Origin of the sequence: Corynebacterium sp. LK14, from assembly GCF_008042215.1 — a bacterium.
GTDB classification, from domain to species: domain Bacteria; phylum Actinomycetota; class Actinomycetes; order Mycobacteriales; family Mycobacteriaceae; genus Corynebacterium; species Corynebacterium striatum.
Map to the genome: position 1 here is coordinate 569,485 of NZ_NOVQ01000009.1, position 98,049 is coordinate 667,533.

Consider the following 98,049-nt stretch of genomic DNA (forward strand, 5'->3'; position numbering starts at 1 on the left):
CAAATCGCCAGAGCGTTGGCGCAAATGAAAGCCTCACGGGTAAGCGAGAAATCGGCCATGCCCAGAGGGGAAAGCAGTAGCGTAGCACCGGGGTTGTACAGGTAGAGCGGGTCAACGTGATTGTATGCCTGGTCGTAGACAGGCTGGCCATCAAGGAAACGCCGGACGGCATTAAACACCGTGGTGAAGTCATCTGTTGGCGTTCCGTTGAGGGCCACGACGAAGACCCGGTGCACTATTAACAGCAGAGCCAGCGGCCACGCGGCGATCGTCAAGATGCGCCCTGAACGCGCGTGGGGCGGCAAAGCGGCGGCGTCGATAGTGGCAGGACTCTGAGAACTCACGTCATGCAGTTTACGGGCAGCCGCGATGGGCATAGCGCAGAAACACCGTGCCGTCCGCGTCCGCCGCGACGTTCTCAAGCTCAAGCGAAAGTGCAGGGGCCTGCGCAGTTTCCTCGTCGTGCGCATAAACCAGAGGCTGCGCTACGGAGGATGTCAGGTGCGGATCTAGTGTGAGATAGAGTTTGTCTACTAATCCTGCGGCAATGAAGGCGGAGTAGACGCCCGGGCCGCCTTCGCAGACAATGCGCGTCCAGCCTTGTGCATGAAGTGCGGCAACCACAGATTGGATTGAGCCATCACCGGTACCAAGAACCGTTGCGCCTGCCGATTCGAGCCTTTGCGCCGCCGCAGTTCCCACCTTCTCATCGGGGGTCAAAATAAGGGGAGGAGTGCCCACCTGGAAAAGCTTCGACTCTACGTTAAGGTCCAGGGAATAGCTCATCACTGCAATGCGCGCCGCGCCGGCCGACGACCCCTCGTAATCCTCGGCCTTGACGGTGCCTGTTCCCACAACAACTACGTCGCCCCATTTGCGCAGCCCTTGGAAGAGTGCGGCGTCGGTGGCGTTTCCCATTGCATCGGAGGTCCCATCAATTGTCGCGGAGCCAGACAGGGTAGATACCTCGATGAGTCGAATGCCTGGGGTATCGGGCCCAAGGAGGGTGGAAAGGTCAATATCGGTGTTCATGGGGTCAGCCTAGCGGAGAAGTGGGCCCCGGTTAAGGGGACCCAAGGTCGGCTTTGGGGGACTGACGCGCAAAAGCCGGCGCCTTTATGCAAGGCGCCGGCCGAGAAATGGTGGTCCTAGCTGGGATTGAACCAGCGACCTTTCCGGTGTGAACGGAACGCTCTCCCACTGAGCTATAGGACCTTGGTGTGAGGATGAATTTACACCTTGTTTGGCCGTAAACCATAATCGCCTGGAGGTAGTGGCTGCCACCTGCAGTTTCAGTCGGGCATCCTCGATAAGCGTCGGGTTGGACAGTGCAGGGGTGAATTACCTTCATGTAATTCGCGGCATCGAAAAGCGGCCTAGAATCTGTGGGAAAATAGGTAATTATCCAGCGGATTTGGAAACTCGCGCGGGGCGCGATAATGTTTCTACTCGCACCACGGCAAACAGTTGTTAAGACGGTTTCCGGAATGCAGTGCGGATGTAGCGCAGTTGGTAGCGCATCACCTTGCCAAGGTGAGGGTCGCGAGTTCGAGTCTCGTCATCCGCTCCAAGACGTTCTTGGCTTAGTTCAAGTAGCGTGTTGATAATGAAATATAAGCGCGATTAGCTCAGCGGGAGAGCGCTTCCCTGACACGGAAGAGGTCACTGGTTCAATCCCAGTATCGCGCACTAGGTGCTTAAAGCACCTAGTGGGGTTCGATGAGAATCCCAAATGCGGATGTAGCGCAGTTGGTAGCGCATCACCTTGCCAAGGTGAGGGTCGCGAGTTCGAGTCTCGTCATCCGCTCCAGCACATTAGTGTGTGAGGCGGTATCGCCACGGTGGAATGGCCGAGTGGTGAGGCAACGGTCTGCAAAACCGTGCACACGGGTTCGATTCCCGTTTCCACCTCAATTTCTTCACGCGTTTATGCGCGTTGAGGGCGATTAGCTCAGCGGGAGAGCGCTTCCCTGACACGGAAGAGGTCACTGGTTCAATCCCAGTATCGCGCACTAGGCCCTGAAACAGGCCTAGGAAATCCGAAAGGGTTTCGAATGCGGATGTAGCGCAGTTGGTAGCGCATCACCTTGCCAAGGTGAGGGTCGCGAGTTCGAGTCTCGTCATCCGCTCCACTGGAAGCCTTCCATGCATTGTGCAGGAAGGCTTCTTTTTGATCCCTAGTGTTTGCTACTTAGCCCTGCTTCTATAAGGGGAATATAGGCTGCGGATCGTGTGACGGGACACATTTTCAATAGTCGGGGGAACTTAACCGAGGAAGCCTGCGACTACTAGGCAGCTGTCGCTAAAGCTGAATAATTTTGCTGCGCGGTTTACTTGGTGAAAAAGCCACGGTCTCCAAAACCGAGGCTTTGCTCTCGCCCATCGACCAAAGCGTGAAATTAACTACTGCGAGTGCGGCGGCTATAGCATGTGATCGATAGTTCGCACCCCGCCTTAAGAGGAGGATTTCATGCATTTTCGCCGTTCAGCCCGTATTTTTGCTGCAAGTGCTGTGGCATCGATGGTGGCTCTGACCGCTCCGAGCGCGCTCGCGCATGACTCGGTCATCGGCGGCAACGTCGTGAGCGATGCTCCTCTTGAGGAGTTTCCACAGGAAATCACTTTGGAATTCTCGGCGGTACCTAAAGAAGGTTTCAATACTTTTGCCGTTACCAACACTGAAACCGGAGCTGTGCTTTTCGACGCCGAGCCGTCCCTCCATGACCGTGAACTCACGGTCGAGGTGCCCCAAGACGTTAACCCAGGACCGGGCGAGTACCAGGTTGGTTTCCAAATCACTTCTTCTGATGGTCACGCTACTCGCGGCTCAGTGCCTTTCACCGTGGCTGGCGAGGCAGGTAGCAACGAGGTAGCTGAATCCTCGGACGCCGCCGATGCAGCTGATGCCGCAGACCCAAGTGGTCTGCCATCCGCTGCGAAGTGGGCTCTCGCCGCAGTAGCCCTCTTTGCCGTGGTAGCGGCCGTCATCATGGCAGGTGCGAAGATGCGCCGTAGCAACGATCTCAACTCCTAGATGTAGAAGGAATTTATTAATGAGGACCCGCAAGCTTGTTTTGTCCGCCGTTGCCGTAAGTGCTTTGGCTTTGGCTGGTTGCTCGAACAGTGAGCAAGATTCCACCGCTTCCTCCTCGCAAGAGTCCTCGGCGGCAACTTCGGCTGCGTCCTCCTCTGCGACTTCTGGTGCTGAATCTAAGCACGCGGAAGCTGGCGACATTCATATCCATGACGGCGTCGTTCGCGCGATGGCTGAGGATGCTGACATGACCGCTATCTTCGGCAGCATCCACAACGGTTCTGATAAGGACATCACCGTAACCGGTTTTACTTCCTCGATTGAGGCTGACATGTACCAGATCCATGAGGTCGTAGATGGCGTCATGCAGGAAAAGAGCGGCGGCCTCAAGATTGCCGCTGGTGAGTCTGCTGAGTTGAAGCCAGGTGGCGAGCACCTGATGCTCATGGGCGTTAAAGAACCAGTCATGGCCGGCGAGAAGGTTGAGGTCACCCTGTTGCTTTCTGACGGCTCCAAGGTTGAGCTAGGGGAGCTGCCGGTTCGAGAAATTGGCGCTGGTGATGAGAACTACGGTGACATGTCCGGTCACGAGCACGGCCATGATCACGGTTCTGGGATGAGTGGTGAGCACATGCACGGCCATCACATGAGCGAGGCGGCTAACACTAGCGAAGCAAAGCACGCTCACTAAGAGCATCGCTAGAAGGTCCACCGTCGAGGCATACCGTTTTAAGAGGAAACATCACGATGTCTACAGAATCTACCCCAATCACCGCATCCTTCACCCCCAGCGAGACGGCAGGCAGCCCAGCCTCCTTGCCACCGCAATCGGGTGATGTGGCGCTTCAGCTCAGTCGCCGCGGACTTCTTGTGGGTGGCGCTGTAGCGGCGAGCGCGCTGGTAGTGGCGGGCTGCGCGGAGGGCAGCGAGTCTGCTGGACAAGACGCCGCGCCCGACGCCGCCCCCATCATGGGCGATGACATCGTGGCCTTCGACGGTGAGCACCAAGCAGGCATTGAGACCCCGCCTCAGGCGCACGTAGCCTTAGTGGGTTTCAACCTCAAAACGAAGACCACCGCACGAGGAGCCAAGGCGCTCATGCGTTTGTGGACTGAGGACGCACGCCGCCTGTGTACGGCTGAAAATCCAGTCGGCAGCCTCGAAACCGAGCTGACCCAGACACCGGCCAGCCTCACCATCACGTGTGGCTGGGGTGAGGGATTCTTCGCCAAGACAGGGGCCGAGAAGCCTGAATGGCTGGGCGATGTTCGCAAATACAGCCGCGACAAGCTCCGTCCGGAGTGGGGCCAAACCGACGTGGTTCTGCAGATTTGCAGTGATGATCCCTTAACCACCGCATTCGTAATGCGGCACATGACTCGAGCTAGCTCGAGCTATGCGGAAACAGCTTGGGTACAGCAGGGCTTTGGCCACGCCAATGGTTCGGCTGCGAAAGGGGAGACTGCCCGCAATCTCTTTGGTCAGAAAGACGGCACGGTGAATCCTCATACGCACGAGGAATTCATGGACCAAGTCTGGATCGACGAAGGTCGTTTCGCCGGCGGAACCGCCATGGTGGTCCGTCGCATTCACATGAACCTTGACACCTGGGAAGAACTCGATCGTGCCGCGCGTGAGACAGCCACTGGTCGCAAGCTCGACACCGGTGCGCCAATGCACGGAACAGATGAATTCGACCCAGTAGACCTTGAAGCCCGCGACTCCTTTGGATTGAAGGCCATCGATCCGTCCTCGCACGTCGCCCGCGCCCATCCGCCAAAAGACCACCCAGAGCAGAAGATTCTGCGCCGACCTTTCAACTTCAACTTGGCGCCATCGCCAGATAACCCGGGCGAGTTAAGCAACGCCGGCCAGATTTTCATCTGCTTCCAGAAGGATCCAACCAAGCAATTCGAGCCCATCCAGGCCCGCCTTGATGAGCAGGATCAACTCAATACATGGATTACACACATCGGCTCCGCCATGTATTACGTACCTGCCGGAACCTCAGGCGGGTCGTACTGGGGCGAATCACTGCTTGAAACCTAGGCAGGGTAGACTTTCACGCTGTAACTCTTGAATTAGCTTTGGTCGGCCAGGTATGTCGATCGAAGCGTGAGCGCATAAGGAGCGCAACTAGTCATGGCGGAAATGATTCCAGCTGTACCAGTGAACTATGAGCCTTTTAAGGTGCCTGCTGGCACTGCAGTAGGCGCAGCGATGCGAGAGCTTGAGCTCCCCAACAAGGGGCCCGAGGCAGTCGTCGTCGTTCGCGGCACCGATGGAGTGCTCTACGACCTTTCGCACACCCCGGCAGTCGACGCAGAGTTCACTCCTGTCGCGGCTAGCGAGGAGGACGGCCGCGCCGTCATCCGCCACTCCACCGCACACGTGATGGCACAGGCTGTGCAGGCCGAGTTCCCTGGCACCAAGTTGGGCATCGGTCCGGCCATCGAAAACGGCTTCTACTTCGACTTCCAAACCGATGAGCCCTTCACCCCTGAAGCGCTGAAGGCCATCGAGAAGCGCATGAAGAAGATCATCAAGACTGGCCAGCGCTTCGAGCGTCGCGTTTACTCTTCCAACGAAGAGGCAGAGGCCGCACTTGCCGACGAGCCCTTCAAGCTCGAACTCATTCAGGACAAGGGCAACGTCGACCCAGATTCTGATGAAGCAGCAGAGGTGGGCGCAGGCGATCTCACGCACTACGACAACATCAACCCGCGTACCGGCGAGGTCGAATGGTTTGACCTGTGCCGTGGCCCGCACCTGCCAACCACCAAGTACATCCCGGCTTTCACTCTGACCCGTTCTTCGGCTGCTTACTGGCGCGGTGACCAGTCAAAGGCTGGCTTGCAGCGCATCTACGGCACGGCTTTCGAGTCCAAGGAGGCCCTCGAGGCCTACCAGCACATGATCGCTGAGGCTGAGAAGCGCGATCACCGCCGTCTGGGCCAGGAGCTTGACCTTTTCTCCTTCCCGGACGAGATTGGCTCCGGCTTCCCGGTCTTCCACCCCAACGGCGCCGTTGTGCGCATGGAGATGGAAGAACACTCCCGTCGTCGCCACATCCAGGACGGCTACTCCTTTGTTTCCACCCCGCACCTGACCAAGGGTGACCTGTTCAAGAAGTCCGGCCACCTGGACTTCTACGCCGACGGTATGTTCCCGCCGATGCAGCTCGATGGTGAGTACGACGAGGACGGCAACTGCACCAAGCAACCGCAGGATTACTACGCGAAGCCGATGAACTGCCCGATGCACAACCTCATCTTCGCATCCCGTGGCCGTTCCTACCGCGAGCTTCCGCTGCGCCTTTTTGAATTCGGTACGGTCTACCGCTACGAGAAGTCCGGCGTTATCCACGGTCTCACGCGTGCGCGCGGCTTTACCCAGGATGACTCCCACATCTACTGCACCCCGGAGCAGCTGGAAGATGAGCTGACCAAGGTCTTGGACTTCATCATTTCCCTGCTCAAGGATTATGGCTTGGATGACTTCTATCTGGAGCTGTCCACTAAGGATCCGAACAAGTACGTGGGCTCCGATGAGATTTGGGAGCGCTCTACTTCCATCCTGCAGTCCGTTGCTGAAAAGTCCGGCCTCGAGCTGGTTCCGGACCCAGCCGGTGCAGCTTTCTACGGCCCGAAGATTTCCGTTCAGGCCCGCGACGCCATTGGTCGTACCTGGCAGATGTCCACGGTTCAGCTGGACTTCAACCTGCCTGAGCGCTTCGAGCTGGAGTACACCGCGTCCGACGGCACCAAGCAGCGTCCGATCATGATTCACCGCGCGCTGTTCGGCTCCATCGAGCGTTTCTTTGGCGTGCTTCTCGAACACTACGCGGGTGCCTTCCCGGCATGGCTGGCCCCACACCAGGTCGTGGGCATTCCGGTCGCTGACGAATTCTCGCCGCACCTCGAGGCCATCGCTGCGAAGCTGCGCAAGCGCGGCATCCGTGCCGATGTGGATACCTCTGACGACCGCATGCAGAAGAAGATCCGCAACCACACCACCGGCAAGGTGCCTTTCATGCTGCTCGCCGGCGAGCGCGACGTCGACGCCAACGCCGTCTCCTTCCGCTTCCTGGACGGTTCGCAGGTCAACGGCGTACCGGTGGATGAGGCTATCGAGCTCATCGCCGCATGGGTTGCTGAGCGCATCAACGAACAGCCGAACGAAGAGTTGATCAGTGCACGACGCTAACGAGCAATACGTCGATTCCGGGGCAGGGGAACCAGACCGCCTTGAGCGGCTGTGGGCTCCCTACCGAATGGCGTATATCTCGAAGCGTTCGAAGGATCCCTTCGTTGAGGCTCCCAAGGGCAGCGATGAGGACGGGCTGATTATTGCCCGCGGCGAGTATGTCTACGCTTTGCTGAACCTTTTTCCCTATAACTCGGGACATTTAATGGTGGTGCCTTATCGCAAGGAATCCCAGCTGGAGAACTTGACTCTAGAGGAATCCCACGAGCTGATGGCCTTCGCCCAAAAGGCGGTACGTGTTTTAAAGCGCGTGTCCAAGCCGGAAGCAATCAACGTGGGCTTCAACCTGGGCAAGGCGTCTGGCGGTTCCGTGGGAGATCACTTACATTTGCATGTGGTTCCCCGGTGGGCCGGTGACAGCAACTTTATGACTGTCTTGGAGGGCACTAAAGTGTTGCCTCAGTTATTACAAGAGACTCGCGCCCTTTTGGCCCAAGGCTGGAGGGAGATCGATGAGGAGGATTCGCATGCTTAGCGTTCACGGGCGAAAGCCAGCGGCAGTCGTCGTGGAACCCGTGGCAAAGCTGTTTCTGAAGATGGGGCTGACCCCCAACATGGTCACCATCGTCGGCACTCTTGTCACCATTGCTATCGCAGTCGTCTGCATTCCTCTGGATCACCTGTTCGCGGCAGCGGTGCTCTCTGGTCTCTTTGCGGCCTTCGACATGCTTGACGGCACGATGGCGCGCATGACCACGGGCGGGTCCAAGTTTGGCGCGACTCTCGACGCCTCCTGTGATCGCATCACCGACGGCGCCCTGTTTGCTGCCATCTTGTACTGGCTGGTCTACGTCGATAACGCTCGCCCCATCCACGTGGTGGCCTGCCTCATCGTGCTGGTTTCTTCGCAGGTCATTTCCTATATCAAGGCCCGCGGCGAGGCTTCTGGCTTCAAGATGGTCGGCGGTCTGATCGAGCGCCCAGAGCGCCTCATCATCGGCCTCGGCGGCATCGGCTTGGAGGGCCTGGGCGTTCCCGGCGCCATCGAGATTGCCCTGTGGATCCTTGTATTCGGTTCCATTTTTACCATCATTCAGCGCATGGTCCAGGCCGCCCGCCAGGACACGAAGGCCCGCTTCACCCCAGATCTTTAAGGATTAACGCCCATGGCCCTTGTTCCTGGACTAAACCGCGAACAACTGGCTGCCGCCGGCTACTTAGCCGGTTGGCGGCTGGTGCGTTTGTTGCCGGAGAAGTGGGCCAAGCGCCTTTTTGACTGGGGTGCAGACCGCGCCAGCGATGATGGCCGAGGCATGGAGCAATTGCGCCAAAACTTAGCGCGAGTGGTGGGCCCAGAAAACGTCACGCGCGAGTTGGTGCGCAATTCTATGCGTTCCTATATGCGCTACTGGCGGGAGGCATTCTGCCTGCCGTCGATCCATCAGGACCCGAATCTGCACGCCAAGCTGCTTTCCGGTTTGCAGGGCTTAGAGAACTTCGACGAGTCCGTGGCCCGCGGCAAAGGCGTCATCCTCGTGCTTCCACACACTGGTAACTGGGACATGGCCGGGGTGTTTCTGGTGGGCCACTATGGCCAATTCACAACGGTTGCAGAAAGGCTCAAGCCGGAGGTGCTTTTCGACGCCTTCGTGGACTTCCGCGAGTCCCTAGGCTTTGAGGTTCTCGCTCTGACAGGAGAGAAGACCTCACCTTTTGGCCGACTCAAGGAAGTCTTGGAAGCAGGTGGTGTGGTCTGCCTGTTGGCCGAGCGCGACCTCACTCGCACTGGCGTCACGGTCGACTTCATGGGCGAGGAAGCCAACATGGCTGCCGGACCGGCCCGCTTGGCCATGGAAACCGGGGCAGCATTGCACGTGGTCCACTCCTGGTTCGAGGATGAAGACTGGGGCCTTTCCGTCAGCCCGCAGGTGGAGGTCACCAATGTGCAGGAGACCACCCAACGCCTGGCCGATGGCTTCGCCGCAAACATCAAGGCCCACCCGGCGGACTGGCATATGCTGCAGCCGCAGTGGAATGTAGACGTTAAACGCCGCGCGGCCGATCGCGCTGCACGCCGCGCAGCCAAGGACAAGCGTACGTCCCAAGAAAAGCTCGAAGATAACGGTAAAAAGTAAGGAAGTAGGTAGTAGTGCGTATCGGAATCGTATGCCCGTATTCCTTTGACGAGCCAGGCGGCGTGCAAGCCCACATCCTGGATTTGGCCACCGTCTTTATCGAGCAAGGCCACCACGTGGAGGTCCTTGGCCCGGCAGCGCCGGAGACACAGCTGCCGAGCTTTGTCATGAAGGGCGGGCGCGCGATTCCGATTACCTACAACGGCTCCGTGGCCCGCTTGTCCGTAGGCCCGCAGGTAAAGCGCAACGTCAAGAAGTTCATTGAACGCGGCAACTTCGACGTGCTGCACATCCACGAGCCGAACTCGCCGAGCTACTCCATGGTGGCGCTGGCACAAGCCAAAGGTCCTATCGTCGCGACCTACCACGCCTCGGCTTCTAGCTCGCTCGTGCTGAAGCTGGCCAAGCCTTTCCTCACGCCAATGCTGGAGAAGGTGCGCGGCGGCATTGCCGTCTCAGAGATGGCCCGCCGCTGGCAGGTAGAACAGCTAGGCGGCGACCCAGTACTTATTCCGAATGGCGTGGATACCTCCGTGTACGCGGCGGCCCGCAAGCGTGTCGCGGCGGATCGTGACCAAGAAGGGCAGCCAGGCCAATCCGGGCAGAAGATGCCCGAGATTGTATTCTTGGGGCGTCTCGACGAGCCACGCAAGGGCCTGGATATCCTGCTGGAAGCCCTCACGATGGTGGAGACGGACGTCAAGGTCACCGTCATGGGCGGCGGCCGCCCGCGAGAGGTCGAGGGCGTGGACTTCGTTGGCCGCGTGAGCGATGTGGAAAAGGCGGAGATCCTCGGTCGAGCCGACATCTACGTCGCTCCTAACACCGGCGGCGAAAGCTTCGGCATCGTCTTGGTAGAGGCCATGGCCGCAGGCTGCGCGGTGGTAGCTTCCGATCTTGAGGCGTTTGCGGCCGTTTGCGACGCAGATTCTGAGACCCCCGCCGGTGCGTTGTTCCGCAACGAGGATGCCCGTGATCTGGCGCGGGTGCTCAACCTTGTGCTGCAGGACGAAGACAAGCGCAATGCTTTAATTGAAGCCGGTACCCAGCGCGCTCGCACCTACGATTGGGACCACGTGGCCGCTGCCGTGATGCAGGTTTATGAGACCGTGCAGGACGGAACTAAGGTCCGCACCAAGTAGCAGCGGGCGTTGCCGCCCTTTATCTACATCGGATTTAAGAGCAGGAAAAGACTATGGCAGTAGAACTGGTTATCGCGATCGTCGCGCTCGTGCTCATCTTGATGTGGGCCTATTTCACCGCGCAGCGGCTGAACTCGCTGCACATCCGCACGGATGCGGCTTTGGTGCAGCTGGAGGCCACCCTTGACCGCCGCGCCGCCGTCGTGGCAGCGCTAGCGCCGGAGCTGGAGGAGGTTGCCTCCCGCGCGGAGTCGAGCGAGCTTGCCCAGGGCCATTTTGAGACGCGTTCGGCCCACGAGCGGGCGCTGTCTATCGCGGTCAACGAGCGCTTTGCTGAGCGTCCCGCATTGCTTGCCGACGCCGAGGGGCGCATCCACCTTGCTCATCGCTTTTACAACGAAGCGGTCAGCGATACCCGCTCGCTACGCCTACGCCCCCTTGTGCGCATCTTCCGCCTGGGAGGTACGGCACCGCTGCCGGAGTTCTTCGAGATCAGCCAGCTACGGATTACTGAGTAGTTCCTGCTACTGAGCTGCTTGCTTGGTAGAGCTAGTATTTTCGCGCTTGAGCTCCAAGCGCAGCCAAGAGAAAGCAAGGCCTGTCATCACGAGGATGAGCACGTTGCGCGCCAGCAACAAGAAGGCAGGGAAGAGGCCGCCGCGGCCCGCGTAGAGCAACGCGTCATAGTTGAACGGGTAGACCAGTGTGCCCAGTGCCGCCGCAGCAAGCGTGCACAGTGCGAGGTTGCGCAGCACTGTGCCTACTTTTTCGTCGATATGTTGATGCGCAACTGATGAGGCATGCGGCCAGGCATCCTTGAGCGCTACCGCCAAGATTGGGCCGAGCCAGGTGATGTACTGGGTGGAAAAGACCTTGTTGCTGATAAATAGCAGGCAGATCATCGTGATGAAAAAGGCCAGCGTGCTGCGTGCACCCCAGTTGCCGTTGCGGAAGCGCATGAGTGCGAAGCCGAGGGCGAAAAACAGCATCGCCAAGGTCAAAACGTTGCTAAGAACTAAGAGTTCGCTAACCCAAGGGCCGGTGATTTCATAACTCTTGGAGGCAGCGTAGCCGATGGACCAAGTGTCCGGGAAAAGATGCGAGGCAAATACTGGAAGCGTTGCAGGGATCGATTCCACCTGCAGTCCGCGCACCTCTTGGTAGCGCAGCGGGGAGATAAGGCGCTCGACGTCATTGAAGGCGATGACGAGCAGACAAATGCCCACGATGGAAGCGACGAACGCGCTAAGGCGCTGCCAAGTCGCACGGGCATTGAAGCGGCCAACCAGGCCTGCGGCGAGCACGCCCGGCCACAGCTTCATTGTGGTGGCAAGGCCAAGCAGCGCCGCCGCAAGCCGCGAGTTGCGGCCAAGAAGCACTCCTGCGGCAGCAACTGCCAGAGCCGGAAAAATATCGAGGCGCCAGACAAAGACCTGACCCACTGCGGTTCCAAAGACAACCCAAAACCATGCGGCGACGAAGGCCTGCGGCTTGCGGCGCCAGCCGTGAAGCAAGACCATGAGGAAAGCGGCGTCGACAAGCAGGCACAGCCCTGTAAAAATAACGGTAAAGCTGGTCTGATTCGGGCCACTCAACCAGCCGACGAGAATCGAAGGCCACGTGCCAGGGTACGGGTACTCGGTCATATCCGAGGAGTTCGCCCCAAAACGCCCGGAGAAGTAATAGGAGATATCTCCTAGCGGGACGTAATTCCATTTCAGTAGTCCGATGAGGATAAGCCGGAAACAAATCCAGCCAGTCCATACTGCTGGAACGGAACAAAAAATTTTCACCTAAGTGATGCTATTAGATGTTCGACTCGATAGTGGATTCGACATCGACGGGTGGCCCGAGCATCAGCAGAACGCCAAAGACCAGCGCAATGATTACGACGAACACGCTCAGAGTGCGCACTGGGAAGCGCACTACCTGGGCCAAAAGTTGCTCGGCAAGACCATGTGGCTGCTCAGAATCGTTAAAGCGCCAATGCGGCAGGAACTTATCGTGCTTGTCCGCCCATAGCGCAAACGGGAGCGCGGCAAAAGGTATGACCGAAACGATTAGCCCCAACATGCCCAGGCCAAAGGACCACTTGTTGTTGATCCACACCATGACGCCCACGACGATGAAGCAGAGGAAACCAAAGCCGTGGATACCGCCCGCGATAGGAGTTAAAGCCTCCGTCACGCCGGAGTACTTCAAAAGCATAGAGAAAATAAGGAATGCCCACGTGAACATCTCTAGGTAGGCAACGACGCAGTGCAGGCGAGCAGGGCGTAGAAAAGTCATGCGGCATATCCTACGTGCTAGCCCGGCGCACAGGTAAAGTTGGCAGGGTTGCATGTGAAGGTTGCATGTGAAGAACGCACGTTAATGTTGCGCGTTGAGCAAAGAGAGGAGTCCCGCGTAGGTAATGGCTAAGGTGTGCGAGGTTATCGATTTAGCGCCGCTGAACGAAAAGGCTCAGGGTGATGTCTTTTCCGTGCCCATGGTTCCGTCCCAGATTGCGCGCACCTTTGGCGGGCAGGTGGTAGCCCAGGCGCTCGCTGCAGCCCAGCACACCGTTGAAGGAAAGCTCGTGCATTCCTTGCATGGCTACTTCGTGGGCCCGGGTGATGCCGCCGCGCCTGCGCGTGCTGAGGTAGAACGCGTGCGGGACGGCCGCTCTTTTGCTACCCGTCAGGTGCGCCTCTTCCAAGACGATCGCCTGATTTTCATGCTCAACGCGGGTTTCCACATCGCCGATGACTTTGGTCCTGAGCACCAGGACGCCATGCCGGAGGTTATGGGCCCGGAGGAGGCTGCAGCCGCCGGCGGTGGTGCTCCTTATTCCACCCGCATCATCCTGCGCGAGTGGGAAGACTGGGATATCCGTTTGGTCCCGCAGGAAAGCCGTGACCCTGAACTTGCAGAAGCCACAGGCGCTGGGTTCCGCTACGTGTGGTTCCGTAACACCGCGCCAGAATTTGCGGCGTCAGAAAGCAGCCAGGATGCCCACCGTGCGGCACTTGCCTATATGTCTGACATGACCTTAATCCGTGCTTCGCTGCTGCCACATCAAGGCGAGCAAGTACAGCTTGCCAGCCTGGATCACTCGATCTGGTTCCTGCGTCCAGTGCGCGTTAATGAGTGGTTGCTGTATGTGCAGGAATCACCATCCGCGCAGAATGCGACCGGTCTGGCCACCGGAAAGATCTTTAACCAGGGCGGGGACTTGGTTGCCGTGGTGGTCCAGGAAGGGCTTACCCGAACCGTGCGCGAGGGCATGCAGATAGGCTCGCACAACGGCAATTGGCAAAACGTCTAGAAAAACACTCACTCAAACGCCGGAAAACGGTGGGGGCTGTTTTTAACTGCTCTACGCCGTCCGTATAATTGCAGGCAGTTTCATAGAGCCACAATGAAAGGGATGAAATGTCCGGACACTCCAAATGGGCTACTACCAAGCACAAGAAGGCTGCTAACGATGCCAAGCGCGGCAAGGAATTTGCCAAGCTGATTAAGAACATCGAGGTCGCGGCCCGCACCGGTGGTGGCGATCCGGCTGCTAACCCGACTCTCGATGACATGATCAAGAAGGCCAAGAAGGCCTCCGTGCCGAACGATAACATCGAGCGCGCCCGCAAGCGCGGCTCCGGCGAAGAGGCCGGCGGTGCTGACTGGGAGACCATCATGTACGAGGGCTATGGCCCGAACGGTGTGGCAATGCTCATCGAGTGCCTTACCGATAACCGCAACCGTGCAGCCACCGATGTTCGCACCGCAATGTCCAAGAACGGCGGCAACCTGGGCGAGTCTGGCTCCGTGGCCTACATGTTCTCCCGCACCGGCCTTGTCTTGGTCAACAAGGGCGAGCTGACCGAGGATGACGTCCTGATGGCAGTTCTGGAAGCAGGCGCTGAAGAGGTCAATGACCTCGGCGAGAAGTTCGAGGTAGTTTGCGCACCTGGTGATATTCCGGCAGTGAAGGAAGCCCTCACCGAGGCTGGTATCGAGGTCGACGATAATGACACCGACTTCCGTGCTTCCGTCGAGGTTCCGCTCGAGGCAAACGATGCCCGCAAGATCTTCCGCCTGATCGACGCCCTCGAAGATTCTGATGACGTGCAGAACGTCTACACCAACATGAACCTTTCTGAGGCTGTCTTGGCAGAACTCGAGCAGGACTAAACTGCTTGCTGTGGGATCTACACTGCGCAGATTCTCACTAGACAAGGTCTAAACAAGGTTTAAAACGCGCCCGCGCATGATTGCACTGCTCGGGCGTGTTTGCGTTTTACTATCGCAGGCTCCCTGCCCCTGCACATTCTTAGAACATGTGTGTGTATGATTGACTGGACTGTGAATTCACTTTAGTTCTTTTCGCTGTTGCGCCCGTCTAGGCGCAAAGAGATTGTCCAGACTAGGAGGGGGTTGGCTGTGAATCTGGAAGGCCTGCGCGTTATGGGGATAGACCCTGGTCTTACCCGGTGTGGTCTTTCTGTGGTGCAAGCAGGGCGTGGTCGCTCGGTGATACCTGTGGCGGTCGGTGTTGCCCGTACCCCCAGCGATAAGGAGCTTACTGAGCGTCTTTTGCGTCTTTCCATAGCTGTCAAAGAGTGGATGGAGGACTACAAGCCGGATGTGGTTGCTATCGAGCGAGTCTTCGAACGTGGTGAAGTATCCACGGTGATGCAAACCGCGCACGTCGTTGGCGTGGTGGTCCTAGCTGCCGCTGAGCGCGACATTCCGGTGCATATGTACACCCCGTCAGAGGTGAAGAAGGCTATCTCTGGCAACGGCCGGGCAGACAAGAAGCAAATGACCGCGATGATTACGCGCATCCTTGGTTTGGGCGAACCACCCAAGCCGGCGGATGCCGCAGATGCCTTGGCCCTAGCAGTTTGTCACTGCTGGCGTGCCCCAGCCTTGGCTCGAATAGGGCAGAACACAGGCACATGGCCGAAGACGAGTGGCGTGAAAGGCCGGGCAAAGAAGCCGCGACCAGCCAGTAGCGCATAGCCGCGCTGGCATACGGAGCGTTATGCCACATGCAAAATCTCGATAGAAAAACTACAGAGCTAGGAACTAGCAGAAAGAATAAAGAAAAGGAGCTGACGCTGTGATTGCATCACTACGCGGAACAGTGTTGTCCATCAGCCTTGATCATGCCGTCATCGAATGCGTCGGCGTTGGTTACAAGTTTCTTGCTACGCCAGTGACCCTCGGCACTTTGCACCGGGGCGATGAAGCAACTGTGCTGACCTCGATGGTGGTCAAGGAAGATTCCATGACCCTTTACGGCTTTAGCAACGATGAGGACCGCGAGATGTTCCACGTCCTCCAGACCGTCTCTGGGCTCGGACCCAAGCTGGCGCTGGCGGCGCTATCTGTTATGGGGGCAAGCCAGCTAGCTCAGGCCATTTCCTCCGGCGATGCGAAGACACTGCAAACTATTCCGGGCGTTGGCAAGCGCATGGCAGAGCGCCTCGCACTCGAGCTGAGGGATAAGGTCAGCGCCTTTGCGCCTCAGGCCCAGCCAGGGCAGGAAGCGTCCGCGGCGGTGGCCCATGGGCCGGTGGTCGACCAAGTGGTGGAGGCACTCGTTGGACTCGGTTTCACCGACAAAGCCGCCCGTCCAGTCGTGGAGGGCATCGTGGCGGAGGAGCCAGCCGCAGAAACGGCGGTTGTCCTTCGTGGTGCACTGGCACAATTGGGACGTAAGAAATAGTCTCCGCTGTCAGAGTCAGCGCGCAACAATCTAAACAAAGGGTATAAAGACATGTCAGACGTAGAACGCACTGAGTTTCAGTTACCGGACGGCCTGGTAGCTGGGCAAAGCACTACCTCCAGCATGTCCGCGGCGCGCAATGCTGACGTCGATGCCACAAAGCAGCAAGGTGAACACGACATCGAGCGCTCCTTGCGCCCTAAGTCCATCGACGAGTTCATCGGCCAACCTAAGGTGCGCGAGCAGCTGTCCTTGGTGCTCAATGGTGCTAAGAATCGCGGCGTCACTCCAGACCACGTGCTGCTTTCGGGCCCACCCGGCCTGGGTAAGACCACCATGGCGATGATCATTGCCCAAGAACTTGGCACATCACTGCGTATGACATCGGGTCCAGCGTTGGAACGCGCAGGCGACCTCGCAGCGATGCTGTCGAACCTGATGGAAGGCGACGTCCTCTTCATCGACGAGATCCACCGCATCGCCCGCCCTGCGGAGGAGATGCTCTATATGGCGATGGAGGACTTCCGTATTGACGTCATCGTGGGTAAAGGTCCGGGTGCCACTTCGATTCCTTTGGAGATTCCGCCATTTACTCTCGTTGGTGCCACTACTCGCGCCGGCATGCTCACGGGACCGTTGCGCGACCGCTTCGGTTTTACGGCCCAGATGGAGTACTACGACACCGCAGATTTGACCAAGGTCATTACCCGTGCCGCGACCATTCTTGATGTGGAGATTGACCAAGACGCGGCGGTTGAGATTGGTTCTCGTTCACGAGGAACCCCGCGTATTGCCAACCGCTTGCTGCGACGAGTCCGTGACTTCGCTGAGGTAAACGGTGATGGACACATTGATCTAGCGGCCGCCCAAGGCGCCCTTGCTGTCTTCGACGTCGATGAAATGGGGCTAGATCGCCTCGACCGGGCCGTCCTGGAAGCCTTGATCAAGGGCCACGGTGGTGGCCCAGTCGGTGTAAATGCCCTCGCTGTGGCAGTGGGGGAGGAGCCCTCCACCGTGGAGGAAGTGTGCGAGCCTTACCTCGTTCGTGCTGGCATGATTGCCCGCACAGGCCGCGGTCGTGTGGCAACTGCCGCGGCGTGGCGGCACATCGGTTTGGAACCGCCGGAGGGAACGCTAGGGGAGGCGCTCTTCTAGTGCAAGGGCTGGCATCTGTGTGCATGAGTCTGGCACACTAGCCAGTTATGGAATACGCACTTCTTCTAGTTCTCGCAATTCTCATCTTCCTCCCTAGTTTTATGACGATGCGCAAACAGCGTGAGCGTCAAAACAAACTTTCTGAACTGCAGCAAAATTTGTATGTAGGGCAGAAAGTAATTACTGCGGGCGGCCTGCACGGGACTGTCGCGGCTACCCGCGAGCAGGAAGTGGATCTAGAAGTGGCCGGAGGCGTCGTAATCACCTTCGACAAGATGGCCATTGTTCGTACGCCGGAAATCGTCAGTGAAGAGGAAGCAAACGGGATTCGCTAGTGCGATTCCAGCTGCCGTTTTGTAGCGCTTATCACACTAGGTGGAAAAGCTGAGAGCCCGTTAAGTCATTGGGCCTTTCATGACGTAGCATGAGGGATCGTGCTCGTGGACTTTTGTTTCAAATGCCCACGAATTATTCAAAGTTAATCGTAAAACCCTGTTTTAGTTGCACAGGAGAACTCCTTGTCCGCAAAGAATCGTGGCGCATTGCGCAATAGGAACAGGCAGTGGCCAAAGCGTGCCATTGCCTTGTTTGCGCTAATCGTCGTTGCCATTTATGCCCTTATTTTCCTGACTGGTGCTCGCCAAGGCACGCCGAAACTCGGCATTGACTTGCAGGGCGGTACCCGTGTGACCCTCGTACCGCAAGGCGAGGAGCCCACTCAAGACCAGCTCCAGCAAGCTCGTAACATCCTTGAACAGCGCGTCAACGGAATGGGCGTTTCTGGTTCCGAGGTTGTGATCAATGGTTCCACGCTCGTAATCACGGTTCCAGGCGAGGATGCTTCCCAGGCGCAGGCAGTGGGCCAGACTTCCCAGCTTTTGTTCCGTCCAGTTGCGCAACAGCCGATGCCGGACATGAACAAGCTCAATGACACTTTGCTCGACATGGCAAACCGGTGGGTTGAGTACCGCGTTCTTAGCGTGGAGGAAGCCAACGCGTCACTAAAGCAAGTACATGATGCTATTAAGAAGGCCGTGGAACAGTCCGGAGAAAAGAAGGACAAGAAGTCGGAGGACTCACAGGCCCCGACTGTTACCGCAAAGCCAAAGAAGGAGCCCTCAAACTCGCTCGAGAAGGCCGATTTTCGCGATGAGATGACGGCGATGCTCCGCAAGGACCGTCAGTCTGACGACCCAACGACTATCTCCGCTGCAGCGGCCCTTTTGAAGTGCGATGCTGATTCTGATCCGCTTGCTGGTACCGATGATCCAGCAAAGCAGTTCGTGGCTTGTGACTTTGCAAACAAAACCCCATACCTTTTGGCCCCAGCGCCATTGCTCGAAGGCATAAAGGATCCCAACGGTACTCGTTTGACCGGTAACGAGATTGACACCAACAAGCCAATTAACGGTGGCCTCAACCCGCAGACCGGCCAGATGGAGATCAGCTTCGCCTTCAAGACCGGCGATGGCCCTAACGGTTCCGAGACTTGGTCCAAGGTGACGCAGCAGAACCTGAAGAAGCAGGTCGCCATCACCCTTGACTCTGCGGTTATTTCTGCTCCAGTCATCCAGGGCGCAACTCCGGTTGGCTCCGCTACCTCCATCACCGGTGACTTCAGCCAAGAAGAAGCAACTAGCCTGGCTAACAACCTCAAGTATGGCGCTCTTCCGCTGTCCTTTACCGGTTCCAATGGCGAGCCAGGCGGCACCGTGGAAACTGTTCCACCATCACTGGGTAAGGCTGCTCTGAAGGCCGGACTCATCGCGGGCATCGTGGGCTTCATCTTGGTTGTCCTTTACTCGCTGTATTACTTCCGTGCACTCGCCGGTGTCTCCCTGATTACCCTCGTCGCCTCCGGCATTTTGACCTACGGTGCACTCGTTCTGTTGGGTCGCTGGATTGGCTACTCGCTGGACCTTTCGGGCATCGCCGGTTTGGTCATTGGTGTCGGTGCTACTGCGGACTCCTTCGTGGTCTACTACGAGCGCATCAAGGATGAGCTGTTGGAAGGCAGAACCTTCCGTTCGGCAACTACCAAGGCGTGGGAGCGCTCACGCGCAACCATCGTTACGGGTAACGCTGTTACGCTTATTGGCGCTGTCATCGTGTACTTCCTCGCAATTGGTGAGGTCAAAGGCTTCGCCTTCACTATGGGCCTGACCACCGCATTCGACTTGGTTGTCTCCTTCCTCATTATGGCTCCGCTGATGCAGCTCATCGGCGCAAGGCCAGCAGCAGCTAAGCCGTCTATGAACGGACTTGGCGGTATTTACGCTCTGGTTGAGGAACGTCGTGCCCGTGGTTATTACGCAAAGTCTGGAAAAACCGGACACAAGGAAACCGCTGCAAGCGCAGCTGCAGCGTCTCATACAGCAGCAGCCGATTCCCGCCTCACCGAGGAGGACAAGTAGAGATGACTACTAAAGTGAACAATCACAAGATCTCCAAGATGGATCGTCTGTATGAAGACGAGGGCGGATACGACTTTATTGGTCGTTCCAAGACGTGGTACGCCATCACCGCAGTATTGGTCGCTGCGTCCATCTTGGCCATTGCAATTCGCGGCTTTAGCCTCTCCCTTGACTTCGAGGGCGGCACCAAGCTGAACATGCCAGCCGCCGATCTGGTGGCAGAGCAGGTTGGCGATACCTTCGAAGAAGCTATTGGTGTCGAGCCGGAAATGGTGCAGATCGTCGGCGCCGGCGACTCGCGTACCTTGGAAATCACTTCCGAACGCCTTTCTCAGGAGCAGGTAGACACCGCCCGCCAAGCAATCTTTGAGCAGTATCATCCAAAGGATGCCGAGGGCAAGGCCACCCCGGATGCAATTGGTTCTTCAACTGTGTCTGAGTCATGGGGATCCGCGATTACGCAGCGCATGCTTCTCGCTATGGCTGTATTCCTTGCGACGGCGACGGTGTATGTCGCAGTTCGACTGCAGCGAGACATGGCCTTCGCAGCGATTCTCGCGCTGATTCTTGACGGCGTCATCATCGCAGGCATCTACGCCATCTTCGGGCTAGAAGTCTCCCCGGCAGTCGTCATTGGTCTGCTTACGGTGCTGACCTTCTCTATCTATGACTCCGTTATCGTCTTTGACAAGGTCAACGAGAATACTGAAGGCTTCCAGGGCCAGCGCAAGAAGACATATGGCGAGCTTGCGAACCTCGCCGTTAACCAGACAGTTATGCGTTCCATTTCCACGTCTATCATCTCGGTCCTGCCGATTATTGCGCTGTTCGTCATCGCCGTCTGGCTGATGGGCATTGGCACCCTTCGCGACCTTGCGCTCATTCAGCTGATTGGCGTCATCGAGGGCATTTTCTCCTCGTTGTTCCTGGCAACCCCATTGCTGGTGTCCATTGCAAACCGTCGTAAGTCCGTCAAGAAGCACAACACTGAGGTGCAGCAGTTCCGCGCTGAGCACGGCGAAGACGCAGATGAAGACACCGTGGCCGCCGCTGCAGTGGGTTCCCGAAAGGTCACTTCTCTGGCAGCCCAGGATTCGGAAGGGGAGGCGTCGTCAAGCGATGCTGCATCGGCCCCCTCCACTAGGAACCCGGGCACCCCAGGCAGCGCCGGGACAAGCTGGCGTCCAGGCCGGTAGATGAGCCGTTGATCCAGGACGTCGGGAACGGACGTCGAAAAGAAGCGAGGACAAAAGGTGGTAGTTAAACCACAAACAGAGCGCCATTGGGCTAAAAAGGCCTCAGTGGCGCTCCTCGCCGTTGTCGGCCTCACCGCAACGGCCTGCTCAGACCAAGGCAACCGGGACGGTAACGAGGAAGAAAAACCGAGCGGACCACAGTCCACCGATTTCTTCGGATACATGGTCAATACCCCGCTTGCCACTACAAATGCAGGCACCTCGTTCGGCAGTGCAACGAGTGCAGCGCAGTTGTCCAGCCGCTTATACCCGGCCATTTATGTCCCCGGCCCCTCGGGGCAGATGATCCCCAACTCGGATCTTGTGCAGACCGAAGAGTTGCCATCCTCCCCGGAAAATCCTCACAAGCAGATTAGTTTTACCCTCTCGGAGCAAGCAAAATTCTCCGATGGCGTTCCCGTAACTTGTGATGACTACCTGCTCGCCTTCACCGCAGGCGTGATGGCATCTGAGTTCGGCTCGCACATGCCTCTGATGAACGAGATTGCCCAATTCGAGTGTGCCCCGAATTCCAAGGAATTTACGCTCACCTTCAACGAAGGCCAAGGCGATCGCTGGCGCTATCTCTTTGGCCCAGGAACCGTTATGCCGGCGCATGCCTTGGCCAAGAAGGCCGGGTTGACGATGGAGGAGCTCAACACGACTCTGTCCTTCCAAGACCCCACTGCTTTGCAACCAGTGGCAGACGCGTGGCGTTATGGATTCTCCACAGCCCCTGCTGACTTTGATCCGGAGCTGCAAGTTTCCTTTGGGCCCTTCGTGGTGGACAAGGTGGGGGAGCAGGGCGAGATCACCCTGAAGGCTAACAAGGAGTACTTCGGCGATAAACCGGCGACAGATACCGTTGTTGTATGGCCCAACACTGCAGATGCTAAGGCTCTCAAAGATAGCGGTAATTTGCGTGTTGTCGATGCCGCTGAAGCTAAGCCAGAATGGTTGCCTGCTGCTGACCAAGCAAGCCCTTATGAGGTCGAGCCCGTAGTAGGTGGCTTGACCGACACCCTGGCGTTGTCGCAGTCCGGCGTATTCCAGGAATCGTGGGCCCGGGAGGCTTTTGCCTCCTGCATCGACCATGGGCGGTTGGCCAAGGTCAGTTCGCAGCAATCTGGCGTAGAAGTACCACCTGTGTACCTGCGCACGTTGCGCCATTCTGACCCGGTCGCCACCCATTTGGGCCAATTCGCCAAGGAGCACCAGGGTCAGGACATGGCTAAGGCTGCGAACCTGTCTGGGTACACCGTCAAGATTGGTTACTTGGGCCCGGATGAGCGCTACAGCGCCATGGTCGAAGAGATTAAGAAGATGTGTGAACCCGCCGGTATCACGGTCGAAGACCAGTCTGCTGAGTACATGTCGCAGCATTATTTGGAGATGGACCCTGTGACATGGACTCCGACTATCGATGCATTCTTGGGCCCGGTTGATCCAATGACGGAGTACTCTACGCCGGACTCAAACATCAAACGGCTGCAGGAAATCAAAGAAGCAGAGGAAAAGCTGTGGGAGGACGTCCCCTCTATTCCTTTGGCCGCCCAGCCCCGCGTCTTCATCGTTGACCGCTCGGTCAAGGGCGTGGTCCCATACACTGGTGCTGCGGGTATTGGCTGGAACATGGATCGTTGGAGTGCGCCGAGTGCAGCTCCAGTCAGCACTCAGCGTTAATCAGTTGTTGATTTCTAGTCTCAAATTTGACACGAACTTTTAAAGGATTTGTTGTGAGTGAAACTTATTCCGCCGCGGCGCGGGCACTGAATGAAAAAGTGCGTTTGGTGCAAGACTTCCCCGAGAAGGGCATCCTCTTCGAGGATTTGACGCCAGTGCTTGCTGACGCCGAAGCATTTCAGGCAGTTGTCGACGGCCTAGCGAAGGCCTGCGAAGAGTTGGACGCCGAGATGATTGGTGGCCTCGATGCACGCGGTTTCTTGCTGGGCTCTGCCGTGGCGTACAAGCTAGGCGTGGGCATTTTGGCCATCCGCAAGAAGGGCAAGCTGCCACCACCCGTTCTGACTCAGGAGTACACGCTGGAGTACGGTTCGGCGGCGCTCGAGATTCCCGGTGAGGGAGTCGATATTAAAGGCAAGCGCATCGTGCTTGTCGACGACGTTCTGGCCACCGGAGGCACGCTCTACGGCGCGAAGCTGCTTTTGGAGTTTGCGGGCGCAAAGGTAGCTGGAAACGTCGTGGTCTTGGAAGTTAACGGACTGGCTGGTCGCGAGCGTTTGGCAGATGTTCCGCTGGTTGTGCTCAACCAAGCAGCAGCCACCGACTAGAATGATGTGTCTAAAGCCATCGTTGGCCGGATACACCCCATGACTAGGAGGAGGGCGACGCCTTGACCACTGAGAAGTCGACAAAGCGCCCGAATGGCGGCATGCGGAGCATGTCGGCACGTTTGGCTCGGTCTTTGACCGGAGGCAGGGTAAAGATCAACCCGGTGCTGGATCCACTGATGTCCATCCACCGGCAGTTCCATCCCAAAGCTGACGTAGAGCTACTTAATAACGCCTACAACACGGCTGAGCGCCTCCACGAGGGTGTGTTCCGTAAGTCCGGGGAACCATATATCACCCACCCCCTCGCCGTAGCCACCATCGCGGCTGAGATTGGCATGGACACCACGACCATCGTTGCGACACTGCTGCATGACACGGTCGAGGACACGGACTATTCACTCGAAGACCTAACAAGGGACTTCGGTCCTGAGGTTGCGCGGCTTGTCGACGGCGTGACAAAGCTCGACAAGGTTGCCCTCGGCGCCGCAGCTGAGGCAGAAACTATCCGCAAGATGATCGTGGCCATGGCCACCGATCCCCGCGTGCTCGTTATCAAGGTGGCGGACCGCCTCCACAACATGCGCACCATGCGCTTTCTCCCCCCAGAGAAGCAGGCGAAGAAGGCACGGCAGACTCTCGACGTCATTGCGCCATTAGCACACCGCTTGGGTATGGCCAACGTGAAATGGGAGCTGGAAGACCTTTCTTTTGCCATCTTGTACCCCAAGAAATACGACGAGATCGTACGCATGGTGGCGGACCGAGCTCCTTCTCGTGAACGCGCTTTGAAGGAAATCAAAACGCAGGTTACTCAGGCCCTGCGGGAAAACGGCATCGATGCTGAGGTCATGGGACGTCCGAAGCACTACTGGTCCATCTATCAGAAGATGATGGTGCGTGGCCGCGATTTTGCGGAGATCTTCGACCTCGTAGGTATCCGCATCCTCGTTGATGACGTTAACTCTTGTTATGCCGCGATTGGCGTTGTGCACTCGCTTTATCAGGCGCTTCCGGGGCGCTTTAAAGACTATATTTCTGCGCCGCGATTCGGGGTATACCAGTCCCTGCACACCACGGTGATTGCAGAGGGCGGTTCCACCCTGGAAGTTCAGGTGCGCACGCACGAGATGCACTACAACGCGGAGTTTGGTGTTGCTGCGCACTGGCGTTACAAGGAGAAGAAGGGCAAGAACGCTAAGGGTGACGCTGAGGTCGACCAGATGGCGTGGATGCGTCAGCTGCTGGACTGGCAGAAGGAAGCCGCTGACCCGAATGAGTTCTTGGACTCGCTGCGTTATGACCTTACGGCTAAGCAGATTTTTGCATTTACCCCGAAGGGCGATGTAGTCAACCTGCCGGCGGGTTCAACGCCGGTGGACTTTGCCTACGCTGTGCACACCGAGGTGGGCCACCGCTGTATCGGTGCGAAGGTCAATGGAAAGCTGGTTGCGCTTGAGTCAGAGCTAAAGTCTGGTGACAAGGTTGAGATCTTTACCTCGAAGGATCCTAACGCTGGGCCGTCGAGGGATTGGCAGGACTTCTTGGTCTCGCCACGCGCCAAAGCAAAAGTGCGTCAGTGGTTTGCCAAGGAGCGCCGCGAGGAGCACTTGGAGTCCGGGCGCGATGCTTTGGCGGCTGAGATTCAACGCGGCGGCCTGCCAATGCATAGGTTGTTTACTGCTTCTTCCATGAAGCAAGTCGCCGAGCAACTCCACTATTCCGATGTGGACGCCCTTTACACCGCTATAGGTGCCGGAAATGTATCGGCACAGCATGTGTCGAATCAACTGATGTCCCTCTTTGGGGACCAAGACGACGCTGCAGAGGCCCTGGCGTCGCGTACACCATTCTCTGAGCTGGAAAGCTCGCGTAATCAGCGCACCCACGACTCAGAGCAAGGAACCGGAATTTTGGTTGAGGGCAGCCCTGATGTCATGGCTAAGCTGGCGCGTTGCTGCCAGCCAGTCCCTGGCGACGCTATCTTCGGCTTCGTCACCCGTGGTGGTGGTGTTTCCGTCCACCGCGCAGACTGCACCAATGCGGAAAAGCTCAAGTCTGAGCCGGAGCGCATGATGAAGGTCGAATGGTCTTCGGGTAAGGGATCGTCTGGCGAGTTCTCCGCTAGCCTCCAGCTTGAAGCGATTGACCGGCAAGGCCTGCTGGCCGAGCTAACTGGCGTATTCAGCGAGCAAAAGCTCAATGTTTTGTCGATGAGCTCGAACCGCGGCGACGACCACATTGCCACCATGCGCTTTACGTTCTCCATCTCGGATACCAAGCAGCTGGGCCAGCTGATGACCACGCTGCGCAACACCGAGGGAGTCTTCGACGTCTACCGCGTCACTGCCTAGCTCGTCGCGTCACCGCCTAGCTACTGCTGTGGCTGGGCGGCCTCCGCCTGGGAACCTGCGACGTCGATAAGCACTTTGCCCCGGGCGCTAATGCCACCATCGTGTGGAGGCATGATTCGGGGAAGGGGGCGTCGGAAAGCGCAAGGACGCTCGATGTAAGCTGGAAAACCGTGGATACGCTAGGGCTAATGGGACGTGAGGCTTTATACCAATTGGGTATTGAGCCGCATAGAATACCTGTGGTCATTTTGGCCACGGTGGGTATCTATTTGGCCTTCATGATTTTGGTCAAGCTCTTTGGTACCCGCGTACTGACATCGATGACCGCCTCTGACGCGGTCATCATCATTATGTTCGGCGCGGTTTCGGGCCGTGTGATTGTGGGTAACCCGCCCACCCTGGCAGCAGGTATCGTCGGACTTTTGACTCTGATGGTGTTGGAGGCGGCCTTCGGTACGTTCCGCCGTTATATTCGTTGGTCACGCTACATCGACCGTCGACCTGTACTTCTTGTCTATGACGGCGAGTTATTGCCTGAGAACATGCATTTTGCGCACATTACGGAAAGTGATGTTAACTCGGCTACTCGCAAGGCAGGGCTGGGTCGGCGCGCGGACATCCAGATGATGATCTTGGAGCCCACTGGCCAAATTTCGGTAATTAAAATTGGACAGTTCGTCGATCCCACTTTGTTCCGTGACATCTTGGGAGCTGAGCGCATTAAAGGAATAGAACACGAGGCGGGGGATTAGTAGCGGCTCGTGCCTCCAGGCCGGCAGAATAGAGTTCGAGCAGGAAAACAAGAAAAGCACCTGCTCAAAGCAGGTGCTTTACATCGAAGCTCAGGAATGAACTAGAACTTCAGGTACTTGTTTGCAAAAGCGAACAGTGCGCCAAGTGCAGAGATAACAGCGGTGAAGACGCCGATCCAATCCTTGATTTGCTTGGCCTGGTCCCCGGAGTCTTTGCCATTCGAGTTGGAGGAGCTGAGTTCGGAGGAAAGCTTATTGCCTTCGGGTGTCTTGGTGGAGGAAGGAGTGGTAGTTGCGGTAACCTGCTCAGACTGTACGGTATCCTGAGCCATAGCAGCGCCAGCGCCGCCGAAGGAGATGGTTGCAGCTGCTGCAGCGGCAACGAGTGCCTTGCGGGAGAAGAACTTCATATGTTCAATCCTTAAGAGTCGGGAATTTCAAAGACTCCATGAATGTTAGTGTTGCTCCTAGAGTTTTGCAACACCTTTGCCAAGAATTAATTCTGTCTGTGAATTAACTGGACGTTAAGGTTGGGTGCTCGTTGTACTGCGGATATAAAATCAAGTGAGTCTAAACCAATAAACCAAATGTGAACGTGCCGGGCTGACCTGAATTTTTCTTAGGTTCAACTGCGGGGGCAGAGTGCGAGAAGTAAATAAAAGAGCCCTTTCCAGCTGCTGTGACTGGAAAGGGCTAATTTTCGGTCCCTCATTGTGGGGGAGGAGCGCCGTGGTCCTAGGTTTAGGAGGAAACGGTAGCCGTGGAAATCTTGATTTCTTCAGCTGGCTTGCCGTCGGTGGCACCGCCTTCGACGCCAATCTTGGCAATCTTGTCCAAGGTCTTTTGACCCTGGTCGGTGAGGTTGCCGAAGTAGGTGTAATCAGGAGCCAACATGGAGTCGGCGTAATTGATGAAGAACTGGGAACCGTTGGTGTCCTTGCCAGAGTTGGCCATTGCGATGGAACCCTTCGGGTAGGTCACAGGCTTCTTTCCAGCGGAGGAGTCCACCTCATCGGTTGGGTATTCGTTGGCGAAGCTAAAGCCAGGGCCGCCGGAGCCGGTACCAGTTGGGTCACCGCACTGGAGGACATTCAAACCGCCGGAGGTCATACGGTGGCAAATGGTGTCATCGTAGAAGCCACTCTTTGCCAGGGAAGTGATTGCCTGCACTGTGCAAGGGGCGAGAGAACGATCCAGGTCCATTACGATGTCACCCTGATTGGTCTTGAACGTGACCTGAACGGTGCCCTTCGTGGAGACGTCTTTGCCGCTAGGGGCCTTGGCGCCATTGTCGTCGCGGCTGTCATCCTCGTACTTGCACTGGACGCTTGCCGGGAGTGCTTCCTTACGCTTACCGCTCAGTGCAGTTGCTTCGGGAGTTTTATCCTGGCTTGAGGTTGCGGCAGTGCTGGATTCCTCAGCTACGACCTTCTCCTCAGAGTTGTCGCGTGTTGCAAAGAAGTAAATTCCGCCAACAAGGGCGAGAATGACTACGAGCGAAGCAGCAACGACGCCTAACGGGCGAGTCTTCTCTTTGCGGTCTCGGGCCTTGAGCTCGCGCTCAAGGCTGTTGAGCGCCTCTTCACGGCGCTGTGCGTTGTTGGGCATGTAAGTGTCCTTTGGCAATGGGTGTCTATGTCAGTCACTTGGGCTCGGTCGATTGAACTCGAGCATTACCGCACTGATTCTAGCTTGTGAGCAAAACTGGGCCTTATTCAGTCTCCTGTGAGTCTCATCTGATCCTCGTGGCGCTAGCTGTTTAGCTCCAGTACAGTGGGGCGCCATGACTACAGTGAACTTCCAAGGAAATGAAACCCAGATCGCAGGCGACCTGCCAGAGGTAGGTGCTCAGCTGCCCGAGTTTAACCTCGTTGGCACTGACCTTTCTGAGGTTACCAACAAGGACTTCGCGGGCAAGCGCCTTGTGATCTCCTTGTTCCCATCCGTTGACACCGGCGTGTGCGCGGCGCAGCTTCGCGCGTTCAATGAGAAGGCAGCGGGCCTGGACAACACCGTTGTCCTGTCCGTGTCCCGTGACCTGCCATTCGCTCAGGGCCGTTTTTGCGCAGCTGAAGGCATCGAGAACGTCGTCAGCGCTTCTGACTTCCGCTCTGATTTCGGTGAAAAGCTCGGCATTACCCTGCAGGGGTCCCCGCTGAAGGGCCTGCTCGCGCGCTCCGTCGTTGTCACCGATGAAAACCACAAGGTGATCTACACCGAGCTGGTTCCTGAGGTGACCACCGAGCCCAACTACGATGCAGCCATTGAGACACTGAGCTAATCACCTGACCGACGTCGCTTTCTATGAGCGCGGCGGCTTCGAGTGGCTTTCTAGCTAGCTAGCGCTTCCACATCGGTGGGGGCGCTAGACTGCGTTTTATGACTTTGAGCGTTTTAGGTTTCGCAGCGGGCCCCTATAAGACCAACACGTACATCGTGGCAAACGGTGCACGTGCCTTCGTGGTTGATCCGGGCATGCATGCGATGCAGCGCGTCCTGGAAATCGGTGCTGAGCAGGGTCTGACCCTCGAGGCGATCGTCCTCACCCACGGCCACCTGGACCATACCCGTGAAGCAGGGGACTTGGCGCGCCAGCTCGAACTGCCGGTTTATATCCACCCTGATGACGCATTCATGCTTGTCGACGGCTCCGGGGTCTCCGCCGAGTCCCAAGTGCTCTTTGATGCGAAGAACATGGTGCAGATTGAGGACCTGCGCGATCTGCGCGGTGGCGAGACTATCGAACTGGTTGGCCATGAATTCCGCCTCGAGCACGCCCCAGGGCATTCCCCGGGTTGCGTTCTCATTATTGCGGAAGAATTTGTCCTCGCCGGTGATGTTTTGTTTAAAGGCTCGATCGGGCGTACTGACTTGGAGCACTCAGATCCTGTGGCCATGCAGCGTTCGCTTGCTGGTCCGGTGTGGAACCTTGATGACAGGCTGGCTGTGTTACCAGGGCATGGCCCGACGACCACGATGCGCGCAGAAAGGGCCACTAATCCGTTCTTCGCCACGCTGCGGGATGTACTCTGATATGCGTGAGTGATAAGAAGCAGTTCAAGGCCCTGTCCGCCCCCAAAGGAGTGCCGGACTACATTCCGCCGCAATCGGCGACCTTCTACAAGGTGCGTGAGAACCTGGTTCACCAGGCGCATCTGTCCGGCTTCCAGCACATCGAGCTTCCGATCTTCGAAGACACTATGCTTTTCGCGCGTGGTGTTGGTGAATCCACCGATGTGGTCTCCAAGGAGATGTACACCTTCGCAGACCGCGGCGACCGCTCGGTAACCCTGCGCCCAGAAGGCACTGCGGGTGTGATGCGTTCGGTCATTGAGCACAACCTCGATCGCGGTCAGCTGCCGGTCAAGCTCAACTACTTCGGACCTTTCTTCCGTTACGAACGTCCCCAGGCCGGCCGCTACCGTCAGCTCCAGCAGGTGGGCGTCGAGGCAATCGGCGTCGACGATCCCGCATTGGACGCGGAGATTATTGCGCTAGCTGATCGTTCCTTCCGTTCGCTTGGCCTCAGCAAGTTCCGCCTAGAGCTAACCAGCCTTGGCGATCACAATTGTCGTCCTGCTTATCGTGAGAAGCTGCAGGATTTCCTCTTTAAGCTGGATTTGGACGAAGAGACCCGCAAGCGTGCGGAGATCAACCCGCTGCGCGTTTTGGATGATAAGCGTCCGGAGGTACAAGAGCAGCTTGTCGACGCCCCGTTGATGCTCGACCACCTCAACGAGGAATGCCGTACCCACTTCGAGACCGTCACCGGCCTTCTTGATGACATGGGTATTGAATACACCATCAACCCGCGCATGGTGCGCGGGCTGGACTACTACACCAAGACCTGTTTCGAGTTTGTGCACCCACTGCTGGGCGCTCAATCCGGTATCGGCGGCGGTGGCCGCTACGACGGACTTATGGCACAGCTCGGTGGTCAGGAGCTTTCCGGTATTGGTTATGGACTTGGCGTCGACCGCACGATCCTGGCTCTCGAAGCCGAAGGCATCGAGCTCGACGGCGTCGATCAGCGCGTTGCTGTGTTCGGCGTTGCGCTGGGCGCTGATGCGAAGCGTCGTATGGCTGGCATCATCAATGACCTGCGTAATGCCGGTATCTCTGCGGACATGTCCTTCGGCGACCGCGGACTCAAGGGCGCGATGAAGGGCGCTGACCGCGCAGGCGCGCGCTTTGCTCTCGTGCTCGGTGAGCAAGAGCTTGAAAACGGCGTTGTGGCCGTTAAGGACCTGGCAGCCCACGAGCAGAACGATGTGGCTATCGACGCCCTTGTTGAGCACCTACGCAACCAGCTGAACTAAGCCAATGACGTCAAAGGGCATCTCGCTGAGATGCCAAAGGCGCCTTCCTTCCTACATATCGATTAGGGAGTGAGGGGTCTTTTGTTTTGCTACTATGCGTTCGTGATGCCGCTTTTGATGCCCGCTAAGTAGATGCGCAGCATGCGCTTTTGGATATCGGGCACGTAGTTCTCCACCTGCACCTTCCTGGGGCGCACCAGCGTCAAGATACCCACCACGAAGTCGAGGTGCCCCACGCCGGGGCCGATTACTCCGTGCTGCTTTCCGAGCTCAATGAACCTTTCGCCATTTTCTTGTAACGCGTCGCGCTTCAATTTCAAATGCTCCGGCAGGGTATCTAAGTCTTCCGGCGCGAAGGAGGGAATGAGGCTGGTCAAACCCATCGTTGTGAGCTTGAGGGCATAGTCCAGGACGAAGTTTTCCGCGTCCGAAGGATCGGATTCGAAGTCTTCAATCAAGCGATTTTGGAAGACCAGGAAACCGTCGCTCATGTGTTCCGCGCACGCGTGAATTAGCGCTTCACGGTCCGGGAAGTTGCGGTAAAGCGTTGCAACGCCCACGCCTGCTTCCTGGGCAATCTTTTCAAGGGAGACCGAGTTGCCATGGCGTTTAAACATGGCACATGCCGCCTCTATGATGGCTATTCGACGGCGTAATGCATCGGCTCGCATGGAGGTAGGTATCGCTTTCTAGGTTAGAGTCTGTGCGTTAGCGATAAGACTACCTTTTGCCATGCAAGCCTTTTGCACTAGCACTCCACCTGCGTGACGGCGAAGCCTAGCGTCTTCGCGAGGCCACCAATGGAGGTCTCCTTGTACTTCGCCAGCATGTCGCGGCCGGTATCGGCCATCGTCTGCACGGCGGCGTCGAGAGAAACGTGGTGCGTGCCTTGGCCCATGCGAGCCAGGCGCGCGGCGTTGATGGACTTGACCGCGCCGATAGCGTTGCGTTCGATGCACGGAATCTGCACGAGGCCGCCGACTGGGTCGCAGGTAAGGCCGAGGTTGTGCTCTAGCGCAATCTCGGCGGCATTTTCGATCTGCGCCGGCGTTGCGCCCAGTAGTTCAGCCATGCCAGCCGCCGCCATTGACGACGCCGAGCCTACCTCGCCTTGGCAGCCCACCTCGGCGCCCGAAATGGAGGCGTTGTGCTTGATGATCATGCCGATAGCACCCGCAGTAAGTAGGTAGCGGCGGGCGGAATCGCGGGTGAAGTTCGGCTTGAAGTCGCGGGCATAGTGCAACACCGCTGGGATGATGCCGCAGGCGCCGTTTGTTGGGGCCGTAATCACTCGGCCGCCAGCGGCATTTTGCTCGTTGACGGCGAGCGCATACAGGTTGACCCACTCCATAGCGGAAAAGCCGAAAGACTTATCGTCGTGGCCCTCCAGCAGCTGCTTGTACATGCCCGGCGCGCGGCGTGGGACCTGCAGGCCGCCCGGCAAGATTCCGGAGGTGGAGATGCCGTCGGTGACGCACTCGCGCATGATGTCCCACACCAAATCCAGGTGCGCGTAGACGTATTCGAGGCCGCCGTCTTCTTTATGGAGCGCTTCCTGGTTGGCGGCGACAATCTCCCAGATCTTCAAATCGTGCTTCTCGCACAGCGCAAGCAATTGCTCGCCCGTGGTGAATGGGTAAGGAACATCGTCGGTGGATTCGGCCGCCGCCATGCCAGCAGGTACTTCGGCGGAGGCTGCCACCTCTGCGTCGAGTTCCTCGCGGGAGAGAATGAATCCGCCGCCGACGGAGAAGTACTCGGCGTGCTCTGCCAATAGGTTGCCTTCAGCGTCCCATGCGTCAAAGATGAGGCAATTCGGGTGCTCGGGGACCGGCTCGTTGTTGAACTCGATGGAATATTCTAACGCGCCCAGCGGGCCGTCGGTCATGCCCTTGCTCGGAATGGGCTGATCGGAACGCGGTTCAGCGTCAACCGGGACGGTAAGCGGATCCCAGCCGGCCAAGCCCAGAATCACCGCGCGGTCGGTGCCGTGGCCGCGGCCAGTCAGCGAGAGCGAGCCGCGCAACTCGGTGTGCACCTTGGCTGGATGCTCCGGCAGCGTTTTCAGGAACGCAAGGGCCGCGCGCATTGGGCCGACGGTGTGCGAGGAAGATGGGCCAATGCCGATGGAAAAAATGTCGGTGACGCTGATTGCCATGCTGGGCGGTGCCTCCTTTGTGAGTTTGGAAATTAAGTCGGGGGGTAGGTGGGGGGGGGAGTATGTCTGGGGGCAGGCTGTGGCTAAACCCGTGTTAATTGCGGTCTCGCTGCGGCCGAAACTCGTCTGCGACGAGGAGTATTGCATGTAGGCCGCGCATACAGTTTCTCCATGTTACCGCTTTGTCAGTGGTTCACTACGTGGAGTCAGCGTTGTTAGCCCCGCGGGGCGGGTGTGACCAAGGTCAAATGATTTTGAGGGATAAGCCGATAGAAATTATTGAATTTTTAATGTGTGACTTACGGCCACAATGAATACTGTTTAGTATCCCGGTTCACATTAGTTAAGCAGTTTAGCGTGCCTAACAGTTGTGGCTGGATAAAAGTTCTTTCATTTGCTCTGTCTGATTCCTTGGGAGACTATCGTGAGTATCAAGACCGGACCCGAACCGCGGTCCGACATCGAATTTGTTGAAGTCGACGGCCAAGCACAGCCCATCGACGTAAAGCCGAAAAAGCTCATCGGTAACGTTGAGAAGGTCATCATTTTGATTGCCGCTATCGCTGCGGCTGCCGGTTGGGGAGTGCTCGCTCTCCACCGCGGTGAGACCATCAACTCCGTGTGGTTGGTCTTTGCGGCGGTGGGCTCCTACATCATTGGTTACACGCTTTATGCACGCTTGATTGAGTACAAGGTGGTTAAGCCACGCAACAACCGTGCTACCCCTGCTGAGTATGCAAACGATGGTAAGGACTTCCTGCCTACGGACCGTCGTGTTCTCTTTGGCCACCACTTCGCGGCCATTGCTGGTGCCGGCCCATTGGTTGGCCCGGTTATGGCTGCTCAGATGGGCTATTTGCCGGGAACATTGTGGATTGTGCTGGGCGTTATCTTCGCCGGCGCGGTGCAGGATTACCTGGTGCTCTGGGTATCTACCCGCCGCAAGGGTCGCTCGCTTGGCCAGATGATTAGCGATGAGATGGGCAAAGTCGGTGGCGCCGCGGGCATCCTGGCCACCATCGCCATCATGATCATCATCATCGCCGTGCTGGCGCTGATCGTCGTGAACGCTCTTGCTGACTCCCCATGGGGTGTTTTCTCCATCACGATGACCATCCCGATCGCCATTTTCATGGGCCTGTACCTGCGATACATTCGCCCCGGCAAGGTCACGGAGGTTTCGGTCATCGGCGTCATCCTCTTGCTGGCAGCCATCATCGGCGGCGGCTACGTTTCCGGCACTGAGGTCGGCGCTAGCATGTTCACCTGGTCCAAGGAAACCCTGGCATTCGCGATCATCGGTTATGGCTTGGTCGCTGCCATCCTTCCAGTGTGGCTTCTGCTTGCGCCACGCGACTACCTGTCAACCTTCATGAAGATCGGCGTTATCGCCTTGCTGGCCATCGCCATCGTTATCGAACGCCCTGAGGTCCACATGCCTGCGGTTACCTCCTTTGCTGTTAATGGCAACGGCCCGGTCTTTTCCGGCAACCTCTTCCCATTCTTGTTCATCACTATTGCCTGTGGTGCGCTTTCTGGTTTCCATGCGTTGATTTCCTCCGGTACTACGCCGAAGCTCATTGAGAAGGAGTCTCACATGCGCGCCATCGGCTACGGCGGCATGATTATGGAGTCCTTCGTCGCAGTCATGGCACTCATTTCTGCAGTCGTCATTGACCGCCACATGTACTTCGCAATGAACTCACCGGCAGCTAAGACACTGGGTACTCCAGAAGGCGCGGCGGACTTCGTAGCAACCCTGCACCTGCCGGGCGCCGGCATTACCGCTGATCAGCTTGCCGCAGCAGCTCAAGCAGTGGGAGAGGAAACCATTGTCTCCCGCACCGGTGGTGCTCCAACCCTTGCTTATGGCATGTCCCAAATCATGACCGAGATGCTCGGTAATCCGGCAATGCAGGCATTTTGGTACCACTTCGCCATCATGTTTGAGGCCTTGTTCATCCTGACCACGGTGGACGCTGGTACCCGTGTTGCACGTTTCATGATGTCGGATTCGCTGGGCGCAATCCCGGGCCTGGGCAAGTTCCGTGATCAGAGCTGGAAGCTTGGCACCTACCTGTCCACCTTCTTCGTGTGTGCACTGTGGGGTGCCATCCTCATCATGGGTGTTACCGACCCGCTGGGCGGCATCAACGTCTTGTTCCCGCTCTTCGGCATAGCCAACCAGCTACTTGCCGCAATGGCACTCGCTTTGGTGCTTGTGGTTGTTATCAAGAAGGGAATGTACAAGTGGGTATGGATTCCAGCTATTCCATTGGTGTGGGATCTCATCGTGACAATGACCGCTTCGTGGCAAAAGATTTTCAGCTCCGACGCTTCTATTGGTTACTGGGCCAACCACGCAAAGTACAAGGAAGCAGCAGCACAAGGTCTTAGCGAGTTCGGATCTGCCAAGAGCGTCGAAGAGATTAACGCCGTTGTCCGCAACACCTTTATTCAAGGATGCCTCTCTATTCTGTTTGCGGTGCTGGTATTGGTAGTTATCGGTGCGGCAATCGTTGCCTGCGCCAAGGCTCTCCAGCAACGTTCTGCAGGTATTGAACCTGAGGACTCCGAAACCGAATTCATTCCATCCAAGCTCTTTCTTCCACGTGGTCTCATGCCGACAAAGCGCGAAAAGGAAGTGGCAGCGGAGTACAACATGACCTTCGAGGAAACAGGAGGGCATTAGTGATTACGGCGCTCAAAAAGATCTCCTGGTACTTCGGCGAGCTCATGGGGGACCATGCTTACGCTAAGTACTGCGATCACCTCCGTGCGCATCATCCTGATGCTGAGATTCCAACGGAGCGTGAATATTGGCGCGCCCGCTACGCCGAACAGGATGCCAACCCCGGCGCGCGGTGCTGCTAACACCGTGCGCGTTGGCTGAGTACCAAAAAGTCCGTCACCTTAATCTAAGTGGCGGACATTTCTTAGTTTCCGTCGTGGCCGGAGAGTAGAGAACTAAAGGGGGTGAATTCCTCTTCCAAATCCAAGCCGGTTTTACGTGGTGCAGTTTGCTGACTTGCCGTGATGTCGGGGCTGGCTAATCCGCCCACGCGATCGGAAGGGATGACAATGAGGTCCGCGAGTTCCTTGGCGGCTCTTTCGATGCGGCGTGTGGTCTTTGCTCCCTCGTCAGTGCCGAAGTCCTCTGTGGCTTGGAAGATTCCGGTTGGAACGACGGTGGCATGCAAGTAGTTAAACAGCGGACGAAGCGCGTAGTCCAGAACCAGCGCGTGGCGGGAAGAACCACCGGTAGCGGCGACCAAGGTCGGAAGGTGGTCGAGTGCGTGTGGATCCAAGGTATCGAAGAACATCTTGAAAAGGCCCGAGTAGCTGCCTTGGAAAATGGGCGTTACCGCAATCAACCCGGACGCATGCGAGAGTGCTCGCTTTGCTTCGTCGAGCTGGGGCGTTGTAGCACCCCAATTGGTCATCGCCTCAGCCAGCTCAGTGGCTAGCTCGCGTAGTTCGATGACGGTTACTTCGAGCCCTTCACCGCGAGCGCCGACTTGGGAGACTACGGCTTGGGCCAGGGCGTCGGCTAGCGCGCGCGTAGACGACGGCGTGGAAAGGCCAGCCGTGACGACGACGAGTGAGCGCATGAAAGAATTCCTCCTAGGAACAGATTGTCAATCGGTCTATCTGCAGTTGTACTTATGAAGCGTCTTCACCAGGGTTGACGCGGAAGTGCGGCGAGCCAGGATTGGCCTTGAGCGTTGCGTGCGTCGGCGGGTTTGAAGCGACATGGTCGGGGCGGCGGGCCTCCATGCGACGGCGTAGCTCAGGCACAACTTGGGTACCGAGGAACTCTATCTGCTGGAGCACCACCTCCTGTGGCAAACCAGCGTGGTCAATGAGGAAGAGCTGACGCTGATAGTCACCGACCCAATCTGCGAATTGCATCGTGCGATCGATGACCTGTTCTACGGTGCCGACCGTCAGCGGCGTTTGCGCGGTGAAATCCTCCAGTGAGGGGCCGTGGCCGTAGACGGGCGCATTGTCGAAATAAGGGCGGAAGAAGTCTTTAGCCTGCTGCTCGGTTTCGCCGATGAACACCTGGCCGCCAAGTCCCACGATTGCCTGGTCGGCGCGGCCGTGGCCGTAAGCCTCGAAGCGACGGCGGTAGATGCTGACCATCTTTGCCGTGTGCTCCTTGTTCCAGAAGATGTTGTTGTGGAAGAAGCCATCGCCGTAATAGGCAGCCTGTTCGGCGATTTGCACGGAGCGGATAGAACCGTGCCATACGAAAGGCGGGACGTCGTCAAGCGGGGCAGGCGTGGACGTATAACCCTGCAGGGCAGTGCGGTACTTGCCCGACCAGTTGACCACTGGCTCACGCCATAGGCGGCGCAACAGGTGGTAATTCTCAACCGCCAGCGGGATGCCTTCGCGAATGTCTTTGCCAAACCATGGGTAAACCGGGCCGGTGTTGCCGCGGCCCATCATGAGGTCTACGCGCCCGCCAGACAGGTGCTGTAAGAAGGCGTAATCCTCAGCAATCTTCACCGGATCGTTGGTGGTAATTAGCGTTGTCGAAGTCGAAAGCAGCAGGTTCTTGGTTTGTGCTGCGATATACGCCAAGTGAGTAGTCGGGGAGGAGGGCACGAATGGCGGATTATGGTGCTCGCCCGTGGCAAAAACATCGAGGCCTACCTCCTCGGCCTTGAGCGCAATTTCCGTCATATTGCGGATACGTTCGGCTTCACTAGGCGTGATGCCGCTGGTTGGGTCGGTGGTGACATCACCGATGGTGAAGATGCCGAATTGCATATGAAGTCCTTAAGGTGTGTTCGCCAACGAGTGTATATGACGTGTCAACATGAGGGCGGTGAGCTTTATTCCCACTCCAGCGCATCGACCAAAACTGCGCGGTCAGTGGGAGTGGCGATGCTCAACGGGCGCTTATTCTTGGCGCCATCTTCTGTAAAAATTAGCGCGCAAGGATGCGTACCGTCCTTGGCCAATTCGGTCAGGGGCATCGAGTGCTTCTTGTGCGGTAGCTGTGCGGGGAAGGAAAGCAGCACGGTCACTTGCTTCGGCGTATTCCAAAACCTTGCCAACCGCCACGCTGGTCACGTGTTTGTCGTCAGCTAAATCAGCGGCAATCCAGCGGGCTACCACGTTAGCTGTCGCCAGGTCACAGCGCAGCACCAGGTGCGACCGGAACGCCACGAGTTCGGCACGTGCCCTCTGAGCTCAACCGAAAGCGAGCCCTAGACTGAGAAGGTTTGGGGCTCGCTTCTTATGTTTTGGTTAGCGATAGATCGTGTCGCGCCTTCCAACAGCAAAAAACTCGATCGTGATGGTTGATTCGTGAATGAGCGCGAGGATTCGATAAGCGCCGACACGGTAGCGCCATTCGCTAGATCGATCACCTGTGAGGCCTTTGCCAAAAGCGCGCGGCTCGGCACAGCCTTCGAGATGGGTTTTCATCCAAGTGAGCAGAAGCTTGGCATCGAATCGGTCCATCTTTTTGAGTTGTTTCCGAGCCGAGGCGGTGAGCTCAACGCTGTAGCTAGGGCTGTTGGCTGACATTAATCAAGCTCTTCGAGAACATCATTGATGCTAAAACGCTGTCCGTCATCGGCTTCGATGGCGGCTCGAAGTTCCTGAAGGTCGGCATGATCTTCGATTTTCTCCAGCATTGCGCTTCGGGCGAATTCCGAAATCGTTGTGCCTTCGAATCCGACATACTTGCGGACGAGCTCGGCGTCTTCGTCGCTCATGCGTACGGTCATAGTTGTCATTCGATTCTTCCTCCTCGTTAACGATTTGAATACATTGTATTCACCCATCGAGAATGCGGCAACGGTGCTCTCTGCCTCGATGTGCTCACAATTGGGATGCATAGGTCGCTTGTACCATCGCTGCCGCGCGACATTCAGGTGAAGGTGTCCGATGGTTTTAAAAGGTTCCAAGACACATAATGAAGTTTGTGCTAACTTGCGAGCGGGTTCAGACCCATACCGACCACCACAATCTCCGACTGAAAGGAAATCGCTATGCTCAAGCGACTAATTTCGTCATGTATTGCCGTGAGCATTTCAGCGGCAGGTAGCGACTGCCCCTAAGGAGTAGGTGGGAACTAGCTTGAGTCTTCAAAAGATCCTGTGGGTTTGTGCAGGTGTTGTGACGCTGATTATGGGCATCGGAAGTGGAATCCATTGGGTGCTCGGCGTTGCCCTTTTCTTCATCGCTGCCGTAGCAACAGCACGGTTCATTGCTGCAAAATCGGAACTAGCAGGCGGACGAGCGGCTATCGTTGTGCTTGCCGCCTGCGTGGCTGTTGGCTTCCTCTTTCCACTCGTCCTGCCACTCGCTTATATCGGATACGTTGCATGGACGTGGTATTCGATTGCGTCCGGTGATGAAGGCGTGGCTGGCGCGCCGGGACGATCGCTGGTTTGACGTCGCAAGCCGCTGCCGGAGGACAAGGCGTAGGCCTGCCGCGTCAGCATGAGATTACTCGGATGGCAGTGTGCCGAAGTCGGCGACGAGGTCGCCCAGGGGGAAGCGATAGCTGGGGAGGCGGACCTCGAAGAGATCGAGCAAGGCGGCGAGGTAGTGGCGCTCGCAGTAGAGCTCGGCGTCGGAAAGCGCGGCGCGTCAGTTGCGAATCCACTCCGGGGTCACACGGGCCGCGACGGCAGCAGCCTTCTTCGTCCCATACGGAGCTTTGGTGTAGGCCATCACCAACCCCTCGCGCTCAGCCGGGCTGATGTCCTCCTGGCGGCGCAGGCCCTGCGGAGGTACTACAACAGTCATGAATCTGTATCCACTCAGAATCAAGCAGGTTCACAACTAGGCTGACACAAAGGGCGAACAGCACATTGGGAGGGAAAAGAAAGGCAAAGCCCGTTGCAACATCCTGGTGGATGCGGCAACGGGCTGAGGGCTGTGGCGCAAGTTGGCCAAGCAGCTAGTAAGGCATTGCGTTCATTAGGACTTATAAGCGTTGCGGCCCAAGTAGTCGCACTGCGACATCTTGCCGGACTTATAGCCATTGATGAACGCTTGGGCACGGTCCGCGGAGGAGCCGTGAGTCCACTGGTCAGGGCGGACTTGGCCGCCGGAGCGACGTTGGATGTTATCGTCACCCACTGTGCGGGCGGTATCGATGGCGGCTTGTGCCTGCTCATCAGTGATCTGCTCTAGCTTGGCATTGTCGCCTTCGTCAGCGTGGAAAGCCCAGATGCCTGCGTAGCAGTCAGCCTGCAGCTCGATCTTCACAGCATTGGAATCCTCACCCGGCTGGTTGTAGTTGGAAAGGCCCAACGTGCCCTCAAGGTGCTGGATGTGGTGGCCAAACTCGTGGGCCACGATGTACATCTGCGCAAGTGGAGCGTTTTCCGCACCGAAGTTTTTGAGCTGCTCAAAGAATGAGGTGTCGAAGTACGCTGACTGATCAGCAGGACAGTAGAAGGGGCCAGTTGCCGCGGAAGCCTGGCCGCAGCCGGACATGGTGGAGTTCTTGAACACTACTCGGCCAGGCTCGGTGTACTCGATGCCTGCTTGGGCGGGAAGCTGTTCTTTCCACACAGCATCCACCGACTGAGCTGTGTAGTCGACGCGGCAGTCGTCGTACTTGTTGCCGTCTTCAGCCGTCTTGCAATGGTCGAGATGTCCGGAGCTGGTGTCTTCGCCCTGCTGCTGGCTGCTTTCGGCGCCGAGCAACTGGCCTAGATCGCCAGGATTACCACCCATGAGCAGGAACAGGCCAATGAGGACGATGGTGCCGATACCGCCGCCGGCAGCGATTGTACCGCCACCGCGTCCGCGGCCACCCGTGGTGGCTCGTTTGCCGTCGAAACTTGCACCAGATTTAAAAGTCATGGATTAGATCTTGCCATAAAGGCAGTGCACACGACCATGAGTGGGGGTGAGGGGCGTCACAACTAGGCTCATCGCGACTTGTTCACACCTCGGAGGGTAGACTTGGGCCGTTCATGACTTGTACCGCTCGGCGCGTGCTGTTTACGCGTGGCGTGGGCGCCTACAAGAAGAAATATAGAGAAGGGATTGAACAACAGTGCTGCGCACTCATTTGGCTGGCGAGCTCCGCAAGGACATCGCAGGCGAAACCGTAACCTTGACCGGCTGGGTTTCCCGTCGCCGTGACCACGGTGGCGTTATCTTCATCGACCTGCGTGACCGTTCCGGCATCGCTCAGGTCGTCTTCCGTGAATCCGACGTTGCAGAGCGCGCCCACGACCTGCGCTCCGAGTACTGCGTCAAGGTTACCGGTGTGGTTGAGCCGCGCCCAGAGGGCTCCGAGAACCCCAACCTGCCTTCCGGCGAGATCGAGGTTAACGTTTCTGAGCTTGAGGTCCTTAACAAGTCCGCAGCACTGCCGTTCCAGATCGACGATCCTGCAACCTCCGGCGAGGTCGGCGAGGAGACCCGTCTGAAGTACCGCTACCTCGACTTGCGCCGCAAGACCCAGGGTGATGCCCTCCGCCTGCGCTCCGAGGCGAACCGTGCTGCCCGCGAGGTCCTGGCCCGCCACGATTTCACTGAGATCGAGACCCCAACCCTGACTCGCTCCACCCCTGAGGGTGCACGCGACTTCCTCGTGCCGGCACGTCTGAAGCCAGGCTCCTGGTACGCATTGCCGCAGTCCCCGCAGCTGTTCAAGCAGCTGCTGATGGTGGCTGGTATGGAGCGCTACTACCAGATTGCTCGCTGCTACCGCGACGAGGACTTCCGCGCTGACCGCCAGCCGGAGTTCACCCAGCTCGACGTTGAGATGTCCTTCGTCGATCAGGATGATGTCATTGCTCTCGCTGAGGAGATCGTTTCCGCCCTGTGGAAGCTCATCGGCTACGAAATCACCACCCCAATCCCACGTATGACCTACGCGGATGCCATGAAATACTACGGCTCCGATAAGCCCGACCTGCGCTTCGACATCAAGATCGTCGAGTGCACCGACTTCTTCAAGGACACCACCTTCCGCGTGTTCCAGAACGAGTACGTCGGCGCAGTCGTCATGGAGGGCGGTGCTTCCCAGCCACGCCGTCAGTTCGATGCTTGGCAGGAGTGGGCAAAACAGCGCGGTGCTAAGGGCTTGGCTTACATCACCATCGCTGAGGATGGCAGCCTCGGTGGCCCGGTCGCCAAGAACATCACCGACGCAGAGCGCGAGGGCATCGCCGCCCACGTCGGCGCACAGCCAGGTGACGCCATCTTCTTCGCCGCCGGCGACACCAAGTCCTCCCGCGCGCTGCTGGGCGCAGCCCGTGGCGAGATCGCTCGCAAGCTCGACCTCATCAAGGATGGCGACTGGGCATTTACCTGGGTTGTTGACGCACCGCTCTTCGAGCCAGCCGCTGACGCCACCGCTTCCGGCGACGTGGCACTTGGCCACTCCAAGTGGACCGCAGTCCACCACGCTTTCACCTCCCCGAAGCCGGAGTACCTCGACTCCTTCGACAAGGAGCCGGGCGAGGCTCTTGCCTACGCATACGACATCGTCTGCAACGGTAACGAAATTGGTGGCGGTTCCATCCGTATTCACCAGCAGGATGTGCAGAAGCGCGTCTTCGACGTCATGGGTATTGGCGAGGAAGAAGCACAGGAGAAGTTCGGCTTCCTGCTTGATGCATTCCAGTATGGCGCACCGCCACACGGCGGCATCGCTTTCGGCTGGGACCGCATCGTATCCCTGCTCGGCGGCTTTGACTCCATCCGCGACGTCATCGCCTTCCCGAAGTCCGGTGGCGGAGTTGACCCGCTGACTGATGCTCCTGGTCCGATCCCTGCTGCACAGCGCAAGGAGACCGGCGTTGACTTCAAGCCGGAAAAGAAGGCTGAAAAGAAGGCCGAAGCCAACTAAAGCGCGGACATCAAGCGGGGCAGCAACTTGGTACAGCGTTCGATAAAGGGCGTTGGAAGCGAAGCGCCCCGCTTTATTGCGGTTAGCGTTGGGTAGTATGAGGAATTTTTAAGGGAGAGATAGTGACCACGGAGAAGGTTTACACCCAAGATGAGGTCGTGACATTTGCAGCAGAGCTGCTGTCGCGCCGCTATGGAGGTGTGCCCGAATTTACTCAGGTGACCGACCTGGGTGGTTCCGGTAATGCCTTAGTGCTGCGCGCACGCATGACACCGACCGCGTTTCTCCCGCACCGTTCCGTGGTCATCAAGTACAACCCCATGACGGGCCATTCCATCGACGATGCGGCGTTGCTGCGGGAAGTCGTGGCCTATCAGTTCACCACGGCCCTCAATGAGGACGTGCGTCCTGGTCCGGTTCTTTTTGCCGCGGACTTGGAGCGTCGCATTTTGGTGCTTTCCGACGCCGGCGAAGGTGACACGTTGGCTGATGTTCTGACGCGTGCAAAAGGGGAGGACCGCAAAGAAGTCCTCCGCAAGCTAGGACGCTCGCTTGGCCAGATGCATGCGGGGACCGCGGGGCGAGAGCTTGACTACGAGACTTTGCTCAACCGCATGCTGCGCCAGCATCCTGAATACGAAGAGCACCAGGCGCTGCGCGATGAATCCCTGCGTGCGTCCATCCTCATCGGTGCAGACATTCTCTCCAAGGCTAGCCTTCCCGCGCCAGCGCACTTTGTCGAACTGGCGGAAAAGGCCGCGAGTGCCTTGAGCTATGGCCAAGAGTGTGCCTTTACACCCTTCGACTTGTCGCCCGACAACGTCATTGTCTCGCAGCGTTTGTCCTTCTTGGACTATGAGTGGGCCGGCTACCGCAACGTTGGATTCGACGTCGCCTGCGTTATCGCAGGTTTCCCGCAGTTCCTTTTCGCGCGCCCAATCTCTGACGAGGAAGCGGAGATCTTCATCTCCGCATGGCAGCGCCACGTCACCGGCGTGTGGCCGCGCTTTGCTGATGACGCAGAGCTGCACGAGCTCATCGTCGCTTCCCTCATCGGGTGGGCGCTATCCAGCGTGACCACCATGTATGCCGGTGGCATTGAAGGAGTCGTAGCCTTGGCCGAAGGCTCCGCAGAGGTCTTCCACGATGCGCGCAACTCCGTGCTGCGCCCCGCAGACCAAGGGCCGTTTAGCGAGGAGGAAGTCCTCATTAGGCGCGACCTGTATGAGACCTTCGAGGCCTTGTCTCGCTATGCGGCACAGTGCGGCAGCGACACCTGCCAGCCTGTTGCGGAGTTTGGCCGTACCGTGGCCACGCGGCTTCGTGGAGCGTAGGCGATGTCGCAAGACTCACTTTTTGGACCTGCATCTACGGATAGCGAACCTGCTGGGCCCCTTCCTGGTCAGGAAATCTTCGCCACTCATGCTGGCTCGCCGCTCGCTGCACGGATGCGCCCGCAAAGCCTCGACGAGGTCTTGGGACAAGGTCACCTGCTTGAAGAGGGGAAGCCGTTGCGTCGCCTTATTGAAGGCTCTGGCGAAGCCTCGGTCATTCTCTATGGTCCGCCCGGTACGGGAAAGACCACGATTGCCTCGCTGATTGCCAAGGCGATTGGCCAGAACTTTGTGGGCTTATCCGCCCTCGATTCCGGCGTAAAGCAGGTGCGTGAAGTCATCACGCACGCGCGCCAAGAGCTTATCCATGGGCGTCGCACAGTGCTCTTCATCGACGAGGTGCATCGTTTTTCCAAGACCCAGCAGGACGCGTTGCTGGCGGCGGTAGAAAATCGCACCGTCCTTTTGGTGGCGGCTACCACGGAAAATCCTTCTTTCTCCGTCGTTGCACCCTTGCTGTCCCGCTCCTTGCTGCTGCAATTGGAGCCGCTTGACGACGCCTCCCTGCGCGCCCTTGCACAGAGGGCGCTGACGAGCGAGAGGGGACTTGCAGGAAGGATTACCGCGAGCGAGGAAGCGCTTGAACATTTGGTCCTTTTGGCTGGTGGCGACGCCCGCCGCACTCTGACCTACTTGGAAGCTGCTGCGGAAGCGGTCCCCGACGGCGGCGAGCTTACGCCGCAAATCATTCGTGACAACGTCAATCGCGCCGTGGTGCGCTATGACCGCGACGGGGATCAGCACTATGACGTGGTCTCGGCTTTCATCAAGTCCATTCGTGGCTCAGACGTCGATGCGGCCTTGCACTATCTAGCACGCATGGTGGAAGCAGGGGAGGATCCGCGCTTTATCGCCCGCCGCCTCATCGTTCATGCCTCTGAAGATATCGGCATGGCCGATCCCACTGCGCTGCAAGTAGCAGTGGCGGCGGCTGAAGCTGCGCAGCTCATCGGCATGCCCGAAGCGCGCATTCCCTTAGCCCAAGCGACCATCCACTTGGCTACCGCGCCAAAGTCCAACTCGGTCATCGCTGCGATCTCTGCAGCGCAGGCTGATGTCCAGTCGGGCCGCCTTGGCCACGTGCCCTCGCACCTGCGTGATGGCCACTATGAGGGGGCCAAGAAACTGGGCCATGCCGTGGGGTACAAGTACCCGCATGATGATCCGCGCGGCGTCGTCAAGCAGCAATATCTGCCCGATGAGCTCGAGGGCTCCATCTATTACGAACCAACGGATCACGGTGCGGAGAAGCGCATCTTCGACTATCTGGGGCGACTGCGCAACATCATCCGCGGTAAGCGCTAAAGGCGCGCATCGGCCGCTGGGCGGCCAACTGCCAAGTTCGTACTGGCGAGCGCGCGAAAAGTGTGCCCCGATATCGGCAAATCTTTGCCGCACGGGTAGAGTTGAGCGCTGTTACGTACCGCTTAAACAGTGAAGGACTTTAGCTCGTGAAGACTCATGAGATCCGGGAACGCTTTACCCAGCACTTCGTCAAGACTGGACATGAAGCCGTGCCAAGCGCGTCGCTGATCCTGGACGACCCGAACCTGCTCTTCGTCAACGCCGGCATGGTTCCGTTCAAGCCGTACTTCCTGGGACAGCAGAATCCGCCATTCCCTAATGGTCTGGCAACTTCCATCCAGAAGTGCGTGCGCACCCTGGACATCGAAGAGGTGGGCATCACCACCCGCCACAACACCTTCTTCCAGATGGCTGGCAACTTCTCCTTTGGCCAGTACTTCAAGGAAGGCGCCATCAAGAACGCGTGGAGCCTATTGACCGGCTCCGTAGAAGACGGCGGCTTCGGCTTGGATCCAGAGCTCCTCTGGGTCACTGTCTACCTCGATGACGATGAGGCTGCTGACATCTGGCACGAGCAGGTTGGCGTGCCGCGCGAGCGTATCCAGCGCTTGGGTATGGAAGACAACTACTGGTCCATGGGTATCCCTGGGCCGTGTGGTCCGTGTTCCGAGATCTACTACGACCGTGGCCCTGAGTACGGCGCAGAAGGCGGCCCAGTAGCTGATGATAACCGCTATATGGAGATCTGGAACTTGGTCTTCATGCAGAACGAGCGTGGTGAAGGCATCGGCAAGGGCAACTTCGAAATTCTCGGCCCACTGCCGAAGAAGAACATCGATACCGGCCTAGGCATCGAGCGCGTGGCCTGCATCCTGCAGGGCGTGGATAACGTTTATGAGACTGACCTTTTGCGCCCGGTTATCGACGCCGCGGAGGAGCTTTCTGGTTCCAAATACGGCGAGGGCGCAAGCGATCAGGACAACATCCGATTCCGCGTCATCGCGGATCACTCCCGTACCGGCATGATGCTCATCTTGGACGGCGTTACCCCGGGCAACGAGGGCCGCGGCTATATCCTGCGCCGCCTGCTGCGTCGCATCATCCGTTCCGCACGCCTGCTGGGGGCTACCGCGCCGAGCATGGAGCGCTTCATGAACACCATCATGGACACCATGACCCCGTCCTACCCGGAGATCGCTGACAACCGTGAGCGCATTCTCCGCGTTGCCGTTACGGAGGAGAAGGCCTTCCTCAAGACCCTCGAATCCGGCACCAAGCTCTTTGACGAGGCTGTTGAAGCGCTCAAGTCCACCTCGCGCGCTGCTACGCCGAAGATTCTTTCGGGCGAGAAGGCTTTCGAGCTGCACGATACCTACGGTTTCCCAATCGATCTGACCCTCGAGATGGCTCAGGAAGCAGGTCTGGAAGTTGACATGGACGGCTTCAATGAAGCCATGGGAGAGCAGCGCCGCCGCGCCAAGGCCGATAACCAGGCCAAGAAGCACGGCCACGCCGACCTTTCTCTCTACCGTGAGTGGGTCGATAACAACCCGACCGTCTTTACCGGTTACGAGACGCTTACTTCCGACGCCAAGATCATCGGTCTGGTTCGCGATGGCCAGAAGGTCAACGAGGTCCACGAGGGCGAGCAGGTAGAGGTCATCCTCGACCAGTCGCCGCTGTACGCCGAGGCCGGTGGACAGACCGCAGACCGCGGCCGCCTGTACGCGGGCGAGAGCTTGCTTGAGGTGGGCGACGTCCAGAAGATCGGCAAGAAGCTGTGGGTCCATAAGGCCACCGTTACTGCAGGCGGCATCGACCTGGGTGCTTCCGTGACCGCTGAGGTTGACGAGAAGTGGCGCCACGGCGCAGTCCAGGCTCACTCCGCAACGCACCTCATCCACGCTGCACTGCGCCAGGTGCTCGGCCCAACCGCAGTCCAGGCCGGTTCCTTGAACCGTCCGGGCTACCTGCGCTTTGACTTCAACTACACAGAGCAGCTTTCGCCGGCCCAGCTGGAAGAAATCGCATTGATCACCAACCAGGCTGTGGATGCTCATTTCGCCGTCAACACCATCGAGACCTCACTGGATCAGGCTAAGCAAATGGGCGCTATGGCGCTCTTTGGTGAGAACTACGGCTCCCAGGTGCGCGTCGTCGAAATGGGCGGTCCTTTCTCCATCGAGCTCTGTGGTGGTACCCACGTGACCAATACCTCCGAGATCGGCCCAGTGTCCGTCCTGGGTGAGTCCTCCGTTGGCTCCGGCGCACGCCGCATCGAGGCTTACTCCGGCATGGATGCCTTCCGCTACTACTCCAAGGAGACCGCGCTCGTTGAGGGCATCTCCCGCGAGCTCAAGATCCAGTCTGAGGACCTGCCAGAGCGTATTGCTCAGCTGACTGAGAAGCTCAAGGCCGCGGAGAAGCAGATTGATGAGTTGCATAAGGCACGGCTGATGGCGCAGACCGCTGACATGATCGGTGGCGCAATCACCGTGAACGGCTTCACTGTTATCAGCGTTCGCCTGCCGAACAACGTCAGCGGCGGCGACCTGCGCACCGTGGCAACCGACATTAAAAACCGTCTAGGTGACGAAGCTGGCGTCGTTGTGCTCGCATCTGAGAATGAGGGTGGCAAGACCCCGTTCATTGTTGGTGCCACCAAGGCAGCTGTTGCTCGTGGCATAAAGGCTGGCGATTTGGTCAAGACAATTTCCGGCTACGTTGACGGCAAGGGTGGCGGAAAGCCTGACATGGCTCAGGGGTCCGGCGCCAATGCTGAAGGCCTGCAGGCTGCCTTCAACGCTTTGCGTGACGAACTTGAAAAGGCCTAATCCGCTAAAGCCCATGAGGTGCTAGCGCTTAACCCCCGTTTCTCGTGCTGGGAGCGGGGGTTTCTGCGCGTCTAGAGGGGTGAGCATTCGGGAAATCTGTCTTTTTATGCCATGTTTTCAACCCCTGCGCGCCATTGGTTGATGCAATATGACTAGAATCTAAATGTCATCGTTATCATTTTGCGACATTGGCTTCATGCTTAAAGTCGTACCCGAACGCGAAGGAACTTCAAGAGTATGGTCGTACAACCCGATACCCCGGGGCTTAATGACCCGGGAAATGGGCGTCGCCTAGCACTTGATGTTGGAACCGTGCGCATTGGAGTCGCAGTCTCTGACTCAAACGCCAGCTTGGCGTTGCCCGTTGAAACTGTGTCCCGCGAAACCGGCTTCAAAGATCAGGACAAAGGTGACATCAACCGTATCTTGGAGCTCATCCGTGAGTACCACGTTGTGGAAGTTGTGGTTGGCCTACCGCGCGATTTGCAGGGCAATGGTTCTAAAAGCGTGAAACATGCGAAGGAAATTGCGTTTCGCATCCGCCGTAGGCTGGGAAAAGATGAAACGATAGGGCAACCACCTGTTCGGATGGCTGATGAGCGTTTGACTACGGTCGCCGCGACTACAGCTTTGCGGGCGTCAGGGGTTTCCGAAAAGAAGGGCCGCAAGGTTATTGACCAAGCAGCCGCAGTAGAGATTTTGCAATCTTGGTTGGATGCGCGCCACAATGCGCTTCAATCAGATGCAACCACCCACGAGCCTTCAATAGCAGGAGACTAGTTACGTGAGCCGAAACCAAGAACGAATCGGACGCTCTATGGAGCCCAAGTACGTCAAGCGTCGTCAACGCGGCCTTGCCGTCGTCCTGGCCTCTGTCGTTCTAATCATTGGCGCCTTGGGCTACATAGGGTTCCGCCTGTTTGGAGGAGGAAGTAGCTTGGACTACGAAGGCACCGGCAACGGAACTGTACAGTTGGTACAGGTTCCTGAGGGCTCGTCGATGAGCGAGCTTGGGCCTGCTCTTGTAGAGAAGAACGTGGTCAAGACCGCAGAGGCATTCTCCTCGGCGGCCAACAGCAATCCCCGCGCAAGCCGCATTCAGCCGGGCTTCTACCGTCTCCAAGAGGAGATGAGTGCGAAGGCCGCAGTGGATGCCCTGCTCAAGGACGAGAACAAGATTGATCCTCTGGACGTTCAGGGTGGCGCAACGCTTTCCGACGTCAAGGTGGTCGGCGGGGATGTCCGCTACGGCATCTTCTCACAGATTGCCAAGGTTTCCGAGCAAGAGGGTGGCTCTGTCACCAAGGAAGATCTGGAGAAGGTCGCTGCGACGGTGGATCCCGCCGAGCTCGGCGCACCTGAGTGGGCACTGGAGAAGGTGCGCTCTCGTGGTGAAGACCCGAAGCGCTTGGAAGGCCTCATCGCTCCTGGCCAGTACGTGGTGGACCCGAACATGGATGCAAAGGACATCCTGAAGGACCTCATTGAGCGTTCGACCAAGCGCTACAACGAGACCGGCATCGTGGACCGAGCACAAGCAATTGGCAAGACTCCATATGAATTGCTGGTTGCAGCATCCCTGGTCGAGCGCGAGGCCCCAGCCGGTGAGTTCGGCAAGGTTGCCCGCGTCATCCTCAACCGTCTCGACGAGCCAATGCGCTTGGAGCTTGACTCCACCGTTAACTACGGCCTGCCGGACGTTGAGCTTGCAACCACCGATGAGGCACGCGCTGAGGTTACCCCGTGGAACACCTACGCCAAGGAAGGTCTTCCGGACACCCCGATTGCTTCCCCGTCCGTTGAAGCCATCGACGCTATGGAGCACCCAGCTGAGGGCAACTGGCTGTTCTTCGCCACGATTGATGCTCAAGGCACTACCGTGTTCACCGACAACTATGACGAGCATCTGGACAACGTAGATAAGGCCATCAACTCGGGCATCCTGGATACTCAACGCGAAGGTGCCCAGCAGGGCGGTGCGCAAGGCGAAGGACAGCCGGCTGAGCAACCTGCAGAACAGCCGGCGCAGTAGCGCGGGGCCGTGAAGACAGAACTTTAACGAGGAACGAGGGGATAGAGAATGCCACGTGCTGCAGTCCTTGGAAAGCCTATAGCGCACTCTCTTTCCCCTGTTCTGCATAACGCTGGGTACGCGGCTTTGTCGCTCAGCGATTGGGAATACGCCCGATTCGAGGTCACCGCTGAAGAACTCCCGCGCTTTCTCGATGAGGCACCAGAGGATTTCCGTGGCTTCTCCGTCACGATGCCTGGCAAGTTTGCGGCACTCGAATACGCATCCCAGTGCACCGAGCGCGCGGAGCTCATCGGGTCCGCGAATACGCTCGTGCGAATCGACGACGGCTGGCGAGCAGACAACACCGACGCCGAGGGCGTTTTAGGTGCTTTGAACGCGTTATTGGGGGACAAAACTCCCCATGCTGCGTTGCTTATTGGTTCTGGTGGCACGGCGCGTCCCGCACTTTGGGGGCTTGCCCAGCGGGGCGTTTGTGACGTAACGGTGCTCAACCGCTCCGACCGCATGGAGGAGCTGCGTCCTCTAGCCGGAGCTCTGGGTATCACCTTGCACAAGGCCACGTTTAATGATGACCTTGTCGCGTTGACTCGGGCGATGGACGTGATCGTTTCTACTGTTCCCTCTGCTGCACTCGAAGGACGTCTATTTGATCTCGCCCATGCGCCAGTCTTTGACGTTATTTATGATCCGTGGCCTACTCCTTTGACTATTCACGCGGCAGCAGACGGCTACGCCACTGTGGGCGGCCATGTCATGTTGGCGCATCAATCCTTTAGCCAGTTTGAGCAATTTACCGGACATACGGCTCCGCGTGAGCAGATGCAGATGGCGCTCAACGAAGCCCTGGGGCTTAACCAATAAAAGCCCGTCCCTGATGCCACTGCCTGGAATTCGCTAGGGTATGGGCTATGGGGGAAATCAGTGCCGTCATTGGTGCGCTGTGGGGTGCAGCGCTTTTTTATTTTGATGTCCGTTTCAAGCGGCTTCCAGATTGGCTCACTCTGCCAGCGGCGGTGGCTTCGTTGCTGTTCTTTGAGCCGGCCGGACTCATCTGGCCTGGGATCTACCTAGCCTTGGCTTGTTGGCGAGGCGGTGTTGGTGGCGGTGATATCAAGTTGGCCTTCCCGCTGGGCATGTGGGTTACTCACGAGTGCGGCGTGATGGGGCAGCTCCTGGCGATGATGGGGGCGTCGCTAAGCACGGCTGTGTGGGGCACGTTGCGCAAAGACTCAGCGCCACCGCACGGACCTGGGATGCTGATTGCCGCAGCACTTTGTGTGATTGCGCTCTAAGTTTTACCCTGCTGGCACCACGGATTGCCTGTCGTGCGATAATTATCGGCATGCTTCGTTGGACTACCGCAGGTGAATCCCACGGCCAGGCGCTCATTGCCATGCTTGAGCACATGCCCGCCGGGGTTTCCGTTTCTCAGGATGACATTGCACTTCAGCTCTCTCGCCGCCGCCTTGGCTATGGCCGCGGTGCGCGAATGAAGTTTGAGGCCGATGAGCTAACGCTGCTCACCGGTATCCGTCACGGCAAGACCTTGGGCAGCCCCATTGCCATCATGATTGGAAATACCGAGTGGCCGAAGTGGACCACCATCATGTCCCCTGACGAACTCGATATGACCGATGAGGAAACCGCAAAGGCAATGTCCTCCGGCCGCGGCGCGGCTCTGACGCGTCCCCGCCCAGGGCACGCTGACTTTGCTGGAATGATTAAGTACGGTCACACTGAGGCCCGCCCAATCCTTGAGCGTTCTTCCGCCCGTGAGACCGCTGCCCGCGTTGCGGCGGCCACGGTTGCGCGCAACTTCCTGCGCGAGACCCTCGGTGTGGAAGTGGTTTCGCATGTTATCTCCATCGGTGCTTCCGAGCCGTACGTGGGGCCAACCCCCACCTTTGCGGATATCGAGGCCATTGACGCATCGCCGGTCCGCGCCTTCGATAAAGCGGCTGAAGAATCGATGATTGAGGAAATCGAGGCTGCTAAGAAGCAGGGCGATACACTCGGCGGAATCGTGGAGGTTGTCGTAGAAGGCCTGCCCATCGGCTTGGGCTCGCATATCTCCGGTGATGACCGCCTTGATGCACAGCTCGCAGCAGCGCTCATGGGCATCCAAGCAATTAAGGGCGTGGAAGTCGGAGACGGCTTTGAGGAAGCCCGCCGCCGCGGCTCTGAAGCCCATGACGAGATGGTGCGCGACGGTGACTCCGTTTCGCGTTTAAGCAACCGCGCTGGCGGCTTAGAAGGTGGTATGACCAATGGTGAGGCACTGCGTGTGCGCGCTGCGATGAAGCCGATCTCTACCGTCCCCCGTGCACTGAAGACCGTGGATATGGCCACCGGCGCGCCCGCCACCGGTATCCACCAGCGCTCCGATGTGTGCGCGGTTCCGGCTGCTGGCGTCGTGGCCGAGGCGATGGTTGCCTTGGTTCTCGCGCGTGCCGTCTTGGACAAGTTCGGCGGGGATAGCGTTGCTGAGACTAAACGCAATATCGATGCCTACAATGAGTATGTTTCCCAGCGTCTTGCTTTTGAACAGGAGTAAGTGATGACTACACCGGTTTCAGTAACTGGTAGCCCGCACCCGCGAGTCGTGCTTGTGGGCCCACCGGGTTCGGGTAAGTCCTCGATCGGACGCCGCTTAGCTAATGCTCTCAATTGTGAACTCATTGATTCCGATGTCTTGATTGAGGAGCGCGAATCTGTTGCCTGTGGCGAAGTATTTTCCTCGCTAGGCGAACTGGCTTTCCGCGAACTGGAGGCCGAAGTGGTCAAGGAAGCGTTGCAGTCTCGTGGTGTTGTGAGCCTAGGCGGTGGGGCGGTGCTTACTGACTCCACCCGCGAGCTGTTGGACCGCCACACGGTGGTATTTCTAGACGTCACTGCCGAGGAAGGGGTTGCGCGTACATTGGGCGATCCCAACCGCCCCGTGCTTGAAGCGGCGGACCCGCTGGCGCACTATGCATCGCTTCTCGACGCCCGCCGCCCGTACTACGAGGAGGTCTCTGACTTTAAAGTCCGTACCGGTGCGCGCACTCCGCAGCAGGTAGTGGGCGATATCCTCGGCTTCCTCGATACTCTCTAAGAAAGCGAACTCATGACCACGATTCCAGTTAATGGCCCCAATCCATACGAAGTTACCGTCGGCACAAGTTTGACCGCCGACATTGCGGACCGAGTAAAAAGCACCGGCGCAGGCCATGTAGGAATCGTGTTTCAACCGCCGCTAGCTGCCGCCGCACGTCAGCTCGCTGCGGAGGCTGAGGCGCGCAACGTCGTTGTCACTTTGCTACCAATTCCGGATGCTGAGGCTTCCAAGCGCCTAGAGGTGCTCGGTGGATTGTGGGACGAGTTGGGGGCAGCGAATTTTAGCCGCCGTGACGTCATTGTGGGCTTGGGTGGCGGCGCCACTACTGACTTGGCTGGTTTTCTCGCCGCAACGTGGATGCGCGGCATCAAGGTGATCCAGGTTCCGACCACGCTTTTGGCAATGGTCGATGCGGCAGTAGGTGGTAAGACCGGCATCAACACGGACGCCGGAAAGAACCTCGTGGGCGCCTTCCACGAGCCAGACTCCGTGTTCGTGGACCTTGACCGGCTCGTCACTTTGCCGGAAGAGGAAATCGTCGCCGGCTCCGCGGAGATCATCAAGACTGGTTTCATCCATGATCCCGTTATCATCGAGCGTTACCTCGCGGACCCCGCCGCCTGCCTGAATCCTTTGCAGACCCTTCCTGAGCTTATTGAGCGTTCCATCGCGGTCAAGGCCCGCGTGGTGGGCGAGGACCTCAAGGAAGCAGGTCTGCGTGAGACCCTCAATTACGGCCATACCTTTGGCCATGCGGTGGAGCTGCGGGAGAACTATACCTGGCGCCACGGGCGTGCGGTGGCGGTGGGCATGATGTTTATCGCGCAGCTATCTCATACACGCGGGCTTATCGACGCCGCGTTGCTGCAGACTCACAGCGACATCTTGGCATCGGTCGGTTTGCCAACCACCTACGAGGCCTGTCACTTCGATGAGCTTTATGCTGGCATGATCCATGACAAGAAGAACCGTGGTGGCCACATTCGGTTCGTAGCACTGACCGGAATCGGCCAGACCACCCGCATCGAGGACGCCACCATTGAGGAAATGCAGGCAGCCTACGCTGCCATTTCAAGAGAAAGCCGGTATAAGTGATGAAGATTTTGGTTCTCAATGGGCCTAACCTCAACCGCTTGGGCAAGCGCCAGCCGGAGGTTTATGGAAAGACCACGCTTGCGGACGTCGAAAAGCACGTGCGTGAAGTCGCAGGAAGCCTTTCTCCAGACCTCGAGCTCGAGTTCTTCCAGTCCAATCACGAGGGCGAACTCATCGACAAAGTGCACGAAGCTGCCGATGCCGGTTGGCCGGTCATAATCAACCCTGGCGGCTTTACCCATACCTCGGTGGCGCTGCGTGACGCGCTCGCTGAAGTAGCTGATGGTCCCGGTTTTGTTGAGGTGCACATCTCAAACGTGCATGCGCGCGAAGCCTTCCGCCATCATTCCTATCTCAGCCCGATTGCGCGTGGTGTTATCGCCGGCCTTGGTGCTTACGGTTACGAGGCTGCCCTCGGTTACTTTCTACAGGACTAGCTCGAGGCGGCTAAATGCGGCAAAAATAGCCCCGAAGTGGTCAATGCTACGGGCAGAAAAAGCAAAGACTGCGAGATATCGGTGGTCCTTGATGTATCTCTGTGACCCGCGCGATACCATGAGGTATCAAACATTGACGAAGGGACACCACATGGCACTCGCAGATACTCGCTTTAGCAATCGCCGCCGCAAACTCGCAGCGGAGCTTGCCGGTCAGCGCATCGACGCTGTTTTGGTCACCCATCTGACACACGTGCGTTACCTCTCGGGCTTTTCTGGCTCTAACGGTGGACTCTTCCTGCGCAAGGACCTATCCGCCATCATGGCAACCGACGGCCGTTACACCACGCAGATTGCCGAGGAAGTACCTGACCTGGAGGCCATCCTCGGCCGCGCTGTGGGTCCGGAACTTCTCAAGCGCGTTGAAGGGCCATTGCGTGTTGCCTTTGAAGCAGACTATGTTTCAGTTTCGCAGCTTGAAGCGCTAAAGAAGGCAGCGCCAGAGGACGTTGTACTCGTTCCTATTTCTGGCGTTATCGAAAAGATCCGTCTGGTAAAGGATCCAGTTGAACTAGAGCGCCTCGAGCAGATCGCAGCGTTGGCAAACGAAGCCCTCGAAGGCCTCGTTGCTGCCGGGGAGATCGCGGTGGGGCGCACCGAGCGCCAGATTGCTGCGGACCTTGAGTATCGCATGCGCCAGCTGGGCTCGGAGCGAGTGAGCTTCGATACCATCGTCGCCTCTGGCCCTAACTCCGCCAAGCCACATCACGGCGCTGATGATCGTGCTCTTGAAAGTGGTGACCTCGTCACCATCGATTTCGGCGCGCACCTGCGTGGTTTTAACTCCGATTGCACCCGTACCTTCGCTGTCGGCGAGCCAAACGAGTTTTCGCGTGAAATCTACGACGTTGTCCTGCGCGCGCAATTGGCGGGCGTTAAGGCTGCCGTGCCTGGCGCAAAGCTCGTCGACGTCGACGCAGCGTGCCGCGACATCATCGAGGAAGCCGGCTACGGCGAGTACTTCGTTCACTCCACCGGCCACGGTATTGGACTAGACGTTCACGAAGGGCCGTCTGCAGCTAAGACGGGAACCGGTGAGCTGGCTGAGGGGATGACCCTAACCATTGAGCCGGGTATTTACGTTCCTGGCAAGGGTGGCGTGCGCATTGAGGATACCCTCATCATTACGGGCGGTGCGCCGAAAATTATCACCGCATTCCCGAAGGAACTGCAGATCCTCTAGGGTACTTGGGAAAATTTGCCTACAGGCCGTGCGTACTTTTGCGCGGCCCCTGTTATGTCAGCGTGGCCGCATAAGGTATGCTGGAACACTGTTTTCACCACTATTTTAACTGGGAGTTTGATCCATGGCTGATACCACCGATTTCAAGAACGGACTCGTTCTCAAGATTGACAACAAGCTGCAGCAGATTATTGAGTTCCAGCACGTGAAGCCGGGCAAGGGCCCAGCATTCGTGCGCACCAAGCTCAAGGACGTTGTTTCCGGCAAGGTCACCGACAAGACCTTCAACGCAGGCGTCAAGGTTGAGACCGCAACGGTGGATCGCCGCGATATGACCTACCTGTACAACGATGGTCAGAACTACGTCGTCATGGACGACAAGACCTACGAGCAGTTCGAGCTGCCTTTCGACAAGTTCGGTGACGCAGGCAAGTTCCTGCTCGAGAACATGCGCGTGCAGGTTTCCTTCCACGAGGGTGAGGCTCTCTTCGGCGAGCTGCCAATCTCCGTCGACCTCAAGGTTGAGCACACCGAGCCAGGTCTGCAGGGCGATCGTTCCTCCGGTGGCACCAAGCCAGCTACCCTCGAGACCGGTGCGGAGATCCAGGTTCCACTCTTCATCGAGATCGGCAACGTTCTCAAGATCGATACCCGTACCGGCGAGTACCTCTCCCGCGTCAACAACTAAGAACGCTAGGGTTTCTTCGTGTCTGAGCAAAAAGACGTCAATTACAAGCGCCACACGGCCCGCTACCGCGCGCGCCGTCGTGCTGCTGACATCATGTACGAGGCTGAAAACCGTGATGTTGATCCCGTGGCCATCATCGAGGATCGAGTCTCGCTGGCACGCGATCATGACAATGGCGTAGCCCCAGTCGCTGAGTACACGCAGATCATCGTCAAGGGTGCCGCTGAAGAACTCGACGTCATCGACGAGACCATCGAGCGCTACCTCTCCGCGGACTGGGAGCTGCACCGTATTCCAGCAGTGGACCGCGCCATCATGCGCGTGGCCGTGTGGGAGATCCTCTTCAATGAGGATGTTCCCAACGCCACGGCGCTAGTCGAGGGCGTTGAGCTAGCCTCCGAGTATTCAAATGACCAGGCTCCGCCTTATATCCACGCTGTGTTGGATGATGTTATCCAGGCCCAGTCGGCCGATAACCCGATGTCTGTGGCAGCCGAAGAGGCGCCGGCACAAGATTTTGAAAACGAGTTCGATTCTCAAGACTAAGCCGCATTGAGCAAAGCAAAAGCGCTGTTACCTACTGAAAGGTAACAGCGCTTTTGCTGTGTGTGGGCCACTGTAGGGGCCCACAAGAGGGGCCCACAGGGGCTTAGAGGAGCGAGGAGAGGAACTCCTGGGTGCGCGGGTGCTGCGGGTTGTCGATGACCTGCTCCGGAGTGCCAGATTCGATGACTTGGCCGCCGTCCATGAAGAAAATCTTGTCGGCGACTTCTCGGGCAAATCCCATTTCGTGGGTGACCACCAGCATGGTCATGCCGCCCGCAGCGAGTTCCTTCATGACGCGCAGGACTTCGCCCACCAGCTCAGGGTCGAGAGCTGAAGTCGGCTCGTCGAAAAGCATCAGCTTCGGGTCCATCGCCACGGAGCGAGCGATAGCAACACGCTGTTGCTGGCCACCGGAGAGCTGTACTGGGTAGGCGTCAGCCTTATGTGCAAGGCCCACCTGCTCGAGTAGCTCCATGGCGCGCTTTTTTGCTTGTTCCACAGGCTGCTTTTTAACATGAACGGGAGCCTCGATGATGTTCTCGAGGACCGTGCGGTGCGCGAAGAGGTTGAACTGCTGGAAAACCATGCCGATGTCTGCGCGTTGGGCTGCTGCTTCCTTCTCGGAAATCTCGTACAGCGCTCCGTCACGCTCACGATAACCGATGAGGTCACCATCTACGTAGAGCCTGCCTGCCGTAACCTTTTCAAGGTGGTTGCAGCAACGCAGGAACGTCGACTTACCGGAGCCCGAAGGGCCGAGAAGGCACGCGACCTCGCCGGGCTGAACTTCCAAGGTAATGCCTTTGAGCACGTTGAGGCTTCCGAAGGACTTGTGTACGTTCTGTGCGGAAATCATTGGCGTTGCCATTACTTTTTAACCTCTGGGATGACGGAAACGTTGTGGGGGATGGTGCCCTCGGCGTCGGCAAGCGCGGCGAGCTGGCGAGCAGTGAGCTCACGAGTAGCACCACGGTCGAAACGACGCTCCAAGAAGTACTGCGCGATCATCAGCAGGGAGGTGATGACGAGGTACCAGGTTGCTGCCACGAGGAGCAGTGGAATTGGCTCGAAAAGCGCTGCAGAAATGTCCGTAGCGCGGCCGAAGATCTCGTAGGTATACGGAACTGCCACGACCAACGAAGAGGTCTTCAGCAAAGAGATGAACTCGTTGCCTGTCGGCGGAATGATGATGCGCATTGCCTGTGGAAGGACGGTGCGGCGCATGGTCATCCACCAGCCCATACCAAGTGCTTTAGAGGCTTCCTTCTGGCCTTCGGGAACGGCTGAGATACCAGAACGTACAATCTCGGCCATATACGCAGCTTCGTTAAGGCCCAAGCCCAAGACCGAAAGCAGGAAGGCGTTGGTCAAAACGCTGGCGAGCGAAATCTCGGTGAAACCAAGGTTGATGGACTGGTACAAAGCAGAAAGCAGGCCCCAGAACACCAGCTGCACATAGACTGGCGTGCCTCGGAAGATCCAGAGGAAGAGCCAGGCGACGCCTTGGAGAACCGGGTTCGGTGACATCCGCATCACAGCGAGGATGGCACCTCCTACGACACCGATGATCATCGCCAGTGCTGTAATGGCCAAGGTGTGCAGGGAAGCAATTGCAATGCGGCTATCGAAGAGATACTGGAAATAGGTATCCCAGCCGAAGGCTTCGTTGCGGGCGGAACTGATAACAAACCAGACGCCGAGCAACACCAGAATCGTGGCAAAAACCCAGCGCCAGGGGTGGCGGAGTGGGCGTGCTTGAATCTCTTTGGGCTCAGCAGCCTTTTTAGACCGTGCCGACTTGGCGGCTTTAGGGGCCTGTGATGGATTAGTCATTGACTGGCCTTTCATTAATCATTGCCTCTTTCACGAGGCCATCGCTGATGCCCCAGCGTTTCAAGATCTTCTGGTATTCACCGGTTTCGATGAGATGGTTGAGCGCCGCGGCGACTGCGGGGCCAAGCTTCGAGTCTTTAGGTACAGCGAAGCCATAAGGTGCGGCGTCAAACATGCCACCGACCATTCGCATTTTTCCGTCGGAACGGTTGACAGCCCACGAGGAAACAGGGGAGTCAGCGGACATTGCGTCGGCGCGGCCCATGATGACGGCGAGCGCAGCGTTGTCGCTCGTATCGTAGGAAAGGATGCGGAGGTCGCCGCCGCATGCGTCCTTCTTGGGAATGACGTCGTCTGTCTCTGAGACGGTGGTGCGCTGAACCGCCACGGTCAGCCCGCACGGGTTCGAAGGGTCGACGCGTTTGATACCGTCTGTTCGTTCCGCCCACTGGATTCCTGCGTAGAGGTGGTCGATGAAGTCGAAGTTCTTTCGGCGTTCCTCGTTGTCGGTAAAGCCAGATGCGCCGATATCGATCTGACCCGACTGGACGGCCGGCAGGATCATCGAGAAGTCCTGCTCAACAGGCTGGAATTCAAGGCCCAAGATGTCGGCGATAGCCTTCATCATGTCCATCTCCACGCCGACGATTGCGCCATCGGAGTCTTTGAACTCGAATGGTGCAAAGGGAGGGTTAGTGCCTGCCGTCAGGACTCCATCGGCGTCGTCGTAAAGCGCGGCGATTTCTGGAACTTTGTCCAGGTGCGGTTCTTCCCAGCCGTCAGGAGTCGAGGACTCGACGTTTGTTACGCAGCCAGCAGCGAGCATCGCGCACGCGAGTAACCCGCCGCTGGCAGCAATCTTTTTGTACATGGTCTTAGCCTTGCTTTTCTGGCACGTGGTAGTTCTTAGCCTTGCGGGCGTCAATAAAAATGAAGATCGAAACGATGATTGCTCCCAAGATAAGCATCACCACAATGAGGCCACTCGAAGCATCTTGGTCCGCACCCCATGGCCACAGCGCACGCAGCGAGCCGAGCATGAAGCCGGCCATAGCTGCCAGGGTTGGTCCACGATGGTTGTCCAGAAGGTAGTTGAGCACCTTCACAAATGCAGCAAGTCCGCAAAGTGCGCCTAACGCAAAGACAGCGATGGTGCTCATCTCGCGGTCTGAAACAGCACCGATAATTGGCTGATAAAGACCCATGGTGAGCAAAATCAGGGAGCCAGAAACACCGGGGAGGACTAAAGCACACACGGCGACCATCGCGGCGAAGAAGACGACGATGAGCGATGGGTTCTCAACAGGATCCGAAGTAAAACCGGTCACGAAGAAAATTGCTGCTGCTGAGACGATAAAGGCCACTATTGAAGAAGGCTTGAATCGCTCGTCCCTGTCGATCATTGTCAAAGGCACGAAAATGGAGACGGCCACCATTCCGAGGAATAATGCGTTGGACACGGAGACCTGATTTTCGACGAAGTTATGGAGAATCGTGGAGAATCCAAAAACGGCCGCGAACATGCCGACCGCAACCGACGCGAGGAAACCCCATTCAACCTTCTTGAGCCGGCCTGAGATGAGGAAGTTAGCATTGTGCAGCGCGCGTTCGTAGATGCCCACGATGAGCGCAACCGTGCCGCCCGAGATGCCAGGAACTAATTCAGCCGAGCCAATGAGTGCGCCGCGAATGGCGTTGAGTACAAATTGCATGTTTTCGAAACTAACCTCTTGGTGCTCTCATTCTCGTTCTGACGTGCCGTAATGGTTCAAGAATTTACTCAAAATGCTGATTAATTCATTTAATCCGCGGTGCCGACATTACACGATAAATACCTTCAGTCTTATATTATTCATAGACCCTCCTCTAAGCAAAAGCCTGTTTGCTGCTAAAGCATTGATTGAGCTGCGCACAGATACGGAAAACACGGTTTTTGCTCTGGGGGAATTAGGGGATAGGTGGTGAAAGCGCAGCTGGCTACTCCCTCCCAAGGGCTGCCGTGTTTTGGCGCGCGCAGCCCGTGAGAACTGGCACCGTTGAACGCGCATAGTTTCTGCGATGTGAAAACCCTCGCACCTAGGCGATAAAGCGCACGGATGCGAGGGTTTGTTGGTGCCCCTGGTGAGACTCGAACTCACACTGAATGGGTTTTGAATCCATTGCCTCTGCCAATTGGGCTACAGGGGCGTGCAACGTTGTGTTGACTGAAATGAAGTTTAGCGCAGTCGTCGAACCAAATACTAATCAGGTGGGGGTAAAGGCTCTAAGATGGGGCGAGTGACTTCTTCGACGACCAAAAACTCCAGCAACAAACCGCGACTTCTGCTCATTGACGGCCACTCCATGGCCTTCCGCGCCTTCTATGCGCTGCCTGCTGAAAACTTCGCAACGTCGGGCGGCCAGCACACCAACGCGGTGTACGGATTCCTTTCGATGCTTGCGAACATTATCGCCGAGGAAAAGCCCGAGTATGTGGGCGTTGCCTTCGATGTGGGCCGCAAGACCTTCCGTACCGAGATGTTTCCCGAATACAAGGCGCAGCGGGAAGCCGCCCCAGAGGAATTCCGCGGCCAGGTCGATCTCATTCGCGAGGTGCTGGGCACTCTGGGCATTACGACACTGTCACGTGAGAACTTTGAGGCCGACGATATCGTAGCCACCCTGGCAACCCAGGCCACGGATTTTGAAACCCTCATCGTCACCGGTGACCGCGACTACCTGCAACTGGTTAACGAGGACACCACAGTCCTGTACCCGATGCGCGGCGTATCGACCCTGCACCGCTTCACCCCGGATGCAGTGGTGGAGAAGTATGGCTTGACCCCTCGGCAATATCCGGACTTCGCTGCGCTGCGTGGCGACCCCTCCGATAACTTGCCGTCGGTTCCGAAGGTAGGTGAGAAGACCGCAACCAAGTGGATTCTCGAGTACGGCTCCCTCGAGGGCCTCATCGAGCATGCCGAAGATATTAAGGGCGTGGCGGGACAGAACTTCCGCGATCGCATCGAGCAGGTGCGCATGAACCGCAAACTGACCCAGATGATCACAGACATGGATCTGGAGGTGGCCCCGGCGGATCTGCAGTTCAAGGGTGCAGCAGTGTCTGAGGTTGCGGAGCGTTTTGACGCGCTCGAGTTCGGCGGCGGGCTCCGCGAGCGTGTCCTTGATGCGATTCCAAATGACGGTGGTGAGGCACCTGCACAAACAGAAGTGCCTACGCAGGAGACGGAGATCGTCGATGCGCCGCTGAAGCAGTGGCTCAAGGGCAAAAAGGACGTCGCTGTGTTCGTACAGGGCGACGGGCGTCCGGGCCGCGGGGACGCGAGCGCAATTGCGCTTGTCGACGCCGACTTCCACGGCATGCAGCTCGAGCTCGGCGAACTCAGCGCCGAAGACGATGCAGCACTCGCCCAGTGGCTTAATTCGGATGCGCCCAAGTATTTCCACGAGGCCAAAGCGGCGTTCCATATGCTCGCTGGACGTGGCATCGAGCTGCACGGCATTGCGCACGACACTGCAATTGCTGCGTACCTGCTGCGCCCAGGGCAGCGCACCTATGAGCTGCCAGATGTTTACCAAAGGCACCTTAAGAAGACGCTCGGTCAGGCCAGCGATCAGCTGTCGCTGCTAGACGATACTTCTCTGGTGGACCAGGCCGCAGCCATCATGGAGCTGGCCGCAGAACTGACAAAGCAGCTGCAAGCCATCGATTCCTTTGAGCTCTACACCGACCTTGAGCTTCCGCTCGTGGGAATCTTGGCCCGCATGGAGGCCACCGGTATTGCCGTGGACGTGGAGATTCTGGAAACTCAGCTCGACGCCTTCATTGAGCAGGTAGCCGAGCAGGAACGTGCTGCTCGTGAGCTGGCTGGCGACGACTCGCTGAACCTGAACTCACCTAAGCAGTTGCAGGCCGTGCTCTTCGAAACTTTCGAGATGCCAAAGACCAAGAAGACCAAGACGGGCTATTCCACGGCTGCCAAAGAGATTGAGCAGCTTGCCGTGAACCACCCGCACCCGTTCCTTGATCACCTGTTAGCACACCGTGAGTACCAGAAGATGAAGACCACCCTCGAAGGTCTCATCAAGACTGTGCAGCCAGACGGCCGAATTCACACTACCTTCAATCAAACGGTGGCATCGACAGGCCGTTTGTCTTCGACGGAACCCAACCTGCAGAACATTCCTGTGCGCACGGAGGCGGGGCGTCAGATCCGTTCTGCATTCATCGTGGGCGAGGGCTTTGAAACCTTGATGACTGCCGACTACTCACAGATCGAAATGCGCGTCATGGCTCACCTATCTGAGGACCCCGGTCTCATCGAGGCTTACCGGGCAGGGGAGGATCTGCACAACTACGTGGGGTCTAAGGTCTTCGACGTGCCCGTCGACGAGGTCACCCCAGAGCTGCGTCGCCGCGTGAAGGCCATGTCCTATGGTCTGGTCTACGGTCTGTCTGCCTTTGGTCTTTCCCAGCAGCTGGGCATTCCTGCGCGTGAAGCTAAAGAAATCATGGAAAACTACTTCGAGCGCTTCGGTGGCGTGAAGCGCTACCTAGATAACGTGGTGGAGAAGGCACGCAAGGACGGATACACAGCAACCGTGTTCGGGCGACGCCGTTACCTCCCTGAACTCAACTCGGATAATCGCCTCGCGCGTGAGAACGCCGAGCGCGCAGCGCTCAACGCCCCTATCCAGGGCACCGCAGCCGACATCATCAAGGTAGCCATGATTCGCGTCGATAATGCGCTGCGCGAACTTAAGTCCCGAGTGCTACTCCAGGTGCACGACGAACTTGTCGTCGAAGTTGCGCCGGGGGAGGCGGATGAGGTTAAGAAGATTCTTGAGCGCGAGATGGACTCCGCAATTGAACTCACCGTGCCGCTGGAGGTTTCCGCCGGCGCGGGCAAGGATTGGGACGCCGCAGCGCACTAAGGCGCGGCAATCACTGGTCAGTCACTCGACAGGACCGGCCCCGCAACTCCACGCGCGGGGCCGCGCTACGCCGCGCGCTGGCGGCGTTCGACGAGACAGTTAGCCACCATGTCGAAAGGCGTTTGACCAGTGGTCAACACGGAGAGACCAAGGATTCCGAGCACGATAGTCTCGACGTGAGGGACCCCGGTTAAGGAAATCAGGGTCAGCAGAATCCAGGCGTTGCGCAGGGCCGCGCTCCACCATCCGGGTTTGTCTGTGATGACTTCGAGCTGCAAGGACCACTTTCCAAGCGAGGTCTGGGTGCGTGCCTCGCAGATCACTCGATAAAGGTAAAAGACCACAGCGAGGGCCGCGATGTCGTAGATCGCGCCTACTCGCCCAGTTATCGGGGCGTCGAAAAGCGCATTCACGCTCCACCGCACCACGATGATGATGGCCGCGGCGAGGAAGGCATCAATCCACCAAGCCACAACACGGCGCAGCGTGATACCGAGGCGTTCCTTAACCAAAATCTGCATGCAGTAGAGCCTACTCAACGGGTGTCTGCGCTAGACAATGGCGATCATTGTCTGACCCATACTGTGATCATTGTCTGACACAGACAAAAATGATTGTTCCCGGGAAAATCTCGCCACGCTCCCTTGACCACTGGCCCCAAGTCAGGTCAAGGTCCTCCGGCCACTCGGGCTCGAGGATGTCTTCAATCAGGAATCCGCCGCGGGTTTGTAGCGCGCGCAGCCAGTCGCCTACGGTGCGGTGGAACTCAGCGTAGGTGAGGTTTCCCTCCGCGTCGCTCTCGATATAGGCGCGGTCGAAATACGGCAACTCTGCGGTGAGGTTCGCGGGATCGTCGGGGAAAATCCATCGCATCGGGTGGTTGGTGGAGAACACGAATCTCCCACCGGGCTTAAGTACGCGATGCACCTCCGCCAAGGCTTGGTCGATGTTGGCAATGAAAGGAAGGGCGCCAAAGGCTGAGAACACCACGTCGAATGAATCGTTGGTGTAGGGAAGCGCCAACACATCAGCCTGCACAAGCGGCAAGCCCCTAGGTGCGTGTGCCAGCATCCCGCGCGAAATATCGAAGCCCGTGGCAAACCGCGCGCGTCCTTGCAACCACGCAGTACACGGCGCAGAGCCGCACCCGAGTTCCAAAACTGTGGAAGTAGAGACGTCGCCAAGCAACTGCGCCTGCTCCTCGTGTAGCATCTCGGGACACCAGTAAAACGAGGACAAATATTCCTCGTGTTCCGCATGATAATTGTGGGCGTCGCTGTCCCAGAATTGACGATTCGCGTGCGACGGGGAGAAGCGTGGCGCGGGGGACTGTGAATCAGCAGACACTGAAGGGCTCCTTGAATACGCGTGCGGCGTGTATATTTGCCGTTTTAGCTGCGCGGATGTAGTGTTGTACGGGCGTGTCTATGCCGTGGGTTGTCTAAGGCTTCCGTAGGAGGGCTTTATACATCGTCACGGCGGGATCGGAATCCATCCTAAACCATCGCCATTTGGCCTGTTTAGAGATGCTTTTCGAGAGACCCGTAACTGTCCAATTACGATCTCCTACATCACTTCGGAGCATTTCTACATATGCCAACTTCTAACACCCCTCAGGTTGCGATCAACGACATCGGAACCGCTGAGGACTTCCTCGCTGCTGTTGACGCAACCATCAAGTACTTCAACGATGGTGACATCGTCGAGGGCACCGTGGTCAAGGTTGACCACGACGAGGTCCTGCTCGACATCGGATACAAGACCGAAGGCGTCATCCCGTCCCGCGAGCTGTCCATCAAGCACGACGTCGACCCGGATGAGGTCGTCGAGGTCGGCGATCAGATCGACGCACTTGTTCTCACCAAGGAGGACAAGGAAGGCCGTCTGATCCTGTCCAAGAAGCGCGCACAGTACGAGCGCGCTTGGGGCGCAGTCGAGGAGCTGCACGCCAAGGAAGAGCCAGTTACCGGTACCGTTATCGAGGTCGTCAAGGGCGGCCTGATTCTGGACATCGGCCTGCGTGGCTTCCTGCCTGCTTCCCTCGTCGAGATGCGTCGCGTCCGCGACCTGGAGCCATACATCGGCCAGGAGCTGGAAGCAAAGATCATCGAGCTCGACAAGCAGCGTAACAACGTTGTTCTGTCCCGCCGTGCATTCCTCGAGCAGACCCAGTCTGAGGTTCGCTCCGAGTTCCTGCACCAGCTGCAGAAGGGCCAGGTCCGCAAGGGCGTTGTTTCCTCCATCGTCAACTTCGGCGCATTCGTTGATCTCGGCGGTGTCGACGGCCTGGTTCACGTTTCCGAGCTGTCTTGGAAGCACATCGACCACCCGTCCGAGGTTGTCACCGTTGGCGACGAAGTCACCGTTGAGGTTCTCGACGTTGATCTCGACCGCGAGCGCGTTTCCCTCTCCCTGAAGGCTACCCAGGAAGATCCGTGGCGCGTATTCGCCCGCACCCACGCTGTGGGCCAGATCGTCCCGGGCAAGGTCACCAAGCTCGTTCCGTTCGGCGCATTCGTTCGTGTCGAGGAGGGCATCGAGGGCCTGGTTCACATCTCCGAGCTGGCTCAGCGCCACGTCGAGGTTCCAGACCAGGTTGTCACCGTTGGTCAGGAAGTCATGGTCAAGGTCATCGACATCGATCTCGAGCGTCGTCGTATCTCCCTGTCTGTTAAACAGGCAGACGAGGACTACACCGAAGAGTTCGATCCGTCCAAGTACGGCATGGCTGACTCCTACGACGAGCAGGGCAACTACGTCTTCCCAGAGGGCTTCGACCCAGAGACCAACGAGTGGCTCGAGGGCTTCGACGAGCAGCGTCAGGCTTGGGAGGCACGCTACGCCGAGTCCGAGCGTCGCTTCAACCTGCACACCGCTCAGATCGAGCGCAACCGTGCCGCAGCCGCTGAGGCTGCAGAGGCTAACGAGTCCTCCAACTACTCCTCCGAGTCCAACGATGCAGCTCCGGCATCCGAGGCACCGGCTGAGGTTGGCGGCTCCTTGGCTTCCGACGAGCAGCTCGCTGCTCTGCGCGACAAGCTCGCTGGCAACTAAGTCTTAACTTTCAAGGTTTAAACAGCGCCTAGCTGAATGTAGGCCGCATCCTTCGTTCTTCTTTGAACGCAGGATGCGGCCTTTTCGCGTAATCTGAACCTTTATGAAACTCATCGGACTCACTGGCGGCATCGGAAGCGGAAAGTCCACCGTTGCGCGTTTGCTCAAGGAACAGGGCTGGACTGTGGTCGACGCGGACCAGATCGCGCGGGACATCGTTGAGCCAGGCGAGCCGGCACTGACAGAGCTTGCTGAGGCTTTTGGCGCTGACATTATCCGCGAGGACGGAAGCTTGAACCGTGGTCTTCTGGCCACGCGCGCGTTTGGCGACGCCGCGTCGACGCAGCGCCTCAACGACATTACGCACCCACGAATCGAGGCTGAGACTCAGCGGCGGTTCGACGCTGCCCGCAGCGCTGGCGAGGAATTTGTGGTGTATGACATGCCATTGCTCGTGGACAAAGGTCTCTACACTGGGATGGATTACACCATCGTGGTCGACGTGGATGTGGCCACGCGTGTGCAGCGCCTCGTGGAGTTTCGCGGTCTTGATGAGACCGATGCGCGGCGCCGGATCGCAGCGCAGATTTCGGATGACGGACGGCTGGCAGTCGCTGACTTTGTCATTGATAACAACGGTGCCCTTGAGGAACTTCCTGGGCAAGTTGAACGCGTGGTTCATGAAATCGCCGCTAAGAAATAGATTGCTGCAGGCTTTTCTTAAGACAACTAATTTTCATTACTGATGTAGATAAAATTTACGCAGTTCTCTTTTTGTGTTCATTTTGGTTTCTTAGTGTCTGCTCCTATGGGGACGTGGGACGTAGGGCCATTTGATAATCATGCCGCTTGTGAGTTGCTTGCGGAGCTTCGTGATGGCACCTTCGATTTCGAGCATTTCAAGAGATCCTGCGCTGATAGTCCCCTTGACGTAGATGAAGCTGAAAAGGTTATTGCGCTGGGAGCGCTAGTGAATACTCCGCAGGACCGGCTGCCCAACGGCGTGTCAGCTAAGGAATTGAAGTCGATTTGTACTCCGCAGTCGCGAGCGTGGTTGCGAAAGAAGATTAATTCGACCTTGGAGCCTGAAAGCTCGCCTGTTTATGCGCTGTGGGAAACAACAGGGGAGTTGGAAATCTGGGTGCAGTCGGTCCGTGCTTCTTTGCCCTAGGCGGACGAACACGATAAAGCGCGTTTAGCCGCGCAATGATTGCCAAGAAATAGCGCTAGACTGGCCGTCATGGCTTTTGCAGCAGAACACCCCATTTTGCCCGTCTCTGAACACCGTCCCGTTGGAGAGGTGGAGCGGCGATCCGCAGAATTCAAGGTGGAGTCAGAGTTTCAGCCCTCGGGCGACCAGCCGGCTGCCATCGCTGAGCTCGACGAGCGTCTCAGTAGAGGCGAGCGCGATGTTGTGCTCATGGGTGCAACCGGTACAGGCAAATCAGCTACAGCAGCGTGGCTCATTGAAAAGCAACAGCGTCCCACCCTCGTCATGGCCCCAAACAAGACCTTGGCAGCGCAATTGGCTAACGAGCTGCGCCAGCTGCTCCCACACAATGCGGTGGAGTACTTCGTCTCTTACTACGACTACTACCAGCCAGAGGCTTATATCGCGCAGACGGATACCTACATTGAGAAGGATTCCTCCATTAATGAGGACGTCGAACGCCTGCGCCACTCCGCGACCTCCGCACTGCTTTCTCGCCGCGACGTTGTTGTTGTTTCCTCCGTGTCTTGTATCTACGGTCTGGGCACGCCGCAATCCTATTTAGACCGTTCGGTGATAATCGAGGAAGGCGAGGAAATCGACCGCGACCGCTTCCTGCGCCTGCTTGTGGATATTCAATATGAGCGCAACGATGTGGGCTTTACTCGTGGTACTTTCCGCGTGAAGGGCGATACGGTCGACATCATCCCGGCCTACGAGGAACGTGCGGTACGCATTGAGTTCTTTGGTGATGATGTTGACGAGCTCTATTACATCCATCCGCTGACGGGCGACGTCCTCGAGCGCGTCGACGAGGTGCGAATCTTTCCAGCTACGCACTATGTGGCTGGTCCAGAACGCATGGCAAAGGCAGTGGAAGATATCAAGGCGGAACTTGCCGAGCGGCTCGCCGACCTAGAAAACCGCGGCAAGTTACTAGAGGCGCAGCGTCTGCGCATGCGTACCGAGTACGACCTAGAGATGATTGAGCAGGTTGGCTTCTGTTCCGGCATTGAGAACTACTCCCGCCACATTGACGGGCGCCCGGCAGGTTCCGCACCAGCTACGCTGCTGGACTACTTCCCAGAGGACTTCCTGACCATCATTGACGAGTCTCACGTAACCGTTCCGCAGATTGGCGGCATGTTCGAAGGCGACATGTCCCGCAAGCGCAACCTTGTGGAATTCGGGTTCCGCCTGCCGTCAGCTACGGACAACCGTCCGCTAACCTTCGACGAATTCGAAGAACGCGTTGGCCAGACCGTCTACATGTCCGCAACCCCAGGCAACTTCGAGCTCACGGCCTCCCAAGGCGAGTACGTGGAGCAGGTTATTCGCCCAACCGGACTTATTGATCCGAAAGTCACAGTCAAGCCGACCAAGGGCCAAATCGATGATCTCATCGATGAGATTCGGCAACGCACGGCAAAGCAAGAGCGTGTGCTCGTCACCACGCTTACCAAGCGCATGGCCGAGGACCTCACGGATTACCTGTTGGAGCACGGCGTTAAGGTGCGCTATCTCCACTCAGACATCGATACCTTGCAGCGCGTGGAGCTGTTGCGCCAGCTGCGCTTGGGCGAGTACGACGTCCTCGTGGGCATCAACCTGCTGCGTGAGGGACTTGACCTTCCCGAGGTTTCCTTGGTGGCCATCCTTGATGCCGATAAGGAGGGCTTTCTGCGCTCGACGACGTCACTTATCCAGACCATTGGCCGTGCAGCGCGAAATGTCTCAGGCGAGGTCATTATGTACGCGGACAAGATAACTGACTCGATGCAGGAAGCCATTGAGGAAACCGAGCGACGCCGCGCGAAGCAAATTGCCTATAACGAGGAACACAGAATTGACCCGCAGCCGTTGCGCAAGAAGATCGCGGACATTCTGGACCAGGTCTACGAATCCGATGGGGAAGAGGCCGCCGCAAGTGACCCAGCCGCGCTGATGGATAAGCCTGATGTCTCCACAATGGCAGTCGATGAGGTGCAGAAGTTGATCGACGACCTCACAGCCCAGATGGGCGCTGCGGCTCGTGAACTCAAATTTGAGCTGGCGGGCCGGCTACGTGATGAGATTGCGGATCTCAAAAAAGAACTGCGCGGTCTCAAGGAAGCGGGAATCTAAAAGAGCTTAAAAGTGAAGCGTGGGCGACACGGTCGCAAAATTGTGAGAAAAACAGCACGTTGATTAATGCGTCAAAATTGACACGTCGAGTAACGAGTCAGTCACAAAATTGTTAGACTAGCGATTGCGCCTTTAAAGCATAAGCAATTTGCATATTCTGCATCATCACTTGGGGCTAAGGCCCCTAAAGAAAGGTCATCATGAGCGATTACAACAAGATCGTGGTTGGCACCGACGGATCCAAGTCCTCTCTCCTCGCAGTGGAGCGCGCCGCCAAGATCGCCGCAGCATTCGATGCAACTCTAATCATCGGTTGTGCTTACTACGAGAACCAGGAGCAGGCTTCCAAGACCTTGCGCCAGGATTCCGTGACCATTCTGGGTGACGAGAAGGCAGAGGCTAACCTGCAGGCGGGCAAGGAGCACGCCGAGAAGTTCGGTGTTGCTAAGGTTGAGACCGCCGTTCGCCCTGGCACCCCAGTTCAGGCACTGATGTCCATCGTCAACGACAACAACGCTGACCTGCTCATCGTCGGTAACCGCGGCATCAACTCGCTGACCGGCCGTCTGCTGGGTTCCGTTCCGGCCGATGTTGCTCGCCAGTCCGATTGCGACGTAATGATCGTCCACACCGTGAACTAAGAACGTTTGCCGCCCAAGCGGCAGCAGATAAGGCCTAGGACTCCTCACTGAGGAACCCTAGGCCTTTATTTTTGCTTTTAATCCGCTGTGCTCGCCGGCCTATGCACCGGGACCGGACACAGTGTTGGTGTCTTAGCTGTCGGAGCCGTACACCTCACTGTTGATTTCGGGCTCGATTACGCGCATCTTGGCAGCCAAGGTTTGGCCATTTTCGCCCTGAATTAGGGGAATCGAAAAAGAGCCTTCCTCATTCGCGTCCGCGAGTGGTGCTAAAGAACCGTGGGAGAGCAGTTGCTCTTGCGGGGAGAGGTTGCGTATTGCTACCGCCGCTACCCGGTCCGGGTGCTCGTTGGCGGCGTCGCCATAGGTGAGCGGGTCATGCTGCCCGTCGTCACCAATAAGCAGCCACTTCATCCATGGGAAAGCGATGAAGAGGTTACGTAGCTGCACGCGTTTGTGCTCCTGACCGTTGCGGAAGAGACCGGTAGGAGTTGGTCCCCAGTCCGTCAATAGCAATGGCCCCTTAGGGAAGCCGTTATTTTCCATGAAGGTGACCAAGGTATCGTAGGTATTCCATGCACCCGTGGACAAGTAAATGAACGGCATGTCGGGGTGCTTGGCACGCAGCTCTTGGTAGAACCCAGCCATGCCCTCTACAGGTTGACGGGTGTTGGTTCGCTTGACCCAGGAATTCCAAGCTGCCGTCATAGCGCGTGGAAGCCACGTCACCATAACAGTGTCATCGATGTCGCTGACCACGCCCAGAGGCGAGTCTTCCGAGACAATGAGTACCTCAGCGGTGATTGGCTCTGCGCCTGCAGCATCAATAGTGACTTCGTGCCAGCCGGCCTCAAGGCCATGCTCATGAACCAAAATGTCCACGTAGCCGTTGTAGTTAGTGTGCCCGGTTACAGTCTTTCCGTTTACGGTCACTGAAACATCGAGGTTGGCCACCTGGATAGTAAAGAACTGCCGGTAGCCTCGCTGTGCCCAAGTCTCATTTTCTGTGGACTCAGGGTCATGCATGAGAACACGGCCCAAGACGTGAACAAACTCGGTGTTGCCATATCCGGCATAACCCGAAAGCTTGGGTACCCATCCTTTGCGGGTGGAACGTCGCAAAGCTGCCGAGTTGGAAGCGCGTTCAATTTTACGTGCGATGTCAGATAAAGCCATGCCCACCAGACTAGTGGAAGATTTCCTGCCACCGTCCGGCCAACGTCAAGGATTGCGTGGCGCGAGTTACCGCAACATACAGATTTTGCAAGCCTTGTGGAGAGGCCGCAACGATGTCGTCAGGATCCACTACGACCACATGGTCGAACTCAAGTCCTTTAATGTCCTCGACGTTTTCCCGCGTGATAACAGCATTCAGCCGGCCATCTTTGTCTGTGAAAGTGCCGGGTACGTAGTCTCGTGTCTCTGTCGCAAATTCGACGGGCACACCATCTCGAACCGCCACAGCGGGTGTCGATTGGGGGTTAATAAGCTCCAATAACGAATTGGCCAAATCTGCAATTGGCTGGGGAGTGCGGTAGTTGACGGTCAATTGATGATGCCGGAAACGCTTCGCTACAAAAGGTTCTAAGGCTTCAGCCCAGTCATCAACTCCAGCAGGAGCGCCAGTCTGCGCGGTGTCACCCACAAGCGTCATCCATCGGGAAGGGCTGCGACGGAATAGCATCCGCCACTCCATGGGGCTGAGTTCTTGCGCTTCGTCAACGATGATGTGTCCGTAAGCCCAGGTGTAATCCTCCTGCGCACGTTCGGCCGTGGTGCGGTTGTCGCTTACTTCCTGGCGGCGCGCGAGGGTCTCTGCGTCGATGACGTCGTGTGCGGACAAGATCTCCGCATCGAACATGTCGTCATCGTTGTCGGTCGAGTCAGAGGAAGTCAGAATATCGAGCGCATCCTCCGCATCGGCAACCTGTTCACGCCAGGCTTTGTCCGCGGCTGCCTTCTCCTCCTCTGGGTTTGGCATACCGATGAGGAGCGCTAGTTCGTCTAGCAAGGCCGCATCCGATGCAGTCCACGCATCACCTTGCGCGCGGTACAGGGCTTCACGGGTCTCAGAATCATAGTCGCTGGCGGCAGCGTCAATTTGCTCCTGGGAGGACAAGAGGTCAGCCAGAACTGTGCGCGGGTCAAGGGTGGGCCAAAACTGTTCGATGAGTTGCTGCACCTGCGGCTCATCCGCCAGATCGTCATGCAGCTGATCGACGTCGGCGCGGGACAGGAGATTCTTACCGCCCAACGGGTCCGCACCAATTCTTTGTGCCATCTGTTGTGCGAGGGACTCGATGAGATGCTCAGAAAATGCTGCTCGCGCATCGTTGTGCGATTTGCGGGAGCGGCGGGCACGAGTGCGTGCCGCCTTGACCATTGCAGCATCGATATCCAATTCCAAGTGCTCTGCGGTAATGCACTGGGTGTCAGTGGGGAGGGTCTGGTAGTTCTTCACCGCGGCGGACAGGATATCCACCATTGCTTCAGAACCCTTGATCTCGCGCCCGAGTAGTGGCTCTTGATGGGTTGGCGTGATGCCTGGGAACAGGTCACCCACGGTGGAAAGAACCACGCCGGTCTCGCCGAGTTCCGGAAGAACGCGGGAGATGTAGTCCAAGAAGGTGGAGTTCGGGCCGACGATGAGCACGCCAGTGGCAGCCAGTTGTTCGCGATGGGTGTAGAGCAGATACGCCACTCTATGGAGCGCCACTGCGGTCTTTCCTGTGCCGGGTCCGCCCTCAACTACGAGGACGCCGCGGGTATTGTCGCGGATGATCTCATCTTGTTCGCGCTGGATGGTCTCCACGATGGATTCCATGTGACCCGTACGTGCTCGCTGGAGTGCTTGGTAGAGCGCGGATTCACTGGCAACGCCTGCGCTTTCCGACGCCGCGCCTGTACCTGAGAGGACCTCATCGTTGATGTCCGTAACGAGGCGGCCTTTGGTACGAATGTGTCGGCGGACGGTGACGCCTTCTGGCTGCGCTGTGGTCGCAAGGTAGAAGGGGCGGGCCATTGGTGCACGCCAGTCGAGGAGGAGCGTCCGGTAGTCGTCCTCACGAGCATCCAGGCCCATCCTGCCGATATACCTGCGGTCGAGGCCTTCTTCGGTGGGATTGTCGCCGGGGGCGTCGATGTCTATGCGCCCAAAGACTAAGCCGAGCTGAGCCAGATTGAGGCGGTCCAACTTCGCTTGCAGGCCGTGGTACTCCGTTTCACGGCGGATGAGCGCGTCTGCGTCTGGAGTATGCGGGTCGACGTCTTTCTGGACCTCGTTTAGCTTCTCATTGGCCAAGGCAACTTCTCGGTCGAGCCGGGAGAAGAGATTATCGACGTATTCTTGTTCCGCGTTAATTTCGCGTGCGGTCTCATTCGTCACTGGTCCCTGCGGCGACTTGGCGTTAGACAACTCTGGTGAAGACACTCTGCTCCCAAAATTTCGATGCATGTGGACCGTGCGGACACGGTTAGAAAAACAACAACGGCCCAGCATACCTTGCTGGGCCGCTGAGGGTTAAAGGCTTAGTTCAGGCGGTCGCCGAACTTCTTGATGGCCTTGTCGATCTTCTTGGAAGCTTCAGCCTGAAGCTTCTCGGCGCGCTTGGTTGCCTTCTTAACTGCGCGCTTGTTGGACTTGGTGTCTACCTTGGCTAGAGCATCGTCAGCCCGGGACTGTGCCTTCGTAGCAGCCTTGACAGCGCTCTTGCGTGCCAGCTTGGCGTTGTCCTGAGCTGCAGACAGCCAGTCATCCTTGTTGTCATCGATGAAGTTACGAGCCTGCTCGGCGCTGTCCTCGATGAAAGAGCGAGCAGTGTCTACGAGACCCTTGCCGGTCGCTTGCCAGTCATCCTTGTCGTCATCGACGTATTCCTTGGCGCCCTCGAACCAGTCGGTGGCCTTGGAGGAGAAGTCATCCGCGCGGTCAGAGATGTTGTCAGCGAACTTCTGCTGCTCGGACTTGGTGGGCAGAGCCTGCTGAATCTTCTTGTTGGTGCGCTCCGCAGTCTTGGATGCGCGCCAGCGCAGGGAAGGCTTACCCTCGGTGTCCTGGGTCGCGATAAAGAGCGCGCCTAGCAGAGCGGTGTTGGTGAGGAAACCGTTGCGGCGGTCGTTCTTCTCCTCGGTGGTCTCAGCCTCCCAGAAAGTGTTACGGCCAAGCAGATTAGGCAGCGTAGACAATGCGAGAACTGCGGCGGAGGTACGCGGTGCCTTGCCCAGCGCAAGCGTGGAACCGGCGCCGACCTTGAGGCCGCCGATTGCGCGCGCTGCGAGCTCAGGGTCATTGGGAATGTAACCGGCGTACTGGGCCGGAACGACCTTACGCAGACGGTTGAGCACGGACTCCGTTTCCGCTACGTGGTCGGAAGCGTTACGGAGAGTATCGACACCGTCCCATACGAAAACCGAAGCCAGCATCGGGCGGGCAAACTTACGAATCATTACGTGCTCCATTCATTGAGTAAATTAATGTGCGTTAAACCAGTGTACGGAAAAATGCCGGCCCGCGGGGCGAGTCGAGCGCCCCTACTCGCCCCCGAGAGGGGAAGAATTTGGTGTCTACCAGCGGCGTTCCCACCACTCGTCGAGTTTCGGCCGTTCCTCACCAAGAGTTGTAGATTTGCCGTGGCCTGGTCGGACAATCGCTGAATCCGGATAGACGTCGAAGATGCGCTCGCTGACGTCCTTGTACAGCCTGACGAAGTCTCCCTCTGAGGTGGTCTTTCCTACGCCACCTGGGAAGAGTGAATCGCCGACAAACAAGTTCGTCGTGCCATCGATATCCACGGCAATCGCGGCCCCGCCTGGGGTGTGGCCACGCAGGATGATTGCAGGAAACTCGCGGCCGGCGAATGGAACCGTGTCCCCCTGGTGCAGATCGACGTCGACCGGTGCGGGCAATGCAGGGGAGTCCAGGAAGGAAGCATAGTGGGTGGCCCCGGTGGCCTCGATGATGTCTTTTGTTGCCCGCACGTGGTCCCAGTGGCGGTGGGTCGTCAGCAACGCGGTGATCTTCACGCCCTTGTCTGCAGCTAGTTGGAGGATTGCCGGCGCATCATCCGCGGCATCGACAAGCAGTGCTTCATCGCCGCAACAAATCAGGTAGCAGTTGTTGTCCATGTCGGAGACGGAAATACTGTGAAGGGAAAGCGTGTTATTCATGTGTCCAACCCTACGGGTAGATTCTTAGAGAGACATTTTCTACTGGCCTCGCTGACCCCACAGCGCGGGCCGATAAGAGGAGGCGCACATAGTGGCTGATCGTTTGGTCGTACGTGGAGCTCGCGAGCACAACCTCAAAGGCGTCGATATCGACCTGCCGCGTGACAAAATGGTGGTTTTCACTGGCTTGTCGGGTTCTGGCAAGTCATCGCTGGCCTTTGACACCATTTTCGCGGAGGGCCAGCGGCGCTACGTGGAGTCGTTGAGCTCTTATGCTCGCATGTTCTTGGGCCAGATGGACAAGCCGGACGTGGACTTTATCGATGGACTTTCGCCGGCGGTGTCCATCGACCAGAAATCGACGAACCACAACCCCCGTTCGACTGTGGGCACCATCACGGAGATCTACGATTATCTGCGTTTGCTGTTTTCGCGTGCTGGCACCCCGCATTGCCCGGAATGCGATGCAGTGATCGAGCGGCAGACGCCGCAGCAGATTGTGGATGCTGTTCTTGAGCTGGAAGAAAAGCTGAAGTTCCAGGTTCTCGCGCCGGTGGTGCGCAAACGCAAGGGTGAGTTCGTTGATCTCTTCGCGGATCTCGCATCGCAGGGTTACTCCCGCGTGCGCGTCGACGGCGAGGTTTACCAGCTTACCGAGCCGCCAACGCTGAAAAAGCAGATCAAGCACGACATCGACGTCGTTGTTGACCGCCTCCAGGTCAAAGCTTCCCAGAAGCAACGTTTGACTGACTCTGTGGAGACCGCTTTGCGCCTGGCTGACGGTTTGGTGACACTCGACTTCATCGATAACCCGGAGTTCACTCACACCTACTCCGAAAAAGCCGCTTGTCCGAATGGCCACGCGCTGACCATCGAGGAATACGAGCCGCGCGCGTTCTCCTTCAACGCACCCTTTGGTTCTTGCCCGGTCTGTGATGGTCTCGGTACTCGTCTCGAAGTTGATGTGGACCTGCTCATTCCAGATCCAGACGCTCCCGCGGTCGACGCCATTCAGCCGTGGCACTCGAGTCCGAACTCGCGCTACTTCGTCAAGCTCGTCGAGGGCCTGGCTAAGACCATGGGCTTCGACCCGAAGACCCCGGTTTCCGAGCTGACCAAGGAACAGCGTGACGCCCTCATCTACGGCACGGACATTGAGGTCAATGTTCGCTACAAGAATCGTTACGGCCGCCAGCGCAATTGGAATGCGCCTTTCGAGGGCGCCATTGGCTTCTTGGAGCGCAAGCTGGAGCAAGCAGACTCCGACTCCCAGAAGGATCGCCTGCTTCAGTACACGCGCCGCGTGGCGTGCAACGCGTGTAAAGGCACTCGTCTGCGCCCGGAGATCCTCGCCGTACGCCTTGAGTCCACTGCTCACGGTGAGAAGTCCATCGCGGGTTTGTCCGCGTTGTCCATTGAAAGCGCTGCAGAATTCCTGGATTCACTAGTCTTGGGTCACCGCGAGGAAATTATTGCCGGTGCTGTGCTCAAGGAGATCCAAGCCCGCCTGCGTTTTTTGCTCGACGTGGGCTTGAACTACCTGACCTTGGACCGCGGCGCTTCGACGTTGTCGGGTGGCGAGGCGCAGCGTATTCGCTTGGCTACTCAGATTGGTTCGGGCTTGGCGGGCGTCCTGTACGTCCTCGACGAGCCGTCGATCGGCCTGCACCAGCGCGATAACCAGCGCCTCATCACTACGTTGAAGCGTCTGCGCGATATCGGCAACACCCTCATCGTTGTCGAGCACGACGAAGATACGATCCGCGAAGCGGACTGGCTTGTCGACGTCGGGCCTCGCGCCGGCGAGTATGGCGGCGAGGTGGTCTATCAAGGTGAGCCAGAGGGAATCCTCGAAGTTGAGGAGTCGCTGACGGGTCAATACTTGGCCGGTAATCGCGTCTTGGCCGTGCCGGATTCGCGCCGCGAGATCGATAAGGACCGAACCCTCAAGGTTGTCGGCGCGCGTGAGAACAACCTCAAGGGCATCGACGTCGAGATTCCACTGGGCGTCCTGGTGTGTATCACCGGTGTTTCAGGCTCCGGTAAGTCGACGGTGGTCAACCAGATTCTGGCGAAGACTCTGGCCAATAAGCTCAACCGCGCTCGCCAGGTTCCGGGACGCGCCAAGCGAGTAGAGGGCGTCGAGCACTTGGACAAGCTCGTGCAGGTGGACCAAAGCCCAATTGGCCGTACCCCACGTTCTAATCCCGCGACCTACACTGGTGTCTTCGACAAGATCCGCAACCTCTTCGCCGAGACACAAGAGGCGAAGGTTCGCGGCTATAAACCTGGCCGTTTCTCTTTCAACGTCAAGGGCGGTCGCTGTGAGGCGTGCCAAGGTGACGGCACCTTGAAGATCGAGATGAACTTCCTGCCGGACGTTTATGTCCCGTGTGAGGTTTGCCAGGGCGCTCGCTACAACCGTGAGACGCTTGAGGTTCTCTACAAGGGCAAGAACATCGCTGAGGTTCTTGACATGCCGATCTCCGAGGCAGCGGAGTTCTTTGAGCCGATTACCTCGATCCATCGTTACCTCGCCACGCTTGTCGACGTCGGACTGGGCTATGTTCGCTTGGGCCAAGCGGCAACCACGCTTTCTGGTGGTGAGGCTCAGCGCGTGAAGCTGGCATCTGAGCTGCAGAAGCGAACCAATGGTCGTACCGTGTACATCCTCGATGAGCCGACGACTGGACTGCACTTCGAGGACATTCGAAAGCTGATGCTCGTCATCCAGGGGCTCGTTGATAAGGGCAACTCGGTGCTCATCATTGAACACAACCTCGATGTAATCAAGGCAGCTGACTGGATTGTCGACATGGGCCCGGAAGGAGGCGATGGTGGAGGAACCGTTGTTGCGCAAGGTACTCCCGAGGATGTTGCAAAGGTGAAAGGCTCTTATACCGGCCAGTACCTCAAGGAGCTGTTGTAAGAGGCGGCTGCGCCCTAGACAAGGCTAGAATCTTTCGATTGAAGCACGTGAGATCCTTCCAGCTGATTACATCAGCGCTGGTTATCTTCGGATTAGCAGGAGCAGTGGGCGGTTGTGACAATGTCCAAACGGCTCCTGAGGGGGACGCTCAGGGTCAAGCCTTGCAATCTGTGGAGGCTTTAGCTGGTGTGCTTAAAGATCGGAGCGCTGAGGAAGATTCGCTGCGTCTAGCTGGAGAACTGGATCGCGTGATTCGCCGTGTGGAAAAGCGCTACGGTGTCGAAGCAGGTGTTGCTATTGATGCTCAGTCTGGATCCGTCCAGCGTGGTCTGAAGGGCGAGGAGCCGACCTGGTCCACAATCAAAGTGCCGATTGCGATTGCAGCGGCGGAGGTCGGCGCGGATGAGCAGATGATAGATCTGGCAATCGAACAATCTGACAATGACGCCGCATATGCGTTGTGGACCCAGGTGCAATGGGAAACCGGTGACGCGAATGGCGCGGTTTCAGACCTGCTCGATGAATACGACGCACCAGCCAAAGTAGAGGACTCGTTTGGCTACTCCACATGGACGCTGAAAAATCAGGCTGCATTTGGGGCTTCACTTCCGTGCGTAGCTCATGCCCGCCATGTAAATGATGCGATGGACAACCTCATCGTCTACCACGACAACGGGCTCTCCGCACTGCCCGATACGCGTGCAAAGGGCGGATGGGGTCTGTCTGAGATTGATGGCATGTATACCCACCGGCAGTTCGGTGTGCGCAGCACCAAAGGTGCCGACCCGCAGAGCGTAGGGTTAGCAATCGAAGTCGTGATGCCGGGGGATGATTTCAGCAATGCTGAGTCGGCTCTCAATGCGCTAGCGAAGGGCGTCGACAAGCTTGTGGAGCAAGCCATCGAAGATGGGGCCATAAAACCCTATGCAGCGTGCAGGCGGATCTAAGCAAGTTGTGGATGCAGTCAAAAAGTGTGGGCGCGTTGCGATTTGGATATTGTATGAGCCGGTGTTAAGGTAATCAGCACTACCGCCCGTAGGGCCTTCTCCAGGAGGTCTCGGGGCACAAGCGGAGTTTCTCCCACCTGAAGCCGCGAAGTTCTTTAACTTCGAAGGATAAAGGTAAAAGGGTTGAGGTTAATACCTTAACGTTTTTATGAGAGCTCCCGGCTGCTTCTGGCAGACCGGGATTTCGTTTGTGGTCTCGGTAGGCACATCACTAACCCCCTAATCGAGGAGAACCACAATCAGCGCTGAAGCTCGCATTAATGAGCGCATCCGAGTACCCGAGGTCCGTCTTGTTGGCCCCGGTGGTGAACAGGTGGGCATTGTCCGTACTGATGATGCTCGCAAGCTTGCATACGAAGCAGATCTTGACTTGGTCGAGGTGGCACCTAATGCAAAGCCGCCAGTAGCCAAGATCATGGACCACGGCAAATTTAAGTATGAGCAGGCTCAGAAGGCTCGCGAAGCCCGTAAGAACCAACAGCAGACTGTGGTTAAGGAACAGAAGTTCCGTCCGAAGATCGATGATCACGATTATGAAACCAAGAAGGGCAATGTGGTGCGCTTCCTGGAGAAGGGTTCCAAGGTCAAGGTAACCATCATGTTCCGTGGCCGCGAGCAGTCGCGTCCGGAACTTGGTTTCCGCCTGCTGGAGCGCCTCGCCGAGGATGTCGCCGAGTACGGCATCGTCGAGTCTCGCCCCAAGCAGGATGGTCGCAACATGACCATGGTTTTTGGACCCGTCCGCAAGGGCAAGAAGTAGACCAAGCTCCACTTAGGATTTAAGGACTTAATTCTCATGAAGCAGAAGACCCACAAGGGCACCGCCAAGCGCATCAAGGTGACCGGTTCCGGCAAGCTGCGCCGTGAGCAGGCTGGCCGCCGCCACCTGCTGGAGGGCAAGCCATCCAAGCAGACCCGTCGTCTCAAGGGCACCAAGGACGTTGCACCTTCCGACGTCAAGCGCGTCAAGCGCCTGCTCGGCCGCTCCTAATTAGCGCCGAATCAACCCACTTACTAAACCCACAAAAGATTAAGGAAGTATTACTGTGGCACGAGTAAAGCGCTCAGTTAACGCCAAGAAGAAGCGCCGCGCGATTCTGAAGTCCGCTAAGGGCTACCGCGGCCAGCGCTCCCGCCTCTACCGTAAGGCCAAGGAGCAGTGGCTGCACTCCATGACTTACGCTTATCGCGACCGTCGTGCTCGTAAGTCTGAGTTCCGCAAGCTGTGGATCCAGCGCATCAACGCTGCTGCCCGTATGAACGACATCACCTACAACCGTCTCATCCACGGCCTGCGCTTGGCTGAGATCGAGGTTGACCGCAAGATCCTCGCTGAGCTTGCTGTAAACGACTTCGAGGCATTCTCCGCACTGTGCGAGGCTGCAAAGGCTGCACTGCCAGAGGACGTCAACGCTCCGAAGGCCGCCTAAGAACCGATACTTAAGGTTCTTTATCGAGCTTTATGCTCGTCAATCCCTCCACCTGATTCCATGCGAACAGGTGGAGGGATTCGCCGTTCTATGGTGACTGTGCGGAAAATGTCGCTGCGATTTTCTTAAACCGGCAGATAATCAAATCCCCATTGGCTGGGGATGATTCCCCAATTGATTCTTTCTTTTATGTGCCGAGTGATTTGTCGTGTTACCTTGACTGTGGTGTTCGGCGCAGGGGCGCTGAACTTTTTCTTAAATCTTGTCCATTTTCAGGAGCACTTTTATGACCTACCCAAACAATGGTTTTCAGCAAGGCAATGCTGGTGACCAGCCGGTAAACCCATTTGGCCAGCCACAGGGTAACAATGTTCCAGCGCAGTTCCAGGGCGGACAACCGCAATATGGCCAGGGCTATTCTGCGCCGCAGCAATTTAGCCAACCGCAATACGGGCAGGCCTACCCAATGCAACAGCAGTATGCCGTTGTAGCTGAGCAGAAGTCCTGGGTTGCCGCATGGCTGCTCGCCTTTTTCTTCGGCTACCTCGGCGCGCACAACTTCTACCTGGGGAACACCGGGCGCGCCCTCGGTCAGTTGTTGGGCTTCATCTTCGGTTGCATCACCGTGTTTGTGCTCATTGGCTTCTTTGTAGTTGGTTTCATCTCATTGTGGGCATTCGTTGAGTTCATCATGATTCTGGCCGGCGCCGGCGGATTCGACCGAGATGCGCAAGGCGTTCCGCTGCGTAAGTAGTCTTAAATAGTCTGTCGACCTTCACCCTCCATCTTTCGGGCAATGCGAGATGGAGGGTTTGTGCATTGAAAGCCTTGTCCGGGTGAAGGGGCTCAAGGTGATTGGCCTTGCAGGGGAGGGGGAGGTTCTAAGCGCCAAACCTGGCTAGTAAGGTGGTGGCCATGAACCTCGACTTTGAGAGTGCCTTTACAGAGCGCACGCCGCGCATCGTCAATGCCGCCAAATTGCACCGTGCTGCGGCCCGCAAAAAGGCGAATCAATTCATCATTGAGGGCGAAAACGCAGTCGACGCCGCAGTATCTACCGGCGCGGCCACGGACGTATTCGTGACCGAGAAGGCTGCGGAACGCTTCCAAGACATCGTCACTGCGTGTGGTTATATGGATGTCTACGTCCACCCAATCACCGACAAAGCCGCACGCCATCTCTCCGATACCGCAACCACAACCGGTCTTTTCGCACTCTGCAAGCCTGTTCTTTGGTCGGCCGGAAAGATTCTCAACGGCAAGCCAAATCTAGTATCTGTTCCAGTCCTTACCTCGGAGCCTGGCAATGCTGGAACGCTCATCCGTACTTCGGACGCTATGGGCGCCGACGGCGTCATCTTTGCAGGCGAGACAGTCGATCCTCTGGGCTGCAAAGTGGCGCGTGCCTCGGCTGGGTCACTGTTTCATATTCCCGTAGCGCGCGATCCGAACATCAAGGATGTGCTTGGGCAGCTGCGGAAGTCAGGCATGCAGATTCTGGCGACTGCCGCTGATGGGGAAGTAGATCTTGCCGAGGCCGATCTCAGCCAACCCACCGCCTGGTTGTTCGGTAACGAAGCCCATGGACTAGGGGAGTTGCAAGAAGAAGCGGACATGCGCGTGCGCATTCCGATCCTCGGCCGCGCGGAGTCGCTCAACCTTGCCACGGCAGCCTCAATTTGTTTGTATGAATCTGCCAAAGCGTTGAATCGCTCCTAAAAATTGTTTGGCATGTCACAATCCGAACGGAAAAGTGGTGGCTAACGAACGGGAGCGTTTGGCTTATGGCTATTCCTTTCCAACTTGTGTCGGTGCCCGCTGCGTAGAGGGCTAGTGAACTGCGCTAAGATAACGGGCGTTAGTTTTTCTCGCTAGAAGAAGGTACTTAAGGCACGTGTCCGATACACCTCAGATCGAATTGACCGAAGCCGCCCTGGGCGCGGCTGCCGACGACGCAATCACCGCGTTCGAAGCAGCTACCACGCTCGATGAGCTGACGGTGGCTCGCCGTGAGCACCTCGGTGAGCAGGGCTATATCCCACAAGCTCGCACGATGCTCGGCAGCCTGCCTAAGGATCAGCGCAAGGACGCTGGCCGTAACGTCAACATGGCGCGCGGTCGCGTCGAGAAGCGCTACGCGGAGATTCAGGCTGTTCTTGAGGCGGAGGCTCGTGCGGCTCAGCTCGCTGCCGAGACCGTCGACGTCACCATCCCCACCACCCGCGCCCAGACCGGTGCTCTTCACCCAATTACGGCATTGTCCGAGCGCATCGCCGACATCTTCGTCGGCATGGGCTGGGAAATCGCCGATGGTCCTGAGGTCGAGGCGGAGTACTTCAACTTTGATGCGTTGAACTTCAAGCCGGATCACCCAGCACGTACCCTGCAAGACACCTTCCATGTCTCGACTGAAGGCTCAAAGCAGGTGTTGCGTACCCACACTTCTCCTGTACAGGTACGCACCATGCTGGACCGCGATGTGCCGCTCTACATTGCTTGCCCAGGTCGTGTGTTCCGTACCGACGAACTCGACGCTACGCACACCCCGGTATTCCACCAGGTTGAGGGACTCGCAGTGGACAAGGGCCTGACTATGGCTCATCTACGCGGCACCTTGGACCACTTGGCCAAGGTCCTGTTCGGCCCTGAGACCAAGACCCGCATGCGCACCAACTACTTCCCGTTCACCGAGCCTTCTGCCGAGGTCGATGTCTGGTTCCCAAACAAGAAGGGCGGCGCAGGCTGGATCGAGTGGGGCGGCTGCGGCATGGTCAACCCGAACGTCCTCCGCGCAGTGGGCGTTGACCCAGAGGAGTACACCGGCTTTGCATTCGGCATGGGCCTCGAGCGCACCTTGCAGTTCCGCAATGGCCTTACCGACATGCGAGACATGGTCGAGGGCGACGTTCGCTTCACCCTGTCATTCGGCGTACAGGCATAAGAAGAACCCAGAAAGGACAGGAAGAAAACAATGCTTATTTCCCAGAGCTGGGTCACCGGACTGCTTGGCGCTAAGAACCCCGGTTGGAAAGTAACCCCAGAGGAACTGGACTCCGGATACGTGCGCGTCGGTTTCGAGACCGAAGGCTACGAGAATCTCCCAGAGACCACCGGCCCGCTGGTCATCGGCAAGGTGGAGGAAGTCGAGGAGCTCACCCAATTTAAGAAGCCCATTCGTTACTGCCAGGTCAACGTCGGTGACGCAAACGGCACCGGTGAGCTGCAGGGTATCATCTGCGGCGCTCGCAACTTCCGTCTCGGCGATCACGTCGTCGTGGCGCTGCCGGGTGCCGAGTTGCCGGGTGGATTCAAGATTGCTGCCCGCGAGACCTACGATCACATCTCCAACGGCATGCTGTGCTCCGCCGCGGAGCTCGGGTTCGCTGAGAAGTCCGATGGCATCATCACCTTCGGAGAGGAGTACGGTCAGTACATCGGCCAGGATGCCCGCAAGCTCATCGCCTTGGCTGACACCGTATTCGACGTCAACATCACCCCGGACCGTGGCTACGCGCTCTCGGCACGTGGCCTGACTCGCGAGATTGCTTCGGCTTTCGACCTCGAATTTGCTGACGTTGCGCAGGACCCGTCCGTTGCAGGCATCGATGTTTCTGGTGTTCCGGCACCGGAGGGGGCCCTCATCAACATTGACCTGCGTGAGGAGACCAAGGCCCAGCGCTTTGGTTTGCGCAAGGTCTCCGGAATCGACCCGAATGCCCGCACTCCATTCTGGATGGAACGCGAGCTCATGCTGTCCGGCCAGCGTGCCGTCAACCCGGCTACCGACGTCACCAACTACGTGATGCTGCTGCTGGGCGCTCCTATGCACGCGTTCGACGCCAACCTCGTTAAGGGTGACTTGGTAGTGCGCAATGCGGAAGAGGGCGAGAAGTTCGAGACCTTGGACCATGTCCAGCGCACCCTTTCCGCCGGCGACGTCCTCATCTGCGATGACAATGGCATTCAGTCCATGGCTGGTGTCATGGGTGGTACCTCCACTGAAATCATGGACGAGACCACTGATGTGTACTTCGAGTCCGCTATTTGGGACCCAATTACGGTTGCGCGTACCTCTCGCCGCCACAAGCTTTCCTCGGAGGCCTCCCGCCGCTTCGAGCGCGGCGTAGACCCGGCCATCGTTGAGGTCGCGCTCGACGTTGCTTGCGCTTTGCTCGTCGAGATTGCTGGCGGTACCATCGAGTCCGGCCGTACCCTTGTGGGCGACGTCGCCAAGCCGCAGCAGATCACCATGCGGGCCAGCAAGCCAAGCGAATACGCGGGCGTGGAGTATTCCCGCGAGACTATCGTGCAACGTCTGCGCGAGGTGGGCTGCACCGTGGAAGAGCAGGGGGAGAACCTGCTGGTCACCCCAGCTACCTGGCGTACCGACATCACCATGGATGTCGACCTGATTGAGGAAGTCCTGCGTCTCGAGGGCCTCGAGGACATTCCGACGATTCTTCCGACCCCAGTCGGCGGTCGCGGACTCACCCCGGCTCAGAAGCGTCGCCGCGCCATCGGTCATGGCTTGGCCTATGCCGGTTACGCCGAGGTTCTGCCTTCTCCGTTCATCGCCAACGACACGTTTGACGTATGGGGATTGGACGCGGACGACGACCGCCGCCGCACTGTTTCCGTGCAGAACCCGCTGGAGTCTGACAAGGCCATCTTGAGCACGACCCTGCTGCCGAACATGCTAGAAGCCATCGGTCGTAACGTCGCACGTGGCCGTGCAGATCTGGCACTGTTTGGTCTGCAGCAGGTCTCCTTCAAGCGCGCGGATTCTTCGCCGATGCCGTCCGTTGAGCAGCGTCCAGCAGACGATGTGGTCAAGGAACTGCGCGAATCCCTCCCAGAGCAGCCGCTCCATGTCGCGACCGTAGCTACCGGCAACATCGAGCATGAAGGCCCGTGGGGCGAGGGTCGTGCCTTTACCTACGCCGATGCTATTGAGTCTGCTCGTCAGGTTGCTCGTGCGGCTGGCGTCGAGATCGAGCTGGAGGCTGCCGAGCAGCTGCCTTGGCACCCGGGCCGTTGCGCTGCGGTGAAGGCAGTCGTCGACGGTGAGTCCATCATCGTTGGCTACGCCGGCGAGCTGCACCCACAGGTTCTCGAGGCGCTGAACCTTCCTGCACGCACGTGTGCAATGGAAATCGATGTCACCGCGCTGCCGACCGACGAGCTTTTCCCAGCACCGGTCTTGTCTGCGTTCCCGGCACTGCACCAGGACATCGCGTTCATCGTCGATGAGTCCACGCCTGCTGAAGAGGTGCGCAAGGTCGTCGAATCGGGCGCCGGCGAGCTTCTCGAGGCAGTAGAGCTTTTCGACGTCTTCCGTGGTGAGCAGCTTGGCGAGGATAAGAAGTCTTTGGCGTTCAAGCTCATCTTCCGGGCAGATGACCGCACTCTTACTGACGAGGAAGCTAACGAGCACCGCCTCGCAGCGGCCGAACTGGTCAAGCAACGCCTCGGCGCGGAGATGCGCGCTTAGGGGGCCTGGAACCCCAGCCGCTGAAGTTGCAGTAGAGCTAAGCCTTTCCCTCTAAGTGAGTTACTGAGGGAAAGGCTTTCTTAATGCGCTGTGTAAGGCGTCGCCGCGCTGCCACATCCTTGACGGACTGTGTCGTAGGTCATATTTTGGGGATTGTTGGCTAATGCTTCCTTGCGAGGAGTAGGGCAGATTTCATCCCGTGCTTTTTAAAGGGAAATTTTTCTGAATAACTTACGGTGCGTTGCATTATTTGCTACGGTTGGCGGCATGACGATTTCAGTAGCAATTGCAGGCGCCACCGGATATGCAGGAGGCGAAATTCTTCGCCTCCTGCTTTCGCATCCTGCGTACTTCGCTGGACAGCTGCAGATAGGCGCGCTGACTGGGCACTCGAATGCTGGACAAAAGGTCTCCGAACTCATGCCGCATCTGCCGCAGCTGGCAGACCGCATAATTGAAGAAACCACCCCAGAGGTGTTGTCCCAACACGACGTAGTTTTCCTTGCCCTCCCGCATGGCCACTCCGCAGAGATCGGGCGCCAGCTGGGGGAGAAGGTAGTGGTCATCGACTGCGCTGCTGACTTCCGCCTTCGCAACAAGGCCGACTGGGATGAATTTTATGGCGGCCAGTATGCGGGTGCATGGCCCTACGGTATCCCCGAGATTCCCGGAAACCGTGCTGCGCTCAAGGGCTCCAACCGGGTCGCGGTTCCCGGTTGTTTCCCCACCACCATTACCTTGGGGGTGCTTCCCGCTGTTGAGGGAAACCTGATTGAGCCGGCTCTCTCCGTCATTGCTATCACCGGCGTATCCGGCGCGGGCAAGAAGGCTTCTGTGGCGCAGCTGGGAGCCGAAACCATGGGCAACGTCAAGGCCTACAAGCCAGGTGGTACCCACCGGCATACCCCCGAAGTGGTGCAGAATCTGCAACCATTTACTGAGGACACAGTCTCGGTGAGCTTTACTCCGGTACTTGCACCGATGCCACGCGGCATCCTCGCAACCACAACCGCGCCTTTGCGGGACGGCGTGACCGCCGAAGAAGTCGCGCAGGTGTTCGCAGATTTCTATGCGAACGAACCATTCTGTTACGTCCTTCCCACGGGGCAGCAGCCTGAGACCCAAAATGTCGTGGGCACCAACATGGTGCACATTCAGGCCCATGTGGATCAGCGTGCACGACGTCTCGTTATCACTGCAGCCTTGGACAACCTCTGCAAAGGCACGGCAGGCGCCGCTGTGCAGTGCATGAATCTTGCACTGGGCTGGGATGAGACCGCCGGTTTGCCGCAAGCAGCACTTGCCCCTTAAGCCTGCAGGCATACCCACCTTTGGCACCTATCTACTCCAGAATCCACCCCCTATTTTCGTCTCGTATTAAGGACTAATCATGACTTCTTCGGCCACTCAGACCGGCGTTACTGCAGCAGCCGGTTTCCGCGCAGGAGCAACCACAGCGGGTATCAAGCCATCCGGTAAATCAGACATGGCTCTCGTCATCAACGAGGGGCCCAACTTTGACGTGGCAGCGGTGTTCACACGCAATCGCGTGGTGGCCTCCCCAGTTAAGGTCTCGCGGGAAGCTGTAGCCGACGGCGTCTTAAAGGCAGTGCTCTTTAACTCAGGTAACGCCAACGCCTGCAACGGCGCCCAGGGTGACCAAGATGCGCGTGCCACTGTGAGCGCCGTCGCCAAGCATCTTGCGCTCGAAAGCAGTGACGTAGCCGTGTGTTCGACCGGTCTCATCGGTGAACCTTTGCCTATGGACAAGGTCCTCAAAGGCATTGACGTGGTGGTCGAGTCAACCGGCACCAGTGCTGAGCACTCGAGCGCAGCGGCGACAGCCATCATGACCACGGACACCGTTTCCAAAGAAGCCGTGACTCGTGGCGAGGGATGGGTCCTTGGCGGAATGGGTAAGGGCGTGGGCATGATGGCCCCGTCCCTGGCCACGATGCTGGTGTGCTTGACCACTGACGCGGTGGCCAGCCCGGAGGCTCTTCAGAAGGCCTTGCAGCAAGCCTCCGACCAGACTTTCAACACCTTGGATGTGGACGGTTCCACCTCGACCAATGACACCGTCATCCTGATGGCATCGGGTGCTTCCGGCGTGGAACCCAGCCAAGAAGAGCTCAACGCGGCAGTGTTGGCAGTGTGCGCTGACATCGCGGATCAGCTCCAAGCAGACGCCGAGGGTGTGACCAAGCGCGTGCGCATCACCGTCGAGGGAACCGGCAGCGACGCACAAGCTCTCAACGCTGCGCGTACCTTGGGCCGCGACAACCTGTTCAAGTGTGCCATGTTCGGCTCTGATCCCAACTGGGGCCGCGTGCTCGCAGCGGTGGGAATGGCCGATGCTGACATGGACCCAGACAACATCTCTGTGTACTTCAACGATCAGCCTGTTTGCCTGGCCTCGACCGGTGCGCTGGGTGCTCGTGACGTCGATCTGTCCGGCGCCGACATCGATGTCCGCGTCAACCTGGGGACAGGCGGACTGGGCAGCGCGTTTGTGCGTACCACCGACTTGTCCCACACATACGTCGAAATCAACTCCGCATACAGCTCATAAAAGGAAAGCAAGGAAATAGTCATGCTTCAGGGGCTCACGAATCAAGATCGGGCCAACGTCCTGGCCGAGGCGCTGCCCTGGTTGCAGCACTTCCGGGACAAGGTCGTGGTGATCAAGTACGGCGGCAACGCCATGGTGGATGACCGACTCAAGGCGGCGTTTGCGGCCGACATGGTCTTCCTGCGTACGGTTGGCGCAAAGCCCATCGTTGTCCACGGTGGCGGCCCACAGATTAATGAAATGCTCGGCAAACTCGGCATCGAAGGCGAATTTAAGGGCGGCTTCCGCGTTACGACGCCTGAGGTTATGGACGTCGTGCGCATGGTGCTCTTTGGGCAGGTCGGCCGCGGATTGGTCAATCTCATCAACTCGCACGGGCCATATGCAGTGGGAACCTCCGGTGAGGATGCCGGCCTTTTCACCGCCACCAAGCGCTTGGTGGACATTAAAGGCGAGCTCACCGACATCGGCATGGTCGGAGACATCATTGACGTCAACCCGGCAGCGGTGATGGACATCGTCGAATCCGGGCGTATCCCGGTGGTTTCGACCATTGCGCCAGGCGCAGACGGCGCGGTTTATAACATCAATGCGGACACGGCTGCCGGCGCACTCGCCAAGGCAGTGGGTGCAGAGCGCATGGTGATCCTCACCAACGTTGAGGGCCTCTACACCGATTGGCCCAGCAGGGACTCGCTGGTGTCGAAGATTGAATGTGGCCAGTTGGAGGCCCTGCTTCCAGGCCTGGACAGCAGCATGATCCCCAAGATGGAATCGTGCCTCAATGCAGTCCGCGGGGGAGTCAGCGCTGCGCACGTTATTGACGGACGCATCGCACACGCAGTTCTCCTCGAGCTGCTGACCATGGGTGGTATCGGAACGATGGTGCTGCCTGACAACTACAAGCGGGAAGACTACCCAGCGGGCACCGTCTTCAGGAAGGACGACAACGCATGAGTAACCTAACAGAGAAGTGGGGCCAGGTCATCACCAACACCTACGGAACCCCGCCGGTGGCGTTCGTATCCGGCAAGGGCGCTACCCTCACCGACGAAGAGGGCAAAACCTACATCGACATGCTCGCTGGCATCGCAGTGAACTCGTTGGGGTACGGGCACCCAGCGGTAGTGCAGGCAGTCAGCGAACAGGTGGCCAAGGTTGGCCACGTGTCCAACCTCTTTGCAAGCGAGCCAGTGGTGAATGCGGCAGGCAAGCTCATTGAACGCATCGGTGACAGGGATGCCCGCGTTTTCTTCTGCAATTCCGGCGCGGAAGCAAACGAGGCGGCATTCAAGCTCGCACGCTTGACCGGCCGCCGCCGGATTCTCGCCGCGCACCACGGTTTCCACGGCCGCACCATGGGTTCTTTGGCCATGACTGGGCAGCCGAGTAAGCGCAAGGCCTTCGAGCCATTCCCCGGCGGGGTGGAGTTCTACACCTACGGCGACATCGACTACCTGCGCACTTTGGTGGAACAGGATCCACAAGATACTGCGGCTATCATTCTGGAGCCCATCCAAGGCGAAACCGGAGTGATTCCGGCTCCGGACGGTTTCCTCAAGGCAGTGCGCGAGCTATGCGATGAGTACGGCATCCTCATGATGGTTGACGAGGTGCAAACAGGCGTTGCACGGACCGGCGACTTTTTTGCGTTCCAGCATGAGGGCGTGCTTCCCGACGTCGTGACGATGGCGAAGGGTTTGGGCGCTGGCCTTCCTATCGGCGCGACCATCGCTAGGGGAGCTGCCAAGGATCTCTTCCAGCCCGGCAGCCATGGCACGACCTTCGGCGGAAACCCTGTATCCTGCGCCGCAGCGAACGCCGTGCTGGATGAAATCGATTCCGAGTTCCTCACTGAGGTCACCCGCAAGGGCGAAAAACTGGCAAAAGGCGTAGAAAAGTCGGGACTCGTAGACAGCACACGTGGCCGAGGGCTTATGCTTGGTGTTGTATTAAATAAGCCGGTGGCTAAGGAAGTCGTCGCGGAGGGGCTCAAACAGGGACTGATTCTGAACGCCCCAAACAAGTCCGTTGTACGTCTGACCCCGCCTTTGGTTATCAGTGACGAGGAGATCGCTTTGGCACTTGAGCGTCTCCTCGCTGTAATGGAGGTATGTGCATGAGTGTGCGGCACTTTCTAGCGGATGATGACTTGTCGCCCGCTGAGCAGGCCGAGGTCCTTGACCTCGCCCTCAAGCTGAAGGCCGAACCATTTTCAGAACGGCCACTCGAAGGCCCTAAATCAGTGGCCGTCTTGTTCGATAAGACTTCAACGCGTACCCGTTTCTCCTTCGAAGCAGGCATTGCCCACTTGGGCGGACATGCCATCGTTACCGAGACCAAGTCCACGCAGATGGGCAAGGGAGAGACGTACCAGGACACCGCGGCAGTGCTTTCGCGTTTTGTGGAAGCAATCGTGTGGCGCACGTATGACCACCACAACTTCCTCGAGATGGCTGAGACCGCCACGGTTCCCATCGTGAATGCCTTGTCCGACGACCTGCACCCGTGCCAGATCCTGGCGGATTTGCTGACCTGCCGTGAGAACTTCGGCGAGCTTGAGGGCCGCAAGGCGGTATACCTCGGCGACGGCAACAACAACATGGCTAACTCCTACATGCTGGGATTTGCCACCGCTGGCATGGAAGTGGGGATTATCGCGCCGGAGGGATTCCAACCCCAGCAGGAATTCGTCGATCGTGCACGGCAGCGTGGCTCCATCACCGTAACGGACTCGCTCGAGGCTGTGCGCGGCGCGGACGTAGTCATCACGGATACCTGGGTCTCAATGGGGCAGGAGGCTGACGGGCTCGATCGCCGTACGCCTTTTATTCCTTATCAGGTCAATGCCGACGTTATGGCAATGGCTAAGGATGATGCTATTTTCCTGCACTGCTTGCCGGCTTATCGCGGCAGTGAGGTTTCCGCCGAGGTAATCGATGGCCCGCAGTCCCGTGTCTTTGACGAGGCGGAGAATCGTCTGCATGCGCAGAAGGCTTTGCTCGTGTGGCTACTCGCTTATAACAAGGAGAACGCTTAAGACATGACCACGACACCAACCACTCGCAATGCTCGCCAGGCCAAGATCCTGGAGATCTTGGACCGCACCAGGGTGACTAGTCAGGTACAGCTTTCTGAGCTGCTCCTCGATGAAGGAATCAACATCACGCAGGCAACGTTGTCCCGCGACCTGGACGAGCTAGGTGCGAAGAAGGTTAAGCGCGATAGCGGCCGCTCCTTCTATATGGTCGGCGGCGAGCTCGAGCAGTTCGAAGACCAAGTGAACGGTCCGCGCGAGAAACTGCGCCGTATGCTTGAAGAACTGGTTGTTTCCCACGATCACTCCGGAAATATCGCAATGCTGCGTACTCCGGCCGGTGCCGCACAGTACCTCGCTTCGTTCATTGATCGCGTTGGGCTTAGCGACGTCGTTGGCTGTATCGCTGGTGACGACACTATCTTTGTTCTCGCACGCGAAGGAACAACCGGGGAAGAGCTGGCCTTAAAGCTTACTTCCCGCGCCATTTAAGTTTTATAGGGTTAGTCGTATAATATTAATTCTACTTCAGTAAAACCCACAGAAATCTGTAAAACCCACAGAAATCTACAGAATCACTCGGACGAAGCAATTCGGACGAGTAACCCTCAAGGAGATTCATCATGACTGCACGCGTAGTGCTCGCTTACTCTGGCGGACTGGATACGTCCGTCGCCATTCCGTACCTGTCCAAGATGACCGGTGGCGACGTTGTCGCCGTCTCCCTTGACCTCGGTCAGGGCGGCGAGGACATGGAGTCCGTACGCCAGCGTGCACTCGATTGTGGTGCGGTTGAGTCGATCGTCATCGACGCAAAGGACGAGTTTGCCGAGGAGTACTGCCTGCCGACCATCAAGGCAAACGGTATGTACATGAAGCAGTACCCGCTGGTATCTGCAATCTCCCGCCCGCTCATCACCAAGCACCTGGTCAAGGCTGCTCAGGAGCATGGCGGAACCCACGTTTCCCACGGCTGCACCGGTAAGGGCAACGATCAGGTCCGCTTTGAGGTTTCCTTCCGTGCTCTCGATCCTTCCCTGGAAATCATTGCTCCTGCACGTGACTACGCATGGACCCGTGACAAGGCCATCGCCTTCGCTGAGGAAATCAACCTGCCAATCGAGCAGTCCGCATCCTCGCCATTCTCCATCGACCAGAACGTATGGGGCCGCGCAGTGGAGACCGGTTTCCTGGAGGATCTGTGGAACCCGACGACAAAGGACCTCTACGCCTACACCGAGGACCCAGCACTGGGTAACGCTCCGGATGAGGTTGTCATCTCCTTCGAGAAGGGCAAGCCAGTAGCTATCGACGGCAAGCCGGTCACCGTCCTGCAGGCAATCGAGGAGCTCAACCGCCGCGCAGGTGCACAGGGTATCGGCCGTTTGGACATGGTCGAGGACCGCCTGGTCGGTATTAAGTCCCGCGAGGTCTATGAGGCCCCAGGTGCAATCGTTCTCATCAAGGCACACGAGGCTCTGGAAGACGTCACCGTCGAGCGCGAGCTGGCGCGTTACAAGCGTCTGACTGACGCTCGCTGGGCCGAGGAGGTCTATGACGGTCTGTGGTACTCCCCGCTGAAGCGCTCCTTGGATGCATTCGTCGAGTCCTCCCAGGAGAACGTCTCGGGCGATATCCGCATGGTTCTGCACGCAGGCACCGCTACCGTAAACGGTCGCCGCTCTGGCCAGTCGCTGTACTCCTTCGATCTGGCAACCTACGACACAGGCGATTCCTTCGACCAGACTGCAGCCAAGGGCTTTGTCCAGCTGCACGGCCTGTCCACCCAGATTTCTAACCAGCGTGACCGCGACGGCGGTTTCCCAACCGGAAAGTAAAAATGCACAAGACCAACGAGGGCGCACTGTGGGGTGGCCGCTTCTCCGGCGGCCCTTCCGAGGCGATGTTTGCCCTGTCCGTGTCCACTCACTTCGACTGGGTGCTGGCACCTTACGACGTCCTAGCATCCAAGGCGCACGCCAAGGTTCTGCATAAAGCAGGGCTGCTTTCCGACGCCGACCGTGAGACCATGCTTTCCGGCTTGACCGAGCTGGGGGAGAAGGTGGCCTCCGGAGAGTTCGGCCCGCTACCGACCGACGAGGATGTGCACGGCGCCATGGAGCGCGGGCTCATTGACATTGTTGGCCCAGAGGTAGGCGGACGTCTGCGTGCTGGTCGTTCCCGAAACGACCAAGTGGCTACGTTGTTCCGGATGTGGGTGCGTGACGCAGTTCGCGACATCGCTATTCAGGTCACCGACCTGGTTGACGCGCTGTCCAAGCAGGCGGCTGCTCACCCGGATGCCATCATGCCGGGCAAGACGCACTCGCAGGCCGCGCAGCCGATTCTTCTCGCGCACCAGTTGCTGGCACATGCCCAGCCGCTGCTTCGCGACGTCGATCGCATCCGCGACCTAGACAAGCGCCTTGCGGTTTCCCCGTATGGCTCGGGCGCCCTCGCTGGTTCCTCGCTGCACCTGGATCCAGAGGCGATCGCAGAGGAACTCGGCTTCGATTCCTCCGCAGAGAACTCTTTGGACGGTACTGCTTCTCGTGACTTCGCTTCTGAGACCGCCTTCGTGTTGGCTCAAATCTCGGTGGACATGTCGCGCCTGGCCGAGGAAATCATCTATTGGTGCACGCCGGAATACGGCTACGTCACCTTGGATGACGCATGGTCAACCGGTTCATCCATCATGCCGCAGAAGAAAAATCCCGACGTCGCCGAGCTGACCCGTGGCAAGACGGGCCGTCTCATCGGCAACCTATCCGGTCTGCTTGCGACGTTGAAGGCACAGCCTTTGGCCTACAACCGCGATCTGCAAGAGGACAAGGAGCCCATCGTCGATTCGGTGGCCCAGCTCAACCTCCTGCTGCCCGCTATGACCGGTCTGGTCTCCACCCTTGTCTTCCACGAAGACCGCATGCGTGAACTTGCTCCGCGTGGCTTCACGCTGGCTACCGATCTAGCTGAGTGGATGGTGCGCCAAGGTGTGCCGTTCCGAGAGGCGCACGAAGCATCCGGTGCCTGCGTTCAAATTGCAGAGAAGCGGGGAGTGGATCTGGTGGATCTCACCGACGAGGAACTCGCCGGCGTCGACAAGCGCCTGCTGCCTGCCGTGCGTGAAGTCCTCACCATTGACGGTGCTGTGGCCTCCCGCTCGACCAAGGGCGGAACCGCCGGAGTGCGCGTTGCCGAACAACGTCAGCGCGTGGACGAGCTTTCCGCGCAGTCCCGCGCGTGGGCTCAGACCCCGGTTATTCCGGCCAACTAGCCTTAACCTTGCCGGCCATCTCGAAATCTTCGGGGATGGTCGGCTTTTCTTTGTTTGTTAGTTACCTCCGAGGTATTCGCGGGCCGACGCCGCCCTCTGTAGTGCGGAGATGTAGGATGAACGCCATGAGTCTTGATCCACAACTGCTAGAGATTTTGGTCTGCCCACAAGACAAGGGCCCGTTGACCTATATCGAGGACAAAGAAGTTCTGGTCAATGAGCGTCTAGGCGTGGCCTATCCCATTGAGGACGGAATCCCAGTGATGCTCGTTGACCATGCGCAGGCTTGGCCTCCGTACTCCGCACACGAGTCCTAATTTTCAAAGCCGCAGCTTTGCGGCAAGTCCTAGTACAAGTTGCACGTGGTTCGTGTTCTTCGAGCACAACCTTCTAATCAAGAAAGTCTTTTATGAATATCATCGATGAGCTGTCTTGGCGCGGCCTCATTAACCAGTCCACCGATCTCGAGGCTCTGCGTGACGAGTGCGAGAAGCCCATCACGCTGTACTGCGGATTCGACCCAACTGGCGACTCACTGCATGCGGGCCACCTGGTGCCGATGATCATGCTGCGCCGTTTCCAGCAATTCGGCCACCGTCCGATCACTGTGGCCGGCGGTGCCACGGGCACCATTGGTGACCCTCGAGACGTGGGGGAGCGTTCCATGCTCAGCATGGAGACCATTGAACAGAATCTGCAGGCAATCCAGAAGCAGCTGCGCCGCTTCGTAGACTTTGAGGGCGACAACCCTGCGATCATGGTCAACAACGCGGATTGGACCATGAACATGTCCGTCATTGAGTTCCTGCGCGACGTGGGAAAGAACTTCTCCCTCAACACAATGTTGGACCGCGACACCGTGAAGCGTCGCCTTGAGTCTGACGGCATCTCTTACACGGAGTTCTCGTACATGCTTCTGCAGTCGAATGACTACGTTCACCTGCACCGCGAATACGACTGTGTGCTGCAAATTGGCGGTGGCGATCAGTGGGGCAACATTGTCTCCGGTGTTGATTTGAACCGTCGTATGGATAACGCCAAGGTTCATGCACTGACCGTGCCTTTGGTAACTGATGCATCGGGCCAGAAGTTCGGTAAGTCCACCGGTGGCGGCAAGCTCTGGCTGGATCCGGAGAAGACCTCTGCTTACTCTTGGTACCAGTACTTCCTTAATGCAGGCGATACTGTGGTCATCGATTACCTGCGTTGGTTTACCTTCCTCACCCAGGAGGAGATCGCAGAATACGAGAAGGCCGTGGCCGAAGAGCCATTCAAGCGCGCTGCTCAACGCCGCTTGGCGCAGGAGATGACGAACCTCGTCCATGGCGAAGACGCCACCAAGGCTGTGGAGCTTGCGGCACAAGCGTTGTTCGGCAAGGCCGAGCTGAGCGACCTGGATGAGAAGACTCTGGCAGGTGCACTCTCTGAAACCACCGTTGCAGAGATTGGTGAGGGCGAGCCGCGTACTGCCGTTGACTTGCTTGTTGCCTCTGGCTTGGCAGATTCCAAGGGTGCTGCACGCCGCACCATCAAGGAAGGCGGCGCATACATCAACAACCAGCGCGTTGAGTCGGAAGACTGGGAGCCATCCTCGGAAGACCTGCTGCACGGTGCTTGGTTGGTGCTGCGCCGCGGAAAGAAGAACTTCGCTGGCGCTCGTCTTGCGTAGCGCTCGTTAAGAGGAGTTGAACAACCCCTTCACAGCGTGCGTTGAAAACCGTCCACCATCGGTGGGCGGTTTTCGCTTTTAAGCAGGCGATTTGTCAAGTGTTGTAGCCGTGCGTATATTAATTCGAGTCGCCGCGGCAAGCGGATGACACGGAGATTAACACCGGGTTGACAAGTTCTAAACATGTTGACTAGGATGTGAACTCCAGCCGTTCGAAGGAAAGTGCTTCATAGAAGCAGTTGAATTCGATACGA

Annotated in this window: 92 protein-coding genes and 8 tRNA genes (1 of these 100 only partly in view); 73 read left to right on the top strand and 27 right to left on the bottom strand. The window is 57.9% G+C overall.

Translation table 11 applies throughout. From position 1 onward, the window contains the following. The 3 genes from CHU71_RS05995 to CHU71_RS06005 all read right to left on the bottom strand — a co-directional run. Positions 1-344 carry the 5' end (the start) of a glycosyltransferase family 87 protein gene (locus CHU71_RS05995; protein ID WP_236593724.1) on the bottom strand. Its footprint begins 859 nt before the window's first position, so only the first 344 of its 1,203 coding nucleotides appear in the window; it begins with the start codon at positions 342-344; the stop codon falls past the left edge of the window. Positions 345-354: 10 nt separating this feature from the next. Continuing rightward, positions 355-1,032 (bottom strand): dihydrofolate reductase family protein, encoded by a 678-nt coding sequence (locus CHU71_RS06000; protein WP_147760472.1) that lies wholly within the window; start codon positions 1,030-1,032, stop codon positions 355-357. A 108-nt stretch (positions 1,033-1,140) separates the two neighbouring features. Continuing rightward, a tRNA-Val gene (locus CHU71_RS06005) sits at positions 1,141-1,215 on the bottom strand. A gap of 279 nt (positions 1,216-1,494) precedes the next feature. Here CHU71_RS06005 and CHU71_RS06010 point away from each other — a divergent pair. The 15 genes from CHU71_RS06010 to CHU71_RS06080 all read left to right on the top strand — a co-directional run bounded on the left by CHU71_RS06010 (position 1,495) and on the right by CHU71_RS06080 (position 11,035). After that, a tRNA-Gly gene (locus tag CHU71_RS06010) sits at positions 1,495-1,570 on the top strand. 47 nt (positions 1,571-1,617) lie between these two features. Continuing rightward, positions 1,618-1,689: transfer RNA gene (locus CHU71_RS06015), tRNA-Val, on the top strand. A 45-nt stretch (positions 1,690-1,734) separates the two neighbouring features. Then, positions 1,735-1,810, top strand: a tRNA-Gly gene (locus tag CHU71_RS06020). A gap of 30 nt (positions 1,811-1,840) precedes the next feature. Next, a tRNA-Cys gene (locus tag CHU71_RS06025) sits at positions 1,841-1,911 on the top strand. 29 nt (positions 1,912-1,940) lie between these two features. After that, positions 1,941-2,012 (top strand) — tRNA-Val (locus CHU71_RS06030). A 44-nt stretch (positions 2,013-2,056) separates the two neighbouring features. Next, a tRNA-Gly gene (locus CHU71_RS06035) sits at positions 2,057-2,132 on the top strand. A gap of 338 nt (positions 2,133-2,470) precedes the next feature. Beyond that, on the top strand, positions 2,471-3,034 hold the full coding sequence (locus tag CHU71_RS06040; RefSeq protein ID WP_167371794.1) for a copper resistance CopC family protein: 564 nt from the start codon (positions 2,471-2,473) through the stop codon (positions 3,032-3,034). 19 nt (positions 3,035-3,053) lie between these two features. Next, a complete protein-coding gene (locus CHU71_RS06045; protein ID WP_147760473.1) occupies positions 3,054-3,725 on the top strand; it encodes a copper chaperone PCu(A)C in 672 nt (223 codons plus the stop codon). A 56-nt stretch (positions 3,726-3,781) separates the two neighbouring features. Further along, the gene (locus tag CHU71_RS06050) at positions 3,782-5,083 is read left to right on the top strand and encodes a Dyp-type peroxidase (protein WP_370450495.1); all 1,302 of its coding nucleotides are present in this window, start codon (positions 3,782-3,784) and stop codon (positions 5,081-5,083) included. A 93-nt stretch (positions 5,084-5,176) separates the two neighbouring features. Further along, positions 5,177-7,240 carry a threonine--tRNA ligase gene (thrS, locus tag CHU71_RS06055; protein WP_005529194.1) on the top strand — a complete coding sequence of 688 codons (2,064 nt, stop codon included), beginning with the start codon at positions 5,177-5,179 and terminating at the stop codon, positions 7,238-7,240. Continuing rightward, positions 7,227-7,775: an HIT domain-containing protein gene (locus tag CHU71_RS06060; RefSeq protein WP_005529196.1), complete on the top strand. Its 549-nt coding sequence runs from the start codon at positions 7,227-7,229 to the stop codon at positions 7,773-7,775. The genes thrS and CHU71_RS06060 overlap by 14 nt, the downstream gene beginning before the upstream one ends. Next, positions 7,768-8,394: a phosphatidylinositol phosphate synthase gene (gene pgsA / locus CHU71_RS06065; RefSeq protein WP_005529197.1), complete on the top strand. Its 627-nt coding sequence runs from the start codon at positions 7,768-7,770 to the stop codon at positions 8,392-8,394. Before CHU71_RS06060 ends, pgsA begins: the two co-directional genes overlap by 8 nt. Positions 8,395-8,406: 12 nt before the next feature. Continuing rightward, positions 8,407-9,375, top strand: a complete 969-nt coding sequence (locus CHU71_RS06070) for a phosphatidylinositol mannoside acyltransferase (protein WP_147760474.1) — start codon at positions 8,407-8,409, stop codon at positions 9,373-9,375. A 14-nt stretch (positions 9,376-9,389) separates the two neighbouring features. Next, positions 9,390-10,517 carry a glycosyltransferase family 4 protein gene (locus CHU71_RS06075; protein ID WP_147760475.1) on the top strand — a complete coding sequence of 376 codons (1,128 nt, stop codon included), beginning with the start codon at positions 9,390-9,392 and terminating at the stop codon, positions 10,515-10,517. A 53-nt stretch (positions 10,518-10,570) separates the two neighbouring features. Then, a complete protein-coding gene (locus CHU71_RS06080) occupies positions 10,571-11,035 on the top strand; it encodes a hypothetical protein (RefSeq protein WP_046645370.1) in 465 nt (154 codons plus the stop codon). A 6-nt stretch (positions 11,036-11,041) separates the two neighbouring features. Here CHU71_RS06080 and CHU71_RS06085 read toward each other — a convergent pair whose 3' ends face one another. Both CHU71_RS06085 and CHU71_RS06090 read right to left on the bottom strand, forming a co-directional pair. Further along, positions 11,042-12,310 (bottom strand): DUF2029 domain-containing protein, encoded by a 1,269-nt coding sequence (locus tag CHU71_RS06085; RefSeq protein ID WP_147760476.1) that lies wholly within the window; start codon positions 12,308-12,310, stop codon positions 11,042-11,044. Positions 12,311-12,323: 13 nt separating this feature from the next. Then, entirely contained in the window at positions 12,324-12,806 is a 483-nt protein-coding gene (locus tag CHU71_RS06090) for a DUF3817 domain-containing protein (RefSeq protein WP_147760477.1), read from the bottom strand. A 124-nt stretch (positions 12,807-12,930) separates the two neighbouring features. Between CHU71_RS06090 and CHU71_RS06095 the strand changes: the two genes are divergently transcribed. From CHU71_RS06095 to CHU71_RS06150, 12 genes are all read left to right on the top strand, one after another. After that, on the top strand, positions 12,931-13,824 hold the full coding sequence (locus tag CHU71_RS06095) for an acyl-CoA thioesterase II (protein ID WP_049146490.1): 894 nt from the start codon (positions 12,931-12,933) through the stop codon (positions 13,822-13,824). A gap of 107 nt (positions 13,825-13,931) precedes the next feature. Continuing rightward, positions 13,932-14,687, top strand: coding sequence for a YebC/PmpR family DNA-binding transcriptional regulator (locus tag CHU71_RS06100; protein ID WP_046645374.1), 756 nt, complete (start codon positions 13,932-13,934; stop codon positions 14,685-14,687). Between the two features lie 249 nt (positions 14,688-14,936). Further along, positions 14,937-15,518 (top strand): crossover junction endodeoxyribonuclease RuvC, encoded by a 582-nt coding sequence (gene ruvC / locus CHU71_RS06105; protein WP_046645375.1) that lies wholly within the window; start codon positions 14,937-14,939, stop codon positions 15,516-15,518. A 100-nt stretch (positions 15,519-15,618) separates the two neighbouring features. Then, positions 15,619-16,227, top strand: coding sequence for a Holliday junction branch migration protein RuvA (gene ruvA, locus CHU71_RS06110; protein ID WP_147760478.1), 609 nt, complete (start codon positions 15,619-15,621; stop codon positions 16,225-16,227). A gap of 51 nt (positions 16,228-16,278) precedes the next feature. Continuing rightward, positions 16,279-17,382 carry a Holliday junction branch migration DNA helicase RuvB gene (gene ruvB, locus CHU71_RS06115; protein ID WP_110092462.1) on the top strand — a complete coding sequence of 368 codons (1,104 nt, stop codon included), beginning with the start codon at positions 16,279-16,281 and terminating at the stop codon, positions 17,380-17,382. Positions 17,383-17,429: 47 nt separating this feature from the next. Next, positions 17,430-17,717: a preprotein translocase subunit YajC gene (yajC, locus tag CHU71_RS06120; protein ID WP_046646632.1), complete on the top strand. Its 288-nt coding sequence runs from the start codon at positions 17,430-17,432 to the stop codon at positions 17,715-17,717. A 183-nt stretch (positions 17,718-17,900) separates the two neighbouring features. Continuing rightward, a complete protein-coding gene (gene secD, locus CHU71_RS06125) occupies positions 17,901-19,796 on the top strand; it encodes a protein translocase subunit SecD (RefSeq protein WP_082254381.1) in 1,896 nt (631 codons plus the stop codon). A 2-nt stretch (positions 19,797-19,798) separates the two neighbouring features. Then, complete coding sequence (gene secF / locus CHU71_RS06130) at positions 19,799-20,992, top strand: protein translocase subunit SecF (protein WP_046646631.1); 1,194 nt, start codon at positions 19,799-19,801, stop codon at positions 20,990-20,992. 105 nt (positions 20,993-21,097) lie between these two features. Continuing rightward, positions 21,098-22,714 (top strand): ABC transporter substrate-binding protein, encoded by a 1,617-nt coding sequence (locus CHU71_RS06135; protein WP_147760479.1) that lies wholly within the window; start codon positions 21,098-21,100, stop codon positions 22,712-22,714. Positions 22,715-22,767: 53 nt separating this feature from the next. Continuing rightward, on the top strand, positions 22,768-23,322 hold the full coding sequence (locus CHU71_RS06140) for an adenine phosphoribosyltransferase (RefSeq protein ID WP_147760480.1): 555 nt from the start codon (positions 22,768-22,770) through the stop codon (positions 23,320-23,322). A gap of 101 nt (positions 23,323-23,423) precedes the next feature. Then, positions 23,424-25,676 (top strand): bifunctional (p)ppGpp synthetase/guanosine-3',5'-bis(diphosphate) 3'-pyrophosphohydrolase, encoded by a 2,253-nt coding sequence (locus tag CHU71_RS06145; protein WP_370450499.1) that lies wholly within the window; start codon positions 23,424-23,426, stop codon positions 25,674-25,676. Between the two features lie 188 nt (positions 25,677-25,864). Next, positions 25,865-26,428, top strand: a complete 564-nt coding sequence (locus CHU71_RS06150) for a DUF421 domain-containing protein (protein WP_005529229.1) — start codon at positions 25,865-25,867, stop codon at positions 26,426-26,428. Between the two features lie 101 nt (positions 26,429-26,529). Here CHU71_RS06150 and CHU71_RS06155 read toward each other — a convergent pair whose 3' ends face one another. Next, positions 26,530-26,838 carry a hypothetical protein gene (locus CHU71_RS06155; protein ID WP_147760482.1) on the bottom strand — a complete coding sequence of 103 codons (309 nt, stop codon included), beginning with the start codon at positions 26,836-26,838 and terminating at the stop codon, positions 26,530-26,532. 331 nt (positions 26,839-27,169) lie between these two features. Then, on the bottom strand, positions 27,170-28,036 hold the full coding sequence (locus CHU71_RS06160; RefSeq protein ID WP_147760483.1) for a peptidylprolyl isomerase: 867 nt from the start codon (positions 28,034-28,036) through the stop codon (positions 27,170-27,172). A gap of 175 nt (positions 28,037-28,211) precedes the next feature. Here CHU71_RS06160 and tpx point away from each other — a divergent pair, with 175 nt between their 5' ends. The 3 genes from tpx to hisS all read left to right on the top strand — a co-directional run bounded on the left by tpx (position 28,212) and on the right by hisS (position 30,747). Further along, positions 28,212-28,709: a thiol peroxidase gene (gene tpx, locus CHU71_RS06165; RefSeq protein ID WP_147760484.1), complete on the top strand. Its 498-nt coding sequence runs from the start codon at positions 28,212-28,214 to the stop codon at positions 28,707-28,709. 98 nt (positions 28,710-28,807) lie between these two features. Then, positions 28,808-29,461: an MBL fold metallo-hydrolase gene (locus CHU71_RS06170; RefSeq protein ID WP_147760485.1), complete on the top strand. Its 654-nt coding sequence runs from the start codon at positions 28,808-28,810 to the stop codon at positions 29,459-29,461. Positions 29,462-29,466: 5 nt separating this feature from the next. Then, the gene (hisS, locus tag CHU71_RS06175; RefSeq protein ID WP_147760486.1) at positions 29,467-30,747 is read left to right on the top strand and encodes a histidine--tRNA ligase; all 1,281 of its coding nucleotides are present in this window, start codon (positions 29,467-29,469) and stop codon (positions 30,745-30,747) included. 92 nt (positions 30,748-30,839) lie between these two features. Here hisS and CHU71_RS06180 read toward each other — a convergent pair whose 3' ends face one another. After that, positions 30,840-31,418, bottom strand: coding sequence for a TetR/AcrR family transcriptional regulator (locus CHU71_RS06180; protein ID WP_070509035.1), 579 nt, complete (start codon positions 31,416-31,418; stop codon positions 30,840-30,842). A 77-nt stretch (positions 31,419-31,495) separates the two neighbouring features. Next, complete coding sequence (locus CHU71_RS06185; RefSeq protein WP_046646623.1) at positions 31,496-32,905, bottom strand: L-serine ammonia-lyase; 1,410 nt, start codon at positions 32,903-32,905, stop codon at positions 31,496-31,498. A gap of 424 nt (positions 32,906-33,329) precedes the next feature. Here CHU71_RS06185 and CHU71_RS06190 point away from each other — a divergent pair, with 424 nt between their 5' ends. Then, positions 33,330-35,597 carry a carbon starvation CstA family protein gene (locus CHU71_RS06190; RefSeq protein ID WP_236593728.1) on the top strand — a complete coding sequence of 756 codons (2,268 nt, stop codon included), beginning with the start codon at positions 33,330-33,332 and terminating at the stop codon, positions 35,595-35,597. Further along, entirely contained in the window at positions 35,597-35,779 is a 183-nt protein-coding gene (locus tag CHU71_RS06195) for a YbdD/YjiX family protein (RefSeq protein WP_005529243.1), read from the top strand. Before CHU71_RS06190 ends, CHU71_RS06195 begins: the two co-directional genes overlap by 1 nt. A 62-nt stretch (positions 35,780-35,841) precedes the next feature. Here the strand turns inward: CHU71_RS06195 and CHU71_RS06200 are convergent, their stop codons facing one another. The 5 genes from CHU71_RS06200 to relB form a co-directional block, all read right to left on the bottom strand. Beyond that, the gene (locus CHU71_RS06200) at positions 35,842-36,516 is read right to left on the bottom strand and encodes an FMN reductase (RefSeq protein ID WP_147760488.1); all 675 of its coding nucleotides are present in this window, start codon (positions 36,514-36,516) and stop codon (positions 35,842-35,844) included. Between the two features lie 52 nt (positions 36,517-36,568). Beyond that, on the bottom strand, positions 36,569-37,684 hold the full coding sequence (locus CHU71_RS06205; RefSeq protein WP_049063960.1) for an LLM class flavin-dependent oxidoreductase: 1,116 nt from the start codon (positions 37,682-37,684) through the stop codon (positions 36,569-36,571). Positions 37,685-37,749: 65 nt separating this feature from the next. After that, positions 37,750-37,944: a hypothetical protein gene (locus CHU71_RS06210; protein ID WP_147760489.1), complete on the bottom strand. Its 195-nt coding sequence runs from the start codon at positions 37,942-37,944 to the stop codon at positions 37,750-37,752. 223 nt (positions 37,945-38,167) lie between these two features. Continuing rightward, a complete protein-coding gene (locus CHU71_RS06215; RefSeq protein ID WP_147760490.1) occupies positions 38,168-38,449 on the bottom strand; it encodes a type II toxin-antitoxin system RelE/ParE family toxin in 282 nt (93 codons plus the stop codon). Then, positions 38,449-38,661 (bottom strand): type II toxin-antitoxin system RelB family antitoxin, encoded by a 213-nt coding sequence (gene relB, locus CHU71_RS06220; protein WP_187272030.1) that lies wholly within the window; start codon positions 38,659-38,661, stop codon positions 38,449-38,451. Before relB ends, CHU71_RS06215 begins: the two co-directional genes overlap by 1 nt. A 343-nt stretch (positions 38,662-39,004) precedes the next feature. Between relB and CHU71_RS06225 the strand changes: the two genes are divergently transcribed. Continuing rightward, complete coding sequence (locus CHU71_RS06225) at positions 39,005-39,322, top strand: hypothetical protein (RefSeq protein WP_147760491.1); 318 nt, start codon at positions 39,005-39,007, stop codon at positions 39,320-39,322. A gap of 198 nt (positions 39,323-39,520) precedes the next feature. On the opposite strand, the gene CHU71_RS12820 is transcribed toward CHU71_RS06225, so the two are convergent. Beyond that, positions 39,521-39,679 carry a hypothetical protein gene (locus CHU71_RS12820; RefSeq protein WP_187272031.1) on the bottom strand — a complete coding sequence of 53 codons (159 nt, stop codon included), beginning with the start codon at positions 39,677-39,679 and terminating at the stop codon, positions 39,521-39,523. Between the two features lie 174 nt (positions 39,680-39,853). Beyond that, positions 39,854-40,747 carry a neutral zinc metallopeptidase gene (locus CHU71_RS06230; RefSeq protein ID WP_147760492.1) on the bottom strand — a complete coding sequence of 298 codons (894 nt, stop codon included), beginning with the start codon at positions 40,745-40,747 and terminating at the stop codon, positions 39,854-39,856. A 196-nt stretch (positions 40,748-40,943) separates the two neighbouring features. On the opposite strand from CHU71_RS06230, the gene aspS reads away from it, so the two are divergent. The 15 genes from aspS to nusB all read left to right on the top strand — a co-directional run bounded on the left by aspS (position 40,944) and on the right by nusB (position 57,423). Continuing rightward, entirely contained in the window at positions 40,944-42,749 is a 1,806-nt protein-coding gene (gene aspS / locus CHU71_RS06235; RefSeq protein ID WP_049063970.1) for an aspartate--tRNA ligase, read from the top strand. Positions 42,750-42,868: 119 nt separating this feature from the next. Further along, on the top strand, positions 42,869-44,083 hold the full coding sequence (locus tag CHU71_RS06240) for a phosphotransferase (protein ID WP_147760493.1): 1,215 nt from the start codon (positions 42,869-42,871) through the stop codon (positions 44,081-44,083). Between the two features lie 3 nt (positions 44,084-44,086). After that, positions 44,087-45,448 carry a replication-associated recombination protein A gene (locus tag CHU71_RS06245; protein ID WP_147760494.1) on the top strand — a complete coding sequence of 454 codons (1,362 nt, stop codon included), beginning with the start codon at positions 44,087-44,089 and terminating at the stop codon, positions 45,446-45,448. A gap of 146 nt (positions 45,449-45,594) precedes the next feature. Continuing rightward, entirely contained in the window at positions 45,595-48,282 is a 2,688-nt protein-coding gene (gene alaS, locus CHU71_RS06250; RefSeq protein WP_147760495.1) for an alanine--tRNA ligase, read from the top strand. A 237-nt stretch (positions 48,283-48,519) separates the two neighbouring features. Further along, positions 48,520-49,062, top strand: coding sequence for a Holliday junction resolvase RuvX (gene ruvX, locus CHU71_RS06255; protein WP_147760496.1), 543 nt, complete (start codon positions 48,520-48,522; stop codon positions 49,060-49,062). A 37-nt stretch (positions 49,063-49,099) separates the two neighbouring features. Then, positions 49,100-50,314 carry an endolytic transglycosylase MltG gene (gene mltG, locus CHU71_RS06260; RefSeq protein ID WP_049063976.1) on the top strand — a complete coding sequence of 405 codons (1,215 nt, stop codon included), beginning with the start codon at positions 49,100-49,102 and terminating at the stop codon, positions 50,312-50,314. 48 nt (positions 50,315-50,362) lie between these two features. Then, entirely contained in the window at positions 50,363-51,178 is an 816-nt protein-coding gene (locus CHU71_RS06265) for a shikimate dehydrogenase (protein WP_147760497.1), read from the top strand. Positions 51,179-51,225: 47 nt separating this feature from the next. Beyond that, positions 51,226-51,609 (top strand): A24 family peptidase, encoded by a 384-nt coding sequence (locus CHU71_RS06270; RefSeq protein ID WP_147760498.1) that lies wholly within the window; start codon positions 51,226-51,228, stop codon positions 51,607-51,609. A gap of 50 nt (positions 51,610-51,659) precedes the next feature. Continuing rightward, a complete protein-coding gene (gene aroC, locus CHU71_RS06275; protein ID WP_070419802.1) occupies positions 51,660-52,871 on the top strand; it encodes a chorismate synthase in 1,212 nt (403 codons plus the stop codon). Positions 52,872-52,874: 3 nt separating this feature from the next. Beyond that, positions 52,875-53,411 (top strand): shikimate kinase, encoded by a 537-nt coding sequence (locus tag CHU71_RS06280; RefSeq protein WP_034656871.1) that lies wholly within the window; start codon positions 52,875-52,877, stop codon positions 53,409-53,411. Between the two features lie 12 nt (positions 53,412-53,423). Further along, the gene (aroB, locus tag CHU71_RS06285; protein WP_147760499.1) at positions 53,424-54,509 is read left to right on the top strand and encodes a 3-dehydroquinate synthase; all 1,086 of its coding nucleotides are present in this window, start codon (positions 53,424-53,426) and stop codon (positions 54,507-54,509) included. Then, positions 54,509-54,946 (top strand): type II 3-dehydroquinate dehydratase, encoded by a 438-nt coding sequence (gene aroQ / locus CHU71_RS06290; RefSeq protein WP_005529291.1) that lies wholly within the window; start codon positions 54,509-54,511, stop codon positions 54,944-54,946. The genes aroB and aroQ overlap by 1 nt, the downstream gene beginning before the upstream one ends. Before the next feature lie 151 nt (positions 54,947-55,097). Next, on the top strand, positions 55,098-56,189 hold the full coding sequence (locus CHU71_RS06295) for a Xaa-Pro peptidase family protein (RefSeq protein WP_046646829.1): 1,092 nt from the start codon (positions 55,098-55,100) through the stop codon (positions 56,187-56,189). A 124-nt stretch (positions 56,190-56,313) separates the two neighbouring features. After that, on the top strand, positions 56,314-56,877 hold the full coding sequence (gene efp / locus CHU71_RS06300; RefSeq protein ID WP_005529296.1) for an elongation factor P: 564 nt from the start codon (positions 56,314-56,316) through the stop codon (positions 56,875-56,877). An 18-nt stretch (positions 56,878-56,895) separates the two neighbouring features. Further along, positions 56,896-57,423, top strand: a complete 528-nt coding sequence (gene nusB, locus CHU71_RS06305; protein WP_005529297.1) for a transcription antitermination factor NusB — start codon at positions 56,896-56,898, stop codon at positions 57,421-57,423. A gap of 103 nt (positions 57,424-57,526) precedes the next feature. Here nusB and CHU71_RS06310 read toward each other — a convergent pair whose 3' ends face one another. The 5 genes from CHU71_RS06310 to CHU71_RS06330 all read right to left on the bottom strand — a co-directional run bounded on the left by CHU71_RS06310 (position 57,527) and on the right by CHU71_RS06330 (position 61,443). Further along, the gene (locus tag CHU71_RS06310) at positions 57,527-58,291 is read right to left on the bottom strand and encodes an amino acid ABC transporter ATP-binding protein (protein ID WP_070419805.1); all 765 of its coding nucleotides are present in this window, start codon (positions 58,289-58,291) and stop codon (positions 57,527-57,529) included. After that, complete coding sequence (locus tag CHU71_RS06315) at positions 58,291-59,256, bottom strand: amino acid ABC transporter permease (RefSeq protein ID WP_034656874.1); 966 nt, start codon at positions 59,254-59,256, stop codon at positions 58,291-58,293. Before CHU71_RS06315 ends, CHU71_RS06310 begins: the two co-directional genes overlap by 1 nt. Beyond that, the gene (locus CHU71_RS06320; RefSeq protein ID WP_046646832.1) at positions 59,249-60,127 is read right to left on the bottom strand and encodes an ABC transporter substrate-binding protein; all 879 of its coding nucleotides are present in this window, start codon (positions 60,125-60,127) and stop codon (positions 59,249-59,251) included. Before CHU71_RS06320 ends, CHU71_RS06315 begins: the two co-directional genes overlap by 8 nt. A gap of 4 nt (positions 60,128-60,131) precedes the next feature. After that, positions 60,132-60,968, bottom strand: coding sequence for a DUF368 domain-containing protein (locus tag CHU71_RS06325; protein ID WP_147760500.1), 837 nt, complete (start codon positions 60,966-60,968; stop codon positions 60,132-60,134). A gap of 398 nt (positions 60,969-61,366) precedes the next feature. Then, positions 61,367-61,443 (bottom strand) — tRNA-Leu (locus tag CHU71_RS06330). A gap of 81 nt (positions 61,444-61,524) precedes the next feature. Between CHU71_RS06330 and polA the strand changes: the two genes are divergently transcribed. Beyond that, complete coding sequence (polA, locus tag CHU71_RS06335; RefSeq protein WP_147760501.1) at positions 61,525-64,191, top strand: DNA polymerase I; 2,667 nt, start codon at positions 61,525-61,527, stop codon at positions 64,189-64,191. 65 nt (positions 64,192-64,256) lie between these two features. Here the strand turns inward: polA and CHU71_RS06340 are convergent, their stop codons facing one another. Both CHU71_RS06340 and CHU71_RS06345 read right to left on the bottom strand, forming a co-directional pair. Continuing rightward, entirely contained in the window at positions 64,257-64,712 is a 456-nt protein-coding gene (locus CHU71_RS06340) for an RDD family protein (protein ID WP_046646834.1), read from the bottom strand. Between the two features lie 67 nt (positions 64,713-64,779). Continuing rightward, a complete protein-coding gene (locus CHU71_RS06345) occupies positions 64,780-65,403 on the bottom strand; it encodes a class I SAM-dependent methyltransferase (protein WP_255456404.1) in 624 nt (207 codons plus the stop codon). Positions 65,404-65,784: 381 nt separating this feature from the next. On the opposite strand from CHU71_RS06345, the gene rpsA reads away from it, so the two are divergent. From rpsA to CHU71_RS06370, 5 genes are all read left to right on the top strand, one after another. After that, positions 65,785-67,245 carry a 30S ribosomal protein S1 gene (gene rpsA / locus CHU71_RS06350; protein ID WP_049063996.1) on the top strand — a complete coding sequence of 487 codons (1,461 nt, stop codon included), beginning with the start codon at positions 65,785-65,787 and terminating at the stop codon, positions 67,243-67,245. Positions 67,246-67,348: 103 nt separating this feature from the next. Continuing rightward, on the top strand, positions 67,349-67,948 hold the full coding sequence (coaE, locus tag CHU71_RS06355; protein WP_147760503.1) for a dephospho-CoA kinase: 600 nt from the start codon (positions 67,349-67,351) through the stop codon (positions 67,946-67,948). 105 nt (positions 67,949-68,053) lie between these two features. Next, positions 68,054-68,416 (top strand): DUF4259 domain-containing protein, encoded by a 363-nt coding sequence (locus CHU71_RS06360; RefSeq protein WP_005529317.1) that lies wholly within the window; start codon positions 68,054-68,056, stop codon positions 68,414-68,416. A gap of 69 nt (positions 68,417-68,485) precedes the next feature. Next, positions 68,486-70,579, top strand: coding sequence for an excinuclease ABC subunit UvrB (gene uvrB / locus CHU71_RS06365; protein WP_147760504.1), 2,094 nt, complete (start codon positions 68,486-68,488; stop codon positions 70,577-70,579). 200 nt (positions 70,580-70,779) lie between these two features. Continuing rightward, positions 70,780-71,220, top strand: a complete 441-nt coding sequence (locus CHU71_RS06370; RefSeq protein WP_005529320.1) for a universal stress protein — start codon at positions 70,780-70,782, stop codon at positions 71,218-71,220. Between the two features lie 132 nt (positions 71,221-71,352). Here CHU71_RS06370 and CHU71_RS06375 read toward each other — a convergent pair whose 3' ends face one another. The 4 genes from CHU71_RS06375 to CHU71_RS06390 all read right to left on the bottom strand — a co-directional run bounded on the left by CHU71_RS06375 (position 71,353) and on the right by CHU71_RS06390 (position 76,386). Beyond that, on the bottom strand, positions 71,353-72,396 hold the full coding sequence (locus CHU71_RS06375) for an App1 family protein (RefSeq protein ID WP_147760505.1): 1,044 nt from the start codon (positions 72,394-72,396) through the stop codon (positions 71,353-71,355). A 10-nt stretch (positions 72,397-72,406) separates the two neighbouring features. Continuing rightward, the gene (locus CHU71_RS06380) at positions 72,407-74,674 is read right to left on the bottom strand and encodes a UvrD-helicase domain-containing protein (protein WP_370450496.1); all 2,268 of its coding nucleotides are present in this window, start codon (positions 74,672-74,674) and stop codon (positions 72,407-72,409) included. 74 nt (positions 74,675-74,748) lie between these two features. After that, entirely contained in the window at positions 74,749-75,666 is a 918-nt protein-coding gene (locus CHU71_RS06385; protein ID WP_187272032.1) for a DoxX family protein, read from the bottom strand. Positions 75,667-75,783: 117 nt separating this feature from the next. Next, positions 75,784-76,386, bottom strand: coding sequence for an MBL fold metallo-hydrolase (locus tag CHU71_RS06390; protein ID WP_046646841.1), 603 nt, complete (start codon positions 76,384-76,386; stop codon positions 75,784-75,786). 91 nt (positions 76,387-76,477) lie between these two features. Here CHU71_RS06390 and uvrA point away from each other — a divergent pair, with 91 nt between their 5' ends. The 19 genes from uvrA (at position 76,478) to tyrS (ending at position 97,795) form a co-directional block, all read left to right on the top strand. Then, a complete protein-coding gene (uvrA, locus tag CHU71_RS06395) occupies positions 76,478-79,315 on the top strand; it encodes an excinuclease ABC subunit UvrA (RefSeq protein ID WP_147760507.1) in 2,838 nt (945 codons plus the stop codon). Positions 79,316-79,362: 47 nt separating this feature from the next. Continuing rightward, positions 79,363-80,262, top strand: coding sequence for an S-adenosylmethionine synthetase (locus tag CHU71_RS06400; protein ID WP_236593837.1), 900 nt, complete (start codon positions 79,363-79,365; stop codon positions 80,260-80,262). Positions 80,263-80,560: 298 nt separating this feature from the next. Then, positions 80,561-81,082 carry a translation initiation factor IF-3 gene (gene infC, locus CHU71_RS06405; protein ID WP_080974097.1) on the top strand — a complete coding sequence of 174 codons (522 nt, stop codon included), beginning with the start codon at positions 80,561-80,563 and terminating at the stop codon, positions 81,080-81,082. Between the two features lie 36 nt (positions 81,083-81,118). Continuing rightward, positions 81,119-81,313, top strand: coding sequence for a 50S ribosomal protein L35 (gene rpmI, locus CHU71_RS06410; RefSeq protein WP_046646844.1), 195 nt, complete (start codon positions 81,119-81,121; stop codon positions 81,311-81,313). 55 nt (positions 81,314-81,368) lie between these two features. Next, complete coding sequence (gene rplT / locus CHU71_RS06415; RefSeq protein ID WP_005323264.1) at positions 81,369-81,752, top strand: 50S ribosomal protein L20; 384 nt, start codon at positions 81,369-81,371, stop codon at positions 81,750-81,752. 286 nt (positions 81,753-82,038) lie between these two features. Then, positions 82,039-82,506 carry a TM2 domain-containing protein gene (locus CHU71_RS06420; RefSeq protein ID WP_049147606.1) on the top strand — a complete coding sequence of 156 codons (468 nt, stop codon included), beginning with the start codon at positions 82,039-82,041 and terminating at the stop codon, positions 82,504-82,506. 161 nt (positions 82,507-82,667) lie between these two features. Beyond that, positions 82,668-83,471 carry an RNA methyltransferase gene (locus CHU71_RS06425; protein WP_005529332.1) on the top strand — a complete coding sequence of 268 codons (804 nt, stop codon included), beginning with the start codon at positions 82,668-82,670 and terminating at the stop codon, positions 83,469-83,471. Positions 83,472-83,646: 175 nt separating this feature from the next. Further along, complete coding sequence (gene pheS, locus CHU71_RS06430; RefSeq protein WP_147760508.1) at positions 83,647-84,693, top strand: phenylalanine--tRNA ligase subunit alpha; 1,047 nt, start codon at positions 83,647-83,649, stop codon at positions 84,691-84,693. Between the two features lie 30 nt (positions 84,694-84,723). Continuing rightward, positions 84,724-87,243 carry a phenylalanine--tRNA ligase subunit beta gene (gene pheT / locus CHU71_RS06435; protein WP_147760509.1) on the top strand — a complete coding sequence of 840 codons (2,520 nt, stop codon included), beginning with the start codon at positions 84,724-84,726 and terminating at the stop codon, positions 87,241-87,243. 267 nt (positions 87,244-87,510) lie between these two features. Next, positions 87,511-88,554, top strand: a complete 1,044-nt coding sequence (argC, locus tag CHU71_RS06440; protein ID WP_046646849.1) for an N-acetyl-gamma-glutamyl-phosphate reductase — start codon at positions 87,511-87,513, stop codon at positions 88,552-88,554. Between the two features lie 79 nt (positions 88,555-88,633). Beyond that, positions 88,634-89,815 carry a bifunctional glutamate N-acetyltransferase/amino-acid acetyltransferase ArgJ gene (argJ, locus tag CHU71_RS06445; RefSeq protein ID WP_147760510.1) on the top strand — a complete coding sequence of 394 codons (1,182 nt, stop codon included), beginning with the start codon at positions 88,634-88,636 and terminating at the stop codon, positions 89,813-89,815. A gap of 21 nt (positions 89,816-89,836) precedes the next feature. Next, the gene (gene argB / locus CHU71_RS06450) at positions 89,837-90,772 is read left to right on the top strand and encodes an acetylglutamate kinase (protein ID WP_147760511.1); all 936 of its coding nucleotides are present in this window, start codon (positions 89,837-89,839) and stop codon (positions 90,770-90,772) included. Beyond that, positions 90,769-91,938: an acetylornithine transaminase gene (locus CHU71_RS06455; RefSeq protein WP_147760512.1), complete on the top strand. Its 1,170-nt coding sequence runs from the start codon at positions 90,769-90,771 to the stop codon at positions 91,936-91,938. Before argB ends, CHU71_RS06455 begins: the two co-directional genes overlap by 4 nt. Beyond that, positions 91,935-92,855, top strand: coding sequence for an ornithine carbamoyltransferase (gene argF / locus CHU71_RS06460; protein ID WP_046646852.1), 921 nt, complete (start codon positions 91,935-91,937; stop codon positions 92,853-92,855). Before CHU71_RS06455 ends, argF begins: the two co-directional genes overlap by 4 nt. A 3-nt stretch (positions 92,856-92,858) precedes the next feature. Continuing rightward, on the top strand, positions 92,859-93,344 hold the full coding sequence (locus CHU71_RS06465; protein ID WP_005529353.1) for an arginine repressor: 486 nt from the start codon (positions 92,859-92,861) through the stop codon (positions 93,342-93,344). A gap of 131 nt (positions 93,345-93,475) precedes the next feature. Continuing rightward, entirely contained in the window at positions 93,476-94,690 is a 1,215-nt protein-coding gene (locus CHU71_RS06470) for an argininosuccinate synthase (protein WP_005529355.1), read from the top strand. Positions 94,691-94,692: 2 nt separating this feature from the next. Next, positions 94,693-96,126, top strand: a complete 1,434-nt coding sequence (argH, locus tag CHU71_RS06475; protein WP_147760513.1) for an argininosuccinate lyase — start codon at positions 94,693-94,695, stop codon at positions 96,124-96,126. Between the two features lie 116 nt (positions 96,127-96,242). Next, positions 96,243-96,443, top strand: a complete 201-nt coding sequence (locus CHU71_RS06480; RefSeq protein ID WP_005529360.1) for a Trm112 family protein — start codon at positions 96,243-96,245, stop codon at positions 96,441-96,443. A gap of 92 nt (positions 96,444-96,535) precedes the next feature. After that, on the top strand, positions 96,536-97,795 hold the full coding sequence (tyrS, locus tag CHU71_RS06485; RefSeq protein WP_147760514.1) for a tyrosine--tRNA ligase: 1,260 nt from the start codon (positions 96,536-96,538) through the stop codon (positions 97,793-97,795). Positions 97,796-98,049 lie beyond the last annotated feature (254 nt).

Excerpts from the sequence above, each read along its gene's own strand:
- CHU71_RS06265 (WP_147760497.1), top strand. The coding sequence starts at position 50,363 with ATGCCACGTGCTGCAGTCCTTGGAAAGCCTATAGCGCACTCTCTTTCC.
- CHU71_RS06325 (WP_147760500.1), bottom strand. The coding sequence starts at position 60,968 with ATGCAATTTGTACTCAACGCCATTCGCGGCGCACTCATTGGCTCGGCT.
- uvrB (WP_147760504.1), top strand. The coding sequence starts at position 68,486 with ATGGCTTTTGCAGCAGAACACCCCATTTTGCCCGTCTCTGAACACCGT.
- CHU71_RS06380 (WP_370450496.1), bottom strand. The coding sequence starts at position 74,674 with ATGCATCGAAATTTTGGGAGCAGAGTGTCTTCACCAGAGTTGTCTAAC.
- relB (WP_187272030.1), bottom strand. The coding sequence starts at position 38,661 with ATGACAACTATGACCGTACGCATGAGCGACGAAGACGCCGAGCTCGTC.
- coaE (WP_147760503.1), top strand. The coding sequence starts at position 67,349 with ATGAAACTCATCGGACTCACTGGCGGCATCGGAAGCGGAAAGTCCACC.
- CHU71_RS06465 (WP_005529353.1), top strand. The coding sequence starts at position 92,859 with ATGACCACGACACCAACCACTCGCAATGCTCGCCAGGCCAAGATCCTG.
- CHU71_RS06155 (WP_147760482.1), bottom strand. The coding sequence starts at position 26,838 with ATGAAGTTCTTCTCCCGCAAGGCACTCGTTGCCGCTGCAGCAGCTGCA.
- argC (WP_046646849.1), top strand. The coding sequence starts at position 87,511 with ATGACGATTTCAGTAGCAATTGCAGGCGCCACCGGATATGCAGGAGGC.
- pgsA (WP_005529197.1), top strand. The coding sequence starts at position 7,768 with ATGCTTAGCGTTCACGGGCGAAAGCCAGCGGCAGTCGTCGTGGAACCC.
- CHU71_RS06340 (WP_046646834.1), bottom strand. The coding sequence starts at position 64,712 with ATGCAGATTTTGGTTAAGGAACGCCTCGGTATCACGCTGCGCCGTGTT.
- efp (WP_005529296.1), top strand. The coding sequence starts at position 56,314 with ATGGCTGATACCACCGATTTCAAGAACGGACTCGTTCTCAAGATTGAC.
- CHU71_RS06215 (WP_147760490.1), bottom strand. The coding sequence starts at position 38,449 with ATGTCAGCCAACAGCCCTAGCTACAGCGTTGAGCTCACCGCCTCGGCT.
- CHU71_RS06160 (WP_147760483.1), bottom strand. The coding sequence starts at position 28,036 with ATGCCCAACAACGCACAGCGCCGTGAAGAGGCGCTCAACAGCCTTGAG.
- CHU71_RS06390 (WP_046646841.1), bottom strand. The coding sequence starts at position 76,386 with ATGAATAACACGCTTTCCCTTCACAGTATTTCCGTCTCCGACATGGAC.
- CHU71_RS06050 (WP_370450495.1), top strand. The coding sequence starts at position 3,782 with ATGTCTACAGAATCTACCCCAATCACCGCATCCTTCACCCCCAGCGAG.
- aroQ (WP_005529291.1), top strand. The coding sequence starts at position 54,509 with ATGAAGATTTTGGTTCTCAATGGGCCTAACCTCAACCGCTTGGGCAAG.
- CHU71_RS06455 (WP_147760512.1), top strand. The coding sequence starts at position 90,769 with ATGAGTAACCTAACAGAGAAGTGGGGCCAGGTCATCACCAACACCTAC.
- ruvX (WP_147760496.1), top strand. The coding sequence starts at position 48,520 with ATGGTCGTACAACCCGATACCCCGGGGCTTAATGACCCGGGAAATGGG.
- CHU71_RS06040 (WP_167371794.1), top strand. The coding sequence starts at position 2,471 with ATGCATTTTCGCCGTTCAGCCCGTATTTTTGCTGCAAGTGCTGTGGCA.
- CHU71_RS06185 (WP_046646623.1), bottom strand. The coding sequence starts at position 32,905 with ATGGCAATCAGCGTCACCGACATTTTTTCCATCGGCATTGGCCCATCT.
- CHU71_RS06095 (WP_049146490.1), top strand. The coding sequence starts at position 12,931 with ATGGCTAAGGTGTGCGAGGTTATCGATTTAGCGCCGCTGAACGAAAAG.
- tyrS (WP_147760514.1), top strand. The coding sequence starts at position 96,536 with ATGAATATCATCGATGAGCTGTCTTGGCGCGGCCTCATTAACCAGTCC.
- CHU71_RS06280 (WP_034656871.1), top strand. The coding sequence starts at position 52,875 with ATGACTACACCGGTTTCAGTAACTGGTAGCCCGCACCCGCGAGTCGTG.
- thrS (WP_005529194.1), top strand. The coding sequence starts at position 5,177 with ATGGCGGAAATGATTCCAGCTGTACCAGTGAACTATGAGCCTTTTAAG.
- CHU71_RS06360 (WP_005529317.1), top strand. The coding sequence starts at position 68,054 with ATGGGGACGTGGGACGTAGGGCCATTTGATAATCATGCCGCTTGTGAG.
- CHU71_RS12820 (WP_187272031.1), bottom strand. The coding sequence starts at position 39,679 with ATGACTGTTGTAGTACCTCCGCAGGGCCTGCGCCGCCAGGAGGACATC.
- CHU71_RS06345 (WP_255456404.1), bottom strand. The coding sequence starts at position 65,403 with ATGCTACACGAGGAGCAGGCGCAGTTGCTTGGCGACGTCTCTACTTCC.
- CHU71_RS06180 (WP_070509035.1), bottom strand. The coding sequence starts at position 31,418 with ATGCGAGCCGATGCATTACGCCGTCGAATAGCCATCATAGAGGCGGCA.
- CHU71_RS06470 (WP_005529355.1), top strand. The coding sequence starts at position 93,476 with ATGACTGCACGCGTAGTGCTCGCTTACTCTGGCGGACTGGATACGTCC.
- argJ (WP_147760510.1), top strand. The coding sequence starts at position 88,634 with ATGACTTCTTCGGCCACTCAGACCGGCGTTACTGCAGCAGCCGGTTTC.
- polA (WP_147760501.1), top strand. The coding sequence starts at position 61,525 with ATGGGGCGAGTGACTTCTTCGACGACCAAAAACTCCAGCAACAAACCG.
- CHU71_RS06070 (WP_147760474.1), top strand. The coding sequence starts at position 8,407 with ATGGCCCTTGTTCCTGGACTAAACCGCGAACAACTGGCTGCCGCCGGC.
- CHU71_RS06000 (WP_147760472.1), bottom strand. The coding sequence starts at position 1,032 with ATGAACACCGATATTGACCTTTCCACCCTCCTTGGGCCCGATACCCCA.
- CHU71_RS06100 (WP_046645374.1), top strand. The coding sequence starts at position 13,932 with ATGTCCGGACACTCCAAATGGGCTACTACCAAGCACAAGAAGGCTGCT.
- argH (WP_147760513.1), top strand. The coding sequence starts at position 94,693 with ATGCACAAGACCAACGAGGGCGCACTGTGGGGTGGCCGCTTCTCCGGC.
- CHU71_RS06295 (WP_046646829.1), top strand. The coding sequence starts at position 55,098 with ATGGCACTCGCAGATACTCGCTTTAGCAATCGCCGCCGCAAACTCGCA.
- tpx (WP_147760484.1), top strand. The coding sequence starts at position 28,212 with ATGACTACAGTGAACTTCCAAGGAAATGAAACCCAGATCGCAGGCGAC.
- CHU71_RS06205 (WP_049063960.1), bottom strand. The coding sequence starts at position 37,684 with ATGCAATTCGGCATCTTCACCATCGGTGATGTCACCACCGACCCAACC.
- CHU71_RS06480 (WP_005529360.1), top strand. The coding sequence starts at position 96,243 with ATGAACGCCATGAGTCTTGATCCACAACTGCTAGAGATTTTGGTCTGC.
- CHU71_RS06200 (WP_147760488.1), bottom strand. The coding sequence starts at position 36,516 with ATGCGCTCACTCGTCGTCGTCACGGCTGGCCTTTCCACGCCGTCGTCT.
- CHU71_RS06310 (WP_070419805.1), bottom strand. The coding sequence starts at position 58,291 with ATGGCAACGCCAATGATTTCCGCACAGAACGTACACAAGTCCTTCGGA.
- CHU71_RS06315 (WP_034656874.1), bottom strand. The coding sequence starts at position 59,256 with ATGACTAATCCATCACAGGCCCCTAAAGCCGCCAAGTCGGCACGGTCT.
- CHU71_RS06145 (WP_370450499.1), top strand. The coding sequence starts at position 23,424 with ATGCGGAGCATGTCGGCACGTTTGGCTCGGTCTTTGACCGGAGGCAGG.
- CHU71_RS06270 (WP_147760498.1), top strand. The coding sequence starts at position 51,226 with ATGGGGGAAATCAGTGCCGTCATTGGTGCGCTGTGGGGTGCAGCGCTT.
- CHU71_RS06230 (WP_147760492.1), bottom strand. The coding sequence starts at position 40,747 with ATGACTTTTAAATCTGGTGCAAGTTTCGACGGCAAACGAGCCACCACG.
- CHU71_RS06370 (WP_005529320.1), top strand. The coding sequence starts at position 70,780 with ATGAGCGATTACAACAAGATCGTGGTTGGCACCGACGGATCCAAGTCC.
- CHU71_RS06045 (WP_147760473.1), top strand. The coding sequence starts at position 3,054 with ATGAGGACCCGCAAGCTTGTTTTGTCCGCCGTTGCCGTAAGTGCTTTG.
- CHU71_RS06170 (WP_147760485.1), top strand. The coding sequence starts at position 28,808 with ATGACTTTGAGCGTTTTAGGTTTCGCAGCGGGCCCCTATAAGACCAAC.
- rpmI (WP_046646844.1), top strand. The coding sequence starts at position 81,119 with ATGAAGCAGAAGACCCACAAGGGCACCGCCAAGCGCATCAAGGTGACC.
- rpsA (WP_049063996.1), top strand. The coding sequence starts at position 65,785 with ATGCCAACTTCTAACACCCCTCAGGTTGCGATCAACGACATCGGAACC.
- aroC (WP_070419802.1), top strand. The coding sequence starts at position 51,660 with ATGCTTCGTTGGACTACCGCAGGTGAATCCCACGGCCAGGCGCTCATT.
- CHU71_RS06425 (WP_005529332.1), top strand. The coding sequence starts at position 82,668 with ATGAACCTCGACTTTGAGAGTGCCTTTACAGAGCGCACGCCGCGCATC.
- CHU71_RS06385 (WP_187272032.1), bottom strand. The coding sequence starts at position 75,666 with ATGATTCGTAAGTTTGCCCGCCCGATGCTGGCTTCGGTTTTCGTATGG.
- argF (WP_046646852.1), top strand. The coding sequence starts at position 91,935 with ATGAGTGTGCGGCACTTTCTAGCGGATGATGACTTGTCGCCCGCTGAG.
- CHU71_RS06080 (WP_046645370.1), top strand. The coding sequence starts at position 10,571 with ATGGCAGTAGAACTGGTTATCGCGATCGTCGCGCTCGTGCTCATCTTG.
- CHU71_RS06375 (WP_147760505.1), bottom strand. The coding sequence starts at position 72,396 with ATGGCTTTATCTGACATCGCACGTAAAATTGAACGCGCTTCCAACTCG.
- CHU71_RS06420 (WP_049147606.1), top strand. The coding sequence starts at position 82,039 with ATGACCTACCCAAACAATGGTTTTCAGCAAGGCAATGCTGGTGACCAG.
- aroB (WP_147760499.1), top strand. The coding sequence starts at position 53,424 with ATGACCACGATTCCAGTTAATGGCCCCAATCCATACGAAGTTACCGTC.
- ruvB (WP_110092462.1), top strand. The coding sequence starts at position 16,279 with ATGTCAGACGTAGAACGCACTGAGTTTCAGTTACCGGACGGCCTGGTA.
- pheT (WP_147760509.1), top strand. The coding sequence starts at position 84,724 with ATGCTTATTTCCCAGAGCTGGGTCACCGGACTGCTTGGCGCTAAGAAC.
- CHU71_RS06150 (WP_005529229.1), top strand. The coding sequence starts at position 25,865 with ATGGGACGTGAGGCTTTATACCAATTGGGTATTGAGCCGCATAGAATA.
- argB (WP_147760511.1), top strand. The coding sequence starts at position 89,837 with ATGCTTCAGGGGCTCACGAATCAAGATCGGGCCAACGTCCTGGCCGAG.
- secF (WP_046646631.1), top strand. The coding sequence starts at position 19,799 with ATGACTACTAAAGTGAACAATCACAAGATCTCCAAGATGGATCGTCTG.
- yajC (WP_046646632.1), top strand. The coding sequence starts at position 17,430 with ATGGAATACGCACTTCTTCTAGTTCTCGCAATTCTCATCTTCCTCCCT.
- CHU71_RS06245 (WP_147760494.1), top strand. The coding sequence starts at position 44,087 with ATGTCGCAAGACTCACTTTTTGGACCTGCATCTACGGATAGCGAACCT.
- CHU71_RS06090 (WP_147760477.1), bottom strand. The coding sequence starts at position 12,806 with ATGACTTTTCTACGCCCTGCTCGCCTGCACTGCGTCGTTGCCTACCTA.
- mltG (WP_049063976.1), top strand. The coding sequence starts at position 49,100 with ATGGAGCCCAAGTACGTCAAGCGTCGTCAACGCGGCCTTGCCGTCGTC.
- CHU71_RS06320 (WP_046646832.1), bottom strand. The coding sequence starts at position 60,127 with ATGTACAAAAAGATTGCTGCCAGCGGCGGGTTACTCGCGTGCGCGATG.